This is a genomic window from Trichormus sp. NMC-1, assembly GCF_001858025.1.
Taxonomy (GTDB): domain Bacteria; phylum Cyanobacteriota; class Cyanobacteriia; order Cyanobacteriales; family Nostocaceae; genus Anabaena.
In genome coordinates this window covers 485,086-566,878 of sequence record NZ_LZQD01000003.1, presented here as the reverse complement: position 1 = coordinate 566,878, position 81,793 = coordinate 485,086, and the positions used below count along the sequence as shown (strand labels likewise).

The following is an 81,793-nucleotide window of genomic DNA, read 5'->3' as shown; positions in this document are numbered from 1 at the left end:
TAAATGCTGGGAAAAAGACAGCGGGAATTGATGGTAAAACCGCGCTCACATTCGAGCAAAGGTTTGAGCTAAGTGAAAAACTTAGAACCGAAGCTAATAACTGGAAACACCAGGGATTGCGCGAAATACCCATCCCCAAAAAGGACGGTAAAACTCGGATTCTCAAAGTCCCCACTATTGCGGACAGGGCTTATCAATGCCTTATTAAATACGCACTAGAACCAGCACACGAGGCAACCTTCCACGCCAGGAGCTACGGGTTTAGGACGGGACGTTCGGCGCATGACGCACAGAAAATCTTGTTCCACAACCTATGCTCTACGCGAAATGGAATAGATAAAAGGGTTATAGAACTCGATATCGAAAAATGTTTCGACAGGATAAACCACACTGCCATTATGGATAAACTCATCGCTCCCAAGAGTATAAGACAAGGGATCTTCCGATGTCTCAAAGCCGGAGTTAATCCAGAGTTTCCTGAACAAGGAACACCCCAGGGTGGTGTGGTAAGTCCACTATTAGCTAACATCGCCTTAAATGGGATTGAAAGTGTTCATAGATACCATGTGGCATCTCATAAAAGAATTACAGACAAAACCTCCAAGGAACATATTATTGAGCCATCAGTCCGGTATGCGGATGATATGGTAATAATACTCAGACCTCAAGACGATGCGACCGAAATACTTGATAAAATCAGTCAGTTCCTAGCAGAGCGGGGAATGAAAGTCAGCGAGAAAAAGACAAAGCTAACCGCAGCGACGGATGGTTTTAATTTCCTCGGCTGGAACTTCAAAGTCCAGAAAAACGGAAAGTTTAGATGCGTCCCTTCAGTGGACAATTACAAAGCTTTTCGCAAGAAAGCAAAAGCCATCGTTAACAACTCGAATTATGGAGCTACCACAAAGGCTGAGAAATTAGCCCCCGTAGTGAGAGGTTGGAGGAATTACCACCGCTTCTGCAAGATGGGAGGTACGCGTTACTCGCTATACCACATCGAAACAAGAGCTTTCAGGGTATTCAATAAGGAAGCCAAAAAGAACCGCTATACAAGTAAGCAATTACTAGATAAGGCATTTCCATCAGTTCCTTACTCCGAAAACAAACATATCAATGTCAAAGGGGAGAAATCGCCATATGACGGAGATTGAGGGTTTAATGCAACAACTTCAGCAAAATGAAATTTATTCCCGTGAAGGTAAAATGTATGGTATTTTATTAGTTGAATTACCTAATGGTGAACAAAGAGTAATTAAAGCTTTTTCTGGTTTATTGAATAGTTGTAGTGTGGTTGAAGGTTGGGTGACACCCATTCCCGGACGAGAAGATATTGCCTTAGCAGAAACACGAACTTTAGCAAACTTGGCAGCAATTAAACAAGAGATAATTACTCTCAAACAACTTCCTGAACGAGAAGAATATGAAATATTATTTGCTGAATTTCAACAGCAGTTACAAATAATGAGTTTGCAACATAGTCGAAGTAAAAGAGAACGACAGGAAAAACGTCAACAACTCGGAGAAAACATCACAATTGAAACTATTGCCCAACTGGAAGCAGAAAGCCGTCAACAGGGAATTGAGCGTAAATATCTCAAACGTCGTCAAAATGAAGTTTTGCAGCATTTACAGCAAATTATAAATGCCGCAGATACAAAAATTAGAGAACTAAAACAACAGCGAAGAGAACTATCTCGCCAATTGCAAACATAAAAATTGGAAAAATAAAAACCTTCTAGCCATTCATGAAAGCTGCCACGATTACATACACATGAGCAAGCGCCAAAGCTAAGAACATCGGAAGCTGGGTGCGATGAAAGTCGCACGCCCAGATTTAACTGAGAGGGGCGAGGAGCAATATCCTCCCTCGACTCAACCATGGCATCTAGTATAATCATCAGAAAAATGGCTAATATCATTGCTATTCCACCGGAAAGATACCCACCACCAAAAAGGAAATAGGTAATAAAACCAATACCAGCAGCCATCATTTGAGCAAGTATCAAAGTGCGGATAGCATTAGTTCCGTGTTGGGGGTCTAGATAAATTAAAAAAGCGCTGGAAGCAAGGGAAGCAAATAATAGCCGTTGTTGGGTGAGTGCTTCTACAAAACCCATCACCAACAGTATAGTTACGGTTGGGGCTGTAGCTAATGCTATCTCTCCTTTCAGGTCTAACTTGCGCCTGAGTGTCCGATTTGCTCCTTCTAATGGTTTTAAGCTAGAACGTTTTTGACTCATGACGCGATCTCGCCTTAACAGCTGATTACATCAACTTTAAGACTTTAGAGATATGGCTTCTTCCTACGAATGATAGACAATCTTGAGGCTGATGAAAACATCGGTAATCTAATCGTTTTATGATGCGATTAATTACCATTTAGCCTCAAATAAATTTATGACATCAATAATTTCCATTAACGATAGTCACTCGTTAAAACTTTCACCCCTAGAAGTCCCCAACCGCTTATTACTTGGTCCAGGTCCTTCTAACGCCCATCCTGCGGTATTACAGGCTATGAACACCACACCTTTAGGGCATCTAGATCCGGCATTTTTAGCCTTGATGGATGAGATTCAATCTTTGCTACGCTACGTATGGCAAACAGAAAACCCGCATACCATCGCCGTCAGTGGTACAGGTACAGCCGCAATGGAAGCCACCCTGGCTAACACCGTAGAACCAGGAGATGTGGTATTAATTGGTGTAGCTGGTTACTTCGGAAATCGCTTAGTAGATATGGCGGGAAGATATGGCGCAGATGTGCGAACTATAACCAAACCTTGGGGACAAGTTTTCAATTTAGATGAAATTAGTACAGCAGTAGAAACCCATAAACCGGCGATTTTAGCCTTAGTTCATGCCGAAACATCCACCGGCGCTCGTCAACCCTTGGAAAAAGTGGGTGATTTGTGTCGCCAACATGGCACATTACTATTAGTGGATACCGTTACCAGCTTAGGTGGTGTTCCCATCTTTTTGGATGAATGGGGTGTTGATTTAGCTTATAGTTGCAGTCAAAAAGGTTTAGGTTGTTCTCCTGGTGCTTCTCCTTTTACCATGAGTGCGCGGGCCATGGAAAAGTTGCAAAAACGCCAATCTCAAGTTGCAAATTGGTATTTGGATATGTTGTTGTTGGGGAAATATTGGGGTGCTGAACGCACATATCACCACACAGCCCCGATTAATTTATATTATGGTTTACGGGAAGCGCTGCGTTTAATGGCGGAAGAAGGTTTAGCAAATTGTTGGCAACGTCATCAAAAGAATGTAGAGTATCTTTGGGAAAGCCTGGAAGAAATCGGTTTAAAAATGCACGTTGAAAAGGAATACAGACTACCAACTTTAACTACAGTTTGCATTCCTGAAGGGGTAGATGGTAAAGCCGTTGCCAAGCAGTTATTACTTGAGCATAACATTGAAGTTGGCGGTGGTTTGGGAGAACTTGCGGGTAAGGTTTGGCGTGTAGGTTTGATGGGTTTTAATAGTCGTCCTGAAAGTGTGGATAGGTTGGTTGAGGCTTTGAAGCAAGTTTTGGGTAAGTAGAATTCCTGTGGGGTGGGCATCTTGCCCGCCATAATTATAAATTATATCATATCCGGTTGTTCGCGTAGCGTCTCGTCAGAGATATACTTATCATTTAGACTGACACGGAGACAGGGAGACACGGGGACGCGGAGATTCATTTGTAGCTTTAATTATTTACGTTGTTCTACATACCCGCAAATGTAGAGAATAAAGAAGAAATGCATATTTCAAAACTTATTAGGTGGATAATATAAAAGTCACGCAAAATTGATGAGAATCTGTACTTCTTGTGTTGATATTCGACACAGGACGGTTCAAGAAGTCCCACTCAAAGTACAAGTTACGGGGGTGTGTGTAATGAAAGAATACATGAATATTTTAGAAGGGTTAGTTGAGCAGCTGACACTATCTGCAATTTTAGAGATGCTAGAGCGTATATGTCACAAAAAAGCTGAGAATCTGAGAACTCACTGGAAAGATGAGGACTCTGCAAAAAGGTGGGATAAAGCTGCTAAACAGATCGAAAATCTTAATGTTGATATTTGAACGCTTCGCAGCAGTCCCTACTCTCAATGTACTCGTAGGGTAGGGATTGGAGCGAGTTATTATATCGTATCAGAGCAAATACTAATCATTAGGGCTGACGGGTCGAGTTTTTTTGAGCAGCAATTAACGGGACTTGATATTAGATATCGCATTTTTTACAGTCCCGGCTTTGGTTCAGCAACGCCAAATGTATTTATTTATATATTAATAAGTTATAAGTCGCATTGTTGAACAAGATGCTAAATAAACTTTCGCAGTTTCTTAACCCCAATACTGAAATTCCCGCTACACCTCCCAGCTATTACTATGAAGGAAATTGTCCGCAAACGGGGGAATTGCTGAGACTACCGCGTACTTCTTTAGCAGAAGCTATAGCTGAGGGTTTAATGCAACAACTTCAGCAAAATGAAATTTATTCCCGTGAAGGTAAAATGTATGGTATTTTATTAGTTGAATTACCTAATGGTGAACAAAGAGTAATTAAAGCTTTTTCTGGTTTATTGAATAGTTGTAGTGTGGTTGAAGGTTGGGTGACACCCATTCCCGGACGAGAAGATATTGCCTTAGCAGAAACACGAACTTTAGCAAACTTGGCAGCAATTAAACAAGAGATAATTACTCTCAAACAACTTCCTGAACGAGAAGAATATGAAATATTATTTGCTGAATTTCAACAGCAGTTACAAATAATGAGTTTGCAACATAGTCGAAGTAAAAGAGAACGACAGGAAAAACGTCAACAACTCGGAGAAAACATCACAATTGAAACTATTGCCCAACTGGAAGCAGAAAGCCGTCAACAGGGAATTGAGCGTAAATATCTCAAACGTCGTCAAAATGAAGTTTTGCAGCATTTACAGCAAATTATAAATGCCGCAGATACAAAAATTAGAGAACTAAAACAACAGCGAAGAGAACTATCTCGCCAATTGCAAACCCAAATGCACGCTGCTTATAGCCTAACTAATTTCTCTGGAAAATCTCTATCTTTACAGCAACTACTACCAGGAGGAACACCCACCGGCACAGGGGAATGTTGCGCTCCTAAATTATTACATTATGCGGCAACTCATAAACTAAAACCTTTAGCAATGGCTGAGTTTTGGTGGGGAAATTCTTCTGTTCAAGATAAAAAACAAGGTGAATTTTATGGTGCTTGTGTAGAAAGGTGTCAGCCATTAATGGGGTTTTTGCTATCAGGAAAACATCAGCATTCAGCCCAGGTAAAAGAAGAAATTATTCATGAAGACCAATGGTTAATAGCTGTTAATAAACCTCCAGGATTACTTTCTGTCCCTGGACGTTATGTTCATAACCAAGATAGTGTTCTGAGTCGGTTGCGTAATTGGTATGATGTAGAATTGATGACGGTACATCGTTTAGATCAAGAAACTTCTGGTATTCTTTTATTAGCTAAAGATGTATTTACCCATTCTCAACTAAATCAACAATTCCAAGAAAGAAAAATTCACAAAGTTTATGAAGCTATCCTGGCAGGTAATCTGATTATTAATGAAGGTGTAATTGATTTACCATTGTGGGGAAATCCTGAAAATCGTCCTTATCAAACAGTTGATTTAGAACGGGGAAAACCCAGCTTAACGCACTTCCGGGTAATAAAAAAAGAAGGAGACTATACCCGGATAGAATTTATCCCTCTGACAGGACGCACCCATCAATTACGAGTTCATGCGGCTGATGTGCGAGGATTAGGGATGATGATTTTGGGAGATAAGCTGTATGGTTGCAGTACTGAGAGCAGTAGACTATATCTGCACGCCAGAGAACTGAGTTTTCAACATCCGCATTTAGGAGAAAATCTGTATTTACAGACAAAAACACCATTTTGAAAAACGGGAAACCTCATACTGTTTCAGAATCTGGGATGGTTCATATTGCGGGTTAAAATAATTACCACGAATGGAGCGCCCGCAACTGTGGCGTTTTTTTCAATTGATGGGCTTCCATGCGTGTGAGAACATCATCCAGAATGGTGATCGCTTCGGCAATAAATACGCCTTTGTTTAACATCACACACTCAGCACGTTCAGCCATTGCGGCATCGGTCATCTCTCCCCGCGAAGGTGTTCCATTTTTTACTAAACTCTCTAGCACTTGAGTTGCCCAAATCACAGGAACATGAGCCGCTTCACAAAGCCAGAGAATTTCTTCCTGGATCTCCGCTAAACGCTGGTATCCAATTTCCACAGCTAAGTCGCCTCTGGCGATCATGACACCAAATGATTGCTTCCCTGCTGCATAAATAATTAGTTCTGGCAGATTGGAAACTGCGATCGCGGTTTCAATTTTGGCGACTATAGCTGGTTGAGACCGCCGTTCGACCGAGCGCTTGTCCAATTCTTGTTGAAGTAACTCAATATCGGCAGGTCGTTGCACAAAAGAGTAGCCAATAATATCTGCGTGGGTAGCGACAACATCTAGGTCAGATAAATCTTTTTCAGTCAGTGGGCTGAGGGGCAAAACTGTGTTTGGGAAATTCAATCCCTTTTCAGGTCGAAGTTTGACTCCTTTGGGACTGGCATGAGTTACTTGTAGTAAAAGTCCCGGTTGTTCATCGGGTACTGGGTACTGAGTATCAACTACACGAGTCCGAATCTTGCCATCATCGATATACACTGGGGTGTCAACCGCTAACAAATCGAGAATGTTGGGAACCGTACAGCAGGTTTGGAAATAGTCTACAGGTGATGGGATGGACTCACCTACTTCACTTTCGAGTTCAGGCTCACACCGCAACAGCAGGATATGATCTCCTTTAAATACTCGTTTTTTATTAAGTGGTGCCAGTACCTGTCCTGTGCGGATTTTGAGACCAGCTAAGTCCATCATGACTTTACAAGGTGTTCCTATTTCCTGTTCCGCTCGATGGATATGGTCGATCATCCTCTCCCAGGATTCTGTGGTATCGTGGGCGCAGTTAATTCGCACACAGTTAGCCCCGCGTTGAATAATTTCTCGCACCATCTCATAGTCAGTGGCGGCCTCAGTAGGTAGTGTTACCATAATCCTGACCCGACGCTGGGGTGGGGACTGACCAAACAATTCTTCGGTGTGCTGTTCTAGTAAGCGATCGCCCTCAAAAAAGAACTCAATGGGTGGACGGTTGAGATGCTGGGAAGACTGAGAGCCACAAATGATTTCCAAGGTGGCAATGACAGCATCGAGATTGGGAATCACTCGTGCTTCTATCCGTCCTAATGAAGATAAACCCCAAGGCATTAGTGCAGCTTGGAGGGAACGTAAATCATGCCTACGTAAAGCCAGATACTCAGCTAAATTCAAGGCACTAGAAAGAAACTCAGGACGCTGAATGTGTGATCGCCACTGCTTAAAGGTGGCTTTTCCTACGCTTTCAACGGTCTGGCGAAGTTCTTGCAGAGTCGATAACAAACCCTGTGGACTGGATAGATTAAACTCGATTTTCATTTCTTTCTTCAAATTAAGTTTTAAACTTTGGTCGGCGTAAATATTTGTCGTTAGCATAAGGCGAGGGGAAGGAGAGTTTGAGCCTACCTTATCGTTCTTCACATAGTTTGTTTTTTCACACCGACTTACTTACTCATCGAATTCCTGTTTCTTAACTTCTAGCTTTGTCGTCACCTCATCGAGTTTTGATTGAATCTCAGATTAGGTTTATTTCGCCATCACATTGAATGTTTACAAAATTTACCCCACATAACCTCTACCTTTTGAATGTTTTAGTAAAACTCATACAACTCACCCGCTATTCAAACGCTTGCTAAACCTGAATTTCTCTTACCAGCAACAGAAGAAATTACCAGTTTATTTGTGAAAATATTTCTAGAGTCTGAGAGGATGAATGCACAAGTCTAATTTATTACTACCTCGGCGACTATTAAGTGGCGCGTCACTTGCTTCAAGCGGAGAAACCTTTCTAACACAGTGACTTGGCTACATATAGCAAGACGTGTAGCGACTTTTTATGGACAAACGCGGGGAAGTGAAGATTTTCCAGACTAAATTTAACTGAGATTCTATTTTGCTGATGCAGCTTTTATATGTAAACTCTAATATTGCATAGAAAAAACGTTTACCCTCATGACTGGAGAGCAAAATTTTGGGCATAGAACTACGCAGTTTCGTATTTCTAGACAATCTGCAACCTCAACACGCCGCATATATGGGAACAGTAGCCCAAGGTTTCTTACCATTACCTGGGGATACATCCCTGTGGATTGAAATCTCACCCGGTATCGAAATCAATAAAATTACAGATGTCGCCCTCAAATCTGCCTCTGTCCGTCCGGGAGTACAGGTAGTGGAAAGGCTATATGGACTATTAGAAGTACATTCTGGCTCCCAAGGGGAAACACGAGCCGCAGGACAAGCAATTTTAGCCCTGCTGGGAGTGAAAAAAGAAGACTGTCTCAAACCCCGTGTGGTTTCTAGCCAAATTATTCGCAATATTGACGCTTACCAAACCCAACTTATTAACCGCACCCGTCGGGGACAGCTACTGTTAGCTGGACAAACCCTATATGTATTGGAAGTTGAACCAGCTGCTTACGCTGCGTTAGCTGCAAATGAAGCCGAGAAAGCAGCGTCAATTAATATCCTGGAAGTGCAAGCTGTAGGTAGCTTTGGACGGCTGTATTTAGGTGGACACGAACGGGATATCCTAGCGGGGGCAGCAGGAGCCTTAACGGCGATTGAAAACGTCCCTGGTCGAGAAAATCCCCAGCAGCGTAAGGAATAAAAGGAGCAAAAATGGCAAATCAAGAGCATCTGAGACTACTCAAAGCAGGTGCAGTTACCTGGCTAGAGTGGAGAAAGCAAAATCCCCAAATTGAACTTGATCTGAGTGCGGCTAACCTGCAAGGAGAAAACTTGCGAGGTGCAAATCTCCAAGGGGTAAATTTGACTAAGGTAGATTTAAGTCATGCTTTATTGGTGCGAACAAATCTCAGCGGTGCAAATCTGAGTAATGCTAACCTCAATCAAGCTATTTTGATTGAAGCTAACCTGAGTGCAGCTAATTTTAGTATTGCTAACTTGAGCGGTGCAACATTGACACAGGCAGATTTGAGTCATGTAAATTTGATTGGTGCTGATTTGAGTGCAGCCAATCTCAGAGGTGCTGTCATTACAAATGCTAATCTGATTGGGGCTGATTTAAAAGATGCTATTTTGCGAGATGCGGATTTAGGAGAGACAAAATTAATTCGCAGTAATCTTTGTTTTGCTAATTTGATTGCGGCTAATTTAATTGCTGCTGATTTGAGTGAAGCGAACTTATATGAAGCAGAAGTAATGGCAGCTTACCTTTATAAAGCTAATTTGTATAAAGCTAATTTAACCAAGGCACATTTGGGGAGTTCATACCTATTTAGAGCTAACTTGAGTGAAGCTAACTTAACGGAAACTGATTTAAGTGGGGCTAATTTGCGAGGTGCAAACCTGGGAGGTGCAAACCTCAGAGGTGCAAATATTCAGGGTGCGAACCTCAATGGTGTTAATTTCCAAGGTGCAATTATGCCTGATGGTTCCAGGAATGACCAATAATTCCTTGATGGTAGAAGTTCCAGGATTTATCCGTGGAATCAATCCAAAATCCAAAATCCAAAATCCAAAATCCGAAATCGCATAATTCCCAATCATACCCATTTTAGGTAGCAATGGGTATGCGTGGGCAGGAATTAAATTACGATTACAGACCCCAATCTAAAATCTCAAATCTAAAATTGCTATGCTTCGTCGTAGGGTTCTAAATCCAAGAGGTGAATATAAGGCTCAACTAACTCTGGACGCTGAAACGCAATAGCTCGCAGTAGATGCCAGTCATTCAAACCCTCAAAAGCATTGCTGTAATTATCCAATTCCAGACGCGTAGCCAAATCTTCCACCTCTGCTGCTTTCATGGCAGCAATTTCTGTTTTGGAAATGCTTAGAGTTTTCATAATGCTTGCCCCTCCCTTTTGCAGCGTTTGCTTTCAGCCCTGGGTGGAGTTGCCCTAAAAGCATCCACCCAATCTATATTACTCATTAGTGGGCATCTGTTTTGTAAAAATTTTGCTTATTTGCATCCAGATTTGTAAAAAATTGGTAACTTGGGCTAACCAATTGTGTTTACCACAAAACTTCGTAGCACCCCTAACATTTCCGGACTGATTTCGTGTCCCATATCAAATTCATGGTAATCTACGGCTACTCCTAAAGATTCTGCAACTGTTTTGGCTTTGATAGCCGCTGGTAATGGTACAACTTGATCTTGTCTGCCATGCATAATTAATGTGGGGGGAAAACTACTGTGTTTGAGCTTTTCTACCCCAGGATGTAAATACCCACTCATCACCACTAAACCAGCTAAGGGTAAGTTTAATCCTACATCTAAAGTCATGGCACCACCTTGAGAAAACCCACTCAAAATAGTCCGCGATAACGGTACTCCTGTGACACTCTCTAAAGATTGCAACCAATCTATGAGCATTTGCCGACTTTCTGTCAATCCTTCATACATATTCTCTTCCTGCAGGTCATACCACGCTCTGCCGGTAGGAGAATAGGGATATGGATAAGGTGCGTTGGGAAGCAAAAATTCATAGTCAGGTAGGTTTAAATAAGGCAATAATGATGCGACATCTTGAGCATTTGCACCCCAACCGTGTAAGGTAACAATTAAAGCGGATGGGTTTTGCTGTGTTTTTGAGGAAAACTTGATGAAATCTAATGTTGGAGTCATGAGTGATTTTATTGTGCTGAGTTATTAGTTAAGGTCGATCTCTAAAAATAATATGTTTTTTATGATCGAAAGTAATAATACCTTGTTTTTGTATTTTGCCAATTATCACAAATCAGATAGTATTACTGTTTCCCACGCAGACTTGTTCATAGTGCTGACCGGCAATTTCCCATGTAAATTCACTTTCTATGAGTTGTCTAGCATGATGAGAAAGTTCTAGTCGTAGTTCTGGTTTTTCAAATAGTTGAGAAATTGCGGTGACATATTCTGCGGGTTGATTTGCCCGAAGTGCGCGTAATGGCGTTGTTTCACCATCTACGGCTAGTCCTTCTAAACCGCGATCGCTCCCCACTACCGGTACACCTGCGGCCATGGCTTCTAGGGTTTTATTTTTTATACCAAATCCTGTCCGCATAGGGATTACACAAACTGTAGATTTATGCAGATATTCGACCATTGAAGGGACTCTACCAGTAACATTCACACCTGGTTGATTTTGCAGTTCTAAAACTTCGGGAACAGGACGAGAGCCGACGATATCGAAAACAGTATCAGGATATTTTTTTTGAATTTCTGGTAATATCTCTTTACTAAAAAATCGCGCTGCATCTATGTTAGCTATATAATCCATTGCCCCAATAAAAATCAGTCGATATCCACCAGGATCATGATTACGCATGGGGAATAAATCTAAATCCACGCCATTAGGAATTACGGGAATTTCTTGTTGGTGACTAAATTCTTGAAATTGCAGTTTATCTTCTTCTGTTGTTACTACAATGTCAGAAAATTTAGAACAAAATCCTTGTTCATAGCGACGTAAAAGGGGTAAATATAAACTATCTCGCAGTTTATTTTCTGCTGTACCAGTTGTTAACTGATTTAAACAAGTTGCATAAACAGAACTATGAATATCAACTATAGTTTTTACCTTATTTTTGAAATGGGGACGGATATAAATTTCGTTAACGCTATGTTCACAGGTAATGACATCACATTTATCCGATTCGACAAATTTATCAATCCATTGCTGCATTTCTAATGAATAACGATTAAGGACATTGGGGGAAGTTCCTTTGATTAAAAATGTACTAAATCGCTGAATTTTTTGGAGTATTCCTGAGAAGTTACTACTAGGAAGAGGACGGGGGAAAATTATCAAATCATCAACATAATCACCTAATTGGGCGATTTCCGTATCTGTGACATAGGTATCACGTTGAGTTACGAGGGTAATATGATGACGTTGACGCAAGTACTTGAGTAAATAAAAAGTCCTGATTTCTGTTCCTCCCCTTGTGGGTGGGTAGGGAAATGTGGAAGATAGCATTAATATATTCATAGTTTTGAATTATCTGATCATCTCAAAGATGATACATATAAATCTCGCGGTATGGTGGAATTTATTTAATATTTGTATAAAATATTTCTGGAAAATTAGATTAGGTTGCCTGATAGTACTATTAGCTTGATATCAGGCAGATTATGGATTTTTGTTTCGTTCTTAGCTATATCGAAGAGCCAGAATCAAACCAGACATCCATTGTATCTGTACCTCTGCGGTAACTCTTGCCATTATTGCGATATGTTTCCGGTAACAACTCCTCTACCGACAACTCCCACCAAGCATCAGAACCCTTTTCGGCAAAAATAGCTTGAACGTGATTAATCGTGTCCGCATTTAGCAAAACTTCCCCAGTCGCTTCATCATAAAACACGGGAATAGGCACACCCCAAGAACGTTGACGAGAAATACACCAATCGGATCTTTCTGCTATCATTGGCGTGATGCGGTTTTCACCTTGTGCCGGAATAGATTACTTAAAAATCTGTAGAAAAAGGCTATTGTAATAAGTATTTTTACTTATAGTTGACATAGCAGCTTATCCAAATAATTCAAAATTTACCAAATTTAAACCAAATTTAAATTTAGGCTAAATTAAGTAATAATACGTAATTTTTATCTAGAAAAATCTTTCTGAAAGCTGTACAAATGGACTTTATCTGGGTAGTTTGGTGGTTTCCCTTGCCTGGTAAGATATAATCTGACTGCTTGAAGCACTTTTTCACATCCCTCTCCAAACCTCTCCCCCACAGGGAGAGAGGCTTTGATTCTTACTCCCCTTCCCTGGTAGGGAAGGGGTTGGGGGTTAGGTTCTGAGACTTTTGATGTTACCAAAAATACTTTTAAAACATCCTCTAAGAGTAGACGCAAAAGCCTGTCTCAGAATATGGCTTACGCCACGCTACGCTATCATTCTGAGCCTAATAGCGAAAGTTGATTTTAACCGACTCTTGATGATTAATTTAGTCCGTTTTAACGGACTTTAGCTATTAGCCCAGAACTAAAGTTCCGGGCGGTTGATGTTGACAAATAGCCCTGCAAAAATGCAAAGTTAGAGAAGGCTAATTTCTACACCATTCATCAATGATGGTTAACAGTGTTTTTTCACCCAATCCTTTAACGGATTTGACTACATCACGATAATCTTCAAACACCTGCTTTGATTTTTTGTCTCTAGCATCTACTATTGCTTTAGCAATTTTTTCAGCCCCAGGAATTCTAGAGCGTTGTAATCTGATAGATAACTCGTCTTTTTCCAAAGTATTTAATAAACTGAGTGGATTAATTTCCTGTGGAATAAGACGCTCAAATTGTTTGAATTTATCATCTATTCTTTGTCTTTCTTGTGTAAGTTCAGATTTTAGCTCATTGAGTTGTTTCTCAAAGCGTAATTCCAGATTTGTGAGACGTGATGAGTCTAAATTCGTTACTTCAGGTTTAATGATTGATGGTTGAGTCGCACTAACTGGTACTTCAATAGTTGTAACTTGCTTTTTTACTAAATCTTCAATTTTTGGTGAGATGATAAAAGCATTAACCATTTCACATTTACGAGGATTTTTTTCTCTTGCTCTAACAGCAGCATAATACTCAAAATCGCCATTAACTACAGTGTAGCTCTCTGGTGCAGTTAATTTAACAACCAATGGTTTGATAATTCCTCCAGTTTCTATAATCGAGTCTGCAAGGTTTTCTAAGTCGGATTCGTTAAAATTTGAACGTAGAACATTTGAGGTTACACTTTTAACATCAACTAATGAAAAATTAATCATTATTCTATCCTCATTTTTTGTAAAACTTCATCTGCTAAAATATCAAATTCTCTAGCAGATTTTTGAGCTTCGGTTTTTACTTCTTCTGCATATTTATGAATAGACTTGGGATCAGGATATTCTAATTCACCAACTGATATAGTCTGATTCATACATTCAGATAGCATGGTTCTATCATAAATCACTGCTTCCATTAAAGGTAGATTGTAATGTTCAGAAATCACACTTCTTTGCTTGGGAAAACTATACTGTAAAAATCTAGAATTAGTTGAGATTTTGGATGATAAAACACCAATCAAATTAATCACGGGTTTTCCTATAATTTCTCTAAATTCATTAACTTCGGCAATAAAGTTTTTAACACTTAATAGTCCCTGATTAGCAAATGGCTTTAAATCCGATGGAATTATTAGATAATCAGCTGCAACTAATGCGACTTTGGCATATAAATCTCTAGATGGAGGCGTATCAATAATAACTATATCATATACTTCTTCTACCTTTTTTAACTTAGTAAGTAACCTTGTTTTACTAGCATCAATTTGATTTAGCTTGTACTGTCCTTCAATTAAGTTAATATGTGCAGGAATAACATCTAGTTCAGGATTATTAAAGTAGTCCGATTTACGAATTACATCAGGTATAGAGTAGAAATCACCAGATTCTAGCAGATGATATACGTTACAATCTTGCAAGTTATCATCTTCTTCAAATTGAAATTTGATTAAACCTGTAGCAAAAGTAGTATTTGCTTGAGAATCTAAATCAATCAAAAGTACACTTTTACCTTTTTTTCTCAAAGCCGCAGCAAGATTAACCGCAATTGTTGTTTTACCAACTCCGCCTTTATTGTGATAAATTGCAATTGTCTTCATAGAATGCTCCTTTCTTGGTTCTAAATCTGATATTTGAACTTCTAACTGTTCCTTAAGTTGCTGATTTTTTAAACTCTCCCTACCAATTAAACCCCTAATTTCCTCCATCTTTTCCTGAACATCATTACCCTGACATTGAAAAACTAACTGAATCTCATCTCGTAACTTTTGATAAATTCTGATTTCCTTACCGTTAGTTAACAAACCAAAGCGCACATTTAAGCTAGTTAAATAATGCCTAAGTCGCAAAACATGATGATTTAAATTTTGCTTGGGACTTTTTGCCTCCATGACTACACTTAAGGGGGAATTAGCATCTAAAATCAAAGGAACGACTTGGACTCCAAATGCCAAAAAGTCTAAACGGATACTACCAACAGCAACTTCTTGATGCCAAGTATCAGGGGTATACCCTAACTGTGGTAGCAAATATTGAACGATAAGTTTGCTTTCAACTTCGCTTTCGTTACGGCACAGTTCAGGGTTAAAAAGCAAGGTTCTTTACCTCAAAAAACAGTAATTATTTCCGAAAATCCACTATGTGGTCGATTATGCCATATTTTGAGTTTATTGAGTTATGAAGATTACTTAAAAATCTGTAGAAAAAGGCTATTGTAATAAGTATTTTTACTTATAGTTGACATAGCAGCTTATCCAAATAATTCAAAATTTACCAAATTTAAACCAAATTTAAATTTAGGCTAAATTAAGTAATAATACGTAATTTTTATCTAGAAAAATCTTTCTGAAAGCTGTACAAATGGACTTTATCTGGGTAGTTTGGTGGTTTCCCTTGCCTGGTAAGATATAATCTGACTGCTTGAAGCACTTTTTCACATCCTCCTAAAAGAGTAAATTAACCAAAGTTGAAATCTATTAGATAATATGTACGCTACCTCAATGGGAAAGTGTCAGTAGAGGAATTAACCAATGGGATATGTAATTGCAACTGCAAACATGAAAGGTGGAGTCGGTAAAACCACTCTCACAGTCAATATAGGGACTTGTTTAGCGAAAAATCATGGAAAAAAGGTACTGATTTTAGATTTAGATAGTCAAATTAGCGCTACTCTGAGTCTAATGTCACCGCTGGAGTTTGCAAAACGTCGCAAACAAAGAAAGACATTTAGATATTTGATAGATGAAGTTATTAACCCAGAACCTGATGCTAAATTGACAATTCATGATATCGTTCAACCTCAAGTTTGCAATCTTCCAGGATTAGATTTGTTACCGGGAGATATTGATTTATATGATGAATTTGTCGTTTCGGAAATGCTGCATCATCAATCTGTATCTTTGGGTGAGCAGGATTTTGAAACTATTTGGAATCGCTTTGAAAGAGTCTTAGTTAATAACATCTTAAAACCAGTGCGCGATGAATATGATTTTATTCTTTTAGATTGCGCTCCTGGCTATAATCTCATGACTCGTAGTGCTTTAGCTAGTAGTGATTTTTATATTCTTCCAGCGAAACCAGAACCTTTGTCTGTGGTGGGAATTCAACTATTAGAAAGACGCATTGCTCAATTAAAAGATAGTCACGAACATGAAGCGAAGATAAATATTCAAATGCTGGGAATTGTCTTTAGTATGTCTAGTGCAAATCTACTGAATGGTAGATATTATAAACAGGTAATGCACCGAGTTGTAGAAGATTTTGGTGTTGATAAAATCTGTAAAGCACAGATTCCTGTTGATGTAAATGTGGCTAAAGCTGTTGATAGTTTTATGCCGGTTTCTTTACTTAGTCCTAACTCTGCTGGTTCTAAAGCATTTATGCAGTTAACTCAAGAATTGTTGCAAAAATTGTAATGGGTTGAACAAATCCCGGAACCTCTCCCCCCAAACCCCCTCTCCGCAAGCAGAGAGGGGGACTATGTTTTTATCTGTCAGATTGATTGGAAACAGAAAAGGGTGTTTTTCTCTCCACGAAACAGCGGGAAGGGGTTAAGTTTCTTCTATTTTAGAACTCCCCAGCTAAAGCAGGAACACAACGTTCACAGAGTAAAGGATGTTCTTCAGATTCACCAACATGGGTAGAATAGTTCCAACAGCGATCGCATTTCTGATATGATTTACCATCATCTTCGTAATCTGCGGCATTAACTACCCCAATATCCCAATTATCCTCACCTTGAACTCGCAGCGTTTTTAATCCTTTTAATGTTTCAGGAGAATCTAATAATTGCACTTCAGAAGTCAGGAACAAATACCGTAATTCATCAATTCCATTCCCGCGAACATTTAAAGGTTCGATAGCAGCGCGTAATTTTTCATCACTGAGATAAATTAAAGTGATAGCTTCTAAAGAAGAACCAATGAGTTTTTCTGTTCGTGCTTGTTCTAAAACCTTATTAACATCACCACGAATCCGTCGCAGTGTTTTCCAAAATTCCGCTAATTCTGCATTTTCCCATTTATCATCAACCTGCACCCAACCAGCTTGGAAAACTGATTTATATTGTGTTTCGTAAGGGATAAATTGCCAAATATCCTCCGCAGTATGACACAAAACGGGAGCGATCGCTCTGGCTAAATTCTCCAAAGCAATTTGCAACACTGTTTGACAACTGCGACGACGGAAAGCATCAGCCGAACTGATATATAATCTATCCTTGGCAACGTCTAAATAAAAATTCGACAAATCCACAACACAGAAATTCTGTACAGTTTGGAAAAAGCGGAAAAACTGGAAACTATCAAAAGCTTCCGTCACCTCATTAAACACCTCACGAATGCGGTGCAGCATATATTTATCCAAATCTGGTAAATCATCAAAAGCTACAGCATCCTTATGAGGATCAAAATCATGCAAACTACCCAATAAAAACCGCGCTGTGTTGCGAATCTTATTTCTGACATCAGCTAATTGCTTGATGATGTTACCACCCAACCGCACATCACCAGAATAATCAACCGAAGAAACCCACAACCGCAAAACGTCTGCACCATAAGCAGGTTGTTGTTTTTGGTTAGTCCCACCTTGAATCATCAATTGAGGATCTACCACATTCCCCACCGATTTGCTCATTTTTCGCCCATTTTCATCCAAGACGAAACCATGAGTTAACACAGTTTTATAAGGTGCAATGCCATTAACCGCGACACTGGTTAACAAAGACGATTGAAACCAACCACGATGTTGGTCAGAACCTTCCAAATACATATCTACAGGATAGCATAATTCCGGTCTTTGCTTCGCCACAGCCGCCCAAGAAGAGCCAGAATCAAACCAGACATCCATTGTATCTGTACCTCTGCGGTAACTCTTGCCATTATTGCGATATGTTTCCGGTAACAACTCCTCTACCGACAACTCCCACCAAGCATCAGAACCCTTTTCGGCAAAAATAGCTTGAACGTGATTAATCGTGTCCGCATTTAGCAAAACTTCCCCAGTCGCTTCATCATAAAACACGGGAATAGGCACACCCCAAGAACGTTGACGAGAAATACACCAATCGGATCTTTCTGCTATCATTGGCGTGATGCGGTTTTCACCTTGTGCCGGAATCCAACGCACAGATGAAATAGCCTTTAAAGCCTCCTCCCGAAAACCAGCCACAGAAGCAAACCATTGTTCAGTAGCGCGGAAAATCGTCGGTTTCTTCGTTCTCCAATCATAAGGATACTTGTGAGGATAAGCCTCCTCCTTCAACAGAGAACCCGCTTCCTGCAAAGCATCAATAATCGCTTGATTACCATCACCCAAAACATTCAACCCAGAAAACTTACCAGCTTCATCAGTAAAATTACCACTATCATCAACAGGAGCAAGAATCGGCAAACCGTAACGCTGACCGACAATGTAGTCCTCTTGACCATGACCAGGAGCAGTATGAACCAACCCAGTCCCCGACTCAGTAGTGATATAATCACCACCAACAACTACCGGACTTTCACGGTCAAACAGAGGATGAAGGTAAGTAGTATGTTCCAAATCCTTCCCTGGGAACTTGGCTTTCACCGTTAACTGCATATTTAACTTAGCAGCTAAACCTTCCACCAACTCAGCCGCAACGATGAGATATCGAAACCTCACCCCCTCAGTCCCCCTCTCTGCTTGCGGAGAGGGGGAGGTAAATTCTTCATTTCCTGCTTGCGCGGTAGGAGAAACTTCCTCTTCTTCATCCCCCCTCCTCGCTTGCGGGGAGGGGGTTAGGGGGTGGGGTTCTACTTCCACAACCGCATAATTTAAATCTGCGTTCACAGCCACAGCCAAATTACCAGGAATAGTCCAAGGAGTAGTAGTCCACACAGCCACGCCCAAATCAGGCAAGAAGCCATCCAAACTAGCTTTTAACCCTTCTGCAACCTTCACGACTGGGAAAGCGGCGTAAATACTGCGAGAAACGTGACCTTCAGGATATTCTAACTCTGCTTCAGCCAAAGCCGTTTTAGAACTAGGACTCCAATGCACAGGCTTTAAACCGCGATAGATATAACCTTTGAGGAACATTTCCCCAAAAACGCCAATTTGCGCGGCTTCGTATTCTGGTTTGAGGGTTAAATAAGGATTTTCCCAATCACCCCAAATCCCATAGCGTTTAAAGCTTTCTCGTTGTTCGTCTACCGTCTTTAGTGCGAACTCTTTCGCTTTTTGTCGCAATTGCAAAGGTGTGAGATTTTGCCGTTCTGCCTGTTTCATATTTTGCAGAACTTTCAACTCAATTGGCAATCCGTGACAATCCCAGCCTGGAACGTAGCGAATTTTACGACCTTTTAGCAATTGGTAGCGGTTAATAATATCTTTGAGAATCTTATTTAAAGCATGACCAATATGCAACTGGCCGTTAGCATAGGGAGGACCATCGTGCAGTATAAATAATTCGCCGGGGTTATTTTGTGCCAGTTGAGAATAAATGTTGTTTTCTTCCCAGAATTTTTGGATTTCGGGTTCGCGCTTAATGGCGTTTGCCCGCATATCGAAGTTAGTCTTGGGTAAGTTGACGGTATCTTTGTATTTTCCAGTTTCGGTCACAGTTTCATGCCTAAATGTAGGTGTGCAGGTTATCCGATCAATTATAGGAGATGGTATGATTGTAGGGTGCGGTGAGCGATCGCTTTGCTCGCCGAAGGCATCGCTATATTGATCAGATATTTCTAGTCATACTTTCAGACAATAGATCACATCTGTAGGGAAATATTATATGACTGAAGTAATTGAGATACCGGTTAGTTTGACTTATTTTCAACTTCCTGAAGCTGTACAAACACGGTTACAATTTTTATTAGATCGTCAAGATGCTGGGGAAGAATTGACTTTAGCAGAAAGAAATGAAGCTGAAGGTTTAGTTGATTTGGCGGAATTTTTATCTTTGCTTTCCTTGCGTTCTCAGCGTATCATGCGGGCGGGATAAATGGGTAAAATTCCAAGTTCGCTACGTCAATTAGTTATCCAGCGTGCAAAAGATAGGTGTGAATATTGTTGTTTGTCTCAAGCAGGACAAGCTGCAACATTTCACATAGATCATATTATTCCAGTTGTGGCTGGTGGTGCAACAACATCTGATAATTTAGCTCTTGCTTGTGTGTCATGTTCACTGCGTAAATCTGCTAGACAAACAGTAACAGATCCAGAAACAAAAAAAGAAGTATCTATTTTTAATCCTCGTCAACAAGTATGGACAGAAAACTTTCGCTGGGATGATGTGAGAGTGGTAGGATTAACAGCTACAGCAAGAGGAACTATTGAAGCATTAAAAATGAATCGTGCGATGATGTTAGCAATTCGAGGAGAAGAGGAATTACTTGGCCGTCATCCACCATTTTAAGCCCCTTCGGTTCAGTTGAGAAAACCCAACATTACACATTGGTATTTTGGGGTTAATTTTTTGTTTTTGCAGGTTTACAATATATAAAGTCACTCACAATAGATTTATGACACTAACCCTCAGCTTACCACCAGAATTAGAACAGTATTTAATACAGGAAGCACAACAGCAAGGACTTTCTGTGGAAACTTATACATTGGAGCTTATCCAAAAATCTCTTCTACAAAAAGAAAAACAATTGAAAATAGTTAATGTACTTCAGTCTTGGATAGATGAAAGTGATGAACAGGAACAGCAAGAAACAGGAGAATATTTAATTAATGCTTTAGATGAAAATCGTTTATCTAATCGCAATATATTCAAATAAACTGAATAACATTGTAGAAGATTTTTCTAACCTGTAGGGAAATAAAACTTCTGCTGCGGCTGGATTGTGTGCGCCATCAATTAATAGTTTATGATCTTTCCAAGTAATCCATTGCATTCGGCCTGGCCATTTAGTTTTTCCCATACCATTAATAATGGCTGTTTCAGAAATTTCCCAACCTTGTTGTTGCAATATTTCCAAAGCTGCTAAAGCCAAAGCTGAATTATGTAATTGAATTTGTCCCTTTAACGGTAATGGATATTTAATTTTAGATGGAGAGTTTTCTATTTTTTCTACATCTGTCAATCTTTGATATTCTGCCCATCCTTTCTAAAACATCGATTTTTAATCCTGCTTCTGCAAACGTATTAATATAGGTATTAGTCACCTCCTTACGAGTGGCAACCAAAAGCACCTGTACTTTTTCAATTCCATCCTCATCTACAAAGTACCCAAGTTTCTGGTAATCTACATCAGCTTCTTCTCGTGGATAAGGCAAATACAAAGCTGCTTCATGGTTGAGTACCATCTCCCGTAACTCTTTGTTATCCAATTCTGCTGGCACAGGGATAACACGTACAATTGCATCTCGCCCTGGAACACAAGTAGCAACGCGAGAAGCTTTGATTTTACTCTCAGCCATTGTTTGCTGGATGAGTTCGGCCATCCTGGGAGTGTGCCAACATAAGCTAAGTTCAGACCAGCTGCACGAGCCAGAAGTGACAAAACTTCCCTGACTGGTGCTTCTCGCAGCACTAAACGCGGAACTCGTTCTTGAGTGCCTAAATCAATAGTGGTAGGAGAAGTATCGATACTAGCTTGGGTAATATCTCCCACTGGTGGAGCAACGGCTCTCGGTAAGAACGGAGGAGCTTGGTTGTAAGGTTGATTAGGGCCAGCTGCTTTTGCCGGTTTGCCGTCAATTGTGATTTCTGGGTTAGGCACTAACACATCTGGCTTTTTACCAGGCTCGACAGGAATATTAGCCTGTGTTGTGGGTGCTGATGCGGTGGTGTTTGTACTAGGTGTTGTGGGTGCTGATGCGGTAGTGTTTGTGGATGGAGTAAAGCCGAGAGTAAGACTGTTATCTTTTCGGACTACAGGCTTACTAGTGGGGTTAAATTCAAAGGTTACAGGTTGAAAATTTCCAGGATGAAGATATTCTGATAAGTCATCTTCTAAAAGTGCTTCTATTTCTTCATCCGTTTTGACTCTTGGGAAAGTTTTCTTCATAGGAAAATACCTCTTTATCGTGCATATATCTCGCACTGATTGGTCTAATCAATATATCCGCTTGCCGATTGCGAAAAGTAAAAGCTACAAAAATGTGCCTTCCTTTACAGGAAACTCCTACAGCAAGATATCTATCTTCATCTTCAGAATGCTTAATGTCTGGGGTAATCAAAACATCCTTCTGATGAAATAAATATTCGATTTCTTCTTGAGAAACACGATTCCAGCATTTTTTGGAGTTTCCTTCATCCCAATCAAACCCATTTAAACCTTCGCAAGGATGCCATTATCTAGACTACATAGATGATATTTTTTGTCAATGCGTAAGTCCTAGAGATTTATCCTGGTCATAAATTAAATGAGCAAAAGGTAAAAAACCTTTTAAAAGAAATTTTGGAAGTTTTAGCCGTTGTTCATCAAGAAAATATAATCCACCGCGACATTAAACCGCAAAACATCATGCGTCGTCAAGATGGGAAAATAATCCTTATTGATTTTGGTGCAGTTAAAGAGGTTCATACTTTAGTGGTGGATACTCAGGGACAAAGTAGTTTGACAGTTACTATTGGTAGTCCCGGCTATATGCCTACTGAACAAGCAGGAGGAAGACCAAAAATATCTAGTGATATCTTTGCAGTGGGAATGCTAGGAATTTATGCTCTCACTGGAATAAAACCTGATGAACTGCCTAAAGATCCAGCTACAGAAGAAGTAATTTGGCGAAATTTGGTAACCGTAAGCGATAAACTGGCACAAACTTTAACTAAAATGGTGAAATATCACTTTAAAGAACGTTACCAGTCAGCGGAAGAAGCATTAAAAGCGTTAATAGACTCATCATTATCTCCATCTCAACCAACACCTGGACTAAAATTAATATCAAAGCAAGTAACAGTACAAACCGCACCTCAGAATTCACGTATTCGTCTTGTTCAAACTGTAGGTTTGGTAGGTATATGTTTTAGTTTAGGGTTAAGTATCTTACATCTACTTTTTCCATCTATCCTATCTAATAAAGAATCAACTCAATCACAAAGACTAACCTATACGGTTAAATCAGGAGATACTCTCGAGAGTATTGCTGAGAAATTTTGTAGTAACCGTACCTATTGGGAATTAATAGTTGCAGTTAACCCTGAACTACAAAAAAGAGAAAATCGACTAGAGGTAGATCAAGTATTAAAAATTCCCGTAAGTTGTAGACCTCGACGCACAGCGCGATGAAAACTGGAATATTCCCAATCCTTTGGTGCTGTTACCAAACCATGTTTCACAGGATTATAATGAATATATTCAACGTGATTTTGAAAATCAATTTCATCTCTAATTAAATGTTCCCAAAAACGATATTGCCATATAGCCCGTTGTTTTTTCTTCTTTCTAGATACAGATATATTTTCTGGTGAAATAGTTTCACATTTACGACTAAAATAACTTTTAATTAACCGCCAATGGGTAGAAAAATCATGATCATTTTCTGGTAAAGTCCAAATACAGTGAAGATGATCAGGTAAAATAACAATAGCATCTATAATAAAGGGATGTTTCCGCATTACATAACCAAAAGCATCTCTTAATAAAGAAACATTTTTTGGTAAACATAATATTTTTTGTCTTTTCTCTGTCACCACTGTAAAAAAGTATGTTCCTCCTGCCACATTGGCGCGGCGATATTCCATACTATAAATATCCTTTGATTAAACTTGTATTTTATGATCTTGATTTTACCCCGTAGGTTGGGTTAAGCGAAGCGCAACCCAACACCACACATTCAGTATTATAATCAATGTTGGGTTTCGTTCCTCTACCCAACCTACGAAGGTTGCAGTGTCAATATATCCTACATTAAAATAGAAGCTAGTAACAATTGCCAGCATTATGATTAATCCTCAAATTTTAGAAGCTATCAAAAAAATGCCTAATGTCGAAAGACTAGAGATAATTGAATTTGCCTTAAAACTCATGCGTGAAGAAATGCAAAATCCTCAAAAACTGAGCTTAAGTGCTGCTGCGGAAATGATGCGTTCCTATTATGAAATAGAAAGCAGTTTAACAGAATTTGTTGATACTTGTAATGAAGATTTTTATGAGTACCAAGATTATGCGTAGAGGTGAAATCTGGTTGTATAATGCTAATCCCACAGTAGGTGATGAAATCAGTAAAACACGACCTTGTATCATAGTTAATAATGATGATATAGGTGTTTTACGCTTAAAGATTATTGTACCTATTACCGGCTGGAATGAAGTTTTTGCACAAGTACCTTGGATGATACGTATTGAAGCAACAGCAGAGAATAATTTAAGCAAGATATCTACAGCAGATACTTTTCAAATTCGTTCAGTTTCTCAGCAACGACTAATTAAGCAAGTGGGAAAAGTTTCCGAAGAAATTATGAAGGAAATTAGTAATGCTTTAGCTATTGTTTTGAATATTAAATGAGTAAAAGTAATCCCAATTTACAGCCATTTCATTCTGTTCATCTTCAGGTAGTTGTGAGACGACAGCATAAGCTTGTTGTAAGAGATTAGTCATATTTTTATTAGATACTGGACAACAATGGTCTAATTATTAGCAGATGATTTTGCATTTACATTATAACATAGCAAAACCCGCCAGAGTGTAGAGAGAAATGGCGGGTTTATTAATAGAGTTCAATGCAGTGGTACTACAAAACAAAAATCCTAGACCTTAACTGGCTGCTTGCTTTCTGTAGCCTGGTAAGGATTGTTCTTGTTAATAGGTTGTGGTTCTACAAAAGCTTCTCGACCTGTAATCAATCGAGAACGACGATTACGACTAATATAATTCCATGCCCACTGAAATACAACTACTAATTTAGTGTCAAACTCGATTAAGAAGTAGATATGAATTAATAGCCAAAATACCCAAGCAATGAAACCTGTGAGTTTGATGAAGCCTAAATCTACAACAGCTAAATTTTGCCCAATCATTGCCAAACTACCCACATCGGTGTAATGAAATTCTGGCAAAGTATGACCGTGAAGCCGTAGTTGAATCAGTCCACCTACATACTCTCCTTGTTGTTTGGCCACGGGTGCAACACCAGGTAAGGGTTTACCAGTTTGATGGGAGAAGTTAGCTAAATCTCCAATTACGAAAATGTTTTTATAACCCTTAATAGTCAAGTTTGGTTCTACAATTACGCGACCAGCGTGATCACACTCTACATTGGCACGTGCTTCTAGAATTTTCCCCATTGGTGAACCCTGAACACCTGCTGACCACAATATAGTTTTTGCGGCAATTTCTTGGACTTCATTACCTTGTTTGAAAGTTACGATGTCATTTTCAATATTTGTCACCCTGGTTTTAGTGTGAATAACCACACCCAACTTTTGCAAAGATACTTCTGCTACTGCGGATAACTCTGGTGCAATGTGTGGGAGAATGCGATCGCCCCCTTGCAATAGTACAACTTTCGTTTCTGAGGTGTTGATGTTGCGGAAATCTTCTTGCAGGGTTTTGTATGCCAACTCAGCGATCGCACCTGCCAATTCTACACCTGTTGGACCACCTCCCACAAGCACAAACGTCAACAAAGCACGGCGTTTTTCGGGGTCAGTTTCATTTTCTGCTGCTTCAAATGCCGAAAATATCCGGCGACGCATTTCTATGGCATCTTCCACAGTTTTCAAGCCAGGAGCAAATTCTTTCCAGTTATCCTTACCAAAATAGGAATGGTTAGCACCTGTAGCAACAATTAATGTATCATAACGGACTACTTTATCACCCAGAATAACTTGTTGCTTTTTTGGATCAATATCCTTTACTTCTCCCAACAACACTTTTGTATTCTTGCTTTTGCTGAATACAGATCGCAATGGTGCAGAAATATCAGCAGGTGATAACGTACCTGTGGCAACTTGATATAAAAGTGGCTGAAATAGGTGAAAATTACGTTTATCAATGAGAGTAACATTGACATTGGCGTTAGCAAGAGCCTTTGCTGTATACAGTCCACCAAAGCCACCACCAACTATGACAACCTCATGTGATGGCTTTTTATCAACTGAAACTACCATAATAAATATTTCCTTTTGTTAAGAGGAATGTAACGTTTCTTAACAAGAATGTAACAAAATCATAATCTATTTTGCCGTCTATTTAGAACACTTGAAAAAATAATAAAAGTAGTCAAAGTTACTAATAATTCATTTGTAGGTTTGGTTGAAGCAAAGAAACCCAACACTATTGATTGGTATCTTGGAGTTAATGTTGGGTTTTCTCAATCCAGCCTACAATTTTTTGGGTTTGGCAGGTTGACAATATATAAAGTCACTCAACAGAAATTTATGACACCAACCCTCCCTAAACTTAGCACCAAAATTAGAACAGGAGCTAGATTTTTGTTTGCGATAAAAACAGCAAATTCGCCAACTTATAAACTATTCGCGCACCTACATTACCATCCCACTCAGCATCACCGACTTCGCAGATATCAAAACCAATAATCTTTCTGCCACTATTCACCAACTCTCGGAATAAACAATAAGCTTGCTCTAATTCTAATCCCCCTGGAACTGGTGTACCTGTATGCGGACAAAGTTTAGGATCTAAACCATCGACATCAAAACTAATGTACACATTTTCTGGTAAATGACTAATTATTTCTTGACATAAATCAATCCAAGTTATCCCCGAATATAGCTTTTGTTTAATTGTCGGTTCATAATAAGCAATAATGCGCTCATTTGAGTTGTTAATTATATCTACTTCATCTTGACAAATATCTCGTATAGCTACTTGTACTAATTTGGAAATTTGCGGTATTTTCATGGCATTGAACATGATAGATGCATGGGAAAATTCAAATTCCTCATAAGCATCACGTAAATCTGCGTGTGCATCAATATGCAAAATCCCATAATTCTCATATTTAGTAGCTAAGGCTTGGAAATACCCCAATGGTGAACTATGATCACCACCAATCACAGCGACTTGCTTACCCTGATTGATCGCTGTTTGACATTGGGTAAATAGCCATTGATTAACCTGTTCACCTGCTTGATTAATTGCTGTTAGCACAGAAGTTAAATCTGGTGTATCTGTCAGTGCTTTACCTTCTGCTTGTCGTTCGATAATTTTAGCTGCTTCTTGACGGTAGTAGTTATTTTTTTCTAAAATATCTTGGGGAATTTCTAGCATAAAAATTCCCTGTTTCCAGCCATCAGGATGATCAAAATCGAATAAATCTATTTGCAGTGAAGCATCAAGAATTCTCTGTGGTCCGTTGGCTGTTCCAGCACCGTAAGAAACGGTAACTTCCCAAGGTACAGCAAAGACAATCAAGTTGGCAGAATCGTAATCAAACGGCAAACCCAGTAGGTTTCCATTAATTTCAGCTATCCCGCTGGGATTGTAGTCTTGGAGTTGATTATTCATTGCTCATTTTCTGGATTTACATCAGCAGAGAAAACCCTGCTTGGCTAACATCTGCATTGTAGCAGCATAGACCATTAATCAATCAACTTAAAATCGCAAATATCTATAATTAGGTTGATGGTTATTGCAAAGGTAGCACCCCCAGCACTACCAATACCAGGTGCTGTGAGGCGACAAGCAGCCGCTTCTACTAAGTCAGCCCGACCGGCTATGTAACCACCGGCACTAACTGAAATGATGCCACAACTGATATGCACCATATCCACCTGCCGCTGCTACTGCTACAGGAACTAAAACTGGTGATGAGACAGCAGTTCCAGCAGCCACCCCTAACCCAGCTAAAGCCGTTGTTATTTCCCCAATAGTAGCAGCCCCGGTTGCAGCTAAAGTTGCTAAAGTTGCTGTATCTCCAGTAGCCATAAGTGTTACTGCGCTACCAGAAACTACACCAGCTGCAAATGGAACGATATTACCGCAGTCTGAGGTACATTCGATTTTTACTACATTATTATCTGCACTAGCTGTAGATGGGAAAATAGTTATAGTGCTTACTAAAATTAGTAGTGTAGCTAGGCTCACTGATACTAGTCTCTTAGTATTTTGGAGTATTTGCTGCATCTAAATTCCTTCATGTATCAAAAATTGACAGTCTCTATTTAAGACACATTCAGTCTAAGCGATATTATCCTCTACCGGTAATGTTGTAATTACTTAATTATTTCTTAATAAATTTAAATTTTCTGTAATTTCCAGGCAAAAATCTAAGTAGCGATTATAAAGACTTTGCGAGAAAAAAACCTCTTATTCAACTCAAACCGTCAACTTCACAACCCCTAACGGTAAGGTAATAAAAGCCATATTTAGTAAAAATAAACAAAATAGATGACATCCATAGAATCCCACAAAAAAGCCAAAGCCCTCAAACCCGGAAGCGTGCGCCCCGCCAAAGAACTTTGTAGCGAATGCGGAATACTGATGAAGGTATATATATTCTACAGTAATAACCATTTAAAAATAGAGCTTATAGTAGCAAAATCCCTAAATTTTCACTGGTTAATCAATTATGTGTCTTTAATTGCTGCTGAAACTTTTGATATGCCTCATTAATTGCTTGCATGGCAGTTTTAGCACTTACAGAACTGTTAATATCAGGATGATATAATCTGGCTAATCTCAGATAGGCAAGTTTTACGTCTTGAGGATGAGTTTTGGGTTCTACGCCTAAAATTTCCCACCATTCCCCTGTTAAGGATAAATTATCACTGCTTTGAACTTGTCGCCAAATTTTGATAGTTCCACCTTTTCCGCCACTAATCAACATTTTACCATCAGCGCTAAAAGCTAGGGGACTAAACCCAGAAAGAGTTTCTAATAATTCCCCAGTTTCGATATTCCAAAGATTGATAATTCCATCTTGACTACTACTAGCAATAATTTTACCATCTGGGTGAATGGCAATAGCAGAAATAGCCGTTGAGTGTCCTTTGAGAGTGTGACGTAATTCCCCAGTCTGGAGTTTCCATAATTTAATTTTATTATCTGAACTTCCACTAATCAGAGTTTGATTATCGGGAGTAATTGCTAGTGTGTTTACTGTTGCTAAATGCTGATTAATAATATAACAGTTTTCCCCAGTTTGTAAATTCCAAATTCTGATAGTTTTATCAACACTACCACTAACAAGAGTTGTAGAATCAGGACTAATAGCAACAGCTAAAACTGCATCCGTATGTCCATTTAAAGTGCGTTTAATTGTTCCCCTGTAGCTTTCCCAAATTCTGATAGTTTTATCCGTACTAGCACTAACAACAATATTACCATTCTATGAATGATCAATACATGGTTTCTGTGTTAGCAGCATCCATAGCAAACTATTCTCCTCTACTGTAATTCCCCTGTCAACAGGATTTGAGACGCGCTAACCCTGGGTTATTGCCGACTCTATGATTATTGTACCAGGTGCAAGAAGTGATTTAGAAAATACTACTAATTACGGTTACTGAATTTAAAAAAAAGGTTTGGCAGTAAACCAAACCTCTATAATTGCTGTGCTTAACAACGTACTAAATTAATTTAGTTCTAGTCTGCTTGCAGAACATCTTCCTAGAGGATGTGTCCAAATATCCCAAAAACTGATAGACTAAGATTTTTGTATAAAAATACATAAGTATATATATTAAGCATGAAAAAGGCTTGGCGTTAGTCCAAGCCTTTGTATATACCAGGTGTTTACCATATATAGTTAATTTAACCTCTCTTTGGATGTGGTTCATCTCTCTATAAGGTGTGTACAAATTTTCTAAAAGCTGCTATTTAATATCACTTTAACTTCAAGATTATAAAAAGTTTTTATCTCGTAAATAGTACTAATAGCTGCTAATTATACCTTTTTAAATTTTAAATTTCAGATGTTCCCTTGTTGAATAATTGCCCAATAAGCTTTTGAGCGTTCCATCTGCCCTAATCATTTTTAAAATTGCTAATTGGCATTACACACAAAAAAGGCTTGGTTTAGAACCAAGCCCATATATATACCAAGTGTTTACCATATGTAGTTAATTTAGACTGACTTCTAATTTACGACATCTACCTATAGGATGTATACAAAATTCATATAACCTGTTAAGGATTTATTTGAAGAGAGCTAAATAAAAATTTATATTCAGCTTACATAAAGTTTAGATGATATGTTTCTAATAAAAAAGGTTTAGCACTCGGCTAAACCTCCATAGAAAGCAGTTATTTCGACACACCAAAAGTAATTTACTTCTATTATTTTTTATAGTCATCTTCCTTTAGTGGGTATCTAATTCTTCCCAAATATGATAGGCACTTCACTCTTTAAAACTGGAGCAAAGTCTACTACCAAAAGAAAGATTAAAAATCAAAATAAGCAGCTTTCAAAACCATATTATCACTAAGTTTAAAAAAAGACTTTCGATTTCCCAATATTTCTATAGGAATCCGGTTTGATTATTGAAAATATACGTAGGGTGTGTTAGCGACAGCGTAACGCACCAAAACCTTGAGAATGGTGCGTTACGGATTTCATCCTAACGCACCCTACAATACCTAATCCTGTTCAAAAATCAAATAGTAATCCTATATATAGGAATCCGGTTTGGTTTCTGAATTTACTCGTAGAGGTAGGGAACAGGGAACAGGGAACAGGGAACAGAGAAGAAGGAATCAAGGTATACGGAGTTCTGTTCAAAATTCAAATAGGAGTCCTATATGTAGAAACCTATAAATAAGTATAATTTTGTCATAATCATTTGGTACTGAATTAGTTTAAATGGTCGATTATATCTGAATTTGGGATAATGGAAACGCTAGAAAAGAAGCGTCTATACTTAATGAAAATAAATATTACGGTATTTTATGGCGTTTGCTTAAGTAATATTTCTGTATAATATTGTTACGTAAAATTTTCGAGTGAGAGAAAACAAAAATGAAGCGGTTTTTTACCAGTGTTTTCATCCTGACAACTTTGTTAATTGCACCTAGCTGTTCCTCAGAAAATCAATCTAGTGAAGTCAAAGTTTCACCAAGTATGACGATGAATCATGAAAAAGATTCCATGAGTGAACATGACGGAGATTCAATGGAACATATAAATCAGGAAGATAATTCAAAAACAACCACTAAAGCTAAATTAAATACTCCTCAAAATTTAGCTCCTAATCAGCCGATTAATTTAGTCATAGATATTCAAGATTCCGCTGGAAAACCAGTTACTAAATTTGACAATTTCCAAGAAAAGCTCATGCATTTAATTGTAGTTAGCGATGATTTGCGATTTTTCGAGCATACTCATCCAGAATATCAAGATAATGGCAGCTTTCAAGTCAGTACTAAATTTCCTGAATCTGGAGAATATACTCTATTTAGTGATTATAAACCTGCGGAACAAAAAGAGAGAGTATCTTTAATGAATATCTCTATTCCTGGTTCAGTACCGCTCCCAAAAAGTTTAGAAAAATTTCAAAAAAGCCGAACTATATCTAACACCAAAATTAATCTTAATACTTCCGAAAAAAACATCAAAGCCGGAAAAGATATTACTCTTAAATTTGATTTAAAAGACAGCAACAATCAACCAATTAAAGACTTACAGCCATATTTAGGAGAAAAAGGGCATTTAGTAATTATCAAAAGTTCCTCATCTCTGACAGCAGCCGATTATATCCACGCTCATGCAACCAAAAATACCACAGATGGAGCAATCGAATTTAAAACTAAATTACCCCAAAAAGGAACCTATAAAATGTGGATGCAATTTAACCGCAATGGAAAAGTTAATACTGCTGACTTTTGGGTAAATGCAGAATAGTTTTAACCCCCCAAATTCTGCTGTATTTTGATTAAGAAACCTCCGTTCCAAAGGCAATTCTTAATCCCCAAAATACGATTAAAATTGCGATCGCTAACCAGTCTCCTGTTCTCAATTTTAAATCTTGCCATTTGACTTGATGCTCATTCGGACTGGTAAAACCTCGCACCATCATTGCATTTGCCATTTGATCAGCACGTAAGAGCAGATTTTCTAAAAGTCGTTCAATCACAATTAACCAAACTTTAGCTCCCCCTTTTAATCCTAGCTTTTTCCAATTAATTGCCCTAGTCATCACAGAACGTACTAGATTTTGGACTTCTTCTAAAACTAAAGGAATAAATCGCAAAGATAAAGTTAAAGTTAGAGTAATTTCTGTAACTGGTATTTTGAACCTTCGCAGAGGTTGCATTAAACTTTCCATTCCAGAGGTGATTTCTTCTGGTGCGGTTGTCAGCAGATATAAGTTAGTGCTGTAAATTAAGGTAAAAACAATTGTACTGAGGCGAATTGCTAAATCCAAGGAACGGCGATTTACTTTAATTGGGCCTTGATGAAACAGCACATAACTGTATTCTTTATTCCTATCCGCTAATTTTGGACTCTCTTTAATTTTCTCAGCATTCACTGGCTGAGTTAAAACTTGTTCCGTTGCGGGTAAGCGTGGCTGATAACTGACACCCAGCCCATCAGGACTGATAGCACCAATTGATAACACCATAAATGATAGAATCAATAGCCAGCCCATTTGTTGCCGCCACACTCGCAAAGGAATCTTGGCAAATACCGTAAAAATAATCAGCAGTAATACCAATAGCACTCGCCAATAGTTGTTAGCGACAACATAGCTGGTGAGAAAGCTCAATAACCACATTAACTTGACTCGCGGGTCGAGTTTATGTAGCCAAGTTTGCGGGTTTTCTAAGTATAGTCCTAGTGGGAGCGATCGCAGTAAATCCATGTTTAGTTATTAGTCATTGGTCATTTGTGATTAGTCATTAGTTATGACCAACAGACCATAGACCAATGATATCTTGTTCGGTTAAAGACTTATAATTAAGGCTGACTCACAGACGTTTTTTTCATAAGTAATTAAACGAACATGATATAACTATTATTTCACACGAGTTGCTCGATTGAGATTGCCAATTTCCGCATCCCGGACTTTTTTACTCCGCCAGAATAACCGAATCGGAGTCCCATCAAACCCTAGTTGTTTGCGAAATTGTCTTTCAATATAACGGCGATAATTGTCATTAAACCGTTGAGCATCGTTGACAAATAGGGCAAATGTTGGCGGTTGGGTACTTACTTGCGTACCATAATAAATCTTACCTTGACGACCGCCTCGTGAAGTCGGTGGAGAATGCCAGCTAATTGCATCTGTGAGGACTTCATTAACTACAGAAGTTGTAACACGGCGTTTGTGTGCCTCTGCTGCTTTACTCACCAATTCTAAAATCTTTTCTACCCGTTGTCCTGTGACGGCACTCACAAAGATGATCTCTGCCCATTCGGTAAAATGCAACCGTCCTTCCAGAGTTTTTTCGTAATCATAAATGGTGTATGAGTCTTTTTCGACGGCATCCCATTTGTTAACTACGATAATGCAAGCTCGACCTTCTTCAATGATTCGCCCAGCTAATTTTTGGTCTTGTTCTGTGGCTCCATCTTCGGCATCTATAACCAATAAAACCACATCGGCGCGGCGAATTGCTTTAAAGGCGCGGTTAATGCTAAAGAATTCTGTGCCGTAATCGATGTGTTTCTTTTTGCGAATGCCGGCGGTGTCAATTAAGCGGTAGGTTTGCCCAGACCGTTCGATGACTGTATCAATACTATCACGAGTTGTACCGGAAATAGGGCTGACGATCGCTCTTTCTTCGCCAACAAAGGCATTTAATAAGCTGGATTTGCCTACATTTGGGCGGCCAATAATGGCGACTTTAATTTCGTTGTTTTCTTCTACTTCCGTAACTGCGGGAATGTGAACTAGTAACTCGTCCAGAATTTCCCCTGTACCGCTACCATGAATCGCGGAAATCGGGTAAGGTTCACCTAACCCCAACTCCCAAAATTCACTAGCTTGCATTGCGCCTTGTTCGGGAGATTCACATTTGTTCACAGCCAGTAACACAGGAACTGGTTGTTGACGCAACCACCCAGCAATTTCTTCATCTGCTGGTGTGGGTCCTGTTTTCCCATCAACGACAAAAATCGCTGCACAAGCTTCTCTGAGTGCTATTAATGCCTGTTGGCGAATTAAAGGCAGGAATTCGGTATCATCGTTAAAGACTAAACCGCCTGTATCTACGACTAAAAAATCGCGATCGTTCCAAAATGCAGGTCGATAAGTGCGATCGCGCGTTACACCCGGTTCATCGTGGACAATCGCCGTTTGATCTCCGGCGAGACGATTAACTAAGGTGGATTTGCCCACATTTGGGCGGCCGATAATTGCAATAATTGGCAGTGCCATAAACCAGAGTGCTGAGTGTGTAGATGTGCTGAGTTTTCTATCTACGTTCTTCACCCAGCACTGTTTTGGAGAACTACTTATCATATCACATTTTTGGAGTTAGTAGGCGACAAAAACAATGAACCTGTGTAAAGATAAGTAAATTTGTAAATTTTAAAGCCTTACTAAGCAAGGAATCTAGGACTTGTGTGTACACTGTAAGGGATTTTGAGCTTACAAATGCCATAACGTATCGGCTTGGACTAAAAAAGATTGAAACCCTGATTTGGAATAAGTTACCGCTTTATATGCCTAACGGCACGCTCCGCGAACAGCAAGCTGTATTTACGTATTTACCGCAAATAAGATAAATTCTTTGTTACTCATTTGCCCACTTTTCAAATAATATTATAACAGTTACACTATTTTTAAATTTAAATATTTTGCTACTAACAATCAAATTATGAAGCTTTTTTATTATCAGGAGAATAATTTCGGCGATAAACTGAATCCTTGGCTATGGAGTAAGTTGATACCAGGAGTAATGGATGAAGATCAGAATACTACTTTTATTGGTATCGGTACTTTAATTAATGATAAATTATCGCTAAAGACAAAAAATGCCCGTTTGCGAGTGATATTTGGCTCAGGAGTCGGTTACGAGCAAGGGGTACCAGAGGTAGATAATTCTTATAAAATTTACTGCCTGCGTGGCCCGCTATCAGCACAAGCATTAGGGGTTTCGACTAAATTATCAGTGACAGATGGAGCAATCCTGATTAGAAAATTATTTAATAGTAATAGCAAAAAGCAGTACAAATTTTCTTATATACCCCATTACGAAATGGCTGGGGAAGGTTGGCGTTTAGTTTGTGAAAGATTAGGATTCGGGTATATTGATCCACGCTGGCCAATAGAAGAAGTTTTGTCCTGTATCAGCCAATCCGAAGTTATACTTGCAGAGGCTATGCACGGTGCAATTATTGCTGATTCATTGCGTATACCGTGGATTCCAGTTGTTTCTAACTCTACTATTCTCTCGTTTAAGTGGCAAGACTGGTGTCAGTCTATTGGTACAGAATATAAACCATCATATCTAAAACGTTTGCATCATCCTCGTCAAAAACTAGATATCTTATTTCCAGCACGCTTAACCCGTGATTGGTTCAGACAACAAGAAGCTGCATCACAATTACTAAGTATTACCAAAACTGTACATCCTAGTTTAAGTACTGATAAAAACGTGGAAAATCTGACCGAAGAAATGTATAACAGGCTTCAAGAGTTTAAGGAAGATTTGGCAAAAGGCGCTTTTATTAAATAATTCTCAAGGAAGGTAGGGGAGCAGGGTGCAAGGTGCAGGGGAGAAGGATTAACGCTTTTTCCACAAAATAAGAAATATGCAAGTTAAATGCCGATTAGCTTAAGTAGATGGGCGTTAAAAAATATAAGATAGACCTAACCCCCCAGCCCCCTTCCCTACCAGGGAAGTGGGAGTCAAAGCCTCTCCCCTTGTAGGGGAGAGGTTTGGAGAGAGGTTTTATATTTAATTGCGCCAAGCTACTTTAAAAGCAGAAAAAGTATTTCTTTCATATTTTGCCAGTGGCGTGCGCCGCCAGTGGGAGACTCATATCTTCAGCAGTAAATTTACTGTATAGTATGCCCATAAATCTTACAGTGTTCCAAAAAATAAATGATCCAAAACAAGTCATTACATATGAATATGTCTAACAAATTCTGCTTTTGTACCTTGGCTATGGGTGACAGGTATCGTACTCACACACTGTTGTTAGCTAAAGATATTCAGCAACACACACCTGATACAGCCCTATGCATTCTAACTGATCAGCCAGAGATTTTTAAGGAATTTCCTCACGTTCTAGCATTCAAGCACCGCCTTCAAAGTGTGAAAGGGTATCATGATAAACGCTTCGTCCTGGAAAAGGCTCTCTCACTATTTGAGAGTTGTATGTTTTTAGACTCTGATGTACGAATTCTAGGTCCTGTAGTAGGAGAAATGAATTGGCTTTCTGGAATCACAGCGAGAGCTGGTAGTGATTTGCTGCACCGGATGAAAAATATCAGTAACTACAAAGAAATTCAAGTTATAGAAGAAGTAGCTCAGAAACTAAATATTGATCTTCAACAAGTGCAGTGGTTCCATGAATTCATGTTTGCTATGAAGGGACAGGAAGGATTGGAAGGAAAGTTTTTTCAGCTTTGGCAGACAATTTCTTACTTATTTGAAATGCGAGGAATTTATCATGGTGAAAGCTATGCTATGGGACTAGCTGCCGCGAAACTTGGAATGACAATTAGATTTGAGCGCGAAGATAAGTTTCCGTTCTTTAAGGACAATATAGAGCTAGTAAGAATCAAAAATGGACAATCGAATTTGGTGGACAAAAAAATCTATTTCGAGATTCACAACAATATTGAATATCCGAAACGTCCAATTTATAAAAAAGTAACTGATAAAATCTATAAACAAACTGTGTTTATTTATAGATTATTGCGGCTAAGAAATTTTGCAAAAAATGATTCTGAATTTTACAAATTTTTTGACGTAAAAATATATCCTTAATGATTTTTGCTTGGTCGTGATTTTCTATTAACAAACTCATAGTCTACATCTTGTGCTGACAGTTCCAGAAATTCAATTAACGTGAGTTTTTGATCTGTGGTTACTTTAACCATAAGAATGTCCCACAATTACCTGATGTTTATATTTTATGCCGTTTGTTCAGTTTCCGTCTCTACCTTCTGCCCAATTTTCGGTTCTGTACCCGCAATTAATCGCTCAATATTACTGCGGTGACGAATAATAACATATAAACCTCCAGCAATACCAAAAAGTATATATGGTAAAGGTTGATGGAAAATTGCCATCAAAATAGAAACAGCAATAGCACCACTAATAGAACTCAAAGACACAATTCTAGATATGGCAACAACAACAGCAAAAATTCCTATGGTTGACAAACCAACCTGCCAACTTAATGCTAACAAAATCCCTATACCAGTAGCCACAGACTTACCACCAGTAAAGCCTAAAAAGATTGATTTACTGTGTCCTAAAATTGCGGCAAATCCAGCTAAAGTTACTAAATAAGGTTGCCAAACTTCTAAATTTATAGTTAACGGGATTAAATTATAACTAGGAGCAAGATTGCATAAAACATAAACTAGATTTATTGCTAATACTCCCTTCAAACCATCAATTAATAACACAAATGCCCCTGGAACTTTTCCTAAAGTCCTCAGTACATTTGTTGCCCCAGTTGAACCAGAACCAACTTCCCGAATATCAATTCCTTTTAACAGCTTCCCGGCCAGATATCCGGTAGGGAAAGAACCCAATAAGTAAGCTATTAAAACAACCGTCCCACACAAAGTTAACCAAATAGCCATAATAATTCCAAATAATTCGTAATTCGTAATTCGTAATGACAATCAGTGAGAGTTTGTAACCTCTTCAATTAAGAATTAGTAATTATTTGGTCACTAGTCTAGAGTGAAATATCTTGACCAATGACCAATAACTAATAACCAATGACCAATGACCAATCACCAATGACTAATGACTAATTAAAATTCATCATCATAATCTCTATCTTTCATGGTTTTGGGATCAGGTGCAAAAGCCAACCAGAGAGGGAATTGTAGCAAACCTAGGCTAATTTGCTCCTCAGAATCATCAATAATAATTAAAGGCAATTGATTGGCTTTAACTAATCTATCTGCTTTCTGGGCTAAAGCCGTGGGTGCTTCAAACAAAACCACACCTCTATCAGGGCCAAAATCAGGACGACCAATTCCCAAACAATCTTGTAAACCGCGTCGCCATTCACCTAAACGTTCTGGTGTATTGGCTAAAATTAGAGTACGCACCCGCTCTCCATGTAGTTTGTGTAATATGGAAATTGCCGCCGACGCAATCAAGATATTCTGCAAGCGGCTACCCATTGTCCGTAAAGCACCCCGTCCCCCCAAGGTGAAAAACCAATTAGAAACTCGTTCTGCGTGAATTGGTTCAAAAGTCCGCCTTAACTGCCACGCTGCACCATAATAATCGGGTTGGTTGCGGTATTGGTCAATTAAACGGCGAATTTGTTTAGTTGTCTCTTGAAACTGTTGTTGACCTAGTTGCAGTGTCGGGGGCTGTTGTTCAGCAGGTTTCGCTTCTTTGACTGCTGGTTTTTCCCGTTCCTTCACAGCCGGGGCTAATTGCAGCTGCTCGGCGGCGGCTGCTAAATCTTGTAAGCTACCTGTGAGATAGTCTTTAAAACCCTGTACGCGAATTGCTAAATCTTGAGATGTTCCCGCAAAGGTAGTTCGCATTTCATTACGAATGCGTTCTTGTCGTCTTTCTAGTTGTTCGACAGAAATTTGCAACGCTTGTTTACGTTGTTCCAACAGCACTAGCGACTCTTGCACCATTTTCGAGAGTGCAGTTTGAGTTTCACTAACTTGTCCTTGAAGATTTTTGTAAGTAGCTTGGAGTTGAACAATTTCTGCTTTCAGCGCTGTTTCAGTTGCTTGTAACTCGGCGACTCGGTGTGCTGCTTGTACATATAGTGAATTAAGTTCTGATTCTGACTCCAGCACCGCAGTTTCTACTTCACCTTTGAACTCTTCTGTTGGTTCTACTGTCAGAGATTCCGCTGCTATGTTGACTACTGCTGACTCCAAAGATACATTATCTGCTTGTGGTTCACCTGATGAAATTAAAGTTTCTGTTGCCGGCAATAAATCAGCAGCTAGGTTTTCCGGTGTTTCACCTGTAGAAATTTTTTCTGGTGTTTCTTCCCACCAATCATCAATCGATTCTGGAGTTTGAGATTCCTCTGGGTTCATAAATATATAGTGTAATTCCTAGGAAACGAATAATATCGAAGTCAGGGGAGACGCTCAAGACGAGGAGAAAATCACCATTCACCACTAAATACGTGGACAACGCTGTTCCAAACAAGATTTTAAGGCTTTGGGGTCAAATAAAATCGGTAAAAAGTGAATGCTGTTGACTTCTTTAAAATAAAACAGAATGGGAAATCCATTCCAGAAGATTCGCCAATTTTGCCATTCTTGGTAAGGAAAACGCCTAATTAACTTTTCTCCCCGGTAAATATCAAAGTCGGTGACGGTAAATTGCAACCGCAGTGTGACAGCCTGAAACATGAGAAACAAGCCAAAGATTGTGAACACTCCTCCTACCCAAGGTTGTACTAGCAGTAGTGGAATAGCAGCCAGCACCAAGACGACAGGGATATTGTAACTTGGCTTGAGTTCCACAGTAGCGGTGGTATTCGGCACAGATGAACTAATCACAATTTTGATCTCCTGTTTTGTTAGTAAACATTAATCTTCTATTTTAGTAGTTAAAAGTGAGTCGTTATAACCCTGGCGTAAATCCACCGCCTGTTCCTTGAAACATTAACCAAGAAAGAAAGAAGTTGCTAACGAAGATAATCAGCAAGGCTGTGACGACGGCTGTTGTGGTTGATTGTCCCACACCTTTCGCTCCTCCTGTGGTGGTTAAACCCCAACTACAACCAATGGTGGCGATTAAAACACCAAAACAGCCGGCTTTAATCATGGCGCTACAGATATCCCAGATGTCGAGAAAGTTACGGGCTGAGTCTAAAAAGACTGTATCTGAAAGATTGTAAACGTTGGTGGCAATTATCAATCCCCCAGTCATGCCGGTAATTAAGGACAGAAGGGTTAAAATGGGCAGCATTAATAAACAAGCAAGAATACGGGGGATAACTAGATAATCAATGGGGTCAGTTTTTAACATCACGAGGGCATCTATTTGCTCTGTGACTCGCATTGTGCCAATTTCGGCTGCAAAGGCTGAACCAACCCTTCCGGCTAAAATTACTGCTGTCAGTACTGGTGTAAGTTCTCTGGTTAAGGCTACCGCCAAAACACCGCCGACGAGGTTTCCTGCACCAAAGTTGATAAATTCCCGCGCTACCTGAATTGTAAAGACTGCACCGACAAAAACGGCTGTCAATAAGGCAATAAATAGGGAATCTGGCCCAACTGCTGCTAGTTGCTCTAAGGTGTTACGCCGATGGATTTTGCCTTTGAGGAGGTGTACTATTACTTGTCCACCTAAAAAAATCGCTGCCAGCAATCGCTGACTCCATGCTCCTAAACTGGATTTAGTCATTAATTCAGTGATCAATTATTCAGTTATCATAAACCTCCCTAACTCCCTAACTTCCCAACTACCCAAGGTGTTACTCAAACATTAAGTTAGTTTAAAGACTCTCTCAGAAAATTAAGCTATTTTTAAGCGTATTGCAACGAATTATTTAGAATTTTTTGAAAATAAAACCCTGCTAAATCAAGGCTTTCAGGGCTTATAAGTCCTTTAATTTAGCCGCAGCATTTTAGGGAACGAGTAGGAATTGCTTTTAATTAAAACTTAAGATTTTTGACATCTTCGCTGTTCAGGAGCGATCGCATTTATTGTAGAAGATGACGTGCATCTATTCAGCCATCGTCTACATACTCCCGGAGCTTGCCTGATAATGAGCATATTTACCAATTTTCTCCGCTCCCTACTACTAACTACCGTTTTTAGTTTTATCGCTCCTATATTCTTAGTCGGCAGTATATTAGTCTTCTTATGCCTCTTTGGCTACATTCCTGGTTTACAAGGCGTAGCTGAGAATATCCCCACTCTGATTCTGCATTTTCTCGCCACTTTTGGCACTGGTAGCCCCATTAATGGCTTATTTGTTATTAGTCTTACCTGTGGTTTTGTGGGCGGGCTGTTTGATATCTATGCTTACTATCGATGTCAAATTCTCCGCATTGATTCCTAAGTAATATTAATGGTTTCGTCAGGTGTTTATTGAGTTACAGGAAGACTCACCTTCCCAAAAACCACCTTGTTGCTGCGCTTAAATCTGATTTGAGTTCCTATTTTAACTACGTATAAGCCATCACAAGTCTTAGTAATTAGTAACTCAAGACCATCTTTCGTGTTGGAAATAGCCTGTTCGTGCCTTTGTGGCCAAGACCAATTGACAATTAGTAATTTGAATACATACTCCTTAATTAAGAAATATAGCAAATGAAACTCTACACAAAATCTAAAATTTTCCTTAAGATTTTAAATAGTCCCATACCTGCTCACTATTAGGGAGGTCGTCTGACCGCTGGGCATTTTATATTAAGTTCATTAATAGGTGATGAAATTGCTCATGGTTTGGCCTTTTTCGCCCAGATTTCGGAAACAAATTGCTCGGATTGAGATTACTGGTGCGATCGCCAGTGCCACCCGCAAACGGGTATTAGAAGCCCTGAAAACTGTAGAAGAGAAGAAATTTCCGGCTTTACTGCTACGCATTGATAGTCCTGGCGGTACAGTGGGAGATTCCCAAGAAATTTACAGCGCTTTGAGACGGTTGCAGAAAAAAACCAAAATTGTCGCTAGTTTTGGCAATATATCGGCTTCGGGCGGCGTTTATATCGGAATGGGAGCCGAACACATTATGGCTAACCCAGGCACGATTACAGGCAGTATTGGTGTGATTCTGCGTGGTAATAACCTGGAACGCTTGCTGGAAAAAGTTGGTGTGTCCTTTAAGGTGATTAAGTCTGGCCCTTACAAAGATATTTTGTCCTTTGACCGAGAATTGACAGCAGCAGAAGAGAGCATCCTGCAACAGTTGATTGATGTCAGTTATCAGCAATTTGTGCAAACAGTAGCTGAGGGCAGGTCTTTGGATGTAGAAACCGTGAAAACTTTTGCTGATGGCCGGATTTTTACGGGAGAGCAAGCCTTAAATTTAGGCGTTGTAGACCGTCTGGGAACAGAAGAAGATGCACGTCGCTGGACTGCGGAATTAGTAGGACTTGATCCAGAGAAAACTCCTTGCTATACGCTAGAAGAACGGAAACCATTATTGAGTCGAGTTCTACCAGGGAGCCGTCTGGCGAAATCCAGAATTGGGGCTGGAATTGATTGGCTCGAATTTGAAATATCTACTAGTGGTTTACCCTTGTGGTTGTATCGACCGTAAATAAATTGTCAATAGTCACTAGTTACAGCAGGGAATAGGGAATAGGGAATAGGGAACAGGGTTGAACGTTTTGTTGTATATGGCTTTGTGCTTAAATTTCATACCTCCTGCAATCTGCTGTAATAATCTTTGCGCTAATGACTAATGACCAATGACCAATGACTAAATCAAGGAGGATTTTGGAAGTGGAATGGCAAATACGAGCGATTCGTGGCGCAACAACCGTTGCAGAAAATAGAGTGGAAGCAATCCGAGAAGCGGTGACAGAATTACTTGATGAACTCGAAGAACGGAATCAACTTGAACCAACAGCAATTTTGAGTGTTACTTTTTCTGTCACACGAGACTTAGATGTTATTTTCCCAGCTGCGATCGCTCGTAGTCGTCCTTTATGGGATAGTGTGGCTATGTTAGATGTCCAGCAAATGCACGTTGAGGGCAGCTTACAGCGTTGCGTTCGGTTTTTAATTCACGCCTATTTACCAACTTCTGCCCCTATTCACCACATTTATTTGCGTCAAGCAGCTAAATTGCGCCCAGATTGGGGTTTACCGCAAACGTTACAAACTTCACAGCCAGTAATTAAGACAAAAGCTTAAAATCAGCAGGTCAATAATATATGTAAAAATTAGCGCCAAATGAGCTATTACAATGGTGACGCGGCTGCTCAACCTGCTGCTATTGGTGGGAGTATTTTCACTCATCGAGGAACTGGTGTTTGTGTGAAGTTAGAGGATTTTTTGAATATTCTCTCCAAAGGTGAAGAGCCGCTTGTCATTGTCACTAGTGAAGGTTATTTTACGAAAATATATAAATATGTGACGGCGTATAAGGGTTTTGTGTTTTTTACAGAATCCTTAGATAAATTGCAATTTGGTAGCAATATTGAGGTGATTTACGCTCAGAGTTTAGGAACGGATATTTGAAGTTAAAAGTTAAGTAGGTAGTTTATTGGCAAAAACATCTAACATTTATTTTTCCAGTTATTGTAATAGATGGATCTCTATTTGAAAGCTACTTGAATCCTAGTGGAGAATTAGTAGTTGATGCGGTTGAAAAGGGATTTTTACATTTTCCTCTAGAAATAAATGGGTTAATTGGAACAAATATTTATGTTCTCACTTTAGGATACCTACCTCATTTTATAAATGAAGCCAAAAAATCAAACTCAGAATTACTTAAACTTTTTACTGATGTTAATTCTGATAATTATTCATCGTTAGATGAGATATTTAGATGTTAAGAATATTCAATCATTAATTTTATAGAAAATATAAGCATTTAATAACAAAAATTTGTTCAATCTGTGAGCAACTTTTGTATTTTTGTAGAATATAAATGGCATAATCAAAATGCAAGAACCAAATAGACCTGTTACTAAAAAACAGTTTGAAGCAAAAATAAGTGAGCTTGGGTATAGTTTATATCAATCACACATTCATTTAAAAATTCATGAATGGATGACTAACGAACTTAACAAACACCTGAATGAGTATCCGCATTACTTTCGGGAATCGTGTCATGCTCATTATGAAACTGGAGTATTAAGACTAACAAGAGCCTATGATCACGATAAAAAAACTCTGGGACTTTTAAAAATTCTCAACATTATTGAATCTGATTATAAAAATTGGGGTTGTACAGAAACCATAGATCATAAAATTCTAGAGGAAGACAAAAAATATGTAAATAAAGAAAGTAATCCTTTAGTTAAAAAATTAATACATTTAAGAGATAAAGCTATTGCTCACAGTGAACATAAACAATTCCCTTCACCAATGGGCGATTATATAGGAGAAGTATATCAAAATTATGCTCAAAAGCATGGACTAGAGTGGATTTTGAAGGAAGGTCGTCTGACTATAGAAGAGATTGAAAAAAAGCCTAATACTGAAATAAAAATAATTTCACATGAAATGACGATGGAAGTTTTTCAACTTATGGATGACAATGAAAATAAAATTTTAGGGGGGGATATTCCTATATTCAGTGAGTTTTATGAACTAACAACTAAAGGTATCGAAATTTGTAATAGATATATGAAAAAATTATCTATAGATACAATAGACATCTCCGAAAATTAAATGTGCATTTCCTAGAACCCTTGTAGAGACGTTCCATGGAACGTCTCTACATTCTTTTCCATCAGATGTCTAATAGAGTTAGATGAATAAACTCAAGTACCAAATGATTATCCAGTGGTCTGAGGAAGATAATTGCTTCTTAGTAGGATTCCCCGACTTTCCAGGACAAAAATGGCGCACTCATGGAGATACTTACGAGTTAGCAGTAACGAATGGAATAGAAGCCTTAGACTCTCTTATTATTGCTTACGAAGCTGCGGGTGATCCGCTTCCAAAACCGACAGTTTGTAATGCAGCATAAAGAAGGATTTACACCTTGTAGAGACGTTCCAGAAAACGTCTCTTTTTCAACATATCAGTGATGAAATCTAATGCCTATGAAAACATCATACAAGAACTCAAAAAAGTCCTTTTTCTGCAATAATCCGGAAGTTTGCGGACTACCTTTTTCATCCAATAACGGCTTCATCAAATAATAAGCCGGCTGGTAATTATACCAAGGAATCGAAGGCCACAAATGATGAACTAAATGGTAATTCTGCCCCAAAATCAGGATATTGAGAACTTTACCAGGATAGACGCGGGCATTTTTCCAGCGACTGCGCTCCACAAAAGGACGATGGGGTAAATAATCAAAAAATAACCCCAAGGCAATTCCGACCAAGAACGCCGGAATAAACCAAAAATTGAGAATATAGCCCAAAAAGTGATATTGGACAGAAATATAAACAATAGTAATGACAATTAAACGGCTAATAAACCATTCCAGTAACTCATATTTGCGCCACAATTGCCGTTGAAAGAAAAATACCTCATGGTATAAAAATCTGACTGCAATCAACCACAACGGACCACCTGTAGAGACATAATGATCAGGGTCATCTTGAGGATGATTCACATTACCATGATGCTGCAGATGTACCCGTGTAAAAACTGGAAAAGCAAAAGCTAGAATTAAGGCACTACAATGCCCTAACATGGCATTAATCACACGGTTGCGATGGGCTGACTGGTGACAAGCATCGTGAATTATTGTCCCAGAACAATGCAAGGCCAGAGTGTTAATGCTAAAGCATAGCCAGTGCGGCCATTCCCAAACCCAATAACCAAAGTTAGATAACACCAACATAGTCACCACTACAAAAAACATGAGTAGTGTGGGATTAAAATCACCAGGAGGTGCTAAAAGTTCTTTGGGCGGGATTGTCAGTGGCTTTTGTGCCTCCGACGTGAGCATTACTAACTCCTTCTTTATCAAATATTACGAATATACAACAATTCTTAGTAAAGAGTAAAGTTATATAAAGCTTTGTATGGCAAGATTTATCTGCTGTCTTTGCTAATGAGCGGATGAATGGCGTTATGATTCCAGACTAGACTTAAGTGTTTGCTGACGGGTAAAGTTTGACCAGTGCTAATGCTTGAATGGCAAAAATCTCCCTTAAGAAGGATGCAGATAAGATTGGTGTACTATGTCTAGTCTATTCCGCTGATTCCTTCTCTAACTGCTTACATCATTGATATAGCAGTGACTGAAAAGGAGATGCCGCTTACTATACGATTACTTCCCAGATAGATTATTTTGAAATCAGCCCCTATGCAATTAAGAGATTCTCTGCGCCGAACCAAAATTGTTGCTACTATTGGGCCTGCTACCAGCAGTCCAGAAATGCTGAAGGCAATTATTGAAGCGGGTGCAACAACACTGCGGCTAAACTTTTCCCACGGAACTCATGCTGACCATCAGCGTAGTATTCGCCTAATTCGGCAAACTGCTTTTGAACTCAATAGACCGGTAGCAATTCTCCAAGATTTGCAAGGGCCAAAAATTCGCTTGGGTAAGTTTGAAAATGGTTCTATAATTTTGGCGAAGGGCGATCGCTTTACTTTAACAAATCGTCCAGTCGTAGGAACCCAAGAAATCAGTTGCGTTACCTACGATTATTTAGCAGATGAAGTCCCCGTCGGTGCCAAAATCCTCCTCGATGATGGACGAGTGGAAATGGTCGTAGAAGAGATTAACCAGGAAAAAGGCGATTTGCATTGTTGTATTACTGTTCCTGGTAAACTTTCTAACAACAAAGGTGTAAACTTTCCGGGAGTTTACTTATCAATTAAGGCTATGACCGACAAAGACCGCGAGGATCTGATGTTTGGTCTAGATCAAGGTGTAGACTGGGTAGCGCTTTCCTTTGTCCGTAACCCCCAGGACATCATCGAAATCAAAGAATTAATTTCCAGCACCGGCAAAAATGTCCCTGTAGTTGCCAAAATCGAAAAGCACGAAGCCATTGAACAAATGGAAGCGGTTCTGTCTTTGTGTGACGGTGTGATGGTTGCTAGAGGTGACTTAGGGGTAGAATTGCCAGCAGAAGATGTACCCGTGCTGCAAAAACGCTTGATTGCTACAGCCAATCGCTTGGGTATTCCCATCATCACCGCTACCCAAATGCTAGATAGCATGGTCAGCAACCCCCGTCCTACCCGTGCGGAAGTCTCCGATGTGGCCAACGCGATTTTAGACGGTACAGACGCGGTAATGCTTTCTAATGAAACTGCTGTTGGTAGTTTCCCCGTGGAAGCAGTAGCAACAATGGCCAGAATTGCTGAACGCATTGAACAGGAAGAAACGCTAAACTCCAACTCCCGTCAGTCACGAGATAATCGGCGTTCTATTCCTAATGCTATCAGTCAAGCTGTTGGTCAAATTGCTGAGAATTTGGGCGCAGCAGCAATCATGACTTTGACCCAAACAGGTGCTACAGCCCGCAACGTTTCTAAATTCCGTCCCAAAACGCCAATTTTAGCCATTACACCCCATGTAAATGTGGCGAGACAATTACAGATGGTATGGGGAGTAAAACCCCTATTAGTGCTAGAACTACCTTCTACAGGCCAGACATTCCAAGCAGCTATCAATGTTGCTCAAGAAAAAAACCTCTTAACTGAAGGTGATTTAGTGGTGATGACTGCTGGTACGCTTCAGGGGGTTTCTGGGTCAACAGACTTGATTAAGGTGGAAGTGGTGACTGCGGTACTAGGTCAGGGAATTGGTCTAGGTCAAGGTTCAGTGAGTGGACGCGCGAGGGTAGTTCATAATGCTATGGATGCAAGTAACTTTAACCCTGGAGATATTTTAGTCGCATCCCGCACTGGTGTTGATTTTGTGGAAGCAATTCGCAAAGCTGGGGGGATTATTACTGAAGAGGACAGTCTCACCAGTCACGCTGCTGTCATTGGTTTACGTCTTGGTGTACCAGTCATTGTGGGTGTGAAGGAAGCGACAAAGGTAATTAAAGATGGGGCGATTTTGACTTTGGATATGCAACGGGGTTTAGTTTACTCTGGGGCTGTGGGAACGTAGAAAATTAAAAATTAAAACAAATAATTGTTGGTTTTTAATTTTTTTAATTTCTAAACTGTTGGTTTTTCAAATGTAACCCGGTCATAAATCTGGCGATAGGGAATTTGACAGTTAGCAGAAACTAAAGTTAGAATTCCCTCTTCATCGTCAGATTCACTAAATAGCCAATTACCTTCTTTGGTTTTACTAAATTGTTCAATATGACTTTGATATTGGTCAATTAATATATATTCTTGAAATTCAGGAAGAGAACGGTAAAAGGTGAATTTATCTCCTCTATCTCGACTACTGGTAGATTTAGAAAAAACTTCAAATATAATACTAGGATTGATTACTGTATCGGTGCGTCTTTCCTCAAATATTGGTTCATCTTTGATGATGAGAATATCAGGATATGTGTATTCATTATAACGAGGAATCCATAGACGTAAATCACTGGTGTAAACTTGATAATTTTGTTCTCTGAGGGGTAGGGTAAGAGCAATGATTAAGTTAATAATAATCTGATTGTGATTTAAAGAACCGCCGGTCATTGCTACTATTTCTCCATTGTGGTATTCACTTCGATACTCAGCAGTTTCTTCCTGTGCTAAGTATTCTGCTCTAGAATATTGGCGGATGGGAGTTTCTACAAGCATCATGATTTATTTCGTATAGGTTAAAGAAGATAAATTTATTTTAGCATTTTGATATGGCATACAACATCTGGTTAGTATCATTTTTAATTTTAAATAAATCTATAGCAATACTGCTCGGTTAAGGGAAATGGTAGGTTGGGTAGAGCGTCAGCGAAACCAAACAAATGCTTATAAATGTTGGGTTTCGTCCCTCAACCCAACCTACATTCAGGTTAAGTTTCTAGCTTAACCGAGCAGTATTGAAATCTATAGAATATTTTGTTATTTTTAGTATTACATATTTGAGTATTGAATTAAAGTTCTTTTTTATCCACAGGAATTACGCAAAATCATGAAGAAACGAACCGCAGAGGACACAGAGGAATAGGAGTTTGGGAGAGTTTTTGCGTAAGTCCTAATCCATTGTTGAATTTCCTCCTCTTTAGGAGCATAAATTCTCTTAAAGATATTGTTTTAAAACCTCGACTGTATCAAGTCCGGTTTGTTCCCAACTAAATCGATTTGCTCTGGTGAGACTTTTTTGAGAAAGTTGTTTTCTCAATTCTGAATCATTTATAATTGCTTGCATTGCTGCTGTGATTTCTCCCACGTTGTAAGGATTAATCAGAATAGCAGCATCACCAGCAACTTCTGGAAGAGAGGAAATATTAGAAGTAATCACGGGTGTACCGCAAGCCATTGCTTCTAGAACTGGTAAACCAAACCCTTCCCAAAGACTAGGAAAAACTAGCGCAAGTGCTTGATTTATAATTTTTGGTAGTTCACTATAAGGTACATAGTTGAGAAATTTGACACGATGAGTTATACCCAGTTCTTCAACTTGCGCTTGTAATAATGGGGTGTAACGTTTATCGGTAGGCCCTGCTAACCATAGTTCATAGTCTCCCTTGTTAGGTAGCGCAGCAAAGGAAGTGATGAGTCTCTGCAAGTTTTTGTAAGGGTCTTGACGACCGATGTATAGGAAGTAATTACTGGTGGGTAAGTTGAGGAAGCGGAAGTGAGTGCGATTATATGCTAGGGGAATAGGTGTTATTTTACTAGTAGGAATTTGGTAAAAGTCGGTGATGTCTTTAGCTGTTGCTTCGGAGTTACAAATTATGTGTTGCGCTTGCTGGAAAACTTGGGGAGTGTAGTAACGATGGTATGGTGTTAACGGTGAGAAGGGTTTGGGAAAGCGCAATGGTATCATGTCGTGAGACATGACGATATAGCGACAGTTGGTGTAGAGGGGTGCTTCTGGGATGGGGGAGAATAAAAGTTGAGATTTAAGGTTTTTATAGATTTTTGGTAGTTGGAATTGTGTCCACATTAGACGGCGTAAATGTCCTTTAATTCCGTCAGCAGGAGTAAGATTATTTGGGACTGAGTAGCAGTTGAATTCAGGGTAATTTTGTGAGGTTAGGAGAGTGGGATTGATAAAACTCAAATAAGGTAATAATTCTGTTATATACTTACTAATTCCTGTAGATTGGGCAATAATAACTGCTAAATTAACTAATACATTAGTCATAAGATATACTGAATACACAAATTTAATATTATTGATTTCTCCCAATTAATCTATTTAAAATAGATACGACTTTTTCCGCAATCCAAATTGATTTTTTATTAAGCCTTGATTCCATATCTTTTAAACGTTTTTGCAGAAGTGTAAATTCTTGAATTTCAGAATCTGCATCGTCATTATGTTTAGGTATCGTATTATTAATATATTGACTATTTTTTAACTTATTTTCAATTTCCATACTGGAAATTTGCAAGTCTGTAAATTGATGAATCATATTAATATACGATTTTATGTAGGGAGGAAATAATTTTTCCAGGGTTTTTACATCTTCTCTTCTAATTATTTTAATAGAAAGCTGATTTTGTTTAGTATCTAAAGAGTTATGACATGGTTCATATATTTTAACGTGAGAATATGCAGATTGATGAAAGCTATAGTCTGCGTGAGTACCGTGAATTCCTTTATGAGATATTCTGGGAATTATACTCTGAATAACAAATAGGTCTTTGTTGGATAACAAATAATCATTGATTGCTAAGTCCCATCCATCCGTCTCAGCACCTTGGAAATTTCTCAGATTTAATGGATAGTTAAACCAATTTGGTTCAAAATAATTAATAAATTGATACTTATTTAGAATGATTCCCAAACTAGAAAAGAATTTATTTTTTACCAAGATATTTTTTAATTTTGAGTAGTCTTCTATAGGTGGACAAAGTACAGAATGTGAATTACAAGTTGTGGTTAATAAGTTAGCGCAAAGATAATTGCTTGAAAATTTTGGTATCTTATTAATAACTTCAGAAAAATTAAGACAATCACTACTTACAAGCACATCATCTTCTAAATAAAGAACCAAACTAGCTTCATGACCAAAACACCATTGGAGTAACTTATAAGGATTTTTTCTTACTCCCAACCTTGAATCATTAACTACAAAATTTACTTTAAGCTTTTGATTGGCAAAAGATTCAATTATCGAAACAATTTTATTAGTTACATTACTAGGATCAATTGAAATCCAAATTTCCCATTCTTCTACTTTATGGGCTTGAGAGAGATTTTTTAAGCATGAGTACAACAATGTTGGTCTGTTATAGGCTGTTATGGCAACGATTTTCATTTTGATGACAGAGGGTTAGATAGCTTTTCTAATGATGATTACCATAAAGATGTCGAAGGAAAACCATTAATCAACAATTTTAACATAATTTAAAAAATCTTGAAAATTGGGGTAAAAACACTTATGTATTTTAAACTGGGTGATGGTACTGCTGTGTTGCGGGCATTGATGCACAAAGATGGTAATATCCAATATGCTAACTACCAAAGTAAAGCTGACCTGGCAGCATTTATGATGGCTAATAATGTTAGTTCATCTATCTGGGGTAGTTGGCTGTGATTCGGCGATTGAATTTGATGATTGCAATGATAACATCTACCTAATTTCGTTCACCCATATGACGGTCAATTTGTACAGTGCGGAAGTCCTACTAGCATAATAAATTAAGGAAAAATTTATGGTTCTTTTAAAGCAAGACCAGTTTGATCAAAGAGTTCTCGATCTGATTAATCAACATCGGACGCAAAATGGTTTGCAAGCTCTTACCTTATCCCAGGAATTAGATCAAGCGGCTGATAAATATGCCGATCGCATGGCGACTGGAGACTTTTTTAGTCATGACGATCCCAATGGCTCAACCCCTTTCACCAGAATGATTGCAGAAGGGTATAACTATACCTGGGCAGGGGAAAATATTGCAGTTGGATACACATCACCAGAATCAGTAGTTCAAGGTTGGATGAACAGTCCAGGACATCGAGCTAATATTTTAAATGCCAACTTCACTCACATGGGTTTAGGGTACGCATACCTAGCAAATGACACTGGGACAGTAAATTATAATCACTATTGGGTGCAAAAGTTTGGTGCTGGAGATCCCAGTCCTGGCGTTTATGTGGCTGAAACAGATTCAACTGATGTGAAACAAAATCCATCTGTAACTGATGTGAAACAAAATCCATCTGTATATATGGGTAGAATTAGAGACTACGATGGTAATGACCTTGGCAGTGGTAGCTCTTGGAGATTTGTTGGTGATGCCGATGTCCAAGGTGATGGAGACTCAGAAAGTGTATTTGTAAACTCATCGAATGGACGGTGGGCAACCGTAGGTTCAGTCAATGGGACTGTAGATTTTAATAAAAATGGCTTTGGAGGGGACACTCGTGTAGTCGGGATTTATATTGATCCGACATTAAAAGACAAACCACAAAATATTGGTGGACCATTTGATAGTCAGCGTAGGTTTCAGAATGATCTGAGAATCAATAACTTGAGTGTTTTAGCTGCGGCTGATTACAATAAAGATGGATTCCAAGATATGTATTTTAAACTGGGTGATGGTACTGCCGTGTTGCGGGCATTGATGCACTTAGATGGTAATATTCAATATGCTAATTACCAGAGTGAAGCTGACCTGACAGCATTTATGACGGCTAATAATGTTAGTTCATCTATCTGGGGTAGTTGGCTGTGATTGGGCTGAAGATATTAAGTCAATCGAAAACTTGAAAATACTTGTTTGATAAAAAAATTTATTTCTTTCGCTGTAAATATAAATCCCAATATTCACCAGGACGTGCAGTAAGACAATCTTCAACAGTCAAAGATTTTAATTGTGAGTCATTATCGATATATTGAGTTACGAATCCTGCTAACTGAATATCTTCTAAAAATGATTTAGGATCATAGTTACGGTAACTACAAAATTCCATGATTATAATTATATCTTGATTTCTTTTTATTGTCTCCTGCATCCCACGCCAAATAGCTTCTTCTGCTCCTTCTGCATCTATTTTAATCAGATCGACCCGTGGCCAATCTTGAGTTAATTCATCAATTGTTACTGTCTCAACTTCAACTATACTATCTCCTGGTTGATCAGCGGGTCTAGATATTGTTGCATCACCTAAATAACCACCTTCAGGAACTACAAGATTGACTTTTGTTCCATTTGTATCTGAAACAGCTTTTTGCAAGACCTGAGAATTTCTTTTAAAACCATTAACAACTAAGCTTCGCTCTACAAGAGTAGCTAATCTTGGATTGGCTTCAACTGCTACCATCTGACCTGATTCCCCCACAATATCAGCCATTATTAGCGAATAATATCCACAATTTGCACCAATATCAAGACAATAAAAACCTCTTTCAAGAACACGAACCATTGCTTGAGTAATCCAAGATTCCCAATAACCATTAAGACAAAGGTGAGGAGTCAAACTCATGTCTTGAGAATCAACGTAGCACATATATTTAGTTAAAATTCGACATAAAAGTACCCCATTGCCTAAGTAAGCTGTTTGGGACATTTTACGGCTATTTAATTCTAATTCTGTTCGTGTTAATGAACCAATGTCTTTTATGTTGAAATAAATGGAATTGTGAAAAAAATCTCTTTTTAACCCAGATTGTGATTTAATATATATGCCTCTCAGCCATTTAATTTTTTCCCAAAATAATTCTAGATGAATAGAGTTATTGTCTAATCTAGACATATAAGTATGATTAGTAAGGATGACAAAAACTTCATTAGCAAAAACCGGAATATTTTTATCTATGATTTCATCTAGAACAGGATATTCTATATTTTCCATCATACCCTTATGTATGATAACCCACTGAAAATCATTACCTGAATTTTCTCTGGTTACGGAATAGGTAATAACATTTGCAAATTTTTCCTCAAATTCAGTTGGTGCTAATATTTTATCTCCGTCTTGAATTCTTGTTTGTAAAAAATCTACTGTATTTATCCAGTATTGATCATTGTTTGGAAACATCATATTTGTAACTAGGTATATCAAATTAGTTATTTACAATCCTTAAGTTAATTAAATAACTTTTGTATAAGCATCATAAAGTTTATTTGTATAATTTTCCATACTAAATAATTTTACTCTTTCTTTGCCAGCTTCTATAAGTTGGGTTTTTATTTGTTGATTATTGATCAACTTTTCAATTCCCTGTCTAATATCATCTGAATTGTAAGGATCTACATAAATAGCAGCATTTCCACAAACTTCTGGTAAAGAAGCTACATTAGATGTGATAACAGGACATCCCAAAGACATAGCCTCTAGCGGTGGTAGACCGAATCCTTCATATAAAGATGGGAAAACAAAACAAAAAGCACCATGATATAGATATATCAAATCTGTTTTTTCTACATATTCTAATAATTTAATTTTTCTGGTAAACCCCTTACCAAATAGTGCTTCTAATTTACCAATCTCATCTTCCCATAACCATCCTTTTTTCCCAACAATAACTAGTTGCATATCAGTATCTAAACTGCTATAGGCATCTATTAATCTGCCTATATTTTTTTTTGGTTCGATTGTTCCTACAAATAAAATGTATTTTTTGTTTTTAAGTTTATATTTTTTTAATTTAATTTCTGTTGTGTGATTATCAACTAAATGTGAATTATCAATGATTGGTTGATATGTCACATAAATTTTATCTGGATTTACATCAAAACAATGTAGAATATCTTTTTTTGTATTTTCTGAAACCGTTAAAATGATTTCTGAAGTTTTAATTGCATCCTTGATTAAATTAAAAAACCATTTTTTATCATCTAAAGTAGTATAAGGTAGTTTTAACGGGATTAGATCATGAATAGTTGTAATTTTTTTGGCATCATTTATTTTAATAGGAAGTGGATAAGTTACGTGCCAAATGTCAATTTTTTTTTTAATTTTTACTCTAGTTGGTAATTGAAAATACTTATATAAATTATTGGCTACTCGATAACAATTATAAACATTAAATATTTTTCCCGAATTAGCTAAATAATCAAAAATAAAGTCTGCATCTCTTTTGATAACAAAATCACTAACTTGTACTTCTTTGGCTTGATAAAATCTGTGAGTAGCAGCACTAATAATGCTCTTAATGTCTAAATTGCTACTACTATATTTTTGAATATCGAAAAATAAAGCTTCATTTAAAAGTAAATTCTTACTATCACTATTAGTATAACGACTACATAATAAATCTACATTTGCTTCTAGAGATATAAGAGCCTTAACTAAAGTTAAACCATAAGTTTTGATTCCTGTACCTTGGATCATTTCTAAGTTATATCCATCTACTAATACATTAATTCCCTGTAAATTCATTAAAATTTTACCTTTATATTTGAATTTAAATTTGATCTAATCTTTTTCTAAGATGTGATTATTTTCGTAGTTGTATAAACCATTCAAATAATAATCAACGGTTTGGGCAGCATGACCAGAAAATATTATTTTTCCCTTGTTTATCCAAATTGCCCGATGACAAGATTGCTTGACAAATTCTAAATCATGAGAAACAACTAAAACTGTAGCATTATCGTCCCAAAACTTATCCATCCTTTGCTTACATTTATTCTTAAAACTCTCATCTCCCACTGATAAAACCTCATCCAAAATCAAAATATCCGGCTGCACATCTGTGGCAATAGAAAACCCTAACCGTGCCACCATACCCGAAGATAAACCCTTAACTGGAACTAAAGCATAATCCTCCAATTCTGCAAATTCCAAAATTGATCGCGCTCGTTTTTTCATCTCAGCCCTAGAAAAACCAAGCAGTACGCCATAAAGCAGAATGTTGTCCATGACAGAAATTTCTGAGTCAAAACCTGCTCCTAGTTCAATCAAAGGTGCGACTTGACCACGTACTCTTACTGTTCCGGTAGTAGGCTGAAGAATCCCAGAAATGATCTTTAAAAGCGTGGATTTACCAGAACCGTTCGCACCTATTATACCTATTTTCTCTCCCTTTTCAACTACTAAATCAACGTGATCTAGGACTAATTTCTTTGCAGGCTGGCGATATTTTCCTTCTAAAATAGAAAGTAGCGTTTTCTTCAAGTCATAAGAAAACTCTTCTTGGGTCCGTCGCCACAGCGAAACATTATCCAGGCGAATTACTTCCATTTACAGTAAATCCATAAACTGATGTCGCCAAACATGAAAACAAGTCCATCCCAAGGACAAAATAATTATGCCACTAAGTAATGCACCCCAAATTAAACCTAAATCTGGTGGAGAACCCGACAATGTAATTTGACGCAGACTTTCAATAATTGGTGATAAGGGATTTAAACTTAGGAACGGCTGTACCTGCTTTGGTACAATAGCTGCTGGATAAAATACAGGACTACTAATCCAAATCACAAAGGTAACTAACTCATAAAAGTAAGGTAAATCCCTAAAAAATACATACAAGGCACTGACTAAAAACCCAATTCCTGTAGAAACTAAAATTAGTGCTAAAAATGGAAATACTAACGCCAGGACATTAACTAGATTTTTAGAATTAATCAAGGTCATCAACGCCAGTAACGGCAATGCTCCTACTGAAAACTGAAATACGTTGGCTGCAATCATTGATACAGGAAAAACGCTGACTGGTAGACGAATTTTATTTAATAATGCGCCATTACCGACTACACTTGCCAAAGCTTGGGATGTGGAAGCTGAGAAAAAATTGATTACTACCAGTCCTGTAAAAGCTGCAAGTACATAGTTGAGGATTGAGTTACCATAATACGACGCGAAAGTAGCTCCAAAAATGGCAGTGTAAAGCCCTGTCATAATTAGTGGGTTCAAGAGTGACCAATAAACCCCCAGGAATGAACCCCGATAACGCACTTTGAGAGTTCGTACTACTAAGACGTACAGCAATTCCCAGTACCGCTGCACTTGTAACCCAGTTAAATTTTCTTTAAGAGAAATGGTCATCCTCAAGCACCACCACAGGCCATAGGCAAGTTATTCCGGCATTTTATACTATTTCAGCATTAATTTAACCCAAACTATCAGGAACAATATCGAGCGATGCCTGCGGGGGGTGGAGCGATCGCACTTTTTCTGCTAGAATTTACGCTTTCTCCCTTTCCGCTACTAAGTAGCCATCATGAACTGCGTACACCAGGACACATGAAAAACTTCTTATTCCCCTCATCGCTTGCGGGGAGGGGTTAGGGGTGGGGTCTTATTTTCAAGTCAGTTGTGCCTCAATCAGCTATATGACCAGAGCTAGGCACTTTACTAATATTCTGATGATTACCTTGATGCCAAGCAATACCAGCAGTCCAACCAACACGAATACCCTCAATAGCTTCTTGGATATATTTCCATAAAATCTGATTAGCAAGATGATGAGTAAATTTGAGACGCACGATTCTCAGTAAACACCGATAAATCAGGAGTAGACTAAGACGTATGAGCAAAATCGCAATAGGAAGTCTTTTATAAGCGTGTTTTAAGGCGAAGTACGTAGTATTTTTAGCTAGAGAATACCAACAAGTAAGATGCTTTTGATCATAACGATTATGACTAGGTTGAGGATAATGATCCACAACCGTATCACAGTAGTGAATTTCATAACCTGCTTGAATCAAGCGCAAACAAACATCAGTTTCATCTAAAAAATATTCAAAAAATTCATCATAGCCATTAATATTTTCCAGAAATTCTTTACGGTAAGATGAATTTGTCCCCATCAAAGCATTGTACCAAAAACCCTGCTCTTGGTTATGGTTGATAACATCCCCAGAACGAATCGGAATTGTATTACTAATAATATTCGTAATGCCTTGATGATATTGCAGAGGATAATTCAAAGTTGTCATATCTCGCACCGTCCCACCAACACCAGCACATTGATCTCCATATAAAGAGTAAGTTGAGATTAATCTATCTAACCAGTCAGTTGGTGGAATCGCATCATCATCTATAAAAGCAATAATTTTTCCTGAAGATTTTTGTATACCTATATTTCGAGATATACTAAGATTTTTATGACTTGATATAAATAATTTGATGCTAAAATTCAAATCTTTTTTAATTAAATTTAGAATTTCTAAGGTATTGTTATTAGTAGAAGAATCTACAACGATCACTTCAAAATGCTTATAATTGATGTGATTTAAAGATTGAATAGTTTTTTGTAGAGAAGCCGGGCGATCCGCCGTACAAATAACTATAGATATCAATACATTTGTGTTTGACATAGTTGCAATTGTTTTCAATATTGTTAATGAGAGAAGTTATCTTGCACCTACTGATTTATTTACTAAAATGCTCATCTGCCAATATATTTTCACCAACCGATAAAATACTTGCAGACTGTTGAGCAGCAAATTCATTAAACTGATATTTACTTGTACGTAACCTGAATCAGTACAAAAATAAACTTTCTTTGCTAAATTCAAGTAAAATATTTCCGGTTGATAACAGCTAATTATTGCTAAATCTACAGGCTTAAAAAAAGAAGATATGATCCAGATATAAATCTGATGTAATAACTTTTTGGGTGGATACCAAAGAGTTATTTTTTTATTTAATTCTAATTCCTTCCAAGCCTTAATTTGAGAATTTTGGTAATAAATATTAGATGGCACTAATACTTTTGAATTCTCAGTAATAATTTCAGGTAGAGTATATTCTTGATATGGAAGATCATCTGCTATTTTGCCTTTAACTCCCTGGAGAAAATCTTCCAAACCCCACAAATAAATTTCTACCAAAAAAAAACGTGCAGTTAATGAATAATAAATTAACTTTGGGAAAAGTAATCGTAGACGCTTTAATAAAAGTTGTGGTTGATATTTTTGCCAGCAATAGCACAAATTACGCTCATCATAATAACTAATCCAAGGACGATGTTTAAAATCAGGAGAACAATGCCAAACAATAGATGCTGGATGAGCAGCAACAACCCAACCGGCTTGCTTTGCTCTTAAACACCATTCAACATCATCGAAGTGCAAAAAGTAGTTTTCAAATACTCCTATTTGCTGAATTAATTCACGTCTAAATAATAATGATGCCGCAGCACAAATATCTACATCCAAATAAGGTTTATCTGCCAATATTTTTTCTGTAGATAGAATAGGAGAGTTACCCAAGTAAGTTTTTAAATGTGCTTTTTGTGGGTGAAGATGACTGCCTATTTCTTGAATAATCTCCGGTTGTTCAAGTTTTCTAATTTGAGAACCTACCAAGCCTACTTCAGAATAGTTTTGTAAAGTTTCTACTAAAGGAAGCAAAGCTTGATGATCTAATCGCACATCATTATCTAGTAGCCAAATGTAGTCATGATTGAGTTTACTTAAAAACTTCATTCCATGAGAAAATCCGCCAGAACCACCTATATTTTCACCTGTTTGCAGAACCTTGACTTGGGGATACTGTTCTTCAATATAAGCTTGTGTCCCATCAGATGAAGCATTATCAACAACAAAAATATCTAGACATATCCCATTCAAATCTAGTTTATTAGTGTCTTCAATTAGCAAACAAACATCTTTAATTTTGTTCCAAGTGACAATAATAGCTGCGACTTTGGCAATCTTCATAAATTATTTATTAAAATCGATAATACCAATACCCATCCACTCTTCAGCAATATGACTAATTTCCAATATTGAAGCTGATTGACAGTATGATAATTTAAGTTCATTCCAACATCTTCTAGTTCCACCCTCTAAGTGGTCATATTCGGCTGCATTAATATCATGAAAAGCGCAAATTTTTCCATAACGACCTACATTTAAAAAATCCCTTTTCATGCCATGATATGAATGATCAGCATCAATATAAACAACATCAAATTCTGAGCCTATAAAATCAGCAGATGTAGCAGGAATGGCTTTTTTTAGCGGTAAAATAGATGAAAAATAATCCCAATCTCTAAAGTTATCTTCTATATCTACGCAGATATATCTAAAATTTTGGTTGAATTTAGATAAAACAGCACAGCAAAGAACAGAAAAGCCACCATACATCACACCAATTTCTAGAAATGATTGTGGTTTTTTCTGAATACAATAAATTAAAAAATCTACTAACTCTGTGGGAATTTGGAGTGACCCATAATCAGAAGCATTGATATACTGTTGATAAGGAGAATAAAGGCTCCAACCCTGGTATGGACAACCATAAGCTTTTATTTTTTCTAACAAAAAATCTCTATTTTTTAATTCTTCTAGTGAAGAAGATAAGATTGATTCTATGACAATTCTACCCTTCTGTAAATCATATTCTAATGTCTTTTGATTCATGACATTTGGAATATTTTTGTTTTTATTTTCAGAAGATAAATTTTGATTTTCTGACTCAAAGTTGTGATAAAAAAGTTTTAAATTTTCATGTTCTAGCTTCAAATTCTCATAAGAAATGATTAATTTTTGAAAAGCTGTATCTCGATCACGTAGAAAAGCACGTAGAGATTTTGGTATTATTTGTGTAAATGATGTATAAAACAAAGTATTTCTCCTCTAATGATTATTAGTAAACTAATAAATTTGACTAATTCTGTTTTCAAACACTGTGAGAGCCGCAGCAATAACCTGATCCATGTTGTAATATTGATATTGTGCTAATCTACCTACAAATGTTACTGTTTTTAGTTTATCTGCTTCATTTTTGTACTGCTGGAATAACTCACGATTCTCTGGACGCGGCACAGGGTAATAAGGGTCTCCTTCCGCTTGTGGGTATTCGTAGTAGATAGTAGTTTTTGGATGTTTTTGTCCAGTAATATGTTTAGATTCAACTATCCGTGTAAAATCATAATCGTTAGGATAGTTGACAACAGCAACTGGTTGAAAATATTCAACATCATGAGTTTCAAACTCGAAGCGCAATGAGCGATATGGAAGTTTACCTAATTTATAATCAAAAAATTGATCGATTGGTCCAGTATAAATTAAATGGTCAAATTTTAGCCATTTTTCTACTTCCTGAAAACTGGTATTTAGCATAATTTTAATATTGGGATGAGCCAACATTTTTTCAAACATCCGAGTATAACCATGTAGCGGCATAAGTTGATATTTATCACCAAAATAGCGGTTATCTCTATTTGTTCTTACAGGAATACGAGCGCAAACTGAAGCATCTAGTTCATGCGGCCAAAGGTTCCACTGTTTATAAGTGTAATTTTTAAAGAATTTCTCGTATAAATCAGTTCCTACTTTGCCAACTACAGCTTGTTCTGAGTTTTCAATTCGGTCATATCTTTCTCTAACTTGCTCATAAAAATCTTCAATTTGTTGGCTATTAAGATTTAGTCCATACAGTTTGTTAATAGTATTAAGGTTGATAGGAATTGGATATAAGTCACCATCAACTTTAGCTAAGACTTCATGCTGATAAACTCGCCATTGAGTAAACTGTGAAAGGTAATCAATGATTTTTTTGCTATTACTATGGAAAATGTGCGCTCCATATTTATGAATCAATACTCCAGCATTGTCATAGAAGTCGAAAGCATTACCACCAATATGATTGCGGGTATCAATGACTAAAACTTTGCGATCTAGGTGCGTAGCTATACAATTTGCTAGGGTGCAACCGGCAAAACCAGCACCAACAATCAGAAAGTCAAACATTCTATTTTCCATGTTTTTATTTTGGTTATTTTGGTTCTATTTGTAGGTATTTTTCCCAGAAAGCTTGACTGGTAAACTCAGGTAGTGAGGTGATATATAACTTTTTTAGTTTTGGTAATTTGATTAGCATCACCAAGGCTAACCATAAAGCAGATATCAAAACTTGAAAGAACCTAATTCGGGAAAATTTGACTACAAATCCTTCTTGAGTTGGCAAATTGTAATACAAAACTTTTTTAGCTCGAAAAGCATTTAAAGGTCTATTATTAGAAGCTGGAACAATACTATATCCCTTATCGCTAAATGTGTCGTCTTGAAAGAAGAACCAATTTGGTAAAAGATGTCCATTAAAAGTTAGAAGCCTGAAAATTCGATGTAACTTGTTTTCACTTTTTTCTTTACTAGCTAGATATTTACTGTATACAAATGGTAACTCTGAATTTTTAGCTGTTTTTTCCGTAACCTGAGAAACTTCTTTATGCTTATCTTCTGGTTGGTTAGCAACTAGAGCATCAGGCCCTTTGAGAAAGTCAAGAGTTGCTTTGAGAATACTTTCAGCAGTTTCATATCTATAACAAAATAGTTCTTTTAGCAATGGTTTTAAAAACCATTTAATTGCTTTAGTAGTACTAAAATCTTTTTCAAAGTACAGGCTATTAAAAATCATACTATTTCTGAAAAAATAGTATTCTATAGATGGATTATGTTTATGCTCAAATGGTTCATGCCAAACACATATACCATTCAAAATAATAATTTTGTGTTTGATTCTTTTGCAAAATTCAACATCATCCATTTTAATAAAGAAAGGATACGGTAAACCGTAATCTTTGATAGCATTAACTGGAAAGCAGAAAAACCACCACCCACTATAATCAATGTATTCATCTATTTCATTGAATAAAGTATCTTTTAATTTTCTCAAATCTATATTATATTTGACAGGAATAAAACCTTTATCTTTATTCCAATAAGCTCCTTTTTCATTCTGTATGTATTTTTTATCTAATCTCAACATACTACTACCAAGACAGATATCTTTCTGATTAATTACGCTCAAAAAACTCCATGTTCTCTCCAATATTTCTGGCTCGAAGAGAACATCATCGTCCATAAGGATAATATGTGAAAATTTATGTTGCTGCTGTAAAACTTCCAGCATTCCTCTAGCAAAACCGCCGCTACCACCGGCATTTTTATTAGGTATTAAATGAATTATATTACTATCAAATTTCTCTAAAGTATTGCCATTGTCAATAATAAATACTTCTAATTTATCCTCATTACCACGCTGTTCTAATAAATTATTTTCTAATAACTTCATGTTTTTATAAACATAATTCTCCCTTTTATAAGTACAGATGACAACTGCAATTTTGACATTGGTATCAGGCGCTGTTAAAGTATAAAAATACCCTGTGCCAATTTGACATAGATTTTCTAATGCTTCGATTTCCAGGTAGATCATTCCTGTATAGGTGGATATATCGAAGTTGTCTAAAACAGTTATTTCTTCCAGTATTTTGTTATTGATTATCTTCTGTAATAATACAGTTTTAGTTTCACCTAATTTGTCTATATTGTAAATATTGATTTTGAATGATCCTTTTAATTTGAACGCAGCACCTATACTTCTAACCTTGGTATATTCTTTCCAAGTATCCACAGAAAAAGCATTAAAATAGGTATCAAAACTAACGATGCCGCCTATATTTAGCTCTAATATCTTATTTTCATAGTTAAATAAAACTTGAGAATTACTTCTAAAAAATAGTTCTTCAACTGTACAGATATCAGTTTTAGGATAAATAATATTTTGAATATGATTACATATTTCTTTGTGAGTAATGTGATGGATAGTTGGTAATTCTAGTTGGTTAACCATATTTTGTTTGTACTCAACCTTTATTTTATATTGCCTAAAAATCCTCTTCAGTAACTGTTATGCCAAACCATCAGTTGAAATGCCAACAGAATAAACACTTAATTAAAAACCATGAAGTCTGTAGTGATATTACTTTTTGCTGAGACAGTCCAGGTTATATTTTATGCAATATGGATGTATGATTTTGTTTTTATTGTTTCCATGAAGCAGCTAATTTACTTGAAAAAAATAGCTTTTATCAAATGGTTGATGATTTTTTTTACACTAGAGTTATCTATTGATTTATCTCTAGATGTACTGGCTAACTATTTAACCGTAAAAATTGATGAATCTGATGTCGTTTTTGATTCTTGATTTTCTTTGTGCTGCTAGATGTAAACTGATACCTCTATTTTCCTCGTAACGATGCCATGTTACTGAGTAGCAATACTAAAAAGTAACTTCATTGTGAAGAAAGTAAATTGCATTACCTTTGATGTTCTCTAGGTGTCAAAATGGCTGATATTTCCTAAAAACGAGCCGTCTTTGATCAGCGATCGCTCTTTTCATTTTACCAACGCCGTCATTTTGACTTATCAGCCTCCTACTGTGCTGCTTTTTGACTTAAATTTAAACTTTGAGGATATTTGTCATTAGTTATCTATCCCCCCCTGAATCTCTGTGATAACTGAGCGCCAGATTCCGCTACACTGAGACTTGGTTTATTGCATTGTAACTAGACATGGAAATCGGACAGAAAGTTAAGGTGATTCGTTTGCGCGATCGCGTATCCTCTACTATCGCTCAAAAACTAGGAAAAGTCGGCATGATCGAAGGTTATAAAGTCACCGATGGTGCTGGTATTGGTGTGGTGGTGAAGTTTGATGACAACTCAGCCACCTGGTTTTTTGAAGATGAAATCAAACCAGCCTAGTTGAAACAACTTACAGCAGAGGCGAAGAGGATTGGTTGAGTGCTAAGTTGTAATTGAAAAGATAGGCAGTAATTGGAAATCGAGTAATGGCCTTGATACTGACATTTTTAGGCAAAAACGGCATCGCTCGTAGTAAGATAGCGATCGCCGCAGCCAAGTTATTGGCAACACAAGGTAAACGGGTACTCCTAGCAGGACTAGCAGATCCAACATTGCCAATTCTCCTCAATACTTCTCTGACTCCAGATCCCCAGGAAATCTCTCCCAATCTCCAAGCAGTACAGTTTCAAGCATCTGTACTGCTAGAACGCAACTGGGAAGAAGTGAAAAAATTGGAGGCTCAATACCTCCGCACACCTATTGTTAAAGATGTTTATGGGCAAGAACTGGTAGCATTACCAGGCATGGACAGCGCTCTTTTTCTCAATGCTATTCGTGAATATGATGCTAGTGGACAATATGACGCGATTATCTACGATGGTACAGGCGACGCTTCCACCTTGCGGATGTTGGGAATACCAGAATCTTTAAGTTGGTATGTCAGGCGATTCCGGCAATTATTTGTTAACTCCGATTTAGGGAAAACAATTACAGAATCTCCCTTTTTTCAACCCTTAATCAGCAGTCTTTTTAATGTTAATTGGACTACTGATGACTCTCCCCAACCCACTAACCAAATTAATAATTTTCTCGAACGAGGTAAAGCTGCTTTAGCTAATCCCCAGCGTGTCGCCGCTTTTTTGGTGACAACTCCAGACCCCATTGATGTAGCAAATTCCCGCTATCTGTGGGGAAGCGCCCAACAAATTGGTTTAACTATTGGTGGAGCAATCTTGGTTGCTGGGGAAGAAAATATCAATTTATCCGAGGAATTTGCACCTCTACCTGTGACCATAGTTCCTGATGTCTCCAATGGTGAATGGCAACCGCTCATAGATGCTTTACCTAATTTTGTTGAGCAAGCATTACAAGCTAACCAAGCAATTGAAATTGACGTACATAATCGCCAGTTGCGCTTATTTTTACCGGTTTTTGACAAAAAACAAGTCAAGCTCACTCAACAGGGTCCAGAGGTCACGGTAGAAGCCGGAGATCAAAGGCGTAATATCTTCCTTCCCCCAGCTTTAAGTGGTAAACCCATTACTGGAGCCAAGTTTCAAAATAGTTATTTGATAATTTCGTTTGAGGAAGAAGCTATCAGCTAGTTTTCTCTTTTTTCCTACATTTTTTACTTCTAACCTGTAACTTATTAGCTGACTGCTGACCAGTCAAAGCTATTGATCACCCATTACACCTTATGTCTGAATCAACTCCCATTAACCCAAATCCTCAGCCAAATGAGGTTGTAGAATCTACAAATAAAGAAGTAACAATCACAGAAGACCGCAATGCGAAAACTCGGCAATTGCTGGGAATGAAAGGTGCAAGTGCTGGGGAAACTTCTATTTGGAAAATTCGCTTGCAATTGATGAAACCGATTACCTGGATTCCCCTAATTTGGGGTGTAGTCTGCGGTGCGGCTTCTTCTGGTAACTATACATGGACTTTAGAAAATGTCTTGAAGTCTGCCCTTTGTATGTTACTTTCTGGTCCCTTGTTGACAGGTTATACCCAAACCATCAATGATTATTATGACCGGGAAATTGACGCTATTAATGAACCTTACCGTCCCATACCTTCTGGGGCAATTTCTGAAAAGCAAGTAATTAGCCAAATCATTGTTTTACTGTTACTAGGATATGGCGTAGCTTATACTTTAGATTTATGGGCAGGTCATCCAATTCCTAATGTTTTGCTGTTGTCTGTTTTTGGTACTTTCATCGCCTATATCTATTCTGCACCACCATTGAAATTAAAACAAAATGGTTGGTTAGGAAACTATGCTTTGGGTGCAAGTTATATTGCTTTACCTTGGTGGGCTGGCCATGCTTTATTTGGAGAATTGAATTGGAAAATTGTGGTTCTGACTCTGTTCTACAGTTTGGCAGGTTTAGGTATTGCCATTGTCAATGATTTTAAGAGTGTGGAAGGCGATCGCCAATTAGGATTACAATCACTACCAGTCATGTTTGGTGTGCAAACTGCGGCTTTGATTTGTGTAGTCATGATTGACTTATTTCAAGGTTTGGTTGCAGGTTATTTGGTGAGTATTCATGAGAATTTATATGCAGCAATTCTCGTATTATTAATCATCCCCCAAATCACTTTCCAAGATATGTATTTTCTCCGTGACCCCATAGCCAATGATGTCAAATATCAAGCCAGCGCCCAACCGTTCTTGGTATTGGGAATGCTGGTAACAGGTATTGCATTAGGTCACGCCGGCGTTTAACCATCTGGTGCGTTCCTAACGCACCGCTTCATTTACCCCTGCATTGGCAGTGTAGTTAAGAAGTTACCAAATATCAAACTATGTTTATTTTTAAATCTTCATAATTTATCTTGAAAATTTACTTTTACTTTACATTAATAGCCTAAGTCTCTTTTAGGATGGTGGAAGAACATTATTTATGTCACTATCAAGGCGTTTTACACTTTAGTCCATAAATAAGTAAATCATATTGGCATATCATGATTACAACAGCGGCAGATTCTAAAAATTGGCTGCAAAGAAGCCGTTATAGTAATCGGGGTAGTATTTATTTGTTCGCTCCGATGATTAACTTCAATGTGATGGCGGAAGTTGGAGACACTCCCCCCTAATTTTATGTGCTTGTACTTGCTGGGAAATTGAATGAGTAATTCAACAATTACATCTTGATGGTAGTGAGGAGATTTCACACCTACTTTGGCATAGCTTAAACAGATGTAATTGGATTGAAATCAATATTTTGATATTTAGTAACTGAATATCTGAATTATAATAGCTTGTCAAATTGCTAACTTATATGCAGCAAGAGTTAAGAATTTGATGTTGCGTTAAAGCATTAAGGTTCAGTATTCATCAGTTCCGAATTGAAAAAAGTATTGACTCTAATTTCCAAGTAGTACATATAAAAAATAATACAGCAGAATTCAGACGGTTGCAAACTGCTGTAATTGCTGAATTCGCTGGTAAATAAATACAGCATTTCTTGTATAGCTATGTCTAACAATTAAATAATACCTGTATTTAATAGCTTCTAGCTTTAAAAACTTGCCTTGGGTTTTTCAAACATTTGAAAAACTTCATATTAGCCACCTTATTTTTCCATTAATCTGCCATATTAAAATGCAGATATAGGAATATATATGGTACACAGCAAGACTCAGATACAGGATGTATTTACCCTGGCAGTTTACGATTTTGCAAATCTCCAAATTCACAATTTATCTAGGAATAATAAAGCCATGAATAATTTGAAACATTTTTCCAAATTAACGCGGTTTAAACAACTTTTGTTAACTACTTTTTTAGGCGATATTCCCACAATTTTTGGGGGAGTAAAATTACGTAATTTGCTATATCGCACTATTTTTTCTCGGATAGGTGGCTCAGTTTATATTCAAGATGGCGTTGAATTTATAAGTACTGATGCTATTGAAATTGGCAAGGGAGTGTATATTTTTAAAGGTGTTCGTATAGATGGAAAAGGACACGAAAACAATATAATTCATCTAGAAAATGGAGTGATCCTTGAGCATAATGTTGTCATAGGGGCGCTAGATAACACTTGTATCCATATTGGTCAAGATACTTTTATTGGCCCTAGCGTTTGTATTGCTGGCCCTGGAAACATTACAATTGGCAAGCACTGTTTAATTGCAGCCCATACTGGGATATACGCCAATAATCACAACTTTACAGATCTGACGAAGCCAATCAAATACCAAGGTATTACTCGGAAGGGAATCGTGATTGAGGATGACTGTTGGCTAGGAGATGGAGTGAAAGTATTAGATGGTGTCACCATCGGTAGAGGTAGTGTGATTGGTGCTGGTGCTGTTGTTACTAAAGATATTCCCCCATTCTCAGTAGCTGTGGGCATACCTGCACGAGTAATTAAAAGCCGTGATGGTAAAGAACTTCTCAAGTCTACAAAATTACCTCTGTCATCTTCAAATTAAGTTCTTAGAAACCTCGCTTGGGTCATTTTATCCACCTACAGCTGACCATTGGTTAACATCATCTGCAATTGATTTGTAAAAGGAGATAAGAGAATAGATACTTTTTAAGTAAACAGGAATTCTACTCCTAATAAGAAATCTGGGTATCTACCATCTAAAACATAGTAAGAAATTAATTCAATGACTCAAATAACCGAAATATCTACTAATAAGAGACTTCATCTCCCTTATTTGGATGGACTAAGGGGATTAGCATCTCTGTATGTTGTACTTGTTCATGTTGAACCAGCAATCGGGAATCAATTGCCTGAATCTTGGTCACTTTTTGTTAGAGCTATGAAATATGGTGCTTTTAGTGTCATAAGTTTTATTGTCCTTTCTGGTTATGTTTTGATGCTACCAGTAGCGCGTTCTGAAAATGGTCAGTTATCAGGAGGTTTCATAAATTATATTAAGAGGCGGGCGCGGCGAATTCTACCCCCGTACTACATGGTTTTATTTATCTGTCTCCTACTAGCAGCAGTTGTCTTTATTTTCGAGAAATTCACCAGTTTTCAATGGAATGAAGTAGCAGGACTCGGCTCATTTTCACCTAAATTCTCTTTTGTTGATTTCTTGCTTCACCTGCTAATAATTCATAATCTCGACGGTAGCTCATATCTGACCATTAACCCACCTATGTGGACTGTAGCAACAGAATGGCAAACATACTTTTTGTTTCCGCTATTGTTCCTACCTATATGGCGACGGTTTGGATTATTGGTGGTTGTCATTATTGCCTTTTTAATTGGTTTAACACCTGTATTTTTGTTGAATGGATTATTTGAATCAGCTAATCCTTGGTTCTTAGGTATATTCTGTTTAGGAATGGCAGCAGCAGATATTGGATTTTCTCAAAAACCCAAGCTAGTCGCTATCAGAAATTCTTTACCTTGGGGTTGGTTGGCTATTATCTTTACTTGTATTGCTTTTATAACCGAATGGCGACGACTAGGATTGCATATATGGATTAATCAAAGTTTCGCAGGTCTTGCATTCGCTTGTTTATTTATCTCCATAACCAAGTCGATAATTGAGGGCAAACAGCCATCCTTAGTGCTACGGATATTACAACACCCTTTAGCGATCGCACTTGGTACATTTTCCTATAGTCTATATCTAATTCATGGCCCTGTATTAGTTTTGGTACGTTACTTCCTGTTTTACCTGCCAATTTCCCCAGATATGTTTGCAGCAGGATCTTATTTATTAGGTACGGTAATGTCACTGATTATCGCTTATTACTTTTACTTATTCTTTGAGCGGCCATTTATGTCTAGTTTCTTAAAGAAGCGAAAAGCGACAGATGCGGTTAATTGACAAAAACCTTAGACATAATCATGTTAAATATCAAGCCAGCGCCCAACCGTTCTTGCTACTGGGAATGCTAGTAACAGGTATTGCATTAGGTCATGCTGGAGTTTAACCTCCCAGAGGGGTAAGGAAACTTTTTCTCACATTCACCTAAAAATTCCCTGTAATATATCTTTAGTTAGAAGAGATCAATGAGGAGTTAGGAGTTATATTAATTCCTAACTCCTCACTTGTATTCGCAAATGCCGTGTTAAATTTTATATCTTTCCTAATTCAGGGGATACAACCATTATTAATCCCGATTTGCTTTTTCATAGCTTGGACTATGATTATTTTGGTGTTTTTAAATTTATGGACAGCGACAAAAGAGACTGTTCAAACGGCTCAAAAAATGCACAAAATACCCTGTCATAATTGCCAATTTTTTACTAATAATTATCGTCTTAAATGTACGGTAAATCCATACATTGCAAATACAGAAGAAGCAATTGGTTGTAAAGATTATCAATCACATTAATTATCACCTATGGGCTTTCTCTTTGTTGTGGATTATTTGTAAGGGTTTAGCATTGCTAAACCTTTATGTGGGTAAGGGTTATTTTATGTTTGATTAGTCTCTTCTCTCGCGTCGAGACTTGTCATGTTTAAAATCTAAGGGTTACAGAAAATTCTTAAATCCCGATTTAGACAGTTTTAGAAGACTGGGAGATTTAAAAATAAAATATTACAGTACGAATGGAAGCGGATAAATAAACAGCGCGAGTAATCTTAGCGGTAGCGAAATGGGAAAAGGACAGGTAATAAGTTACATAATTAAAGAAACTTAAATAAATAAGTCCTTGATTATGCCTAGCTTAGTGACAAGTAGCTGTAGCAAATATTTCCATCCTCACAAGTTCCTCAACTTTTACTACTAAATTCAAGGAAGATTGAATTTGCTTCTGAAAAGCCAATTTTAGCGTTAACTATCGAGGTTATTGCTAAGGTTTATCAGCGCACACAGTCAGTCTTAACCTTGAATTTATGTAAAAAATAGGGATGACTTATGACTATGGATACTCTCGCTTTTATGACCAAGCTGGAAAATCGGTTTGGTTTCACCCCAGAAGATAAATTTATTCTGAAGTCAAATGCAGATTGGGGACTAGAGATTGCGTCAGAAATGGCAGATTATTTCTATGGTTATCTAGGACGTGATGCAGAAATGAATGCTATTTTAAATCAATCTGAGGGACGAATTCACCGTCTCCGGGAAACCTTCATTCTCTGGTTTCATGAAATGTTTACAGGAATTGATGATTGGGGTGCTGGCTATTCTCAACGTCGTTGGCAAATTGGGGTAGTTCATGTCAAAGTGGGTATTGGTCCTCAGCATATAGTTCCAGCTATGGCCACTGTAGTTCATGAAGTGGGTAAAAAGCTAAAAATCGAAGGTAAATCAGAGGAACTACAAGAGGCTTTAGGTAGAATTTGCATGATTGATTTAGCTTTTATTGAGCAGTCCTATGTAGAAGTTTCTACATCTGCTATCCTCAAAGAAACTGGTTGGTCAGCTGCTTTGTTTAAACGTCTAATTACAACTGGTGCAGCATCCATGTAATAAATGTTAATGACTCATTTCTAATAACACCTTTAAAACACCTTTAGTTTTTGCCTTTTCAAAAGCCTCTAAACCTTGAGAAAGGGGATAATGAGCATGAATTAAAGATTGTACATCTACCTTTCCTGTAGCTAATAAATCCAATGCTGGAACAAAAGGACCACAACGAGAACCAATTAGGGTAATTTCATCTACCACTAAAGAAGACGCATCTAAACTGAGATTTCCCGAATATGTGCTTTTCAAGATTAATGTACCACGAGGACGTAAAGCCCGACGTGCAGTAGAGAATCCTTCGGGATTTCCTGTACAATCAACAGAGATATCAAAATATCTATCAGTGACGCTATCAGCTAAACCAGTTTTAATTCCTCTCGCTGCTAAATTGACTAATTTATCTTCATGTCGTCCTACTACTAATAACTCACAACCAGTTAAAGCTAAAGTTTGAGCTATTAATTGTCCCAATTTACCATCACCAACTACTAAAACTCGGTCATCTTGACATATTTGCACTTGTTCTTGAATTTCCAAAGCTGCGGCTATAGGTTCAGTAAAAGTTGCAGCTTCTGTAGAAACATTTTCGGGGACAAGATGCAAATTTTCAATAGGTAAAGATAGATATTCTGCAAAAGCACCATTACGATTAACAATACCTAAAACTGTCCGATTTTCGCAATGAGTTGGTTGTCCCCGACGACAAAAGCGACAATAACCGCAAGCAGCGTTTATTTCACCGACTACTCTTTGATTAATTAAATTATCTGCACCTTTTTCGACAACACCAACAAACTCATGGCCGATAATGCCAGTATAGGGATAATAACCTTTAATTAATTCCAAATCAGTATTACAAATTCCCGCACGCAAAACCCGCACCAAAGCCTCTCCTTCTGGTGGTTCAGGAATAGGAATATCGGTGCGTAATTGTAATTGGTTATTTTCTAACCACAGTCCTTTCATAATTTTGTTAGTTGTCAGTTGTTAGTTATCAAAATTTTACACTTTCTAGAAAGGGTGTAAATACGGTCACTAAATCTGAATTACTAACAACCATTGTGGGAAAAGAGCGATCGCTATAATCTGTTCCCGGCGATAATGGAAAAGACTCAGAATTCAGAGATACCCACGTACCACCAGCAGCTTGAACAATTACCCAAGCACCTGCGATATCCCAAACCTTCGGTGTAGCTTCAATTCCTCCCAAAACCGCACCAGTCGCAACTGTGAGAAAGTTATAACTAGCAACCCCTAACATTCGCAGTTTACAGGGAAAACCAGGTTGAATTATTCCTGTACTGCGGGAACAAAGGTTAAAAAAGTGATTTTTGCTCGGAGTATCACTACTTGTATGAATAGGATGATTATTTAAAAATGCTCCTGTTGGCGTTGTTAAGCCTGATGAACCCGCCCAAAATCCGTGAAAGGCTTGATTTAATGGTGGCGCGTAAACATAGCCAAAAATGGGCGTTCCTCGATAAAGCAAACCTAGAGAAATCGACCAAATAGGAATTCCTCTGGTAAAGTTGGTTGTACCATCCAAAGGATCGATTACCCAACACCATTCTGTATCAGGAAAAGTTTGATCACTTTCTTCGCTCAAAATGCCGTAACCTGAAAAAGTAGACACAATGGCATCTCTAATTTCTTGATCTGCCCATTTATCTGATTGTGTTACTAAACTACCATCAGCTTTTTGTGAAGCTTGGACTTTGCCAAAATCCTGCATTAATTGTTTTCCCACTCTGGTAGTGGTGGTTTCAGCAAATTCTAAAATCGTATTCCAAAAATCGTTCATTTGTTATTAGTTAGGGAACAGGGAACAGGGAACAGGGAACAGGGAACAGGGAACAGGGAATAGGGAATAGGGAATAGGGAACAGGGAATAGGGAATAGGGAATAGGGAACAGGGAATAGGGAATAGGGAATAGGGAACAGGGAATAGGGAATAGGGAATAGGGAACAGGGAATAGGGAATAGGGAATAGGGAACAGGGAATAGGGAATAGGGAATAGGGAACAGGGAATAGGGAATAGGGAATAGGGAACAGGGAATAGGGAATAGGGAATAGGGAACAGGGAATAGGGAATAGGGAATAGGGAACAGGGAATAGGGAATAGGGAATAGGGAACAGGGAATAGGGAATAGGGAATAGGGAACAGGGAATAGGGAATAGGGAATAGGGAACAGGGAATAGGGAATAGGGAATAGGGAACAGGGAATAGGGAATAGGGAATAGGGAACAGTTAGTAATTACGAATTACGAATTACGTTGGCGGTAGCCTGCCGGAGGCATTATTACGAATTAATCTAAATCACTTTCTAAAACAGAAGCTAAAGCTTGTTTAGTATTGGTTTGAAACTCTGTCACATTAACACGATTCAAAAACCAAATTGATACCAACATTCCCGCAGCTTCTAACGCAAATACCAACCCATAAGCTAATACTAAGTTATCTGGTAACAATCTGCGCCCCACATCTAAAACAGTACCACCAATTACAGTTGCGATTCCTCTAGATATAGATTGAGCAAGTCCCCAAGCGCCAATAAATGTACCTGCGGCTTCGGCAATTGTTAAATCTAGCATTAAACTCACTGCTGCGGTGGTGACAAAACCAGTAGCTAAACCAAATAAAACTAAAGTTGATTTCAGCACAGATGGATTAGCAGAAAATCCTGAAAAACCAAGTAATAAAGCGGCAAATGCTACTAAAATACAACCTAGTTTGATAGTTTTCCGTTTACCCAAACGAGGGACAATGAAAAAACCTGTGATACCATAGGAAATTAGGATGCCTGTTCCATAAAAAACATTGAGTTTGGTACTTTCCGCTAAGGGCATATTAAAGACTTGCCCCGCATAAGGTTCTAAAATGGGATCTTGCATAAACAAGCTAATAGTCATCACCAATAAAAAGGTGAAAAACAAGCCTGTTTGTGGACTAGCTGTTAAGATTTTCCAAGCACCACTTAAAGTAATACTATCTTCCCGGTTTCCCATATTGGAACGATTAAAGAAACGAGAATATTTTTTTTCAACACCTATAGTTGCGATAATTGCTAAACAAAAAACTATTCCGGGAACAATCAGAAATAGTCTATTAATTGCCGCTTGTAAAGTTTCTATGGGTGCGTCTGTAGTTAATTGCTGCAATAAGCTAGAGCTAATAATTGCCCCAACTATAATCCCTACCATTAACATTGACCAAACAATACCGACAACTTGAGAACGGTTGTCTTCTTCGGAGATATCAACTAATAAAGCTGCAAATGCTGTACCACTAGCACAAATAGCCAGTCCATAAACTGCGAAAACTAAACCTAGAACCGCTGTCCAACCGATTGTTTGGGTAGTCCATGTCCACTTATCACCAATATTAGCAGCATTTAACTGCCACATTACTTGTACCGCTAAAAAAGCAGCGATCGCAAATATTCCTGCTCCCACCCATACATAAGCTGTGCGATGATAACCTAACAACGGTTTAGAATCGGACATTTGCCCAAACAAAATCCGCGTTGGTGCTACAAATGAAGGTAATGCTAACACCAAAGCCACCAATGTAGCCGGAATTGCGATTTCCTGAATCATGACTCGGTTAAGTACCCCCAGAGTCAAGATAGACATCATACTCAACCCCATTTGAAACAATCCTAGCCGGAACATGGTCAAAATGTTGACCTTTGGGAGAGCTAGAGATTGATTTTGGTTATTATAAGTATCACCAATTGCCATAGCTGCTTTTTTCTATTGTTTACCAGATATTATCTCTTTTAATCAAAATCTTCAGCTAGAACATCTTGAAGCTAATACCCATTTTATGTGAGGCTGTACAGAATCATAAAATCCATTAATTTATCCGTCTTTATCTGCGTTTATCTGCGTTTATCTGCGTTTATCTGCGTACCCTTCGGGAAGCAAGCTACAATTATTCTGGAAATTTGATTGTATGCGGCTAAAGCCCAAACTACTAACTTTGATAACGCTAGACTAGGAAAGTAAAGAAATGTAAATATAATTTTAGCAAAATGGAAAGCATCACATTAGGAAAAAATGGTCTAGCTGTTCCCCCTCTTTGTATCGGTACATGGGCTTGGGGTGATAAACTATTTTGGAATTATGGCGACGGATACGGGGAAGAACAGTTGCAAGCAGCTTTTACCGCAGCTTTAGATGCTGGTGTGACTTTTTTTGATACTGCGGAAGTTTACGGTTTAGGACTTTCAGAACAGTTGTTAGGAAAGTTCATCAAACAAACTTCCCAAAAAGTGCAAATTGCGACTAAATTTGGACCTTTACCTTGGCGTTGGGATGGTAAATCTGTATCTGAGGCTTTAACCGCCAGTCTCCAACGTCTCCAAGTTGAGAGAATTGAATTATACCAAGTTCATTGGCCTTTCGCTTTCTTTTTAAGTCAAGAAACTCTGATGAATACCCTCGCAGATGAAGTGGCGCGGGGCAGAATCGGTGCAGTAGGTGTCAGTAATTATTCGGCATCACAAATGCAAGAAGCACATAAAATATTAGCTGCAAGGGGTGTACCCTTAGCCGTTAACCAAGTCCGTTATTCTTTGCTAACCCGACAAATCGAAACTAACGGTATTTTGCCAACTGCCCGTGAGTTAGGTGTAACAATCTTAGCTTACAGTCCCTTAGCTCAAGGACTGCTAACAGGCAAATATACCACCGCCTACAAGCCCACAGGTGCAAGAAGCATAGACCCGCAATTTAGTCAAGCTGGTTTAGATAAAATTGCCCCAGTTTTATCTTTATTACGGAAAATTGGTGAAAAATATGGTTGCACCCCCGCTCAAGTAGCCCTTAACTGGTTAATTGCTCAGGGGAACGTTATTCCCATTGCTGGAGTTAAAAACGCCGAACAAGTAAAACAGAATGTTGGCGCTTTGGGTTGGAAAATGACTGATGATGAATTTGGCGAGCTACAAAAAATTACCCGCCCTTGAGACAATTTTAGATTTTAGATTGGCGATTTTAGATGAGGAAAAATCATCAATTCCTATATTTTTAATCCAAAATCTAAAATCCAAAATTGAACTAATCGGTCTATTCTCTGCCTGTGGGTGAGCCTAACTTGCGATTGTTAGGGGTAGGTGAAGATTCACTGCGGCCTGTGCGTAATTTGGGCTTAACACTGCCACGTCTATCATCATCACCGTTGTTGTCTGATTTAGACCAAGATGAACGGTTGCGATTGCCTCCAGAATTGCGCTCTGAGGAATCACCACCATCACGACGCTTGTTGAGCTTGGGTTTGGGGGCTGGGCCTTCCTCTACGGGAAGATCCACCTCTGTTTGCAGCCAAGCGGGACGGGTTTGATCGTAAGCAATTTGTAAAGCAGCTGCTGCGATCGCTTGAGCATCATATTTTTCAATCAATTCACTGATGATTGGTAAAAATGAAGCTAGGCGTTCACCTGTTAAAGCGTCTGCCACCTGCTCTTGCAATTTCTTGATGTGTCTGGCTTCAATTTGCGCTCTTGTCGGAATCGTCAGCACTTGCCACTGTTGGCGGTTATGACGTTCAAATGCTTGTTGCTTGCGCCGTTCAAAGGATTGTACCAAGGAAATTGCTGTTCCTTCTTTACCTGCACGACCAGTCCGACCAATGCGGTGAACGTAGGTTTCGACGCTATCGGGTAAATCAAAGTTGATTACATGAGAAAGCAAATCAACGTCTAATCCCCGTGCCGCGATGTCAGTAGCTACTACCCAGCGGACTTGACGATTGCGGAAACGGATCAACAATCTTTCCCGTGCTTGTTGAGACAAATCACCATGATATTCATCAACACTGTGACCAGCAGCTTGTAATTGATTAGTCAATTCTGCGGCTGTGCGTCTGGTGCGAACAAAGATTAAAGCTGTTTCTGGATCTTCCATTTCCAGAATTGGCTGTAAAGCTTTAGCTTTTGTCCAATGACGGGGGATCAGGTAAGCTACTTGATTGATTTTGTTGGGTGCAGCTTTTGGTTGCTCAACGGTGACTGTTGCCGGAGAGTTCAAAAACTTGTTGACCAATTGACGAATCGATGGCGGCATAGTCGCCGAAAATAAAGCTGTTTGCCGTTCTTTGGGAGCTTGGGAAAGAATTTTGATCACATCATCAATAAAGCCCATGCTCAACATTTCATCAGCTTCATCCAAGACAAACCACTTCACTTGGTCGAGCTTTAAACAGCCTCTGTCTAACAAGTCGATTACCCGTCCAGGAGTACCGACAACCATGTGAACTCCACGTTTGAGTTGCATCATTTGGCGGTCAATTGATTGACCACCGTAAATTGCCAATACTCGCAATCCATCATCACCCATAAATTGGGAAATGGCATCGTGAACTTGCATTGCTAATTCACGAGTAGGAGTTAACACCAAAGCTTGTACGGCTTTTTTGCTAACATCTAGCTGTTCTAAAATCGGCAGCGAAAAGGCTGCTGTTTTGCCGGTTCCTGTTTGAGATTGACCGACGACATCACGACCCGCTAACAGTTGAGGAATTGCTTGGGCTTGAATGTTAGTAGGTTCGGTAAAACCAATTTTTTCTAGTTTGTCAACACGTTCTTGGGAAATACCTAGTTCTTGAAAGGAAAGATTCATTAATTCTCCTAGATTTTATTGTGAGTTTTGGACTTGTAAGCCGATACTTATTTGTAAATTAGGTTTTGGGTAATTGGTAATTGGTCATGGGTAATTAGTAATAAATTATTCCCTATTCCCTATTCCCTATTCCCTGCGACAATTTGACCATATAGGTCGTAGGCATCGGCACTTTGGATTTGTACTGGCACGATGGTTCCTAGCCTAGACTCGCCTTTAATATAGACTTGACCATCGACTTCAGGGGAAAATCTACCGGAACGGCCGATTAATTCTCCACTTTCGGGGTTTTCTTGCTCAATCAGGACATCGACAGTTTTGCCTACTTCCTGCTGATTTTTCTTGAGAGAAATCGGTTGCTGGAGTTCCATGATTCTGTCACGGCGCGCTTCCATCACTTCTGAAGGAACTTGATTGGGTAGACTGTAAGCTGGGGTTTCCTCTTCTGGCGAAAAGGTGAAGACACCCACATGATCAAATTCGTGTCGTTCTGTGAACTCTAGCAAATGCTCAAAATGCTCTTGAGTTTCTCCAGGAAAGCCAACAATAAAGGTTGTTCGCAGCACTGACGATGGTAACGCTGTTTTGATGCGATCAATAATTCCATCATTTACCCGTCCTTGCCAGGGACGGTTCATGGCGCGGAGAATTTCTGGATGAGAATGTTGCAAGGGCAAATCTAAGTAAGGCAGAACATTGGGTGTTTCTTGAATCGCCGCTATCACATCTGGGGTGAGTCCGGTGGGATAGGCATAGTGCATTCTGATCCAAGGTACATCTACTTTCCCTAAAGCGCGGAGCAGTTCCGCTAACTTTGGCTTTCCGTAAATATCCAAACCATAATTTGTAGTGATTTGGGAAATCAGAATAATTTCTTTTACCCCTTGATTGGCCAATTGCTTGGCTTCGGCGACTATAGATTCAATAGTACGCGATCGCTGGTTCCCTCTGAGATAAGGAATAATACAAAATGCACAACGATAATCGCATCCTTCAGCAACTCGCAGGTAAGCTACTCCTTCTGTTGTCGTCCGGTAGCGCGGTGTCGTTTCATCGGCTATGTAGGTTGGTTCGGCGCTAATTAGTTTAACCCGTTCCCCTTGTTCTACCCGCTCTATGACATTGACAATTTTGTGATAATCGCCTGTGCCAACTACGGCTACTGCTTCTGGCAATTCTTCCAATAATTGTTCTTGAAAGTGTTGCGCCATGCAACCAGTAATAACGACTTTTTTATTCGCTTCTGCTAATTCGACTAAAGTTCTGACCGATTCTTCTCTGGCGGCTTCAATAAAACTACAGGTATTGACGATTACATAATCAGCTAATTCTTCATTTGTATCTACACCGTAGCCTGCTTCTACAAGCAGTCCTAACATATGTTCTGTATCAATTCTATTTTTCTCGCAGCCCAGGTGAGAAATGGCAATTGTTGGCTTATCACCCATATTTTGAAAAAATCTCGGTTTTTTTTCTCATTACTCAAACATTCAAGCACTATCTAGGCGTTTTTTTCCCCGCACCTGTATTAAGGACGCAGCAGTGACAGATTTCCACTGCTATTGGCTGTCTGTGGGCGTATGACCCTAATCAATTATGGATATAAAGGTCATGCTATGATATTTTTATTAATCTGTTTCCCAGGATAAATTAAAGTGTCTTTATTTACTTATGACACTCGTAGTATTGTTTAACGATTCGCCTAATGGTATTTTAAACTACCTGAGCGTGTGCGTTGTTAATTTACCCGTCGGGAAGCCGCCCAAAGGGCTGGTTTTGAGAAGTCGCTACCCTCAGGGAAATCGCAATTGCGACTACGCCTATCAAGCAGTAATGCTACCCTATACTTCAGGCTTGGTCTACGACGATGCGCGGACAAGATGCCTAAACCACGGGAAGCTGCCTTGCGTGTTGTGAGTGGCAAACTCCTCTTGTAGCCAGGTTCTATCTTAACATATCTTATGGAAGGTTGAACGGTAATTTCCACCTTCAGAAGGAGGCAATAGAACTAAAAATTCAAATTAGCCTCACAGTATGGCTTGCGCCTCCAAAATTCAAAAAGTTGATGATAGGAGCTTTTAAATGATTTTAAATGAAAAGTAAAGAGTTAAGTAGATTGGCGCAAAAAAAACCAAACTAAGTAAAGAAATATGAACTAGGCTAAAACCCTCTTTCCCTCTGCCCCCAGCAAGCGCAGCCCCCTGCCTGATCCCAACGACGAATATTTACGCCAGATTACTTAAGTGAAGCCTAAAGTTATAAGGAAAATGCCGAAAACCCTTGAAGGTGCGTCCGACTCAGGAGGACACACCTGTGCTTGAGACAAGGGATGAAGGCTAAAAGCAGGATTTATCCTGCATTGACATTTTGTATATGTTGTATAATTAACGATTGTCGAAACCAAATCAAGTTGATTGTTCAAAGTTAAATCAATGCTAGTCCTAGAATACAAAGTTAAAGGTAAACAACATCAATACAACGCCATAGACGATGCAATTCGTACTACCCAATTCATTCGCAATAAAGCGATTAGATATTGGATGGATGCACCACGCGAGCTAAAAATTGATAAGTTTGCCCTGAATAAGTATTCAACAGAACTACGCTCATGTTTTCCTTTTGCGGCCGAGTTAAACTCAATGGCAGTACAATCAGCAGCAGAACGGGGTTGGTCTGCTATATCAAGGTTTTACGACAACACTTCGACAAAGCTCAGTGACCATTGTAAATCTAAAAAATCTGGTAAAAGGGGGTTTCCACAGTTTCAAAAAGATTGTCGTTCTGTTGAATATAAAACATCAGGATGGAAATTACACAAAACCAAGCGACGTATTACTTTTACTGACAAGAAAGGTATTGGTGAACTCAAGTTATTAGGTAAATGGGATATTCAATTCTACGAACTTAAAGATATTAAAAGAGTGCGTTTAATCCGGCGTGCAGATGGATATTATGCACAGTTTTGTGTTGGTATTGATGTTGTAGATATTCAACCAAAAACAGATGAAGAAATTGGGCTAGATGTGGGGATTGAGTCGTTTTACACAGATTCAAATGGGCATCAAGAACCTAATCCTCAGTTTTTGAGAAAGGCTGAAAAATCAATCAAGCATTCTCAAAGACGGATTTACAAAAAAGCAAAAGTTTCTAGCGGTAGAAGAAAGGCTAGAAAACTTTACGCCAAAAAACACTTAAAAGTAAGTAGGCAACGGATTGAACACGCTAAGAAACTAGCGCGTAACGTATGCAAGTCTAACGACTTAGTAGCCTATGAAGATTTACGTGTTTCAAATATGGTAAAAAATCATTGTTTAGCAAAATCAATTAGTGACGCTAGTTGGTATTTGTTTAGGCAATGGATAGAGTATTTTGCTGTGAAATTTGACAAAGTTGCTATAGCTGTAGCACCACATTACACTTCACAGAAATGTTCTGATTGCGGCGTGATTGTCAAAAAATCTCTATCAACTCGTACCCATAAATGTGCTTGTGGATGGCATCTTCATAGAGATACAAACGCGGCAATAAATATTCTTAATCTAGCAAAAAATAGGGGAGGGCATCCCCAAATTAACGCTACAGGAGTTGAAACCACTACTCTGCTTGGTGAGCCAGCGCGGTCTTGGGGGTTTCCCCCATGAGCGACTGGCGTTCGCGCCAGCGTGCCGGAGGCATCACCCGTAAGGGTGTAAACCTGGTTGAGCAAGTTTTGACGGTGAATGTAGAATCCCCGTTTCTTTAGACCGGGGAGTGTCAAAAAATATGCAAGCTGTAAGCATCCCAATGACAAGGGGTTAAAATTTAATAGACTTTTTGTAGAAGTCTGGAAAAGGAGAAGGTGCGTCAGAACGTATTATTGTACGTATAATAAACTCATAAAAATTATACGTAAAGTAATGCTATGTACCCAATTATTCTTG

The 81,793-nt window shown here is 38.3% G+C and carries 73 protein-coding genes and 9 pseudogenes; 37 read left to right on the top strand and 45 right to left on the bottom strand.

All coding sequences use genetic code 11. The features are described from left to right. On the top strand, positions 1-1,151 hold a 1,151-nt coding region (locus tag A9Y75_RS13820; RefSeq protein ID WP_236721402.1), incomplete at its 5' end, for a reverse transcriptase domain-containing protein. A 1-nt stretch (position 1,152) separates the two neighbouring features. Further along, positions 1,153-1,710, top strand: a pseudogene (locus A9Y75_RS27620) (RluA family pseudouridine synthase); the annotation flags it as partial. On the opposite strand, the gene A9Y75_RS29640 reads toward A9Y75_RS27620, so the two are convergent. Continuing rightward, the gene (locus A9Y75_RS29640; protein WP_236721401.1) at positions 1,605-2,240 is read right to left on the bottom strand and encodes an HPP family protein; all 636 of its coding nucleotides are present in this window, start codon (positions 2,238-2,240) and stop codon (positions 1,605-1,607) included. The pseudogene A9Y75_RS27620 and the gene A9Y75_RS29640 sit on opposite strands and share 106 nt — an antisense overlap. Before the next feature lie 157 nt (positions 2,241-2,397). Here A9Y75_RS29640 and A9Y75_RS13810 point away from each other — a divergent pair, with 157 nt between their 5' ends. The 3 genes from A9Y75_RS13810 to A9Y75_RS13800 all read left to right on the top strand — a co-directional run bounded on the left by A9Y75_RS13810 (position 2,398) and on the right by A9Y75_RS13800 (position 5,924). Continuing rightward, the gene (locus A9Y75_RS13810) at positions 2,398-3,546 is read left to right on the top strand and encodes an alanine--glyoxylate aminotransferase family protein (RefSeq protein ID WP_071190117.1); all 1,149 of its coding nucleotides are present in this window, start codon (positions 2,398-2,400) and stop codon (positions 3,544-3,546) included. Between the two features lie 339 nt (positions 3,547-3,885). After that, positions 3,886-4,074: a hypothetical protein gene (locus tag A9Y75_RS13805; protein WP_071190151.1), complete on the top strand. Its 189-nt coding sequence runs from the start codon at positions 3,886-3,888 to the stop codon at positions 4,072-4,074. 236 nt (positions 4,075-4,310) lie between these two features. Beyond that, positions 4,311-5,924 (top strand): RluA family pseudouridine synthase, encoded by a 1,614-nt coding sequence (locus A9Y75_RS13800; protein WP_071190116.1) that lies wholly within the window; start codon positions 4,311-4,313, stop codon positions 5,922-5,924. Positions 5,925-5,985: 61 nt separating this feature from the next. Here the strand turns inward: A9Y75_RS13800 and A9Y75_RS13795 are convergent, their stop codons facing one another. After that, a complete protein-coding gene (locus tag A9Y75_RS13795) occupies positions 5,986-7,578 on the bottom strand; it encodes a pyruvate kinase (RefSeq protein WP_236721400.1) in 1,593 nt (530 codons plus the stop codon). A 595-nt stretch (positions 7,579-8,173) separates the two neighbouring features. Between A9Y75_RS13795 and A9Y75_RS13790 the strand changes: the two genes are divergently transcribed. Together A9Y75_RS13790 and A9Y75_RS13785 are read left to right on the top strand one after the other, a co-directional pair. After that, positions 8,174-8,812: a hypothetical protein gene (locus tag A9Y75_RS13790; protein WP_026104322.1), complete on the top strand. Its 639-nt coding sequence runs from the start codon at positions 8,174-8,176 to the stop codon at positions 8,810-8,812. Between the two features lie 11 nt (positions 8,813-8,823). Continuing rightward, positions 8,824-9,618: a pentapeptide repeat-containing protein gene (locus A9Y75_RS13785; protein ID WP_071190115.1), complete on the top strand. Its 795-nt coding sequence runs from the start codon at positions 8,824-8,826 to the stop codon at positions 9,616-9,618. 182 nt (positions 9,619-9,800) lie between these two features. Here the strand turns inward: A9Y75_RS13785 and A9Y75_RS13780 are convergent, their stop codons facing one another. The 6 genes and pseudogenes from A9Y75_RS13780 to A9Y75_RS29635 all read right to left on the bottom strand — a co-directional run bounded on the left by A9Y75_RS13780 (position 9,801) and on the right by A9Y75_RS29635 (position 15,282). Further along, positions 9,801-10,013 carry a DUF2555 domain-containing protein gene (locus A9Y75_RS13780; RefSeq protein WP_071190114.1) on the bottom strand — a complete coding sequence of 71 codons (213 nt, stop codon included), beginning with the start codon at positions 10,011-10,013 and terminating at the stop codon, positions 9,801-9,803. A gap of 155 nt (positions 10,014-10,168) precedes the next feature. Beyond that, positions 10,169-10,795: an alpha/beta hydrolase gene (locus A9Y75_RS13775; protein WP_071190113.1), complete on the bottom strand. Its 627-nt coding sequence runs from the start codon at positions 10,793-10,795 to the stop codon at positions 10,169-10,171. 112 nt (positions 10,796-10,907) lie between these two features. After that, positions 10,908-12,137, bottom strand: a complete 1,230-nt coding sequence (locus A9Y75_RS13770; protein ID WP_071190112.1) for a glycosyltransferase family 4 protein — start codon at positions 12,135-12,137, stop codon at positions 10,908-10,910. A gap of 172 nt (positions 12,138-12,309) precedes the next feature. Continuing rightward, positions 12,310-12,609 (bottom strand): annotated as a pseudogene (locus A9Y75_RS13765) (class I tRNA ligase family protein); the annotation flags it as partial. Positions 12,610-13,201: 592 nt separating this feature from the next. Next, entirely contained in the window at positions 13,202-13,912 is a 711-nt protein-coding gene (locus A9Y75_RS13760; protein ID WP_071190110.1) for a hypothetical protein, read from the bottom strand. After that, a complete protein-coding gene (locus tag A9Y75_RS29635; RefSeq protein WP_071190109.1) occupies positions 13,912-15,282 on the bottom strand; it encodes an AAA family ATPase in 1,371 nt (456 codons plus the stop codon). Before A9Y75_RS29635 ends, A9Y75_RS13760 begins: the two co-directional genes overlap by 1 nt. A 435-nt stretch (positions 15,283-15,717) precedes the next feature. Here A9Y75_RS29635 and A9Y75_RS13750 point away from each other — a divergent pair, with 435 nt between their 5' ends. Continuing rightward, entirely contained in the window at positions 15,718-16,602 is an 885-nt protein-coding gene (locus tag A9Y75_RS13750) for a ParA family protein (RefSeq protein ID WP_071190108.1), read from the top strand. A 151-nt stretch (positions 16,603-16,753) separates the two neighbouring features. Here A9Y75_RS13750 and ileS read toward each other — a convergent pair whose 3' ends face one another. Continuing rightward, a complete protein-coding gene (ileS, locus tag A9Y75_RS13745) occupies positions 16,754-19,771 on the bottom strand; it encodes an isoleucine--tRNA ligase (protein WP_071190107.1) in 3,018 nt (1,005 codons plus the stop codon). Positions 19,772-19,940: 169 nt separating this feature from the next. On the opposite strand from ileS, the gene A9Y75_RS13740 reads away from it, so the two are divergent. The 3 genes from A9Y75_RS13740 to A9Y75_RS13730 all read left to right on the top strand — a co-directional run bounded on the left by A9Y75_RS13740 (position 19,941) and on the right by A9Y75_RS13730 (position 20,931). Next, positions 19,941-20,150: a hypothetical protein gene (locus tag A9Y75_RS13740; RefSeq protein WP_071190106.1), complete on the top strand. Its 210-nt coding sequence runs from the start codon at positions 19,941-19,943 to the stop codon at positions 20,148-20,150. Next, positions 20,151-20,564 (top strand): HNH endonuclease signature motif containing protein, encoded by a 414-nt coding sequence (locus tag A9Y75_RS13735; protein WP_071190105.1) that lies wholly within the window; start codon positions 20,151-20,153, stop codon positions 20,562-20,564. A 106-nt stretch (positions 20,565-20,670) separates the two neighbouring features. Then, the gene (locus tag A9Y75_RS13730) at positions 20,671-20,931 is read left to right on the top strand and encodes a hypothetical protein (protein WP_071190104.1); all 261 of its coding nucleotides are present in this window, start codon (positions 20,671-20,673) and stop codon (positions 20,929-20,931) included. Between the two features lie 42 nt (positions 20,932-20,973). On the opposite strand, the pseudogene A9Y75_RS13725 reads toward A9Y75_RS13730, so the two are convergent. The 5 pseudogenes from A9Y75_RS13725 to A9Y75_RS26495 all read right to left on the bottom strand — a co-directional run. Further along, positions 20,974-21,225: pseudogene (locus A9Y75_RS13725) on the bottom strand (bifunctional folylpolyglutamate synthase/dihydrofolate synthase); the annotation flags it as partial. 34 nt (positions 21,226-21,259) lie between these two features. Further along, positions 21,260-21,598, bottom strand: a pseudogene (gene pilM, locus A9Y75_RS26505) (pilus assembly protein PilM); the annotation flags it as partial. An 11-nt stretch (positions 21,599-21,609) separates the two neighbouring features. Continuing rightward, positions 21,610-22,047, bottom strand: a pseudogene (locus A9Y75_RS26500) (hypothetical protein); the annotation flags it as partial. A 33-nt stretch (positions 22,048-22,080) separates the two neighbouring features. Then, positions 22,081-22,164: pseudogene (locus A9Y75_RS30400) on the bottom strand (CopG family transcriptional regulator); the annotation flags it as partial. Then, positions 22,130-22,405, bottom strand: a pseudogene (locus A9Y75_RS26495) (BrnT family toxin); the annotation flags it as partial. The pseudogenes A9Y75_RS30400 and A9Y75_RS26495, both read right to left, overlap by 35 nt. Before the next feature lie 95 nt (positions 22,406-22,500). Between A9Y75_RS26495 and A9Y75_RS30395 the strand changes: the two are divergent. Beyond that, complete coding sequence (locus A9Y75_RS30395; protein WP_343232425.1) at positions 22,501-23,388, top strand: LysM peptidoglycan-binding domain-containing protein; 888 nt, start codon at positions 22,501-22,503, stop codon at positions 23,386-23,388. Here A9Y75_RS30395 and A9Y75_RS13710 read toward each other — a convergent pair. Then, on the bottom strand, positions 23,337-23,843 hold the full coding sequence (locus tag A9Y75_RS13710) for a transposase (RefSeq protein WP_071190100.1): 507 nt from the start codon (positions 23,841-23,843) through the stop codon (positions 23,337-23,339). The genes A9Y75_RS30395 and A9Y75_RS13710 overlap by 52 nt on opposite strands. A gap of 199 nt (positions 23,844-24,042) precedes the next feature. Here A9Y75_RS13710 and A9Y75_RS13705 point away from each other — a divergent pair, with 199 nt between their 5' ends. Next, positions 24,043-24,273 (top strand): hypothetical protein, encoded by a 231-nt coding sequence (locus A9Y75_RS13705; RefSeq protein ID WP_071190099.1) that lies wholly within the window; start codon positions 24,043-24,045, stop codon positions 24,271-24,273. Continuing rightward, positions 24,251-24,607, top strand: a complete 357-nt coding sequence (locus tag A9Y75_RS13700) for a type II toxin-antitoxin system PemK/MazF family toxin (RefSeq protein WP_236721399.1) — start codon at positions 24,251-24,253, stop codon at positions 24,605-24,607. Before A9Y75_RS13705 ends, A9Y75_RS13700 begins: the two co-directional genes overlap by 23 nt. Positions 24,608-24,849: 242 nt before the next feature. Here A9Y75_RS13700 and A9Y75_RS13695 read toward each other — a convergent pair whose 3' ends face one another. From A9Y75_RS13695 to A9Y75_RS30390, 6 genes and pseudogenes are all read right to left on the bottom strand, one after another. Then, entirely contained in the window at positions 24,850-26,211 is a 1,362-nt protein-coding gene (locus A9Y75_RS13695; RefSeq protein WP_071190097.1) for an NAD(P)/FAD-dependent oxidoreductase, read from the bottom strand. Positions 26,212-26,527: 316 nt separating this feature from the next. Beyond that, the gene (gene speB / locus A9Y75_RS13690) at positions 26,528-27,571 is read right to left on the bottom strand and encodes an agmatinase SpeB (protein ID WP_071190096.1); all 1,044 of its coding nucleotides are present in this window, start codon (positions 27,569-27,571) and stop codon (positions 26,528-26,530) included. 128 nt (positions 27,572-27,699) lie between these two features. Continuing rightward, a pseudogene (locus tag A9Y75_RS26490) lies at positions 27,700-27,801 on the bottom strand (methionine gamma-lyase family protein); the annotation flags it as partial. Next, the gene (locus A9Y75_RS13680) at positions 27,797-28,189 is read right to left on the bottom strand and encodes a hypothetical protein (protein WP_071190094.1); all 393 of its coding nucleotides are present in this window, start codon (positions 28,187-28,189) and stop codon (positions 27,797-27,799) included. The pseudogene A9Y75_RS26490 and the gene A9Y75_RS13680, both read right to left, overlap by 5 nt. A 439-nt stretch (positions 28,190-28,628) precedes the next feature. Further along, entirely contained in the window at positions 28,629-29,186 is a 558-nt protein-coding gene (locus A9Y75_RS30185) for a DnaJ domain-containing protein (RefSeq protein ID WP_343232424.1), read from the bottom strand. Between the two features lie 39 nt (positions 29,187-29,225). Continuing rightward, a pseudogene (locus A9Y75_RS30390) lies at positions 29,226-29,393 on the bottom strand (hypothetical protein); the annotation flags it as partial. Between the two features lie 1,629 nt (positions 29,394-31,022). Here A9Y75_RS30390 and A9Y75_RS13670 point away from each other — a divergent pair. Beyond that, on the top strand, positions 31,023-31,904 hold the full coding sequence (locus tag A9Y75_RS13670) for a hypothetical protein (protein WP_071190093.1): 882 nt from the start codon (positions 31,023-31,025) through the stop codon (positions 31,902-31,904). 31 nt (positions 31,905-31,935) lie between these two features. Here the strand turns inward: A9Y75_RS13670 and A9Y75_RS13665 are convergent, their stop codons facing one another. Both A9Y75_RS13665 and der read right to left on the bottom strand, forming a co-directional pair. Continuing rightward, the gene (locus A9Y75_RS13665; protein ID WP_071190092.1) at positions 31,936-32,865 is read right to left on the bottom strand and encodes an energy-coupling factor transporter transmembrane protein EcfT; all 930 of its coding nucleotides are present in this window, start codon (positions 32,863-32,865) and stop codon (positions 31,936-31,938) included. 153 nt (positions 32,866-33,018) lie between these two features. Continuing rightward, the gene (gene der / locus A9Y75_RS13660) at positions 33,019-34,383 is read right to left on the bottom strand and encodes a ribosome biogenesis GTPase Der (protein WP_071190091.1); all 1,365 of its coding nucleotides are present in this window, start codon (positions 34,381-34,383) and stop codon (positions 33,019-33,021) included. Positions 34,384-34,825: 442 nt separating this feature from the next. Between der and A9Y75_RS13655 the strand changes: the two genes are divergently transcribed. Next, positions 34,826-35,686, top strand: coding sequence for a polysaccharide pyruvyl transferase family protein (locus A9Y75_RS13655; protein WP_071190090.1), 861 nt, complete (start codon positions 34,826-34,828; stop codon positions 35,684-35,686). 399 nt (positions 35,687-36,085) lie between these two features. Beyond that, a complete protein-coding gene (locus tag A9Y75_RS13650) occupies positions 36,086-36,946 on the top strand; it encodes a hypothetical protein (protein ID WP_236721398.1) in 861 nt (286 codons plus the stop codon). 146 nt (positions 36,947-37,092) lie between these two features. On the opposite strand, the gene plsY is transcribed toward A9Y75_RS13650, so the two are convergent. From plsY to A9Y75_RS13630, 4 genes are all read right to left on the bottom strand, one after another. Then, positions 37,093-37,773: a glycerol-3-phosphate 1-O-acyltransferase PlsY gene (gene plsY, locus A9Y75_RS13645; protein ID WP_071190089.1), complete on the bottom strand. Its 681-nt coding sequence runs from the start codon at positions 37,771-37,773 to the stop codon at positions 37,093-37,095. A gap of 177 nt (positions 37,774-37,950) precedes the next feature. Then, a complete protein-coding gene (locus tag A9Y75_RS13640) occupies positions 37,951-39,219 on the bottom strand; it encodes a DUF3086 domain-containing protein (protein ID WP_071190088.1) in 1,269 nt (422 codons plus the stop codon). A gap of 84 nt (positions 39,220-39,303) precedes the next feature. Further along, entirely contained in the window at positions 39,304-39,690 is a 387-nt protein-coding gene (locus A9Y75_RS13635; RefSeq protein WP_071190087.1) for a DUF3119 family protein, read from the bottom strand. Between the two features lie 64 nt (positions 39,691-39,754). Next, entirely contained in the window at positions 39,755-40,540 is a 786-nt protein-coding gene (locus A9Y75_RS13630; RefSeq protein WP_177176181.1) for an MlaE family lipid ABC transporter permease subunit, read from the bottom strand. A gap of 364 nt (positions 40,541-40,904) precedes the next feature. Between A9Y75_RS13630 and A9Y75_RS26480 the strand changes: the two genes are divergently transcribed. The 6 genes from A9Y75_RS26480 (at position 40,905) to A9Y75_RS13595 (ending at position 44,789) form a co-directional block, all read left to right on the top strand. Continuing rightward, positions 40,905-41,201, top strand: a complete 297-nt coding sequence (locus A9Y75_RS26480) for a hypothetical protein (RefSeq protein WP_083389586.1) — start codon at positions 40,905-40,907, stop codon at positions 41,199-41,201. Between the two features lie 381 nt (positions 41,202-41,582). After that, positions 41,583-42,404, top strand: a complete 822-nt coding sequence (sppA, locus tag A9Y75_RS13620) for a signal peptide peptidase SppA (protein ID WP_071190085.1) — start codon at positions 41,583-41,585, stop codon at positions 42,402-42,404. Positions 42,405-42,589: 185 nt separating this feature from the next. Continuing rightward, on the top strand, positions 42,590-43,003 hold the full coding sequence (gene aroH / locus A9Y75_RS13615; RefSeq protein ID WP_071190084.1) for a chorismate mutase: 414 nt from the start codon (positions 42,590-42,592) through the stop codon (positions 43,001-43,003). Between the two features lie 39 nt (positions 43,004-43,042). Next, a complete protein-coding gene (locus A9Y75_RS13610) occupies positions 43,043-43,330 on the top strand; it encodes a hypothetical protein (protein WP_016953473.1) in 288 nt (95 codons plus the stop codon). A 426-nt stretch (positions 43,331-43,756) separates the two neighbouring features. Next, a complete protein-coding gene (locus A9Y75_RS13600) occupies positions 43,757-44,488 on the top strand; it encodes a hypothetical protein (protein WP_071190082.1) in 732 nt (243 codons plus the stop codon). A gap of 82 nt (positions 44,489-44,570) precedes the next feature. Further along, positions 44,571-44,789 (top strand): type II toxin-antitoxin system HicB family antitoxin, encoded by a 219-nt coding sequence (locus tag A9Y75_RS13595; protein ID WP_071190081.1) that lies wholly within the window; start codon positions 44,571-44,573, stop codon positions 44,787-44,789. A 54-nt stretch (positions 44,790-44,843) separates the two neighbouring features. On the opposite strand, the gene crtR is transcribed toward A9Y75_RS13595, so the two are convergent. Further along, positions 44,844-45,725 carry a beta-carotene hydroxylase gene (gene crtR / locus A9Y75_RS13590; RefSeq protein WP_071190080.1) on the bottom strand — a complete coding sequence of 294 codons (882 nt, stop codon included), beginning with the start codon at positions 45,723-45,725 and terminating at the stop codon, positions 44,844-44,846. Between the two features lie 360 nt (positions 45,726-46,085). Here crtR and pyk point away from each other — a divergent pair, with 360 nt between their 5' ends. Beyond that, positions 46,086-47,852, top strand: a complete 1,767-nt coding sequence (pyk, locus tag A9Y75_RS13585) for a pyruvate kinase (RefSeq protein WP_071190079.1) — start codon at positions 46,086-46,088, stop codon at positions 47,850-47,852. A 50-nt stretch (positions 47,853-47,902) separates the two neighbouring features. On the opposite strand, the gene A9Y75_RS13580 is transcribed toward pyk, so the two are convergent. The 3 genes from A9Y75_RS13580 to A9Y75_RS13570 all read right to left on the bottom strand — a co-directional run bounded on the left by A9Y75_RS13580 (position 47,903) and on the right by A9Y75_RS13570 (position 51,120). After that, the gene (locus tag A9Y75_RS13580) at positions 47,903-48,490 is read right to left on the bottom strand and encodes a Uma2 family endonuclease (RefSeq protein WP_071190147.1); all 588 of its coding nucleotides are present in this window, start codon (positions 48,488-48,490) and stop codon (positions 47,903-47,905) included. A gap of 439 nt (positions 48,491-48,929) precedes the next feature. Continuing rightward, positions 48,930-50,000 carry a glycosyltransferase family 1 protein gene (locus A9Y75_RS13575; RefSeq protein ID WP_071190078.1) on the bottom strand — a complete coding sequence of 357 codons (1,071 nt, stop codon included), beginning with the start codon at positions 49,998-50,000 and terminating at the stop codon, positions 48,930-48,932. A 28-nt stretch (positions 50,001-50,028) separates the two neighbouring features. Beyond that, positions 50,029-51,120, bottom strand: a complete 1,092-nt coding sequence (locus A9Y75_RS13570; protein WP_071190077.1) for a glycosyltransferase — start codon at positions 51,118-51,120, stop codon at positions 50,029-50,031. 123 nt (positions 51,121-51,243) lie between these two features. Between A9Y75_RS13570 and A9Y75_RS28500 the strand changes: the two genes are divergently transcribed. Together A9Y75_RS28500 and A9Y75_RS13565 are read left to right on the top strand one after the other, a co-directional pair. Continuing rightward, positions 51,244-51,399, top strand: coding sequence for a hypothetical protein (locus A9Y75_RS28500; protein ID WP_177176180.1), 156 nt, complete (start codon positions 51,244-51,246; stop codon positions 51,397-51,399). 118 nt (positions 51,400-51,517) lie between these two features. Beyond that, positions 51,518-52,537: a CAP domain-containing protein gene (locus tag A9Y75_RS13565; RefSeq protein WP_071190076.1), complete on the top strand. Its 1,020-nt coding sequence runs from the start codon at positions 51,518-51,520 to the stop codon at positions 52,535-52,537. A 58-nt stretch (positions 52,538-52,595) separates the two neighbouring features. Here A9Y75_RS13565 and A9Y75_RS13560 read toward each other — a convergent pair whose 3' ends face one another. The 9 genes from A9Y75_RS13560 to A9Y75_RS13520 all read right to left on the bottom strand — a co-directional run bounded on the left by A9Y75_RS13560 (position 52,596) and on the right by A9Y75_RS13520 (position 63,341). Then, on the bottom strand, positions 52,596-53,843 hold the full coding sequence (locus A9Y75_RS13560) for an FkbM family methyltransferase (RefSeq protein WP_236721397.1): 1,248 nt from the start codon (positions 53,841-53,843) through the stop codon (positions 52,596-52,598). A 51-nt stretch (positions 53,844-53,894) separates the two neighbouring features. Next, positions 53,895-55,187 carry a glycosyltransferase family 1 protein gene (locus A9Y75_RS13555; RefSeq protein ID WP_071190074.1) on the bottom strand — a complete coding sequence of 431 codons (1,293 nt, stop codon included), beginning with the start codon at positions 55,185-55,187 and terminating at the stop codon, positions 53,895-53,897. Between the two features lie 36 nt (positions 55,188-55,223). After that, positions 55,224-55,991 carry an ABC transporter ATP-binding protein gene (locus A9Y75_RS13550; RefSeq protein ID WP_071190073.1) on the bottom strand — a complete coding sequence of 256 codons (768 nt, stop codon included), beginning with the start codon at positions 55,989-55,991 and terminating at the stop codon, positions 55,224-55,226. After that, a complete protein-coding gene (locus A9Y75_RS13545) occupies positions 55,992-56,798 on the bottom strand; it encodes an ABC transporter permease (RefSeq protein ID WP_071190072.1) in 807 nt (268 codons plus the stop codon). 275 nt (positions 56,799-57,073) lie between these two features. Continuing rightward, a complete protein-coding gene (locus A9Y75_RS13540; RefSeq protein WP_071190071.1) occupies positions 57,074-58,072 on the bottom strand; it encodes a glycosyltransferase family 2 protein in 999 nt (332 codons plus the stop codon). Positions 58,073-58,108: 36 nt separating this feature from the next. Continuing rightward, a complete protein-coding gene (locus tag A9Y75_RS13535; protein ID WP_071190070.1) occupies positions 58,109-59,419 on the bottom strand; it encodes a glycosyltransferase family 2 protein in 1,311 nt (436 codons plus the stop codon). Positions 59,420-59,422: 3 nt separating this feature from the next. After that, entirely contained in the window at positions 59,423-60,328 is a 906-nt protein-coding gene (locus tag A9Y75_RS13530; protein ID WP_071190069.1) for a class I SAM-dependent methyltransferase, read from the bottom strand. Positions 60,329-60,358: 30 nt separating this feature from the next. After that, on the bottom strand, positions 60,359-61,468 hold the full coding sequence (gene glf / locus A9Y75_RS13525; RefSeq protein WP_071190068.1) for a UDP-galactopyranose mutase: 1,110 nt from the start codon (positions 61,466-61,468) through the stop codon (positions 60,359-60,361). A 13-nt stretch (positions 61,469-61,481) separates the two neighbouring features. Next, positions 61,482-63,341 (bottom strand): glycosyltransferase, encoded by a 1,860-nt coding sequence (locus tag A9Y75_RS13520; RefSeq protein ID WP_071190067.1) that lies wholly within the window; start codon positions 63,339-63,341, stop codon positions 61,482-61,484. A gap of 201 nt (positions 63,342-63,542) precedes the next feature. Here A9Y75_RS13520 and A9Y75_RS28495 point away from each other — a divergent pair, with 201 nt between their 5' ends. The 9 genes from A9Y75_RS28495 to A9Y75_RS13480 all read left to right on the top strand — a co-directional run bounded on the left by A9Y75_RS28495 (position 63,543) and on the right by A9Y75_RS13480 (position 71,254). Further along, complete coding sequence (locus A9Y75_RS28495; protein WP_177176179.1) at positions 63,543-63,695, top strand: hypothetical protein; 153 nt, start codon at positions 63,543-63,545, stop codon at positions 63,693-63,695. Positions 63,696-64,062: 367 nt separating this feature from the next. Further along, entirely contained in the window at positions 64,063-64,254 is a 192-nt protein-coding gene (locus tag A9Y75_RS13510; protein ID WP_071190065.1) for a DUF2862 domain-containing protein, read from the top strand. 86 nt (positions 64,255-64,340) lie between these two features. Then, positions 64,341-65,459 carry an ArsA family ATPase gene (locus tag A9Y75_RS13505; protein WP_071190064.1) on the top strand — a complete coding sequence of 373 codons (1,119 nt, stop codon included), beginning with the start codon at positions 64,341-64,343 and terminating at the stop codon, positions 65,457-65,459. A 92-nt stretch (positions 65,460-65,551) separates the two neighbouring features. Continuing rightward, the gene (gene chlG, locus A9Y75_RS13500; protein ID WP_071190063.1) at positions 65,552-66,586 is read left to right on the top strand and encodes a chlorophyll synthase ChlG; all 1,035 of its coding nucleotides are present in this window, start codon (positions 65,552-65,554) and stop codon (positions 66,584-66,586) included. A 239-nt stretch (positions 66,587-66,825) separates the two neighbouring features. Then, positions 66,826-66,957, top strand: coding sequence for a hypothetical protein (locus A9Y75_RS30180; protein ID WP_269086297.1), 132 nt, complete (start codon positions 66,826-66,828; stop codon positions 66,955-66,957). 627 nt (positions 66,958-67,584) lie between these two features. Beyond that, positions 67,585-68,301, top strand: a complete 717-nt coding sequence (locus A9Y75_RS13495; RefSeq protein WP_071190146.1) for an acyltransferase — start codon at positions 67,585-67,587, stop codon at positions 68,299-68,301. A 180-nt stretch (positions 68,302-68,481) separates the two neighbouring features. After that, positions 68,482-69,660 (top strand): acyltransferase, encoded by a 1,179-nt coding sequence (locus A9Y75_RS13490; RefSeq protein ID WP_071190062.1) that lies wholly within the window; start codon positions 68,482-68,484, stop codon positions 69,658-69,660. A 241-nt stretch (positions 69,661-69,901) separates the two neighbouring features. Then, positions 69,902-70,171: a hypothetical protein gene (locus tag A9Y75_RS29615; RefSeq protein WP_071190061.1), complete on the top strand. Its 270-nt coding sequence runs from the start codon at positions 69,902-69,904 to the stop codon at positions 70,169-70,171. Positions 70,172-70,699: 528 nt separating this feature from the next. Then, a complete protein-coding gene (locus A9Y75_RS13480; protein ID WP_071190060.1) occupies positions 70,700-71,254 on the top strand; it encodes a protoglobin domain-containing protein in 555 nt (184 codons plus the stop codon). Between the two features lie 6 nt (positions 71,255-71,260). Here A9Y75_RS13480 and A9Y75_RS13475 read toward each other — a convergent pair whose 3' ends face one another. From A9Y75_RS13475 to A9Y75_RS13465, 3 genes are all read right to left on the bottom strand, one after another. Beyond that, positions 71,261-72,217: an alcohol dehydrogenase catalytic domain-containing protein gene (locus A9Y75_RS13475; RefSeq protein ID WP_071190059.1), complete on the bottom strand. Its 957-nt coding sequence runs from the start codon at positions 72,215-72,217 to the stop codon at positions 71,261-71,263. Between the two features lie 28 nt (positions 72,218-72,245). Then, on the bottom strand, positions 72,246-73,052 hold the full coding sequence (locus tag A9Y75_RS13470; RefSeq protein ID WP_071190058.1) for an inositol monophosphatase family protein: 807 nt from the start codon (positions 73,050-73,052) through the stop codon (positions 72,246-72,248). Between the two features lie 507 nt (positions 73,053-73,559). Next, complete coding sequence (locus A9Y75_RS13465; RefSeq protein WP_071190057.1) at positions 73,560-74,993, bottom strand: BCD family MFS transporter; 1,434 nt, start codon at positions 74,991-74,993, stop codon at positions 73,560-73,562. Positions 74,994-75,286: 293 nt separating this feature from the next. Between A9Y75_RS13465 and A9Y75_RS13460 the strand changes: the two genes are divergently transcribed. Then, the gene (locus A9Y75_RS13460) at positions 75,287-76,222 is read left to right on the top strand and encodes an aldo/keto reductase (protein WP_071190056.1); all 936 of its coding nucleotides are present in this window, start codon (positions 75,287-75,289) and stop codon (positions 76,220-76,222) included. Between the two features lie 100 nt (positions 76,223-76,322). On the opposite strand, the gene A9Y75_RS13455 is transcribed toward A9Y75_RS13460, so the two are convergent. Then, positions 76,323-77,873, bottom strand: coding sequence for a DEAD/DEAH box helicase (locus tag A9Y75_RS13455; protein ID WP_071190055.1), 1,551 nt, complete (start codon positions 77,871-77,873; stop codon positions 76,323-76,325). Between the two features lie 119 nt (positions 77,874-77,992). After that, the gene (rimO, locus tag A9Y75_RS13450; RefSeq protein ID WP_071190054.1) at positions 77,993-79,321 is read right to left on the bottom strand and encodes a 30S ribosomal protein S12 methylthiotransferase RimO; all 1,329 of its coding nucleotides are present in this window, start codon (positions 79,319-79,321) and stop codon (positions 77,993-77,995) included. Between the two features lie 984 nt (positions 79,322-80,305). On the opposite strand from rimO, the gene A9Y75_RS13445 reads away from it, so the two are divergent. Continuing rightward, a complete protein-coding gene (locus tag A9Y75_RS13445) occupies positions 80,306-81,514 on the top strand; it encodes an RNA-guided endonuclease TnpB family protein (RefSeq protein WP_071190053.1) in 1,209 nt (402 codons plus the stop codon). The last annotated feature ends 279 nt before the right edge of the window (positions 81,515-81,793 follow it).

What these genes read in the sequence shown, in the direction of transcription:
- A9Y75_RS29640 (WP_236721401.1), bottom strand. Translation starts at nt 2,240, where the DNA reads ATGAGTCAAAAACGTTCTAGCTTAAAACCATTAGAAGGAGCAAATCGG.
- A9Y75_RS13810 (WP_071190117.1), top strand. Translation starts at nt 2,398, where the DNA reads ATGACATCAATAATTTCCATTAACGATAGTCACTCGTTAAAACTTTCA.
- A9Y75_RS13805 (WP_071190151.1), top strand. Translation starts at nt 3,886, where the DNA reads ATGAAAGAATACATGAATATTTTAGAAGGGTTAGTTGAGCAGCTGACA.
- A9Y75_RS13800 (WP_071190116.1), top strand. Translation starts at nt 4,311, where the DNA reads ATGCTAAATAAACTTTCGCAGTTTCTTAACCCCAATACTGAAATTCCC.
- A9Y75_RS13795 (WP_236721400.1), bottom strand. Translation starts at nt 7,578, where the DNA reads ATGCTAACGACAAATATTTACGCCGACCAAAGTTTAAAACTTAATTTG.
- A9Y75_RS13785 (WP_071190115.1), top strand. Translation starts at nt 8,824, where the DNA reads ATGGCAAATCAAGAGCATCTGAGACTACTCAAAGCAGGTGCAGTTACC.
- A9Y75_RS13780 (WP_071190114.1), bottom strand. Translation starts at nt 10,013, where the DNA reads ATGAAAACTCTAAGCATTTCCAAAACAGAAATTGCTGCCATGAAAGCA.
- A9Y75_RS13775 (WP_071190113.1), bottom strand. Translation starts at nt 10,795, where the DNA reads ATGACTCCAACATTAGATTTCATCAAGTTTTCCTCAAAAACACAGCAA.
- A9Y75_RS13770 (WP_071190112.1), bottom strand. Translation starts at nt 12,137, where the DNA reads ATGAATATATTAATGCTATCTTCCACATTTCCCTACCCACCCACAAGG.
- A9Y75_RS13760 (WP_071190110.1), bottom strand. Translation starts at nt 13,912, where the DNA reads ATGATTAATTTTTCATTAGTTGATGTTAAAAGTGTAACCTCAAATGTT.
- A9Y75_RS13750 (WP_071190108.1), top strand. Translation starts at nt 15,718, where the DNA reads ATGGGATATGTAATTGCAACTGCAAACATGAAAGGTGGAGTCGGTAAA.
- A9Y75_RS13740 (WP_071190106.1), top strand. Translation starts at nt 19,941, where the DNA reads ATGACTGAAGTAATTGAGATACCGGTTAGTTTGACTTATTTTCAACTT.
- A9Y75_RS13735 (WP_071190105.1), top strand. Translation starts at nt 20,151, where the DNA reads ATGGGTAAAATTCCAAGTTCGCTACGTCAATTAGTTATCCAGCGTGCA.
- A9Y75_RS13730 (WP_071190104.1), top strand. Translation starts at nt 20,671, where the DNA reads ATGACACTAACCCTCAGCTTACCACCAGAATTAGAACAGTATTTAATA.
- A9Y75_RS13710 (WP_071190100.1), bottom strand. Translation starts at nt 23,843, where the DNA reads ATGGAATATCGCCGCGCCAATGTGGCAGGAGGAACATACTTTTTTACA.
- A9Y75_RS13705 (WP_071190099.1), top strand. Translation starts at nt 24,043, where the DNA reads ATGATTAATCCTCAAATTTTAGAAGCTATCAAAAAAATGCCTAATGTC.
- A9Y75_RS13700 (WP_236721399.1), top strand. Translation starts at nt 24,251, where the DNA reads ATGAGTACCAAGATTATGCGTAGAGGTGAAATCTGGTTGTATAATGCT.
- A9Y75_RS13695 (WP_071190097.1), bottom strand. Translation starts at nt 26,211, where the DNA reads ATGGTAGTTTCAGTTGATAAAAAGCCATCACATGAGGTTGTCATAGTT.
- speB (WP_071190096.1), bottom strand. Translation starts at nt 27,571, where the DNA reads ATGAATAATCAACTCCAAGACTACAATCCCAGCGGGATAGCTGAAATT.
- A9Y75_RS13680 (WP_071190094.1), bottom strand. Translation starts at nt 28,189, where the DNA reads ATGCAGCAAATACTCCAAAATACTAAGAGACTAGTATCAGTGAGCCTA.
- A9Y75_RS13670 (WP_071190093.1), top strand. Translation starts at nt 31,023, where the DNA reads ATGAAGCGGTTTTTTACCAGTGTTTTCATCCTGACAACTTTGTTAATT.
- A9Y75_RS13665 (WP_071190092.1), bottom strand. Translation starts at nt 32,865, where the DNA reads ATGGATTTACTGCGATCGCTCCCACTAGGACTATACTTAGAAAACCCG.
- der (WP_071190091.1), bottom strand. Translation starts at nt 34,383, where the DNA reads ATGGCACTGCCAATTATTGCAATTATCGGCCGCCCAAATGTGGGCAAA.
- A9Y75_RS13655 (WP_071190090.1), top strand. Translation starts at nt 34,826, where the DNA reads ATGAAGCTTTTTTATTATCAGGAGAATAATTTCGGCGATAAACTGAAT.
- A9Y75_RS13650 (WP_236721398.1), top strand. Translation starts at nt 36,086, where the DNA reads ATGTCTAACAAATTCTGCTTTTGTACCTTGGCTATGGGTGACAGGTAT.
- plsY (WP_071190089.1), bottom strand. Translation starts at nt 37,773, where the DNA reads ATGGCTATTTGGTTAACTTTGTGTGGGACGGTTGTTTTAATAGCTTAC.
- A9Y75_RS13640 (WP_071190088.1), bottom strand. Translation starts at nt 39,219, where the DNA reads ATGAACCCAGAGGAATCTCAAACTCCAGAATCGATTGATGATTGGTGG.
- A9Y75_RS13630 (WP_177176181.1), bottom strand. Translation starts at nt 40,540, where the DNA reads ATGACTAAATCCAGTTTAGGAGCATGGAGTCAGCGATTGCTGGCAGCG.
- A9Y75_RS26480 (WP_083389586.1), top strand. Translation starts at nt 40,905, where the DNA reads ATGAGCATATTTACCAATTTTCTCCGCTCCCTACTACTAACTACCGTT.
- sppA (WP_071190085.1), top strand. Translation starts at nt 41,583, where the DNA reads ATGGTTTGGCCTTTTTCGCCCAGATTTCGGAAACAAATTGCTCGGATT.
- A9Y75_RS13610 (WP_016953473.1), top strand. Translation starts at nt 43,043, where the DNA reads ATGAGCTATTACAATGGTGACGCGGCTGCTCAACCTGCTGCTATTGGT.
- A9Y75_RS13600 (WP_071190082.1), top strand. Translation starts at nt 43,757, where the DNA reads ATGCAAGAACCAAATAGACCTGTTACTAAAAAACAGTTTGAAGCAAAA.
- A9Y75_RS13595 (WP_071190081.1), top strand. Translation starts at nt 44,571, where the DNA reads ATGAATAAACTCAAGTACCAAATGATTATCCAGTGGTCTGAGGAAGAT.
- crtR (WP_071190080.1), bottom strand. Translation starts at nt 45,725, where the DNA reads ATGCTCACGTCGGAGGCACAAAAGCCACTGACAATCCCGCCCAAAGAA.
- pyk (WP_071190079.1), top strand. Translation starts at nt 46,086, where the DNA reads ATGCAATTAAGAGATTCTCTGCGCCGAACCAAAATTGTTGCTACTATT.
- A9Y75_RS13580 (WP_071190147.1), bottom strand. Translation starts at nt 48,490, where the DNA reads ATGCTTGTAGAAACTCCCATCCGCCAATATTCTAGAGCAGAATACTTA.
- A9Y75_RS13575 (WP_071190078.1), bottom strand. Translation starts at nt 50,000, where the DNA reads ATGACTAATGTATTAGTTAATTTAGCAGTTATTATTGCCCAATCTACA.
- A9Y75_RS13570 (WP_071190077.1), bottom strand. Translation starts at nt 51,120, where the DNA reads ATGAAAATCGTTGCCATAACAGCCTATAACAGACCAACATTGTTGTAC.
- A9Y75_RS28500 (WP_177176180.1), top strand. Translation starts at nt 51,244, where the DNA reads ATGTATTTTAAACTGGGTGATGGTACTGCTGTGTTGCGGGCATTGATG.
- A9Y75_RS13565 (WP_071190076.1), top strand. Translation starts at nt 51,518, where the DNA reads ATGGTTCTTTTAAAGCAAGACCAGTTTGATCAAAGAGTTCTCGATCTG.
- A9Y75_RS13560 (WP_236721397.1), bottom strand. Translation starts at nt 53,843, where the DNA reads ATGTTTCCAAACAATGATCAATACTGGATAAATACAGTAGATTTTTTA.
- A9Y75_RS13555 (WP_071190074.1), bottom strand. Translation starts at nt 55,187, where the DNA reads ATGAATTTACAGGGAATTAATGTATTAGTAGATGGATATAACTTAGAA.
- A9Y75_RS13550 (WP_071190073.1), bottom strand. Translation starts at nt 55,991, where the DNA reads ATGGAAGTAATTCGCCTGGATAATGTTTCGCTGTGGCGACGGACCCAA.
- A9Y75_RS13545 (WP_071190072.1), bottom strand. Translation starts at nt 56,798, where the DNA reads ATGACCATTTCTCTTAAAGAAAATTTAACTGGGTTACAAGTGCAGCGG.
- A9Y75_RS13540 (WP_071190071.1), bottom strand. Translation starts at nt 58,072, where the DNA reads ATGTCAAACACAAATGTATTGATATCTATAGTTATTTGTACGGCGGAT.
- A9Y75_RS13535 (WP_071190070.1), bottom strand. Translation starts at nt 59,419, where the DNA reads ATGAAGATTGCCAAAGTCGCAGCTATTATTGTCACTTGGAACAAAATT.
- glf (WP_071190068.1), bottom strand. Translation starts at nt 61,468, where the DNA reads ATGGAAAATAGAATGTTTGACTTTCTGATTGTTGGTGCTGGTTTTGCC.
- A9Y75_RS13520 (WP_071190067.1), bottom strand. Translation starts at nt 63,341, where the DNA reads ATGGTTAACCAACTAGAATTACCAACTATCCATCACATTACTCACAAA.
- A9Y75_RS28495 (WP_177176179.1), top strand. Translation starts at nt 63,543, where the DNA reads ATGAAGCAGCTAATTTACTTGAAAAAAATAGCTTTTATCAAATGGTTG.
- A9Y75_RS13510 (WP_071190065.1), top strand. Translation starts at nt 64,063, where the DNA reads ATGGAAATCGGACAGAAAGTTAAGGTGATTCGTTTGCGCGATCGCGTA.
- A9Y75_RS13505 (WP_071190064.1), top strand. Translation starts at nt 64,341, where the DNA reads ATGGCCTTGATACTGACATTTTTAGGCAAAAACGGCATCGCTCGTAGT.
- chlG (WP_071190063.1), top strand. Translation starts at nt 65,552, where the DNA reads ATGTCTGAATCAACTCCCATTAACCCAAATCCTCAGCCAAATGAGGTT.
- A9Y75_RS30180 (WP_269086297.1), top strand. Translation starts at nt 66,826, where the DNA reads ATGATTACAACAGCGGCAGATTCTAAAAATTGGCTGCAAAGAAGCCGT.
- A9Y75_RS13495 (WP_071190146.1), top strand. Translation starts at nt 67,585, where the DNA reads ATGAATAATTTGAAACATTTTTCCAAATTAACGCGGTTTAAACAACTT.
- A9Y75_RS13490 (WP_071190062.1), top strand. Translation starts at nt 68,482, where the DNA reads ATGACTCAAATAACCGAAATATCTACTAATAAGAGACTTCATCTCCCT.
- A9Y75_RS13480 (WP_071190060.1), top strand. Translation starts at nt 70,700, where the DNA reads ATGACTATGGATACTCTCGCTTTTATGACCAAGCTGGAAAATCGGTTT.
- A9Y75_RS13475 (WP_071190059.1), bottom strand. Translation starts at nt 72,217, where the DNA reads ATGAAAGGACTGTGGTTAGAAAATAACCAATTACAATTACGCACCGAT.
- A9Y75_RS13470 (WP_071190058.1), bottom strand. Translation starts at nt 73,052, where the DNA reads ATGAACGATTTTTGGAATACGATTTTAGAATTTGCTGAAACCACCACT.
- A9Y75_RS13465 (WP_071190057.1), bottom strand. Translation starts at nt 74,993, where the DNA reads ATGGCAATTGGTGATACTTATAATAACCAAAATCAATCTCTAGCTCTC.
- A9Y75_RS13460 (WP_071190056.1), top strand. Translation starts at nt 75,287, where the DNA reads ATGGAAAGCATCACATTAGGAAAAAATGGTCTAGCTGTTCCCCCTCTT.
- A9Y75_RS13455 (WP_071190055.1), bottom strand. Translation starts at nt 77,873, where the DNA reads ATGAATCTTTCCTTTCAAGAACTAGGTATTTCCCAAGAACGTGTTGAC.
- rimO (WP_071190054.1), bottom strand. Translation starts at nt 79,321, where the DNA reads ATGGGTGATAAGCCAACAATTGCCATTTCTCACCTGGGCTGCGAGAAA.
- A9Y75_RS13445 (WP_071190053.1), top strand. Translation starts at nt 80,306, where the DNA reads ATGCTAGTCCTAGAATACAAAGTTAAAGGTAAACAACATCAATACAAC.